This is a genomic window from Rhodanobacter sp. Soil_C_14 (assembly GCF_057657335.1).
Genome location: NZ_JBDGIQ010000001.1, coordinates 1 through 115,343, shown reverse-complemented (window position 1 = coordinate 115,343; position 115,343 = coordinate 1). Strand labels below are relative to the sequence as shown.

The window sequence follows — 115,343 nt, the reverse complement described above, 5'->3', positions numbered from 1 at the left end:
CTTGTGCGGCTTTTCCGATGGTTCTACGAGCTACACTTTTACCTACGGAGTCGAGGGTTGGATGAGCGGCAGGAGTGCCACTAGTTGGTTGGGCACAAGCATCGACAGTTATGCCTACGACGGCATGGGGCGGCTGATCCAGCAGATTAATGGCCCTTACGTCACTACGTACACCTGGACCGACGACCAGGTAAGCAAAGTCAATTTCCAGTACGGCGGGCGTAGTGTCGACGTTGCTAGCAATATCACCTACGACGCCTCGCGACACCCGACTAGCTGGACGTATGGCAACGGGATGCAACGCACTCAGACCTATGATAGCGACGGACGCATCACGGGGCTTTCGTCGTTGGCTGGAGCGGCAGTTCAACAAAAACAGACGTACGCTTGGGACGATGTGAACCGGATCACCAGCATCACGAACAACGCCTACACTTCCGTGTCGCAGAATTTCGGTTATGACAAACTTGACCGAATGACTTCGCAGTCCGGTCCGGCGGCCTTGGCTCTGACCTACGACGCGAATGGCAACCGCACGCAGCAAAATGGGCTGACGAACGAATCAGTCGCCGTCAGCCCAGCCAGCAACCGCATCAACCAGCGTGGCGGACACGCGTACACGTACGATGCCGATGGTAATCGTGCCTCGGACGTCTACGGAAGCTCGGTACTCACTTACGGCTACGACGCTTTCAACCGATTGAATACTGCGTCCCGAAGTGCCGCGGTGAGCTATTGCGAGACCACACGCAATTGCCCTGTGTATCCGGCTGGTACAACGACCTATGTGGTGAACGCGATTGGCCAGCGGATACAGAAGAGCAACCCACAAGAAACCGCGCTCTATTCCTATGACCAAGATGGTCGGCTATCGGGGGAGCTGTCTTCGGTTAATGGCTACAACTACTACATTTATCTTAACGGTCAGCCGATCGCACTGATCCATAATCCGGTGTGGACGAGCAACGTTGATACGCTGTATTACCTGCACGATGATCAGTCGGGACGTCCGGAGATCATCACGGATGGCGCGGCGCAAAAGGTATGGCAGGCGCTGAACTACGGGTTTGACCGGTCGATTCTGCTGGGAGGTGTCTCCGGCGTGGACATCGGTTTCCCTGGACAGATTTACGATGCTGAAACCGGTAACTGGAACAATGGGTTCAGAGACTATGACTCGACTGATGGGCGTTATTTGGAGTCTGACCCGATTGGACTAGGAGGTGGAGTTAATACGTATGCCTATGTCGGGGGGAACCCGCTCACGTACATCGATCCACTTGGTCTCGAATGGCAAGCTTCTATTGGTGTTGGCGTAACCGGCGCGTTTCTCTTCGGTGGTACCGGTGGAAGTGTCAACGTAGGAATTACCTCAAACGGAGCTTTCTTCTTCCAAACGGAAGGACATGGGGAAGTTGGACTAGGCGCTTATCTAGGCGCGGGGGTTCAGGGCGGCGTAAGCCATACAAAATGTGATAGCACTCCGGGCTGGTCAGAGGGTACGACTGGTATTATTGAAGGAGATATGGGGTATGGGCCATCGATAGGAGGAAGTGGCACGTTTAACGGACATGATGCTGGTATATCGACCGGATTGGGGAAGCTTGGTTTGGGGGGCGGTATTTGGGGTGGCGTCGGAGCGAGTCATGCTTATACGTACACAACACCAACAATTTCACAAATGTGGAATTCACTCACCCATTAGTAATGAACCATCATGGCTCCAACTGCAAAATTAGCTGCCTCGATGCTGATCCTGGCTTTCAGTTCTTTCTTATTGGTCTTGCTCGCTCTACACATCAACTCCAGAATTCTATTTCTGATAGGTTCTGTTGGTTGCGTAGGAGGCGTTTTGATCGGAGTGATTGCAATATTCGTCACGATTGGAATTTATTTGAAGTCGCCTCCTAAGTAGCTGTCGCGTAACATGATTATGAGCGGTGGTGACCAAACGCGCGCTTACACGGGTGTTATCCTTTGTGGCGTTTATCCCACCGGTATGGACGGCTTGAATATGTGTCATGCTGCTGTTTGCTGGTATTCGCCAATAGCAATCGGACGTTCTCCCTCGATATGTTCCTGTAACGGCGAATCCAAAAAACTAGGGCCGCTCGCGCGGCCCTAGTTCTCAAATGCTCAATAAGTGGGCTTCAGAACTGGTACGTGCCCGTCAAACTGACCACATCGCCGTGGTCATCAAACCTGCCGTCCATCGTACCGGCACCCAGCAAATCGGGATTGGTCAGGTGGACTCGCGTCTTGCCGACGAACTGGTGCTGATACCCCAGGTCGAAAGCGAAGTTCTTGCTGGCTTGGTAGCCCACACCAAGGCCGAGCAGACGCCGGGCGCCGTCTGGAATGCGCGGGTCGCGGCTGATGATGTTGCTCGGGGTCTGGTCGTAACCGACGCCGGCGCGCAGCGTCCACTGGTCGTTGACCTTGTAGTCACCGCCGATCGCATACAGCCAGCTGTCCTTGTATGCCTGCGGCAGGTTGACGATCGATTCGCCGCCGGATTTGAGTTCCAGATTCTCGAAACTGGACCAGTTCGTCCACTTCGCTGTTGCCGCGATGCTGAAGCGGTCATTGACCACATGCAGCCAGTCGAGGCTGGCGAAGGCAGGGGTGTCAAGCTTGGCACTGGCGGAGCCGCCTGCGGGATCCAGCGTCGGGCCGCCAAACAACGGCGCAAGACCAAGCAGGCTGATGCCGGTCGCGCTGCCGTAAAGGTTATAGGTACCAGTCAGCGTCTGCTTAACCTTCGAGTGGTAGCTGAAGCCGATACTGTCCTGAGCGGTTGGCTTCCACTCCATGCCAGCAAAATAACCGAAGGCAAATTTCTTCTTCACGTTGACATTGAGCTGCACGTCCGCGCTTTGCGGCACAAATGGAAAGCCGGAGAGTTTGGACGCCGCACCTGCTGCGTCAATCATGGAATTGAGCTGCGCCTTGGTACGTTGGCCGAGCACGCCCACGCCGATCGAGAACTCGTCGTTGATCTTGAAGCCAGCCGAGAAGCTCACGGCAATCGACTGGAGACTGGTCTTGGTACCGAAATAACGGCCCTGCCATGTCGGGTTATATTCGCTGACGAGACCGTACGGGACGGTGATGCTGCCACCCAGGGTAACGTTATCGCTGACCGGCGCGGCAAAAGCCATGTTCGGAAATGGAATGAACTTGCCGAACCCATTCGGATTGTTTCCGGTGGTCGGATTGCCTTGCATGTCCTTGAACTCGCCTTCAAATTTGGCGCTGGGACGAATGCCGGTGCCGGTCACCTGAATCACCGGACCATTAAAGAACGCCATGGCGGCCGGATTGTTGTAGACCGCCGTCGGATCGTTCGCGAACAGCGAGCCGCCCGCATTGGCGCGCGCCCAGCCAGCGGCGTTGTCGGTGGGCAGCTGGAAGGAACCGGCCTGCGCGCCCAGCGGCATGGCGAGTGCACCGGCAACGGCCAGGGCGAGGCTGGCCTTGGTGCCGAGACGGGAGAGGTTTTGCAAGGTTTGACGGTCCACGTGGGTTCTCCTGTGACAAAAAGATCCGGGATGGGGTGCATCCGCGGCGATGATTTCTGATTTTGTGTTGTGACGATGGGGCAGCACGTATCGGAAGGTGGTGCGGTATCGCTTGGTCAGGACGCAGGCCTCCCGTCCTGAATCCAGAGAGTGGATGGCGGAATGCCCTGGCGCCGTGAATCCGTATCGGCGGCCGGTGGTGTCGTGCGGGTGGCTTCGGCTGTCACTTGGTCCTGTTGCAACACCTGCTCGATCAATTTGACTTGCTCCGTGTTTCCAGACGGGGCGGTGAGGATGGGGGACACCAGCGAGATCAGGCGCGCCAGCAATTCGGTGTCGTTGATGGCCTCGCCCTTGCTGATGCTGGCGATCAGTTGCTGCATGTCTTCCCCGGCCAGCATGCCGGACAGCGCCTTGAGGGCGAAATGCAGGCGCAGTCCGAGCTCGCCCCGGGGCAGCGAGGGCAGGGCGCGCGCGAACGCCTCGAAGAAACGTCCGGAAATCGATCGGTAATGCTGTTGCAGAAAATCCTGGATGAACGGCGAGGGGTCGCTGTAGACCCGACCCAGCAGGCGCATGAAGGCCGGCCCCGAGGCGCTGCCGTGGCTGAGCCGGAAAGCCGGCACGAACAGCATGGCCAGCACGGCGCGGGCGTCCAGCCCCTCCGGTCGCTGGCGTTCGCACGCACTCAGCAACTGCAGCCGCTCGCGGTTGAGTCGATCCAGTCGTTGCGACAACAGCTCCTGGACCAGCGCCTCCTTGCTGCCGAAGTGGTAGTTCACCGCGGCCAGGTTCGCGCCAGCCCTGGCGGTGATGTGGCGCAGCGACATCGCTTCGTAGCCGCCCTCGATGAACAGCCACTCGGTGGCCTCAAGCAGCCGCTTGCGGGTGTCACTGGGATTGGTTCGCTGCGTCGGACTCAAGAAGCTTGCCCCGTGATGGCCCAGCCAGGTAGCTGACACCTGCTTCAAATCAAGGATTGAAACACGTGTATGGAAGCTACCGGTGGGCCGCAGGGCGGGCAAGCTGCAGTGCACGATGCCAAAGAGACGGCTGCGGGAAGAGGGCGTTGGAGACGGCGATGCTTGCGGGCCATGCACTGGCTTGATCTGGCGTAGCAAATCGGGAGCGCCAGACAGCAAAAGGGCCGGATGAATCCGGCCCTTTTGCTGCACTGCATGGCAAATCACGTCAGCGGATGGCCGACATCGTCCTCAGTCTGCCTTCTTCTTGGCCAGGCGCAGCCAGGTGTCGACAACCGTGTCCGGATTCAGCGACAACGATTCGATGCCCTGTTCCATCAGCCATTCGGCCAGGTCCGGGTGGTCGGACGGGCCCTGACCGCAGATGCCGATGTACTTGCCCTTGGCCCGCGCGGTCCTGATCGCCATCGCCAGCAGCTTCTTCACCGCGGGGTCGCGCTCGTCGAACAGGCTGGCGACGATGGACGAATCGCGGTCCAGACCCAGGGTGAGCTGGGTGAGGTCGTTGGAGCCGATCGAGAAGCCGTCGAAGATGTCGAGGAACTCGTCGGCGAGCAGGGCGTTGGACGGCACTTCGCACATCATGATCACTTTCAGATCGTGCTCGCCCTGCTTGAGGCCGTTCTTCGCCAGCACGTCAATGACCTTGCGGCCTTCGCCGAGCGTGCGCACGAACGGGATCATCACCCACACGTTGGAAAGGCCCATCACTTCGCGCACGCGTTTGACCGCCTTGCACTCCAGCGCGAAAGCCTCGGAGAAGCTCGGGTCGACGTAGCGGCTGGCGCCACGGAAGCCGATCATCGGGTTCTCTTCGTGCGGCTCGTAGCGCGAGCCGCCGAGCAGGCCGGCGTATTCGTTCGACTTGAAGTCCGACAGGCGCACGATCACCGGCTTCGGATACACCGAGGCGGCGATGGTGGCGATGCCTTCGGCCAGGCGGTCGACGTAGAACTCGACCGGACCGGCATAGCCGGCGATGCGCTCGTCGATCTTCGCCTTCGTCTCGGCGTCCTGCTTGGCGTATTCCAGCAGCGCCTTCGGATGCACGCCGATGTGGCTGGCGATGATCATTTCCAGGCGAGCCAGGCCGATGCCGGCGTTCGGCAACTGGCCGAAGTCGAACGCGCGCTCGGGGTTGGCCACGTTCATCATGATCTTCAGCGGCGCCTCGGGCATGTCGCCCAGGTCGGCGGTGATCCGCTCGAACTTCAGGATGCCCTCGTAGATCGTGCCGGTGTCGCCCTCGGCGCAGGACACGGTGACGTCGGCGCCATCGGGGATCAACTCCAGCGCATTGCCGGTGCCGACCACGGCGGGCACGCCCAGCTCGCGGGCGATGATCGCCGCGTGGCAGGTGCGGCCGCCGCGGTTGGTCACGATGGCCGAGGCGCGCTTCATCACCGGCTCCCAGTCGGGATCGGTCATGTCGGCGATCAGCACGTCACCGGCCTGCACCTTGTTCATGTCGGACAGCGAACGGATCACCCGCGCCTTGCCCGCGCCGATCTTCTGGCCGATCGAGCGGCCTTCGGCCAGCACCTTGCCCTTCTCGCTGAGATGGAAGCGCTCAAGCTGGGTGGCGTGCGAACGGGACTTCACCGTCTCCGGGCGGGCCTGCACGATGTAGATCTTGCCGGTATGGCCGTCCTTCGCCCACTCGATGTCCATCGGCCGGTCGTAATGCTTCTCGATGATCAGCGACTGGCGGGCCAGCTCCTGCACGTCCTCGTCGCTGATGCAGAACTTGTTGCGCAGGTCGGTCGGCGTGTCTTCGGTCTTGACCCGTTCGCCCGGGGCGCTGGAATAGACCATGCGCAATTGCTTGGCGCCGAGATTGCGACGCAGCACCGCCGGCTTGCCGTCGCGCAGCGTGGGCTTGAACACGTAGAACTCGTCGGGATTGACCGCGCCCTGCACGACCATCTCGCCGAGGCCGTACGAGCCGGTGACGAACACCACGTCGCGGAAACCGGACTCGGTATCCAGCGTGAACAGCACGCCGGAGGCACCCACGTCCGAGCGCACCATCAGCTGCACACCGGCAGAGAGGAACACGTCCTCGTGCTTGAAGCCCTGGTGCACGCGGTAGGCGATCGCGCGGTCGTTGTACAGCGAGGCGAAGACTTCCTTCACCTTGTGCAGCACGTCGTCGATGCCGACCACGTTGAGGAAGGTTTCCTGCTGGCCGGCGAACGAGGCGTCGGGCAGGTCCTCGGCGGTGGCGGACGAACGCACGGCAACGGCGATGTCGTCGGCGCCGGCATCCTTGCACAGCTTGATGTAGGCCGCGCGGATCGCCTGCTCGAGTTCGGCGGGCAGGGCGGTGTCGACGATCCAGCCGCGAATTTCCTTGCCCGCCGCGACCAGGGTGTCGACGTCGTCGACGTCGAGCGACGCGAGCCGCTCCTGGATGCGTTTGGCCAGGCCGCTCTTTTCCAGGTACTGCTGGAACGCGTCGGCCGTGGTGGCGAAACCACCCGGCACGGAGACACCCAGTTTGGCCAGGTTGCCGATCATCTCGCCCAGCGAGGCGTTCTTGCCGCCAACCTTGCCCAGGTCAGTCATGCGCAGTTGGTCGAGCCAAAGCACCAGATCGTTCAAGGGTGTCTCCTTCTGAGGAAGCGTTGCAAAGAGTGGAATGGACGCGACATGCAGGCCCGAAGCGGGTTGCAAAGAACTGGTATTGTCCGCTGCGGATGGTGCGCAGCACAAGAAGACCATTGCGCGCAGATGCCATTCCAACCCGATACCAGTCAGCTGGCGGTAGATTTTGGCGGCCGGGTCGGCGACTGCGATCGGGCCGATGCCGTGCCGATTCGCCGGGTTGCCGACGCCTCAGAATGCACGCCACAACCTGCTAAGGTGCGGCCAGACGCCATCCGCCATCTGCCATCAGGGCCACGCATGCATCGAACCGTATTCTTCATTTCGGACTCCACCGGGATTACCGCGGAGACCATCGGCAACAGCATCCTGGCGCAGTTCGAAGGCGTGCAGTTCGACAAGCACCGCTTGCCCTTCACCGACAACGCGCACAAGGCGGAGGCTGCCGCGCTGCGCATCAAGACCAATTATGCGCAGACCGGCCAGCGCCCGATCGTGGTCAACACCATGGCCGAACGCGCCCTGTGCGAGATCGTCGCCGCCAGCGGTGCGCTGATGCTGGACGTGTTTGCACCGTTCATCGGTCCGCTCGAGGAAGAGCTGTCCACCAAGCGTTCGGGCGCGGTCAACCGGTCGCATGGCATGGTCGATTTCGACAAGTACGAGGCGCGCATCAACGCGACCAACTACGCGCTGTCGCACGACGACGGCATCGACGTGAACTATGCCGAGGCGGACCTGATCCTGGTCGGCGTGTCGCGCTCGGGCAAGACGCCGACCTGTCTCTACATGGCCTTGCATTACGGGGTCAGCGCCGCCAACTATCCGCTGACCGACGACGACCTCGAGAAGCTCGAATTGCCGGCGCGTCTGCGTCCGTACAAGGATCGGCTGTATGGCCTCACCATCGATCCGGTGCGCCTGGCGCAGATCCGCGAACAGCGCCGAGCCGGCAGCCGCTACGCCACCTTGCAGCAATGCCGCTGGGAGCTGGAGCAGGCCGATCGCCTGATGCGCCAGGCCGGCATTCCCAGCCTCAACACCACCCATGTGTCGATCGAGGAAATCGCCAGCAAGATCTTCGATCGATTCGGCATCGAGCGAACCATGTTCTGAAAACCCTGGCCCGCCCACTGGAGTTCGTACATCCCCGATGAGTGCCGTACTGGACAACCGCCGCAGCCTGCTACCGGGACGATTCGAGTTCCTGATGGGGCTGTACGCCGAGAATTACCATCGCCTGACGCGACTGTTCCAGCCACAGCAGCTGGCGCCGGGGCGTTACGTGTCGAACGTGGACGACGGTCTCGACGTGCATCTGTCCGTGCAGGAGCGTCATCCGTACACGCTGGAACTGGAACTCACCTACGATTTCGTCGACATCGATACCGGCAGGCGTGCGCCGTCGGCACAGTTGCGCATGTATACCGACGCGCATGTGGCCGAGGCGCTGCATTGCCATCCCGGGCGGCACCTGTGGCAGGTGCTGGGTCCGTTTCCGCCGGCGCATTCGGTGTTTCAGCACCGCTTGCGGATGAACGGATTCCTGTCGCGCTGGCTGGAATACCTCGTCGAGCAAGGCCATTCCGTCGGCACCCTGGAGCCGCAGCGGGAGTCGAGCGAGGGCAGTCGGAAATAGAGGCTCTATAACGTGTGCCGCTTCCTGGTTCCTGCACACACGGAGCAGTGCGCAAAATCACCACGCAGCAAAAAGCCCGCGCAAGGCGGGCTTCTTGTTTGAATAGTGGCGGAGTGGACGGGACTCGAACCCGCGACCTCCGGCGTGACAGGCCAGCATTCTAACCAACTGAACTACCACTCCGCATTGTGTTGCTTCTTCCAGCTGTGCGAGCCAACTTGGCGTCCCCACGGGGATTCGAACCCCGGTGTCCACCGTGAAAGGGTGGTGTCCTAGGCCTCTAGACGATGGGGACAATTCAAGTTGGTGGAGCCAGGCGGGATCGAACCGCCGACCTCCTGCATGCCATGCAGGCGCTCTCCCAGCTGAGCTATGGCCCCGCCGCTGGAAGCCGAGAAGAATAGGTGCGCTCCGGAATTCCGTCAAGCTTTTTTTCACACTTTCGATCACGAAGTGCCGGCGTGTCGACGACGCACTCGTGCGCGCAGGCGAGTGCCGCCTTTCCTTCGTTTAAGCTGGAGCGATCCCTCGGGTTCCAGAGAGTTGATGAATGCACGAAATCGGCTTCATTCGTGATCTTGCCATCGTGATGATCGTGGCGGGCGCCACTACGATCGTGTTCCAGCGGATGCGGCAACCGGTGCTGCTGGGCTACATCCTGGCTGGCGTGCTGATCGGGCCGCATACGCCGGGCGTGCTGGTGGGCGATGCGCGCGCCATCGACGACATTTCCAATCTCGGCGTGGTCCTGCTGATGTTCACCCTGGGCCTGGAATTCAGCGTGCGCAAGTTGCGCGAGGTCGGCATCGGCGTGCTGGCCGTGGCGGTCGCGGAAGTGGGGCTGATGTTGTGGATCGGCTATGGCATCGGCGGTCTGTTCGGCTGGTCCGGCACGGACGCGCTGTTTCTCGGCGCGATCATTTCGTTGTCCTCGACGATGGTGGCCACGCGCACGCTGGCCGAGTCGGGGCAGCGCCAGCAGAAGTTCGCGCAACTGGTGACGGGCCTGCTGGTGGCCGAGGACATGCTGACCATCGTGATGCTGACCCTGCTCACGGCGGTGGCGATCGGTGGCTCGGTGCAGGCCGACACGGCGCTGGCCCTGGTGGGCCACCTGGGCCTGTTCGTGATCGTGGGGATGATCCTGGGCCTGCTGCTGCTGCCTCGCCTGGTGGATTACGTGGCGAGCTTCGATCGCGACGAGACCTTGCTGGTCAGCGTGCTGGGCATCTGCTTCGGCGCCAGCCTGTTCGCGGTGTGGATGGGTTTCAGTGTCGCGCTGGGTGCCTTCCTGGCCGGCGCGGTGGTGGCCGAGTCGCGCAGCGTGGGGCGGGTGCTGCATCTGGTGGAGCCGTTGCGCGACATGTTCGCGGCGCTGTTCTTCGTGGCGATCGGCCTGAAGATCGATCCCTCGATGCTGCTGCAGTACGCCTTGCCGGCCCTGCTCATCGCGGCCGTGGTGATCGTCGGCAAGACCCTGGCCTGCAGCCTGGGCATCTTCATCGTGGGCCATGATCCGCGCACGGCGCTGCGCTCGGGCCTGGGCATGGCGCAGATCGGCGAATTCTCGTTCGTCATCGCCACGCTCGGCCTGTCGCTGGGCGTGGTCAGCGATTTCATCTATCCGATCGCGGTGGCCGTGTCGGTGCTGTGCATGGCAGCGTCGCCGTACCTGAACCGGTCCGCCGAGAGCCTGGCCAATGGCTTGCGGCGGGTGACGCCGCGCTCGCTGATCCTGCTGGCCAGCAGCTACAACGGCTGGCTGGAGAACCTCAAGCCGGTCAACGAGAATGCGGCCATCGCGGCCATCTTCCGGCGCCTGCTCTGGCACATCGGCATCAACGTATTGCTGGTGGTGGCGCTGTTCATCGTCGGCGCCTACGTCAATGCGCACAACTGGAGCTGGTTCTCGATGCTCGGCATCGATCGGGAACTGCGCCACACCCTGATATGGGCCTGTGCATTGTTCCTGTCGCTGCCCATGCTGATCGCCGTGTATCGCAAGGCGGAGGCGCTGGGCATGGTGCTGGCGGAAATCGGCATCCGCGAGCGGTTTGCGGGTTCGTACACGCAGGCGATCCGCAACGTGCTGGCGCGGGTCATTCCGCTGGTCACGCTGCTGGCGCTGGCGCTGCTGGTCAGCGGGCTCAGTTCGGCGATCCTGCCGCCGCGCGGGATCGCCTTGTCGCTGGTGGTGCTGGTGGTGGTGGTGGCGGTGGTGCTGTGGCGAGGTCTGGTGAGAATGCATGCGCGGCTGCAGGCCGCCCTGAAGGAAACCCTCGAAAAGCCCGGCCCGTGAGGGCGTGGCAGCTTCCCGCCGGGCCTGGCGAGGGTCCCCGAGCGGGGCGCCGGAATGAACCTTTATCGCGAATGACGGTCTGATCGCCCGATCGTTGCCAAGATCTGACAAGCACCGCACAATGCGAGGCCTGCCTCCATCGGGGGGGCCCGGCCGGCAGTGTCGGCACATCCATACATGAGGGAGTTACGAATGAAGCACTTTCTGCGTCCCACGCTGACGGCGGCCGCGATGGCCGTTGCGCTGGGCATGACGGCCTCCGTTGCCGCCCAGACGACTGGCGCTGCCGGCACCGTCGACAAGGCCAAGGCCAGCTACGTTGTGGGTTGGGAAATTGCTTCCCAGGTTCCGCCGATCATGCGCGACGAACTGGATCCGACCGCCGTGGCCAACGCGGTGAAGGCGGCGCTGTCCGGCCAGAAGCCGACCATGAGCGATACCGAGGCCAAGCAGGTGCACGACGCCTTCATGGCCAAGATCCAGGCCAAGTACCAGGCCGAGATGACCAAGCTGGCGGCCAAGAACAAGGCCGAAGGCGACGCCTTCCTGGCCAAGAACAAGAGCGCGCCGGGCGTGAAGACGACCGCGTCGGGCCTGCAGTACCAGGTGATCAGCCAGGGCACGGGCGCCCGCCCGGGTCCGAACGACACGGTCGAGATCAACTACACCGGTACCTTCATCAATGGCCAGGTGTTCGATGCCTCGGCCAAGCACAACCCGCCGGGCGCCGCCAAGATTCCGCTGGCTGGCGTGATCCCGGGCTTCCGCGAGGGCCTGCAGCTGATGCAGACCGGTGGTCATTACAAGCTGTTCATCCCGTCCTCGCTGGCTTACGGCGCCGAGCCGCAGCCGCCGATGCCGCCGAACGCCACGCTGATCTTCGACGTGACCCTGGTCAAGACGGGTCCGACGCCGGCAGGCGCCGCTCCGGGCGGCAAGTAAGCATCACGAAGCAGTTGCCGGAGGCGACTCCGGCGCAAGTTTCACGAAGGGGCGCGAAGCGATTCGCGCCCCTTCGCGTTTGCGGGAATCGCGGTGACCGGATCGAAGCGGTCGCGGCGGCGGTTAGAATGGACGTCCAACTTTTGCGGGAATCGTCACCACGATGATGAATGTCACTATCTTCGGTACCGGCTATGTCGGCCTGGTCACCGGTGCCTGCCTGGCGGAAATGGGCAACAAGGTGGTTTGCGTGGATATCGATGCGGGCAAGGTCGAGCGCCTGAAGCACGGCGAGATCCCGATCTTCGAACCCGGACTCGAGGCGATCGTGCGCCGCAACCATGCCGGCGGCCGGCTCGATTTCACCACCGACGCGGCGCCGGCGATCGCGCATGCCGAATTGATCTTCATCGCCGTGGGCACGCCGCCGGACGAGGATGGCAGCGCCGACCTGCAATACGTGCAGGCCGTGGCCCGCACCATTGGCCGCCACCTGGATCACTACGCCGTGGTGGTGAACAAGTCGACCGTGCCGGTCGGCACCGCCGATCGGGTGCGCGAGGCGGTGGCTGGTGAATTGAAGGCGCGCAACGCGACGGTGGAATTCGACGTGGTCTCCAACCCGGAGTTCCTCAAGGAAGGCGCCGCGGTGGAAGACTGCCTGCGCCCGGACCGCATCGTGGTGGGCACGTCCAGTGCACGGGCGGTGGCGGTGTTGCGCAAGCTGTACGCGCCGTTCAATCGCAACCACGATCGCATGGTGGTGATGGACGAGCGTTCGGCCGAGCTGACCAAGTACGCCGCCAACGCGATGCTGGCCACCAAGATCAGTTTCATGAACGAGATCGCGAACATCGCCGAGCGGGTGGGCGCCGACGTGGAACTGGTGCGCCAGGGCATCGGCTCGGACCCGCGCATCGGTTACAGCTTCATCTACCCGGGCGCCGGCTACGGCGGTTCGTGTTTTCCCAAGGACGTGCAGGCGCTGGAGCGCACCGCCCATGCGTACGGCTATGACGCCCGGCTGCTGGGCGCGGTCGAGGCGGTCAACCGGCAGCAGAAGGGCAAGCTGTTCGAGCTGATCTCGCGCCACTTCGATGGCCAGCTGGCGGGCCGCACGATCGCGCTGTGGGGGCTGGCGTTCAAGCCCAACACCGACGACATGCGCGAGGCTTCCAGCCGGCGGCTGATGGAGCTGCTGTGGGAAGCGGGTGCCAGCGTACGTGCGTTCGACCCGGAAGCGCGCGCGGAAACGCAGCGCCTGTATGGCGATCGCGCGGACCTGATGTTGTGCGGCGACGCCATGGAAGCCGTGCAGGGTGCCGACGTGCTGGCCGTGGTCACCGAGTGGAAGGCATTCCGCAGCCCGGACTTCGCCGCCGTCCGCGGGGCGCTGGCCGAACCGGCGATCTTCGACGGCCGCAATCTGTACGATCCGGCGGTGGTGGAAGAGGCCGGTCTGGCCTACTACGGCATCGGGCGCGGGCGCAGCCTGCAGTCATCGCCATGAACGACCAGCGCACGATGTTCGAGCAGCGGCTGGACGAGATGGAGGTCAAGCTGACCTTCATCGACGAAGCCGTCCAGGCATTGACCACGGCGGACGCCGACCAGTCGCAGCGGATCGCTGCGCTGGAGCGCGCGTTGCGCGATCTGCGCGGCGAAATGGCATCGATGCGGGTCGCCCAGGGCAGCGACGCGCACGACGAACCACCGCCGCCGCATTACTGACCGAAAACTTGTATCCAACGATCACGGAATAACCGCATGGCCGATTCCCTGCGCGATCAGCTGCTCAAGAGCGGCATCGTCAAACAGGTTCAACCCGAACGTCCCCGCGAGCCGAAGCGGGCGTCGTCGCCCGGCAAGCCGGCGCGCCACGGCGGCAAGCCCGGTGGCAAGCCTGGCGCCAAGCCGCAGCCGCCTGCGGCCGGCCGCAGCCAGCAGGACATCGACCTGGCCAGGGCTTATGCGTTGCGCGCGCAAACCGAGACGCGGGAGCGCAAGCAGATCGAGCAGGAGGCGGCCGAACAGGCCCGGCTGCGCCGCGAGCGCAAGCAGAAGATCCAGCAGTTGCTGGATGGCAAGGCGCTGAACAAGGCCGATGCCGACCAGCCGCGCAATTTCGAGTACGGCGGCAAGATCCGCCGGGTGCATGTGGATGCCCCGCAGCTTGCCGCGCTGAATGCCGGCGAGCTGGGCGTGGTCCAGCACGGTGGTCGTTATCTGCTGGTGGCGCGCGAGATTGCCGAGCAGGTCCGCGCCATCGACGCGCACCAGCTGGCCTTGCTGGTCGACCCGGCGGCGTCCGGCATCGGTGACGATGGCGTACCGGACGACCTGATGTGGTGATGGCGGCATGAGCTCATGACAGAGAGCCCGGCACGCCGGGCTCTCTTGTGAACGTGACGCGGTATCTCAGGTTCAGTGGCTGGGGGAAGCTGGCAGTTCGAAGCCGCCTTGCGCCAGCGTCGGATCGTCCCAGCCTTTCTTCGGCTTGAAGCGGTCGCCATGGCGCTGCGCCAACTCCTCTAGCCTTGCCTTGAGCTTGTCGGCGCCTTCGCTGCGCGTGTACTGGATCGGGCCGCCCCGGAACGGCGCGAAACCGGTGCCGAAGATCACGCCGGCATCCAGCAGGTCGGCATCATCCACCACGCCATCGGCAAGGCAGGCGATCGCCTCGTTGACCATCGGCAGGATCATCCGGTCGGCCAGGTCGGGTGGCGTCACGTAGTCCTGGGGTACTTCGGGTTTCTGCGGCTTGCCGTCCTGCCAGACATACAGGCCCTGGCCATCCTTCTTGCCGCGCTTGCCGGCCTCCAGCTTGTCGTCCAGCCCCGGCGGCAACTCCAGCCCGAGGAACGGCGCCAGTTCGCGGCCGACCGATGCGCATACGTCCAGGCCGACGGTGTCGGCCAGTTCGATCGGCCCCATCGGCATGCCGAACTTCTTCGCCACGCGGTCCAGCACCGGGCCGGGCACGCCTTCGCTGTACAGGCGCAGCGCTTCCAGCAGGTAGGGCATCAGGATGCGGTTGACCAGGAACCCCGGCGTGCCCTTGACCGCCACCGGCAACTTGCCGATGGCCTTGCAGAATGCCAGCGCGCGTTTCTCGATCAGCGGATCGAGCCGGTCATGCCGCACCACTTCCACCAGCGGCATCTGCGCCACCGGATTGAAGAAGTGCAGGCCCAGGAAGCGCTGCGGCGCGGCCAGGTTCTTGCGCAGCTCGTCCAGCGGGATGCTGGAGGTGTTGCTGGCGAGAATCTCGTCCGCCTGGAACTGGGGCTCGATGGTGGCGTACAACGCCTCCTTGGCCTCGGCGTTCTCGTAGATCGCCTCGATGGCCAGGTCGGCCGCCTCCACGCCGCTGCCGTCGACATCGGCGCGCAGGCGCTGCATCGCCGCCTCGACCTTGTCGGCGGACTTCAGCTTCTTCTCGTACAGGGTGCGGGCACGATCCAGCGCCGGCTGGATGAACTTCATCTCGCGATCCTGCAGGGTCACCTCGAAGCCCTTGAACGCAGCCCAGGCGGCAATGTCGCCGCCCATCACGCCGGCACCGACCACATGCACGTGCCTGATCTGCGCGTCGGCGCCGGCGCCCTGGCCCTTCAGGCGTTCCTGCAGGAAGAAAATCCGGATCAGGTTCTGCGCCGTCGGCGTGGTCGCCAGCTTCGCCACCGAGCGTGCCTCGAGTTTCAGCCGCTGGCTGATGCCGGAACCGCCACGCTTCCACACCTCGATCATCGCGAACGGCGCGGGGTAGTGCTCCTTGCGCACCTTGGCCGCGGTCTGCTTCAGCACGATCGGCGCCAGGATCTGCCGGGCCAGCCAGGTATTGGTGGCCCAGGCCCTGGCGCGGCGAGCGAACGGCCGAGTCGCGGGGCGGCGCAGCAGCAGGCGTGCCTCGCTCAGCAGCTCGTCCGGATGTGCCAGCCGGTCGACCACGCCCAGGCCCAGGGCACGCTTTGCCGACAGGGCCTTGCCGGTCAGCATCACCGGCAGCGCCTCGGTGGCGCCGATCAGGCGCGGCAGGCGCGCGGTGCCGCCCCAGCCCGGGTGGATGCCCAGCATCACTTCGGGCAGGGCGATCCGCGTTTTCTCGTCGTCGACGGCGATGCGCTGGCGGCAGGCCAGGATCAGCTCGGTGCCGCCGCCCATGCAGGCGCCGTGCACGGCAGCCACGGTGGGACAGGGCAGGCGGGCCAGTGCCTCGTAGACGCGCTGGCCGTGCTCGATGTTCTCCAGCACCGTGTCGTGTTTCGCGTACTCGACGAATTCCTTGATGTCGGCGCCCACGGCAAACCCCGAGGCCTTGGTCGAGTGGATCACCACACCGGCCGGCTTCTCGATGGCCAGGCGCTCGACGATCTGCTCCAGTTCGTCCAGCACCGCGCGGGAAATCGCGTTGACGCTGCTGTTGGCGCGATCCAGGGTCAGCGTGACGATGCCATCCTCGCTTTCGCTGGTCTTCCAGTGGTTGAAGCGCAGTCCTTCGAACATGGGTCGATACGGTGTGGTGGAGGAGGCCTGAACCATACCGTCCCGACGCCATGATTGCGAGATGTGACACATCTGCTTGACCGTGCGCCGGTGCCGGTGTGAAATCGGCCATCATCCGTTGGCACCGAGGTTGCTACGGGCTACGGCTGTGCAGGTCACGGGACGACCGGCGAATGGGCAGGGACAGGGATGATCCGACGCACTCCGGTCAACGTGGCAACCAGCGGGCTCGTTCCCATCATTCATCCAGGCAGTCGCGGGTTGGCTGACTCCATGGCTTCACCGCCGCCGCACGGGGACGCAATGAATTCGACAATCGCCTCCGTTCCCGTGCAAGCCGGCAACGAGATCTTCGAACGCATCCTGGCCGCACCCAGCGGCCTGGTGGTGCTGGACAGCCAGGACGTGCACGCCCTGATCGATCAGTTTCGCGCGATCGCGCGGCACACCGGCCAAGCCGTCTACCTGTGGCAGCCCGATACCGGACTGGGCAGCCTGCGCGACGCCCACGTGCGCGTGCCGGATTGCCAGCGGCTGGGCAATGCGCTGCGCTACATGCAGCAGAGCATGCATTTCGGTGTGTACTTCCTGCTCGGACTCGAGCTGCCGCTGTCGGCGATGGACGGCACCCTGCTGCGCCAGCTGGCGCGCGCCCCCAAGGGGCATCTGCGCCGGGTGGTCCTGATCGACGCACCCGCCGCGCTGACCGAGCACCTGGGCGACCTGGCGACGCATATCGGCAGCCAGGACAGCCAGCCCCGGCGCCTGCGCCTGCGTGACGGCCGCTGGCTGGTCTGAGGCGAGGACACGATGAACTCCGGCATCCTGGTGGTCGCAGCGCAGCGCGAACTGCGGCGCAACCTGTTCGACGCACTCGACCAGGCGGGTTACCCGCAGATCTACAGTGCGCGCGATGTCCCGCACGCGGCCATCCTGCTCGAGGGGCGGCCGCCGTTGCCGCCCCTGCAGTTGCTGGTGATCGTGCTGGCCGGCGACGCGCAGCAGGCACGCCACGCCTGCGAACAACTGCGACACCTGCCCGGTGCGGCCGAAACGCCGTTGATCGTGGTGCTGGCGGACGAGGCGACCTTCGGGCCAGCGGACCTTCCGCCCGGCATCGCCGACTGGCTTTCCGCCTGGAACATCTCCGACGAACTCATTCCCCGCTGGCGGCGTTCGCTGGCGCCGGAAGGCATGCGTGCGCGTGTGCTGCCGCCTGTGCCCGAAGCGATGGTCGAGCCCGATGGCTACCGTTTCACCTTCGAGGAAGGCGAAGGCGAATGGCTGATCGTCGACGCGCAGAGCGGCCGCTTGCTTGAAGTCAGTCCCACCGTGGGCAGGCACAGCCGCATCCACGTCGACCAGTGGCAGGGCCTGCCGCTGGCCCAGGTGTTGCGCTTCGAAGGCATCGCGATCAGCCAGGTGCTGACCGAGGCCAACCGCAACTGGTACCCGTGCCAGCGCAAGTCGGCGCAAGGCGCGGACACCGGCCAGGCCAGCGTGCGGCGCATCCGGCATGCCGGGCGTGACGCGCTGGCGCTGATGTTCCGCAGCGATCGCGCCGACCTCCGGGCCGAGGCGGCGTTGTCATTGCTGTCGCGCATTTTTGCCTCGACCAGCGGCGTCGACGCCCAGAGCGCTGCCGGACGCCTGCTGTTCGACGAGCTGGGGCTGGACTACCTGGCTGTCTGGTCGGCCCGGCACGAAGGGGCGGAAGCGCCCAACCAGATGCTGCAGTTGTGGAGTGGCGAGGATGTGGCCTGGCCGCCGGCGCAATTGCAGAGTTCGCTGCAACTGGTGCTGGCCGGCAAGTCGATCCTGTACCGCACCGATGCCAAGCGCCTGGCGCCGATCGACCCGCTGCTGCAACAGCTCGAACTGGCCGGCTTCGCCGGACTTCCGCTGTACGACGAAAGGCATACCGTGCTGGGCGCGATGCTCGCGGGCACGCGCCGCGGCTTCGGCGAGATGAGCATCATCGAACCGGTGTTGCGCTGCGCGGTCGCGCGCTTCGCCCAGATGCTGGAGCTGGGCCGCACCCGCGAGCAGGGCCGCGCCGAAGGCCTCGTCGACGCCCTGACCGGCCTGCCCAACCGCCTGTTGTTCAACGATCGACTGGAAACGATCATCCGCGAGGCCACCCGCAACGGCGAGTGCTTCGCCGTGCTGTTCGTCGACCTCGATCGCTTCAAGGCGATCAACGACACCTACGGCCACGCGGCCGGCGACCAGGTATTGCGCACGGTCACCCAGCGCCTGTGCGGCAGCATCCGCGCCTCCGATACGGTGGCGCGCTACGCCGGCGACGAGTTCACCATCGTGCTGCGGCACATCGTCAAGAACGACGACGTGATGCGGGTGGCCGAGAAGATCGTGCAGGTGATGGAGACGCCGCTGTACCTGGAGGACGGCACCGAGTTGCAGGTGACCGCGTCGATGGGGTTGAGCTTCTTCCCGGACGACGCCGGCGACGCGGCGACCCTGCTCAAGCACGCGGACGAGGCGATGTACGCGGCCAAGCACCAGGGCCGCAACACCTTCCAGATCTACGAGATCAGCCCGGAATATGCCCAGCAGCATGGCATGGCGCTGAAGACCCGCCTGCGCCACGCCGAGGGCAATGGCGAGCTGCGGGTGGTCTATCAGCCGCAGGTGAACACCGAGACCGAGGACATCGTGGGGATGGAAGCGCTGGTGCGCTGGGAACATCCCGAACTGGGCATGATCAGCCCGGCGGTGTTCATCCCGCTGGCCGAGGAGACCGGTCTGATCGTCTCGATCGGCGAATGGGTGATGCGCACGGCCTGCCGCCAGGCGAAAGAGTGGGAGCAGCGTTACGGCCTGCGCCTGCGCCTGGGTGTGAACCTGTCGGCGGTGCAGTTGATGGAGCCGCACCTGCTGGACACGGTCGCGGCCGTGCTGCGCGATACCGGGCTGGACCCGACCCTGCTGGAAATGGAAGTCACCGAAAGCATCAGCATCAAGGAAGCGCCCAACCTGGTCGAGAACCTCAACGCGCTGCACCGGCTGGGCTGCCATATCGCGATCGACGATTTCGGCACCGGCGCCGCGTCGCTGGATTACCTGCGCCGGCTCCCCGCCGACCGCATCAAGATCGACCAGAGCTTCGTGCGCAACATCGGGGTGGACCCGGATGACGAGGCGATCGTGCGGGCCACCATCGAGATGGCGCATCGGCTGAACCGGGCGGTGGTGGCCGAGGGCGTGGAGATCGAGCAGCACCTGCAGTTCCTGCGCACGAACGGCTGCGACGAGCTGCAGGGTTACCTGTTCTGCCGCCCGCTGCCGCCGATCAGCTTCGACAAGCTGCTGGCCGAACGGCAGCGCCTGCTGGAAGGGCGCGCGGCCGAGCTGGCTTGAGTGGACTGCCAGCGCCCCCATTACTGACCGATACCCGTCACGGGTCGGGGTGGCGCATCCGGCATGACAACCAGCCAACGGGCTGTGCGTTAAGGTGGGGCCTGCTACTTCATGTTCCAGGTGAACTAGGGCGCCGGGCCGTGGTCTGAGCGCCGCGTTCAGTTCAAAACAAGCTCCCGCAGCGGATGACGGCATTGACGACGGATACGGCCCGGATGGGCGAAAACGAACTGGATCGCGCGCTGGTCGAGCGTGTCCAGCAGGGAGACAGGCGGGCCTTCGACCTGCTGGTGCGCAAGTACCAGCACAAGGTGATCGGGCTGGTCTCGCGCTACGTGCGCAGCCATGCCGAATGCGAGGACATCGCCCAGGAGTCCTTCATCCGCGCCTGGCGGGCCATCGGCTCGTTCCGGGGCGACAGCGCCTTCTACACCTGGCTGTACAAGATCGCGGTGAACACCGCCAAGAATCACCTGGTGGCGATGGGACGTCGGCCGCCTTCGGGTGACATCGACGCCGACGACGCCGAGTTCATGGCCGGCGCCGAGCGCATGCACGACAGCGCCACGCCCGAGCGCGAGCTGATGCGCCAGGAAATTGAACAATCCGTGTTTTCCACTGTCCAAGCGTTGCCCGAAGAACTGCGGACCGCCATCACGCTGCGCGAAGTGGATGGTCTCAGCTACGATGAAATCGCCGAAGCAATGGGCTGCCCGATCGGTACGGTGCGTTCGCGCATCTTTCGGGCACGCGAGGCGATCGACGAAAAACTGCGGCCACTTTTGTCGGACCGCGAGGATCAGACATGAATCAGGCAGGCATGAATCAGGACACACGGGAAAGTCTTTCCGCGGGCATCGATGGCGAATTGTCGAAGGAGCAGCTGCGGTTCCTGCTGCGCCGTCTCGACCACGATGCCTCCCTGCAGGCCGCCTGGTCTCCTTACCACGTGGCGCGCGACAGCCTGCGCCGGGAATTCCCGGCCGTCGCCAGCGCCGGCTTTGCCGACCGCGTGATGCGCGCGATCGAGCAGGAAGCGGCCGCGGTCACCGTGGCTCCCGCCCGGCGTCATCACTGGTTGCGCTGGTCCGCGGGTGGCGCGATCGCCGCCAGCGTGGCCGCCGCCGCGTTGATGGTCGGCCAGCCGCGCTCGAGCAGTGAGCTGGAACAGGTCACTGCCTCGGCCAATACCAGCCAGACCAGCCCCGTCACCAGCTTGGCCGCGGCTGCCAAGCCGACCGCGCCCGCGGCCGTGCCGCCGTGGCTCAGCGGCAATTCGGCTGGCTTGCTCAGCCAGCAGGCCTCGGCCACGCTGGGCTCGCCGTTCGGGCAGAGCCCGTCGAACTATGCACGGCGGCTGTCGGGCTACCCGTCGATGCCGCGTTACCGCACGCTGGAAAACAACGACGGCAGCTACCTGTTGCTGCTCGATCCGGAGCAGCAGCGGGTCTCCGCGCCGGACGACGCGTCGCGCAGGGCGTCCGCCGTCGCGCAATAGCTCGGGTCCGCGTGTTGTTCCCGCGGCCCGTTTTCGATGCACGCCACCATCCGGGTTCCGCAAGGGCCGGCCGCTGCCGTGCGCGGAATGGCCTGCGGAATGCGCGGGCCTCGGTAGCTTGCCGGGAATCATTTCGGAACCATCCAGTCCATTTCAGGCCGGTCCGGCTTGAGTCAACCTGAGGAGGAGCCATGAATCATTCCATCCTGCGCAGCCTGGCGTGCTGCGCCTTGCTGGGCGTCGCCAGTGTCGGCGTGGTGCAGGCGCAGGCACCGGGCGGCGCGGCGGCCTTGCCGGATTTCACCGGCATCGTGCAGAAGAACGCGCCGGCCGTCGTCCACGTGGAAGCGAAGTACACCGGCGAACAACCCGACAGTTATGGCGGGCGCGGTACGCGGATGATGCCCGGCCAGGGCGGGCCCGATGATCCGCAAGCCGAGATCCTGCGCCGCATCTTCGGCATGCCGATGATGCCCTCGCCGCAGCAGCAGAAGCACACCTCGCTGGGTTCGGGCTTCATCATTTCCCGTGACGGCTACATCCTCACCAACAACCACGTGGTCGATCACGCGGACAAGGTCACCGTGCGTCTGCAGGACCGGCGCACGCTGACCGCGAAAGTGATCGGCACCGACCCGACCTACGACATCGCCCTGCTCAAGGTCGATGCCGGTGGCGATCTGCCGGCGGTGGAGCTGGGCGATTCGCGCAGCCTGAAGCCGGGCCAGTGGGTGCTGGCGATCGGTTCGCCGTTCGGCTTCGACTACACGGTGACCCAGGGCATCGTCAGCGCCGTGGGGCGCAATCTGGGCCAGCGTGACCAGCCGTATACCTCCTTCATCCAGACCGACGTGCCGATCAACCGGGGCAATTCCGGTGGTCCGCTGTTCGACCTGCAGGGCCGCGTGGTGGGCGTCAACTCGCAGATCTATTCCAACACCGGCGACTATCTCGGCGTGTCGTTCTCGATTCCCATCGATGTGGCGATGAGCGCCGTGCAGCAGCTCAAGTCCAAGGGTTACGTCTCGCGCGGCATGCTGGGCGTGACCATGCAGCCAGTCGATGACGACATCATCAAGGCGTTCAAGCTCGACAATGGCGCGGGTGCCGCGGTGGTCGACGTCAGTCCGGACAGTGGCGCGGCCAAGGCCGGTATCCAGCCTGGCGACATCATCCTGAGCTACAACGGCCAGCCACTGCAGCAGGCGTCGGACCTGCCACCGCTGGTCGGCATGACCAAGCCGGGCAGCAAGGTGCCGGTGGAAATCCTGCGCAACGGCAAGAAGCAGACGCTCGACGTGACCATCAGCGAGGCCAAGCGTGATCGCAACGCGGTCAACAACCTGGCTTCGGCGCCGTCGTCCAGCCAGGCCGGTTCGGCTGCGCTGGGCCTGACCGTGCAATCGATCGACAGCGACACGCGCAGCCAGCTGGGACTGAAGGCGGGGCAGGGCGTGGTGATCGACGACATCACCGGCCCGGTCGCGGCGCAGGCCGGCTTGCGTGCAGGCGACGTGATCACCATGGTCAACCAGCAGAAGGTCGGCAGCGTGGCCGAGTTCGAGGCCGCCACGAAGAGCGTGAAGGCGGGCAGCACGGTGCTGTTGCTGGTGCGCCGGGGCGAGCAGAGCAATTTCGTGGGGCTCACGGTGCCGGCGGATCGTTGATGCACCGGTGGCCGGTTCGGCGGGCACGGGCCGGCCACCATTGACCGGCGTCATCCCGGGGCGGGGTGACGCCGCTTGCCCGATCGCCTGACGGCGGCGATCCCATGCGATAATGCCGGGTTAGCGTTGCCTCGCGGCAGCGCCGCCACGCCATCGCGTGGTGCCCAGCCCCAGCTCGACCACAGGCCGCCTGCGCTCCATGGAATTGATCCGCAACTTCTCCATCATTGCCCATATCGATCACGGCAAGTCCACCCTGGCCGATCGCATCATCCAGATCTGTGGCGGCCTGGCCGACCGCGAGATGGAAGCGCAGGTGCTGGACAACAATCCGATCGAGCGCGAACGCGGCATCACGATCAAGGCGCAGTCGGTGTCGCTGCCGTACAAGGCGCGCAACGGCAAGACCTATCAGCTGAACTTCATCGACACTCCCGGACACGTGGACTTCTCCTATGAGGTCAGCCGTTCGCTGGCGGCCTGCGAGGGCGCGCTGCTGGTGGTGGACGCCGCCCAGGGTGTCGAGGCGCAGTCGGTGGCCAACTGCTACACCGCGGTGGAGATGGGCCTGGAAGTGGTGCCGGTGCTGAACAAGATCGACCTGCCGACCGCCGACGTCGAAAAAGTGAAACTCGAAATCGAGGCGGTGATCGGCGTGGACGCCACCGACGCGGTGGCAATCAGCGCCAAGACCGGACTGAACGTGGTCGAGGTGCTGGAGGCGATCGTCGCCCGCATCCCGCCGCCGCAGCCGCGCGACACCGACCGGCTGCAGGCGCTGATCATCGACTCCTGGTTCGACAACTACCTGGGCGTGGTGTCGCTGGTGCGCGTGATGCAGGGCGAGATCAAGTCCGGCGACAAGCTGCTGGTGATGTCCACCGGGCGCACCCACGAAGTGGGCGACGTCGGCGTGTTCACCCCCAAGCGCAAGAAGCTGGACAAGCTCGGCGCGGGCGAGGTGGGCTGGATCAACGCCTCGATCAAGGACGTGCACGGCGCGCCGGTCGGCGACACGCTGACCCATGCCGGCAAGCCGGCCGACAAGGCGCTGCCCGGCTTCCAGCACATGCAGCCGCGGGTGTTCGCCGGCCTGTTCCCGGTGTCGTCGGACGACTATCCGGCGATGCGCGAGGCGCTGGACAAGCTGCGCCTCAACGATGCCGCGCTGTTCTTCGAGCCGGAGTCGTCCGAGGCGATGGGCTTCGGCTTCCGCTGTGGCTTCCTCGGCATGCTGCACATGGAGATCGTGCAGGAGCGGCTGGAGCGCGAATACGACCTTGACCTGATCACCACCGCGCCCACCGTGGTCTACGAGATCCTGAAAAGCGACGGCACCACCATGTTGCTGGACAACCCGGCCAAACTGCCGACCAACACCAGCCTGGTGGCGGAGATCCGCGAGCCGATCATCATCGCCAACATCCTCACGCCGCCGGACTACATCGGCAACGTGATCACCCTGTGCGAGGAAAAGCGGGGCGTGCAGCGCTCGATCCAGTACCTGGCCAGCCAGGTGCAGATCAGCTACGAGATGCCGCTGGCCGAGGTGGTGATGGACTTCTTCGACCGCCTGAAATCCGTCTCGCGCGGCTACGCCTCGATGGACTACCACTTCGACCGCTTCGAGGCCGGTCCGTTCGTGCGCACCGACGTGCTGATCAACGGCGATCGCGTCGATGCGCTGAGCCTGATCGTGCATCGCAGCCATGCCGACCGCCGCGGCCGCGACCTGGTCGAGCGGATGAAGGACCTGATCCCGCGCCAGCAGTTCGACGTGGCCATCCAGGCCGCGATCGGCGCGCAGATCATCGCCCGTTCCACCGTCAAGGCGTTGCGCAAGAACGTCCTGGCCAAGTGCTACGGTGGCGACGTCAGCCGCAAGAAGAAGTTGCTGGAGAAGCAGAAGGAAGGCAAGAAGCGCATGAAACAGGTGGGCCGGGTGGAAATCCCCCAGGAAGCCTTCCTCGCCGTACTCAGAGTGGACAAATGATTTCGGCCGGGAATCGGGAATTCCCGGCTCCATAGGAGCCCCACATGGATTTTGATTTTTCGGCGATTCTGCTTGGCCTGACCGTGCTGTTCGGCGTGGTCTGGGGGTTGGACCGCCTGTTCCTGTACAAGAAGCGCAAGGCGCAGCTGGACGCGGCGGGCGAGGAGTACCACGAGCCGGCGGTGGTGGACTGGTCGCGCTCGCTGTTCCCGGTGGTGCTGGTGGTGCTGGTGCTGCGCTCGTTCGTGGCCGAGCCGTTCCGGATTCCGTCCGGCTCGATGATGCCGACCCTGGACGTGGGCGACTTCATCCTGGTCAACAAGTTCGCCTACGGCTTGCGCATGCCGGCGTTCAACGACAAGTTCGTGAGCCTGGGCGAGCCGAAGCGGGGCGACGTGGTGGTGTTCCGCTTTCCGGGCTACCTGTGCCGGGATGGCGGCAAGCTGGTGCGCAGCGGTGACATGAGCTGCGCCGATCCGCATGCCAAGGTGCCGTCGCAGAACTGGATCAAGCGCGTCATCGGCCTGCCCGGCGACAGCATCGAGGTGCATGGCGACGAGCTGCTGGTGAACGGCCAGCGCGTCACGGCGGACGAGATCGGCCCCTACGTGGGCAATCCCCAGCGCACCGTCGACGAGACCATGCTGAACATGGGCGCCACGGTGTGGACCGAACACCTGGGCAAGCTCAACCACATGATCGCGCGCATGCCCGCCTACAACACGCCCAATTCCATCCCCAACGACCGCGTGCCGTCCAAGGTGCCGGCCGGTTGCTACCTGGTGATGGGCGACAACCGCAACGACAGCCTGGACAGCCGCTGGTGGGGCTGCATGCCGGAGCAGAACCTGGCCGGCAAGGCGTTCCTGATCTGGATGAGCTGGAAGGGCTGGGGCACCGGCGGGGTGGATTTCTCGCGGATCGGCACGGTCATCCATTGATGCGACCGGCCGGCGGAGCCCGGCCGGCCAAAGCGTGACCGGATCGAAGCCCTGCACACGCCATCGTCACCGGCACGCGAATCTGCAGGCATAATCGGCACGCCGGCGCGGGGCGGCCGGACTTCCATCCAGCTCATCACCATCCATTGCAAGGCAAGCCGTTCGAAGCGGCGTAGCGAGGGGACTATGAAATCGAAGCAGACCGGCGTCACCCTGATCGGATTCCTGTTCATTCTGGCCGTGTTCGGTTTCCTGGCCTACATGGCGATGAAACTGGTGCCGTCGTATTCCGAGTACGGTGGCGTGGTCAAGGCGATGGAGCAGGTCGCCAGCGAAGGGACCAACGGCAAGTCGCTGGACGAGATCCGTCGCGACCTGCTGCGCAAGATGGATTTCCAGTACGTCGACGATGCCGTGGTGCGCCCGGAAGACATCACCATCAAGAAGGACGCCGGTGGCGCGAGCCAGCTGCGGGTCGCCTACGACAAGGAGATCCCGTTCATGTACAACATCTCCTTCCTGCTGCACTTCGACAAGAGCCTTGCGCTGCAGGGCAATGTGGGCGAGTAACTTTTGGAACTGAACTACCGTTTCCGTGATCCGGCGCTGGCGCGGCTGGCGCTGACCCACCGCAGCATCGGCAAACCGAACAACGAGCGGCTGGAATTTCTCGGCGATGCGCTGCTCGGCGCGATCATCGCCGAGATGCTGTACGAGGCGCACCCCAAGGCCAGCGAGGGCGAGCTTTCGCGTCTTCGCGCCCAACTGGTCAATGGCCAGGCGCTGGCCGTGGTGGCTCGTGAGCTGGAGCTGGGCGAAGGCCTGCAACTGGGTCCGGGCGAGCTGAAGAGCGGTGGTTTCCGCCGTGAATCGATCCTCGCCGATGCGTTCGAGGCGACCATCGCCGCGGTCTACCTCGATGGCGGTTTCGACGCCTGCCGCGACGCCGTGCGTGGCCTGTTCGCCGAACGCATCGCCGCGCTGCGGCGTTCATCGAAAGACGCCAAGACGCGGCTGCAGGAATGGCTGCAGGCCAAGGGCCTGCCGTTGCCGCACTACGAACTGGTGGCCAGCCACGGCGAGGACCACGCCAAGACCTTCGACGTCAGCTGCGCGATCACCGAGCCGATGGCCTTCGTCGCCGAAGCGCATGGCGGCAATCGCCGCGCCGCCGAGCAGGACGCGGCAGAACTGGTGCTGAGCCAGTTGCTGGAGCAGCAGCGCTCCTCCTGAATCCGACGCTTCCGCGGTGCCGGGAACCGGGCACCGCCAGAGTGACCGTCCCGGCCTGCACCAGTCGCCACGTGCCGGTGGCGGCGAAGCACTACACTTGCCATCCGACTCGCCGAGTACCTCAGTCATGAAACTCCCACTGGACCCCACCGACGGCAGCCTGCCGCACGACGACTTCCGCTGCGGCACGGTGGCGCTGGCCGGGCGTCCCAACGTGGGCAAGTCGACCCTGCTCAACGCATTGATCGGCTTTCGCCTGTCGATCATCAGCCCGCGCCCGCAGACCACCCGCCACCGCATCCTGGGCATCAACACCAGCGAGGCCGGGCAGATCATGTACGTCGACACGCCGGGCCTGCATCGCGGCGCCAAGCGGGCGATGAACCGCAGCCTCAACCGCGCCGCGCGCTCGGCGATCAGCGACGTCGACCTGGTGGTGCAGGTGATCGAGGCCGGCCGCTTCACCGACGAGGACGAGGCGCTCTACGCCGCGCTGGTCGAGCAATCCTCGCCGCGCCTGCTGGTGATCAACAAGGTCGACCTCAACAAGGACAAGACGGTGATGCTGCCGTTTGTGTCCGAGCTGGTGGCCACCCACAGCTACGACGAGATCCACTACATCAGTGCGCTGAAGAAGCAGGGGCTGAAGGAACTGGAGCAGGCGATCCTCAAGCGCCTGCCGGTGCAGCCACCGGTATTCGGCGAAGACGAAATTACCGACCGCAGCGAACGCTTCCTGGCCGCCGAAATGGTCCGCGAGCAGCTGATGCTGCGGCTGGACCAGGAGCTGCCCTACGCCACCACGGTGGAGATCGAGCAATTCAGCGACCGCCCCGACGGCATCGCCGAGATCCACGCCATCATCTGGGTCGAGCGCGATGGCCAGAAGGCGATCGTGATTGGCAACGGCGGCGTCCAGCTCAAGGCGATCGGCAGCGCGGCCCGGCGCCACATGGAGCGCATGTTCGAGCGCAAGGTGTTCCTCAAGCTGTGGGTGAAGGTGCGCGAGGGCTGGGTCGACGACGAGAACATGCTGAAGAAATTCGGATATACGGATTGAGAGCAGGGAACGGGGAACAGGGAACGGGGAACATGAGCGTACGCTGTACTCCGGCTCTTCCGTTCCCCGTTCCCCGTTCCCCGCTTTTGACCCATGCGCATCGAACAGCAACCCGCTTACGTCCTGCATGCGCGGCCTTACCGCGAGACGTCGCTGTTGCTGGAGTGCCTGAGCCGCGAGCATGGCCGGCTGGGCGTGGTGGCGCGCGGGGTGCGCGGCGAGCGTGCGCGGTTGCGCCGGGCCCAGCTGGAGCCGTTCCAGGCGCTGCGCATGGATCTTCTGCTGCGGGGCGAGATGGCCACGCTGACGGCGGTCGAGACGGTGGGCACGCCGACGCGGCTGGGCGGCGACGCCGGGTTGGCCGGGCTGTATCTCAACGAACTGGTGGTGCGCCTCACCGGGCGGCAGGACCCTTCGCCGCCGCTGTTCGATGCCTATGCGCTGACCCTGCAGCGACTCGCCGCCGAGCCGTCGCTGGCGTGGACATTGCGCCGGTTCGAGCGTGACCTGCTGGAAGCGACCGGCTATGGCCTGCAGCTGGCGCACGATGCGGGTACGGGTGAGTTTCTGGAGCCGCAGGCGAGCTATCGCTACGAGGTCGAGCAGGGCGCCGTGCGGTGCGCGGCCAGCAGCCCGCACGCCATCCTCGGCCGCGACCTGCTGGCCCTGGAACAGGACCGCATGCCCGACGCCGCCGGCCTCAAGGCATTGCGCGACATGATCCGCCGGGTGATCCGCTTCCATCTGGGTGGTGCCGAATTGCGCGCCTGGCGGGTGCTGGCGATGGCGGTGTCGCGAAACCGGCCGGATTCCGCGGTGCCTCCTGCCGAACGGCTCGACTAGCCGAGCGCCTGCAGGGTCGCAAGCAAGGTGCGGCGGAAGCGGGTCAGCGCGGCTGCGCTGACGCCCCGTCGCGGCAGCTGTTGCTGCAGCAGCATGGTCTGCCGGGACAGGGCACTGGCACCGCAGAATCCGCACGAAGAGCGCAGTCGATGCAGGCGATCGCTGAAGTTGTCGCGGTCGAGGCTCAGCGCGTCCAGTTCCCGCGACAGCAGCGCCAGCTCGTCGCGCAGCAGCAGGCGCAGGGCGTGCATGGTGGTGGCGTCGCCGGTGGTGCTCAGCGCAGCCTGGTCGTCCAGCACGCTGGCGCTGCGGTCGTCCATCGGCATCAGCGCCAGCACCTGGCGCAGTTCGGTCAGCCCGCAGGGTTTCAGCAGCACCTCGCTGAAACCGGCGTCCAGCAGCGACTGGCGATCACCGGGCGCCAGTTCGGCGCTGGTGGCCACCGCGATGCTGTCAGCCGAGCGTGCCTGCACGTCGTCGCGCAGCGTCTGCAGGATCTGCAGTGCGCCGGCGCCGGGCATGCGGCAGTCCAGCAGCAGCAGGTCGAATGATTCGGCAGCGGCCCGCGCCAGCGCTGCCTGGCCATCCATGCAGGCTTCCGCATCGGCGCCCATCGAGGCCAGTCCATCGCACAGGAAGCGGCAACTGCCGGGATCGTCATCGGCCACCAGCACGCGTGGGCGGGGCAGCGAGCGGGACAGATTGACGTGTTCGCAAACGGTGTCGGCAAGTTGGCTGGGCATGACGAATTCCATATCGTTCATCTTGATTTGGCAGAATGGCCTGACATGCGTCCGACTTCAAGCCATCTGCTGATCTGTTGCTGCCTGCTGCTGGGACTCGGCTGGGCCTTGCCTGCCCAGGCCGACGTGCTGCTGAGCGCGAAGTCGATCACCGCCCCGGGCATCCACCTGCAGACGGTGACGCTGCGCATCGGCGAGGACGCCGACGGCGGCCTGCATCTGCAGCTGGACGCGGCCCAGGCCGACATTCCCGCGATGGGCTGGCGCCGGCTGGGCCTGAGCGTGGACGGCAACCTGCAACGCGACGTCCGCCTGCGCTGGACGCTGGACGGCAAGCTGCGCCTGGCCGGCGCCCCCGGCGGGGCGCTCGGCGACGCACAGTTCAATGTGCAGCTCAGCGAGGCGGCCAACACCTTGCTGGTCGACATCCAGCAGGGCAAGGCGAATGCCAGCGCCTGGCTGCCGCTGGACCAGCCCACCCATGCCCAGATCAGCGTGGACAACCTGCCCACCGGCTGGTTGCAGGGCCTGCTCGGCACGGTGTGGTCGGGGCAGACCACCGCGGGTCGCCTCAAGGCGGAACTGGCGCTGGACCTGCGCGGCCAAGGCCTGCAGTCGTCCGGCGAGTTCACCCTCACCGATACGGGTTTTGACACTCCCGCCGGCACGCTGGCCGGGCAGGGACTCAATGGCAGCGGCCGCTTCAGCCTGGACACCACCAACGGTCCGGCCAGCATCGATCTGGACGCCAGCCTGCGCGGCGGCGAACTGCTGCTGGGACCGCTCTACGCGAAGCTGCCGGATCATCCGGTGCAACTGGGTCTGCACGCGGACGCCCAGCGCGGCGGGTTCGAACTGAGCCGGCTGCGGGTGAACGATGCCGACGCGTTGCAGCTCGACGGCGCGCTGGCTTTCGACGCCAGGGGCGAGTTGAAGAGCTTGCGGCTGGATCGCCTGCACGCAAATTTTCCGGCCGCCTACCAGCGTTATGGCCAGGCCTGGCTCGGCACGCTGGGCCTGCGTGACATGCGCATCAACGGGCAGCTGAATGCCAGCCTCGATCTGCGGGCGGACGGTCCGCAGGCGTTTGCCTTCAGCACCGACGGCATCAGCCTTGCCGATGCGGATGGCCGCCTGGCGGTCGATGGCCTGCAGGGCGGGCTGGACTGGGCGCGCGATGGCGAACGCCCGGCCACCACGCTGGCCTGGCGCAGCCTGCAGTTCTATCAGGTGGCCAACGGCGCCGCCCGTTCGCGCTGGCAGAGCAGCGGCGGCACGCTCGCCCTGCAGCAACCGCTGCAGGTCCCGGTGTTCCACGGGCAGTGGCAGATCAGCCAGCTGGACTGGCGTCCGGCCGCGGCGCAGGGCCAGCGCCTGGCCGCGTCGATGACGGTGACCGGCGTCGACATGGCCGCCTTCAGCCAGGCGATGGGCTGGCCGGCGTTCCCCGGCACGCTGGCCGGCGCGATTCCCTCGCTGCGCTGGGTCGACGACCGTTTCGAGCTGGGGGGCGGCCTGTCGGCCAGCCTGTTCGGCGGCTTCGTCGACATCACCCGCCTGTCGTTGCAGCAGCCGTTCGGCACCACGCCGGTGCTGACCGGCGACATCGCGCTGAAGCAACTGGACCTGGCCGCGATCACCAGCGTGTTCGACTTCGGCAGCATCACCGGCCCGCTGGATGGCTCGATCAACGACCTGCGCCTGGTCAACTGGAGCCCGGTGGCCTTCAACGCCAGCCTGCTGGCCGGCGAAGGCGGCCGGATCAGCCAGCGTGCGGTGAACAACCTCACCTCCGTCGGCGGCGGTGGCATCGCCGCCGGCCTGCAGGGGGCCATGCTGAAACTGTTCAAGACCTTCGGCTACAAGCGCATCGGCCTCAATTGCACGTTGCAGGGCACGGTCTGCCGGATGAGCGGGCTGGAAGCTAACGACGGCGGCTACACTATCGTCGAAGGCAGCGGCCTGCCGCGGCTGCAGGTGATCGGCCACCAGACCCAGGTCGACTGGCCGACCCTGGTGCAGCGGCTGCACGACGCGGTCCACGGGGAAACCCCGCAAATCCGCTGAGCGACATGCTCCGCCGCCTCATCCATCCATCTCACTGCGGGAGTTCCCCATGCGCAAGCGCCTCTACGTCATCCTGACCGCCCTGGCCGTGACGCTGGTCGGCTGCGTCACGATCAACGTCTACTTCCCCGAAGCGGCCGCGCAGAAGGCCGCCGACCAGTTCATCGGCAACGTGCTGGACCAGGCGACGCCTGCGGCGCCCGCGCCGAAGACGCCCAAGCCCGCAGCCGATGGCGCCCAGCCGTCGGCGATGCTGCTCGACCTGCTGATCCCGGCCGCGCAGGCCGCGGACGTGCCCGACATCCGCATCCAGACCAGCGCCACCGAGGCGATCCGCGCCCGCATGCATGCGCGCTTCCAGGGCACCCTGGGTTCGCTGCTCGACAGCGGCGCGGTGGGCTTCACCCGCGACGGCATGGTCGCCATGCGCGATGCCGCCAAGGTGCCGCTGAGCGCCCGCGCCCAGGCCAACGCCACGGTGGCCGACGAGAACCGCGACCGCGCCGCGCTGTATCGGGAAATCGCCAACGCCAACAATCACCCGGAGTGGGAGTCGCAGATCCGCGCCACCTTCGCCAAGAGCTGGATCGAGAAGGCGCGCGCCGGCTGGTATTACCAGGACGCTGCCGGCGCCTGGCAGAAAAAATGAGCCGGGCAGGGCATCGCGGGGCGTGAGGCTGGCTGATCTGGGATAATCGCCGGTCAGCCATCAGCCATGCGATCCCATGTCCCGATCCAACTCCGTTTCTCCCAAGCCTTTCGAAGCCCAGATCACCGACCTCGGCCATGACGGCCGGGGCGTGGCGCGGATCGACGGCAAGACGGTCTTCGTCAGCGGCGGCCTGCTTGGCGAAACGGTGATCGCGAAGCTGCGCAAGCGTCATCGGCATTTCGACGAAGCCGAAGTGGTCGAGGTGATCACCGCCTCGCCGCACCGGGTCGAGCCGCGCTGCCAGCACTTCGCGCTGTGCAGCGGCTGTTCGCTGCAGCACCTCGATGCGTCCTCGCAGATCGCCGCCAAGCAGCGCGTGCTGGCCGAGAATTTCGAGCGCATCGGCAAGGTCACGCCGCAGTCGTGGCTGCCGCCGCTGACCGCCGAGCCGTGGGGCTACCGGCGCAAGGGCCGGTTGTCGGTGCGCAACGTGGCCAAGAAGGGCAGCGTGCTGGTCGGCTTCCGCGAAGAGCAGAACCCACGCTTCGTCACCCCGATCCAGCGCTGCGAAGTGATGCATCCGTCGCTCGGCCCCAAGGTGGGCCTGCTGGCCGAATTGCTGGGCACGATGGACGCCGTCGACACCATCGCCCAGATCGAGTTCGCCGCCGGCGACGACCTGATGGCGCTGGTGTTCCGTCACCTGCAACCGCTCAGCGAGCGCGACCTGGCGGCGCTCACCGCCTTCGGCCAGCAGCACGGCTTTGCGATCTACCTGCAGCCCGGCGGCGTCAGCAGCGTGCATCCGCTGTGGCCGGAACAGCCGCGGCTGGCCTTCCGCATCGCCAGCGACGATCCGCGTTTCGCCGACGTGGAACTGGAATTCCAGCCGCTGGATTTCGTGCAGGTCAACGCCGGCATGAACCAGCTGATGATGGCCCGCGCGATGGATCTGCTCGATCCGCAGCCGACCGATCGCGTGCTCGACCTGTTCTGTGGCCTGGGCAACTTCACCCTGCCGATCGCGCGCCGGGTGGCCGAGGTGGTGGGCGTGGAAGGCGAGCACGGCCTGGTCGAACGCGCCGCGCAGAACGCCGCGCGCAACGGCATCGACAACGCGAAGTTCCACGTCGCCAACCTGTTCGAGGACCAGCGCCACGCCGAGTGGGCGAAGCAGCCGTGGGACAAGCTGCTGCTCGATCCGCCCCGCGCCGGCGCCGACAAGGTGCTGGAGTACCTGCCGCGCAAGCAGACAAATCGCATCGTCTACGTCTCCTGCCACCCCGCCTCGCTGGCGCGCGACGCCGGCATCCTGGTCAACCAGCACGGTTTCCGGCTGACCTCGGCCGGCGTGATGGACATGTTTCCGCATACCGCGCATGTGGAATCCATCGCCTTGTTTGAGCGGTCTTCCTGACCGCGAAAGTCAAACGGGCGGCCATCCATGGCCGCACTCCTCAATAAAAGCCGTTTCATTGCAGGCGTTGTCGCTGGTTGAAATCCGGATTCCATGGCTATCGAGATCGAACGCAAATTCCTGTTGGCCAACGACAGCTGGCGCGAAGGCATCGAGCGCAGCGAGCCGATGGCCCAAGGCTATCTGGTCGGGGCGCAGGCGCTGCGCGAGGGTCATGCCCGCGCCTCGGTGCGCGCCCGCCTCGCCGGCGACACCGCCTGGCTCAACATCAAGGCAGCCACGCCCGGCATCGCGCGGGCCGAGTTCGAGTACCCGATACCGGTGGACGATGCGCGCGCGCTGCTGGCCAGCCTGTGCGACGGCGTGCTGGAGAAGGTTCGCCACCATGTCCGCGTCGATGGCGTACTGTTTGAGATCGATGAATTCCATGGCGACAACGAGGGCCTGGTCGTGGCCGAAGTCGAGCTGCCCGCGGTCGATGCACCTTTCCCGCGGCCGTCGTGGCTGGGGCGCGAGGTCAGCGCGCTGACGCGCTACTACAACGTCAACCTGATCGCGCACCCGTACCGGCAATGGTCGCCGGCCGAGCGCGCTGCCGAGGATGCTGCATGTTAATGATCGGCGTGGCCGCGCTGGAACTGGCCGAACACGAAAAACCCTGGTTGCGCGCGCCATGCGTCGCCGGCGTGCTGCTGTTTGCGCGCAACTACCAGTCGCGCGAACAGCTGATCGCCTTGTGCGAATCGATCCGCGAAATCGGTGGCGATCACCTGCTGATCGCGGTCGACCAGGAGGGCGGCCCGGTGCAGCGCTTCCGCGACGGCTTCACCCGCCTGCCGCCGCTGGCGGCGATCGGCGCGGTCTACGAGCGGGATGCCGACGAGGCGATCCGGCTGGCCGAGGAGCACGCCTGGGTGATGGCCAGCGAGCTGCGCGCCAGCGGCGTGGACTTCAGCTTCGCCCCGGTGGTCGACCTGGCCCGCGGCAACGCGGCGATCGGCCTGCGCGCGTTCCACGCCGATCCGGCGATTGCCGGCGAACTGGGCCAGGCCTATGTGCGCGGCATGCACCTGGGCGGCATGGCGGCGGTGCTCAAGCATTTTCCGGGGCACGGTTCGGTCACCGGCGACACTCACAAGGTGGCGGCGATCGATCCACGCAGCCTGGATCAGATCCGCCACGACGACCTGCGCCCGTTCGCCGAATGCATCGAGGCGCGTGTCGAGGCGGTGATGATGGCCCACGTCACCTATCCGGTAGTGGACAGCCAGCCGGCCGGCTATTCGAAAATCTGGATCGGGCAGATTCTGCGCGGTGAACTGGGTTTTGCCGGCGCGGTGATCAGCGACGACATCAGCATGGCCGCCGCCGGTGCGGCCGGCAGCGTCGGCGAGCGGGTGAGGGCGCACCTCGATGCCGGCTGCGACCTGGTGCTGGCCTGCTTCCCCGACGTGGTCGACGAGGCGATCGCCGCGATGCCCGTACACACCGACGCCATGCCCTCGACACTGGCCGCCCTGCGCGGCGCCATCGGGCCGACCTGGGCCGGCCTCACCGACAACCCGCAGCGCGACCGCTTCGTGGCGCGCATCACGGCACTCCATGCCGATCAAGGAACCGCATGAACACTCCCATTCCCGCCCTGGCCGACGCGCTGGCCAACGCCGACCTCCTGTTCGCTGGTGAGGCACTGGCGCCGGTGATCACCGACATGGGCCGTCGCATCGACGCCGCGCTGGACGGCGAGCGCGCGGTGTTCCTCACCGTGATGAACGGCGCGCTGATCTTCGCCGGCCAGCTGGCGCTGGCGATCCGCACCGACGTGGAATTCGATTACGTGCACGCCACCCGTTACCGCGGCGCCACCTCGGGCAAGGAACTGCACTGGCTGCGCGAGCCGATGGTGTCGCTGCAAGGCCGCGTGGTGCTGCTGGTCGACGATATCCTCGACGAAGGCCACACGCTGAAGGAAGTGCGCGACGACTGCTACCGGCGCGGCGCGAAGAAGGTCTACATCGCCAGCCTCTGCACCAAGCGCCACGACCGCCTGGTCGAAGGCATCAGCTCCGACTTCAACGGCGTCGAACTTCCCGACCGCTACGTGTTCGGCTACGGCATGGACTACTACGAGCAAGGCCGCAACCTGCCGGGAATCTACGCGCTGAAGGAAGGGAACGGGGAATAGGGAATCGGGAGCAGCTGCGGACGGAGGGCGAGGCTCTGCTCCTCCCCCTGCTTGCAGGGGGAGGCTGGTGGGCGGTAAGGCTCTTGCCTTTGCTCCTTGCTTGCCGAAGAGCGACCCCACCCCAACCCTCCCCTGCAAGCAGGGGAGGGAGTAGATGCACCCATTCAACTTCAGCCTGCAACGGATCACCACGATGCCTCATCCTGACCACACCCCCATCCACCTCGCCGTCATCGGCGGCAGCGGCCTGTACAACTTCGCCGGCCTGGAAAACGCCACGCGCCACAGTGTGGACACGCCCTACGGCCCGGCCTCCGGCGACGTGGTGATCGGCGACTTTGCCGGCCGGCGCATCGCCTTCCTGGCCCGCCACGGCGAGAGCCACACCCTGCCGCCGCACCGGGTGAATTACCGGGCGAACCTGTGGGCGCTGCACAGCCTGGGCGCGCGGCGGGTGATCGGGGTGAACGCGGTCGGCGGCATTCGCGGCGACATGGGGCCGCGGGTGATCGTGGTGCCCGACCAGATCATCGACTACACCCACGGCCGCAGCACCAGCTTCTGCGACGTCGAAGGCGCCGAGGTGAAGCACATCGACTTCAGCGAGCCGTACACAGAATCGCTGCGCCTGCAATTGCTGGCGGCGGCGCGCGCGGCCAATGTCGAGGTGATCGGCGGTGGCTGTTATGGCGCCACCCAGGGTCCGCGGCTGGAAACCCGCGCCGAGATCGCCCGCATGAAGCGCGACGGCTGCGACCTGGTCGGCATGACCGGCATGCCCGAGGCGGCGCTGGCGCGCGAGCTGGAACTGGAATACGCCTGCCTGTCGCTGGTGGCGAACTTCGCCGCCGGTTGCGGCGACGAAGCGGAAATCAGCATCGAGGAAATCTTCGCCCACCTCGCCGCGGCCACCGCCGAGGTGCCGCGCATCCTGGAAAAAATGCTGCAGGCCTGAATTTGCCGGCGGAGTTTGTGCACCGGCAGGACATATTCGTATTGCAATGGGCCTTCACATCTTGCTATTTTCCTCGCGGTCAGGGCGGCGAACCGGGGGGATGAGTCGCGCGCAACCTGGCGTACTCACTCCATGTATCCAGAGGTTCTCGCAATGAGTTTCGGTACGGTCAAATGGTTCAACGATGCCAAGGGGTTCGGGTTCATCGCACCCGAGGATGGCAGTGCGGATGTGTTCGTCCATTTTTCGGCGATCAATACCAAGGGCTTCCGCAGCCTGCAGGAAGGTCAGCGCGTTCAGTTCGAAGTGACCCAGGGCCCCAAGGGTGCCCAGGCGTCGGCGGTTGAAGCTGCCTGATCTGTCCGGTAAACGTTGCATGGCAAGAATGAAACCCCGCATCCTGTGCGGGGTTTTTGCTTTGGTGAGCCGGAGAAAGTCATGACCGATCGCAGGCGTTTCCTCAAGGGCTCCCTGCTGGGAGTTTCCGCGTCGATGCTGGGATGGGGCGGCAAGCTCGCGGCCGGGCCGATGCCGCGCGGTGCCGCCGCAGCCAGCCACGCGGCAAAGGCCTCCGCCGCACGCGTCGTCTCGACCTGGGACTTCGGCGTCGCCGCGAACCAGGCCGCGTGGGCCATCCTTGGCAAGGGCGGCCATGCACTGGACGCGGTGGAAGCCGGCGCGCAGGTGCCGGAGTCCGACCTCAGGAACCACAGCGTGGGCAAGGGCGGCTACCCCGATCGCGACGGCCACGTCACGCTGGACGCCAGCATCATGGATGCCGACGGCAGCTGCGGCGCAGTCGCTGCGCTCGAACACATCGAGCATCCCGTCTCCGTGGCGCGACGGGTGATGGAACGCACGCCGCACGTGCTGCTGGTGGGCGAGGGCGCGCTGCAGTTCGCGCTGGAGCAGGGTTTCAGGAAACAGGATCTGCTCACCCCCGAGGCCGAACAGGCCTGGCATGAATGGCTGAAGACGGCGAAGTACCAGCCCTCGATCAACAGCGAAGTGCACGACTACGGCCGCACCGGGCTGCCCGGCGGCGCCAGCAACCACGACACCATCGGCATGCTGGCGATCGACGCGCACGGCCGCATGTCCGGTGCCTGCACCACCAGCGGCATGGCCTGGAAAATGCGCGGCCGCGTCGGCGACAGCCCGATCATCGGCGCCGGCCTCTACGTCGACGGCGAAGTCGGCGGCGCCACTTCCACCGGCGTGGGCGAAGAGGTGATCCGCAACGCCGGCAGCTTCCTCGTCGTCGAACTGATGCGCCAGGGCCGCTCGCCGCAAGAGGCCTGCAAGGAAGCGGTGATGCGCATCGTCAAGAAGCGCCGCGAGGCATCGAAGACCCTGCAGGTCGGTTTTCTCGCGATGAACCGCAACGGCGAAGTCGGCGCCTACGCGATCCAGCACGGCTTCACCTACGCCGTGTGCGATGCGCAGAAGCAGGACGCGCTGATTCCGTCGCAAAGCGTCTACACCACGAGCTACTCGTGATGCCGGCGACTCATGATGCTTGAAATCGCCGCCAACTCGCTCGCCTCCGCACTCGCCGCGCAGGACGGCGGAGCAGGGCGGGTCGAACTGTGCAGCGCGCTGGAACTGGGCGGCCTCACCCCGTCGCACGCACAGATCGCGCTGGCCCGCGAGCGCCTGCGCATCCCGCTGTACGTGCTGATCCGCCCGCGCGCCGGCGACTTCCTCTACAGCGACCTCGAAGCCGAGACGATGCAGCGCGACATCGAAGCCTGCGTGGCGCTCGGTTGCGACGGCGTGGTGCTCGGCATGCTCGACGCCGACGGCCAAGTGGACATGCCTCGCTGCCGCAGCCTGATCACCGCCGCCGGCACGCTGGGCACCACCTTCCACCGCGCCTTCGACCTCAGCCGCGACCCTTCGCGCGCGCTGGAAGACATCATCACCCTCGGCTGCGAACGCGTGCTGACCTCCGGCGCACAACCCAGCGCCGTCGAAGGCGCCACCCTGATCCGCACCCTGGTCACCCAGGTGAACGGCCGTCTCGCCGTGATGCCCGGCGCCGGGATCACCGCCCACAACATCGCCGCTCTGGCCGTTGCCACTGGCGCCCGTGAATTCCACGCCTCGGCGAAACACCAGCTGCCCTCGGGCATGCAGCATCGACCACCACGACTGGAAGACATGCAAGCAGGCGAGCTGCGCACTGATGTGGAGCACGTACGCGCGATGGCTCGGGCCCTTGCCCCTCCCCCTGCAAAGCAACCCTCCCCTGCACGCAGGGGAGGGAGCACGACCGGCAGCACGAAAGCATCCCCCCCAACCCGTTCCCCCTGAGCGTAGCCGCGCAGCGGCGAAGTCGAAGGGCCGCCACAAGGCTTCGACTGCACACCTTCGGCGCCACCCTCAGCCCGAGCAAAATCCTGATAGCCCCCGCACTGCACTCCCTACGGCAGCGCACGGCCGCCCCACTTGGTTAAGATGCCGGTTTATGCATTTGCCAGCAGGAGCCGTCGCGTGATCATCAAGCCCAAAGTCCGTGGATTCATCTGTGTCACCGCCCATCCGGTCGGCTGCGAACGCAACGTGCTCGACCAGATCGCGATCACCGAAGCCGCCGGCCACAGCAAGGGCAGCGGTCCCAAGCGCGTGCTGGTGATCGGCGCCTCCACCGGCTACGGCCTCGCCTCGCGCATCACCGCTGCCTTCGGCTACGGCGCCGCCACGCTGGGCGTGTTCTTCGAAAAGCCCAGCAGCGAAGACAAGACCGGCACCGCGGGCTGGTACAACTCCGCTGCGTTCGACAAGGCCGCCAAGCAGGCCGGCCTGTACAGCAAGTCGATCAACGGCGACGCCTTCGCCCACGAAACCCGCGCCAAGGCCATCGAGATCATCAAGAACGAGATGGGCGGCCCGATCGACCTGGTCGTCTACTCGCTGGCCTCGCCCGTGCGCAAGATGCCCGACACCGGCGAAGTCGTGCGCTCGGCGCTGAAGACCATCGGCGAGCCGTTCCACAACACCTCGGTCGACACCAACAAGGACATGGTGATCGAAGCCACCGTCGAGCCGGCCACCGAGCAGGAGATCAAGGACACCGTCACCGTGATGGGCGGCGAGGACTGGGCGCTGTGGATCGACGCGCTGAGCGCCGCCGGCGTACTCGCCGATCATGCCAAGACCATCGCCTACAGCTACATCGGTACCGAGATCACCTGGCCGATGTACTGGCACGGCACCCTGGGCCAGGCCAAGCAGCACCTCGACAACACGGCGAAGCAACTGCGCAGCCGCCACCCCGGCCTCGAAGCCTACGTGGGTGTGATGAAGTCCGTCGTCACCCAGGCCAGCGCCGCCATCCCGGTGATCCCGCTCTACGTGTCCATCGCCTTCAAGGTCATGAAGGAGAAAGGCATCCACGAAAACCCGATCGAGCAGGCCAACCGCCTGTTCCACGATCGTCTCTACCGCGCCGACGGCGCAGCGCCGGCCACCGACGACGAAGGCCGCGTGCGGCTTGACGACTGGGAGCTGCGCGAGGACGTGCAGGTGCCGTGTCAGACGCTGTGGCCCACCGTCACCACCGAAAACCTGCGCGAGGTCACCGACTACGCGGGGTACAAGCACGAGTTTTTGAAGTTGTTCGGGTTTGATCGGGCGGATGTGGACTACGACGCCGAGGTGGAGGCGGATCGGCGGTTTGATTGTTTGGAGGGGTGAGATCGCGCCAACCAGCGATTTGAACGTTGATCGAGCATGCCACCGCGAGGGAATTGCATGGTGCTGAAATTTACCGTTTTGGTGATGGCCCTGATGCCTGCGCTGGTGCTGGGTTCGAACGCGAGAGTGAGCAAAGGGGAAATCCTCGCGGTTGTTGAGGCCGCGGCGAAGGCGTCCTGCCACAACCCGGAGCCTATCGCGTTTGTTCCGGTCAGCCTGGGCGCGAGGCGTCCAGCCGTTATCAAGTTCTCAAGGTGCGCATCGACGGCAAGATTTGATGTTCCAACAAATAAGTGGAATGCCATCGTTCAATACGTTTACAAGGATGAGAACGGGAACGAGGTTTTTCCTGCGGGGGCTTGGACGATCTACGTCCTGTCACCCGCGGGGAAATTGCTGCAGACGCTTCCCGGGGAGTGACCAGCCCGCTGCTCCACGACTGCCTCTCACCGGGTCGACGCTGCCGTTGTGGGGATCGACGACGAAAGCCGCGTTTAGCTGGACGACTGGGAGTTGCGCGGCGCCCTTCAAAACGCCTGCAAGGTCATCCGGCCCATCGTGACCACGGGGAACCCGCGCGAGATTGCCGACTAAGCGGGGTAAAAGCATGAGTTTTTTGCAGCTGCTCGGGTTTGATCGGAGGGTGAGGCGGAGTTGGGCGGAGCGGCGGTTTGAATGTCTGGAGGGTGAGGGCTTGGCGAGCCTAGGTGATTGATGCAAGGCAATGTGTCGATCAGCTAGGCAAGTGCGCGCGAGGTCGGGCTAGTGCTTTTGGTTAAGTGAACCCGTCCCCGTTCTGGTGGAGCTTCATGCCCGTCACTAGTGCTGGGGTAACCCGAATTTCATGAAATGACGGAACTCACGAATTTACCAGCAGTTGACGTCGCCTCCCGTGCGCGACAGACTTGCAACACTCTTTACGCGGAAGGCAGGGGAAGTTGCCAATGCTGTTGTTTGTGTCTGGCGTTGCGCCAGACAGCTAGGGATTGATTGGGTTTACTGCCCCGTATAGCCGGCTTGGTCTCACCACCTCCGGTCCAGCGGGTCCTCAGTGGTAAGCCCAAGCCGGCTATACGGGGCATCTTTATGGTGAAGAGATTGGATGACTGATCCACGTAGCACATTTCTTGCTCGTGTTGATCTCGCTAAGACGAGAGTCCGAAATTTTGGCGGATTTGTCTTCTTGTGTGGCGGTCAGAGTGACCTAAACTTTGCACCGATACTATCGGTGCGACACCTGATATATAACGAGCTTACTTCTGGAAAGCACGGGGATATTGCCGGGCGATTGAAGTTCGCTGAAGACATACAAGATTGGTTTCGTGGCGGAGTCTACAAAGATTTAGTGACATTTGAAGAGCACCTTGCGGGTCTTTCAGATGTCATTGTCCTTGTTGTTGAGAGCCCGGGCGCAATTGCCGAACTGGGGGCCTTTGCCGTCAGTCCCGCCATATCTGATCGTCTCTTAGTTATGGTTGCTGAATTGCATTACGAACAAGATTCATTCATAAAGCTCGGTCCGATTAAGCGCCTTGAGAATCGAAACAAAGATTCTGTCCTTGTGCATGATTGGCACGATTTGGATCTCGGTCGCCCGGTAGAGCAGTTTGAGAAGCTTCGCGATGAGTTGCCTGGAATCGTCGCCGCAATCCGGGCCTTTATGTCACCGGAAACCACAGAGCGCGTTTTCAGAAGTGATGATACTTCTCATCAAATGCTCCTAATTTGCGATCTCGTAGACCTTTTTGGCGCACTTCCGTATAAGGAAATACAGGAGTATCTATCAGTTCTTTCCATTGAAGTTAGTCCTGAAAAACTAGATCAGTATCTTTTTCTCTTAGAAAAATGTGGTCTGCTTCGAATAAAGCCTAAGGGTCACGGAAGATATTTTTATTGTGAAAATTGGGTGCCACGGATTTCATTCGGTTTAATGCCGGGAGCGGCATTCGATAAACAAAGATTGAGGGTTGATGTTATCGAGTTTTACGATGTGCATGAAAAGACGCGCGCTAAAGTTGTCAAGTTAATTAGGAAAGTTGCATGAGCAACTTAATAGACGAGGTTTCCGCGTTGCTTGGGTTGTCCCGTGCCGCATGTGAAAGCATCGCTCGTACCGCACCTAATAGATATAAAGTCTTCCATATTCCAAAGAAAAATGGAAAAGATATGAGGCTGGTTGCTCAGCCGGCACGCGAAGTAAAGGCCATCCAACGGCTCATTATTCAACTTATTGAAGGTAGGTTGCCAATACATGACGCAGCTACCGCGTATCGATCTGGTGGGTCGATTTTAAAGAACGCGCAGCCCCATGCCAATGCGAAATTCATTACAAAGTTGGATTTTGAAGGCTTCTTTCCATGTATTGACCGAACAAGTCTAAGGAGACACCTGTCCTCGTATATCCCTGATCTGACTTCGATTGAGCTCGATTTCATTCTATCTGCTTGCTGTTGGAGGCCTAAGGGGGAAAATACGCAACGTTTGTGTATTGGTGCGCCAACATCGCCTATGCTGTCCAATTCGATAATGTATGAAATTGATAGAGATATCTCCGTAATTTGCGCTGAGGCCGGTGGCGTTTACACAAGGTATTCCGACGATATCTGTATTTCCTCAGAGGCTCCTAACGTCCTTGGAGAACTGGAGCGAGCTGTTCGCGGAAGGATTGCTAAAAATAAATCACCCGTATTTGTGTTGAACGATAGGAAAAGAGTCGCTGTTGGTCGCGGAAGCGCTATGACGGTTACTGGCTTGACGCTTTCTAACGAAGGGTTGGTAACAGTAGGGCGGGGGCGTAAGCGTGGTGTTAGATCGGGCGCGATGAAATACGTGAATGGCTTGCTTAGCGTGGAAGAGGCTGCGCGGTTAAAGGGTGAGATAGCATTCGTACTAAGTATCGAGCCAAATTATAAATTTATTCTTTGGAATACTTACGGAGCTTCGATATCTCCATTGCTACCGAGGCCATAGTTCAAAGTAACGGAAACGCGTGAGGTTCACTTACGGTCGTTTGAATTGTTGTAAAGCGGGCGAATGAGAATGTGACGCCCCTGACCGCCGTTTCCATCGCCGCGCTTTCGCACACGCTGTCGCAAGCCCCGATTGTATTCGTCCGCCATTGGGTCTAGCGTTCCGCGTCGCAGTGCCATTGCTTGGGGGGCAAAGATGAGCGCTATCACGTCCGGATACTTTCCTGCGCGACCTCGCGCGGATCGGCAAGTATTTCTCCTGTTCACAGCCCTGGTCTGGCTAGGCGTGACCGAAACGGGGTCAGGTTCACTTACAGCCGTTTGAATGTTTGATGTAGCGTCGAGGGTCAAGCAACCGTGTTGGTTGACACCTATGTCATGTACCGGTTCTTGCCCTCGGAAGACACCTTACACTTACTCAAGTCGAAGCCGCTTCGCGGCGCGGTTCAACTCAGGCATCAGATGTTGATGGAAGCTTCAATGGCAACCGAGATATCGATCCGGCGAGCGAAAGTCGGAGATGAAGATGCGCTGGCGCTGGTGGGGCAGGCGACCTTTCTTGAAACGTTCTCCGGCGTGCTGGATGGTGCCGCCATCGTCGAGCACTGTCGCGCGGCTCACTCTTCTGCCCAGTACAGGCAGTGGCTCGAGGATCCGCGTTACACGGTCTGGGTGGCGGAGGTCATTCCTGGCAATGCCCCCGTGGGTTATCTGGTTCTCGCCCCACCAGACCTTCCTTTGGCCGATCCATCTCGCGACCTCGAGCTGAAACGCATCTATCTGCTTGGTCGCTACCACGGAGGCGGGACCGGCAAGCGTTTGCTTGCGCAGGCCCTGGAGCAGGCCCGCTCCATGGGCGCGGCTCGCCTTCTGCTTGGTGTCTATGCGGGTAATGACGTTGCCATCGGGTTCTATCGCCGCCAGGGCTTTGGCAACCTCACGGAACGCAAATTCAATGTGGGTGGACGGGTCTACGATGACCATGTGTTGAGCTTGTCGCTCAGCACCTGACGGTTCTTGCAGGCCGAAGCTGCTTCGCGGCTCGACCGAAGATCGGGTCAGATTCACCTGCGGCCGTTTGAATTGTCGCGAAAGGTCGGCCCGGGAAGCCCGGTGCCGGTCAAATCCATCGGGAGCTTCCATGACCGACCGCCAAGCCACCTGCCGCTGCGGAAACCTCGTCGTCCACACGCGTGGCGAGCCGGTCCGCGTTTCCGTCTGCCATTGCCTGGCCTGCCAGAAACGCACGGGCAGTGCGTTCGGGGTGCAGGCGCGGTTTCCGGTGGATGCGGTGACGATCGAGGGGCAGAGCAGGGAATACGCCCAGGCCGGTGATAGCGGCAGCGTCGCCCGGTTCCGCTTTTGTGGCAACTGCGGCGCCACCGTGTGCTGGGAGAGCGACGGGGTGCCGGGGTTCGTCACCGTGGCGGTCGGCGCCTTTGCCGATCCCCGGTTCCCCCAGCCGCAGGTATCGGTTTATGAGGAGCGTCAGCACGCCTGGCTGCGCCTGCCGGATGACATCGAGCATTTCGATTGAGTGTGCGTGGATGGTCGTCGGCGTTCGACTCCTTGTCGGCCCAACGCTGCTGATCCGTTTGCGAGGCTGACATATCCCTCCGCAAGGCTCCGACCTCCGGGCGCCACCCCCATGCATTCGCGCACAAGGTTCCGCCCCTTGCGTGCAAGCCCGAAGCCCTAGCGCGCAAGGCACGCATCCTTGCAACGGCAAGGCTTGCAGCTTTGCACGCCACGCTTCGAGTCGCGGCCGCGAAGGTCATTCGCTTGCGCGCAAGGGTCGGGCCCTTGCGCGCAAGGTTCGGCACCTTCGCGATGCAAGGGTTGGAGCCTTGCGATCGGGGTTTCTTCGATGGTGTGCGACAGATCGAACGTTAAGCGCAACGGTTGCAGGCTTGTACGCGCCGGTCGGCGCGGGGCGCGCAAGGTCGGGACGGTTGCGTGCGAAGCGGCATCCGTTGCGGACGGGGCGGGACACTTGCCTGCGAGCGGCTGCGGGACGTCCGACCGCATTGCGCACCTCGTATCAGCGTGTGCTGCGCGGCATTTCGGGATGTTCCGACAGGCGAGTGGGATTGATGGCTACGGGTAGGCTGCATGGGCCGGCGACGGGCCGGCGTATCAGGGAAGTATCCGCATGACCCGGAATCTGGTCGATATCGATTTGTCCGCCGACGACTTCGCCACCATCGCGCCCTCGGTTCCGTTCCGAATCCGCACCCGCGTTCTGCAGGTGCGGCGGCCGGCTTAGCTGACCGGGCCGACCAGTACCAGCTTGATCCCGTGTTTGGCGCAGAATTTTCTGGCGTTCTGGTGCTGGATCGAGCCGTGTCTGGCGTCGAGTACGACCTCGCTGATGTTGCCGGCGAACGTCAACTCGCTGAACACGTGCCCCTCGAGCAACAGTTTTTCGTCACTTGTGTCGGGCAGCACGTTGTTGGAGTAGCAGCTCTTGATGATTGCATCGAGCATCACCGGCTTGGCCCATGCCACCAGTGAACCGAGCACGTGGAAAGCAGCCTGCATCGAGCCATCGGGGATGTAGAAGGTATCGCCCGGGTAGTACAGCGCGTTCACCTTGAATTTCGGATGTAGTACCAGGTGACTGCTGCCGTAGTCGCAGGTCGAGCCATGAAAGCGGCGGCCGTAATTGAGCGCCGCGAACACCTGTTTGCTGTCCGCGTTGAAGCGACTGTTGGTGGAGTCGGCGTACTTCTTGTCCGGCTGGCTCGGCTGGGCGGGGTCAGCGACGGTGCGGGTATTCGGGCCGGCGCGGAACGCCATCTGTTCGCGGACGCGATCCACGCCTTGGCGTCCGGGCATCAGACCACGCCGCGGCACCTGCGGCGCCTTGGCGCCGACGAGATTGTCGAAGGTGACCCTGTCGTCGGCATTCGCACGGATCACCGGCGGGTTCTTCGGATCACCCAGCAGTTGGGCCTGCCCGGCGTGGCGGCCGGAGCGTGAATAGGCCTGCGCGTAGGTGGAGTAGTTGTTCTCGGTGGTGAACCAGCTGTCCGCCGAGAAGTTGATGGTGAGCGAGGCGGCTTGGAGATTGCGGTTGATCGTCTCGTAAACCGGAATCCACTTGTCGCCACCGAGCTTCATGCCGGCGAGCGCCGGCGCGGAAGCCAATGCCTGCGCCACCTGCTTTTCCAGCGACCGGTTGCGCCGATACAGAGCTTCAACCCGTCCTTCGACGTAGTGCTGCTGCACGAGTCCGGCGGACGGCCCGGTCACCTTTTTCCATAACGTCTCACTGGCTGGCATGAATCGATCCTCGATGGTGTGGAAACGAAAAGCGCAATGCTGCTGTGGTTGTCGCTACTACCCGGACACACCCAAGCGTCGGTCCGGCGATGCAGGAATCAGCTCGCCCGGGCTTGATCGGCATGAATGCCGAACGTTGTTCTGTCAGTGGATTCCCCTGGATGCCAGCTGGCGGCGGAAGGCGGACGAACCAGCCTCGACCACGCGTCGTATGACTCGGCAGTGCCCAGCATGCGCCACGTGACCCGGAAGGGAAAGTACGGGCAGGGAAGCTGCCGTCGCTTGTGAAGGGGAGAAACTCACCGGCGCAGAGGCTTGACGCCGATGATCGCCCGTTGAAATGCGGGCCTAGTCATTACCCAGGCACGCACCGCCGCCGATAGCGTGGTTCGGGAAAGTGCACTCTGACCCTGAGGTTGGTTGGGGTTTGTGGCTCTGGGGCAAACTGAAACGGGCCAGTAAGCTGCGTGGGCCGGCGGCGGGTCGGCTTATCGGGAAGGTATCCGCATGAGCCGGAATTCGGTCGACATCGATTTGTTCGCCGAGGATATTGAAACCCGCTTCGCCTACGGTTCGTGCCTGCCAGTCGTGACTGTCGTCACGTCGAACCTGCAGCGGGCTGATTGCTCTTCGATAGGGTTACGCTGCAAGAAGAGCTCCGCATGATGGGTTCCTCTTCCTATTGAGCAGCGAACCGGAACCAGGATGCAGGCCGCATTCTTGCGCGGCTTGATCAAATAGGCTTCCGTAAAACCATCGTGGCACTAACATCAATGAGAGGCGCCCGTCGCGTCTGCACTATCAAGGAAGGTTCACATGTTCAGGGCAATTGCACCGCAATGGCTGACCAACGATCTTGGCATCGAGGTCTCGAGCAGGGATCGCAACACCATGCAATACAAGGATAGGGACCACGTACTGTTGCTGTATTGCGACACCATCGTGGATGACCATGGACGTTTCGGGGCCGCCATTCTTCTGCCGCACGATGCCCACTGGCAGCCTCCGTTCGAACAGGAGCGGATCGACAGCTTCGCCCGGGCGAAGATTGAAAATAACCTGCTGGATGCGTGGGCTGCTGTCGACTACTGGGTGACCATCGAGAACTGACCCCATGACATCTCACATGGAAGTGGTACGGCTGGAAGGCGTCATAGCATCCGGAACATTTCCGGTTGCATCCCCGCACGATGGAGCGGTTTTCTACTCGGATGATGCGAGGAAGAACCGCGCGGCGGCGGAAGCTTATACAGAACTTTGCAGTCGGGCAGGAAGGAAAACCACGACGCTGGAAGCGACGCCTTGCGGAAAATGGCTTGAAAGCCGGAACCTCTACACCCCCGCCTCTGGTCTGTCCCGTCAACAAGCTGACCAAGTGTGGGGCAAAGCGTCGGCAAAGCGTCGGTCAAGTATGCAAGCGAAGCGTCAGGTAGCTGCCGTTGCTTCATCGTCAATGCTCCAAGTGAGCGGGTTTTCCGCAACCACGAACTGGCAGCTTTGCTCAACAATGACAAAGTCACCGACCTCAACAACATCCCGCGGCAGACACTGAAGTCCATCCATGACTTGAGCCCTGATGCGGCTTTCTCAGCAGTGGAACAAGCCGACCTGGCTTTGAGGAATCCCGCGACTGCTGTGGCCGGCGCAACTTCGGTAACCTCCAGTGCTTCCGGCGGATCGAGCTCGTCATCGGGCGGAGGCGGGGCAGGCTTGCCGGCAGCCAGGATTTCCGATTTCCATGTATGCCCGATGGTCACTGGTGTGGTTCCTCATGTGGGTGGGCCGGTGGCACTGGGTTGTCCGACGGTATTGGTCGGTGGCCTTCCTGCGGCGCGCGCAGGGGACATGGCCGTTTGTGTTGGCCCGCCAGATCTCATCGCCATGGGTTCGACGAAAGTTTTCATCGGCGGAATGCCGGCAGCCCGAATATCCGACACCACAGCGCACGGTGGGAAAATTGTTCTTGGCGCGTTCAAGGTGTTGGTCGGATAAATGACGCCGAAGATCGGGGTCCCGAAGATCGGGGCCACCTCAACCCGACTCCGTTTCTTGATGAAACAGTTACGGTGATCCCAGCCTCCAGACCGCACTGCCATTCAAGGCGTGGCGCCGGGGACGCTCGGAATGCCCTCGGCACCTTTTCCGGACGCCGCGGACTTCAAGTCGGAATCGTGTCATCCGACGGGTGGTTGGTCAGGTTGGCGGGCAGGGCGTGGAAACTCTCGATCACCTTGCGCGCCGTCACCGGTGTTCGTGCCAACCCGTAAAACTTGGCCAACCTGTCGAATTCGCTCAGGAGGGAGGAGTTGCCCATCGTGGCCGCGATGGTTGATCGGTATTTGGCGACGCGAGCGATGGCGTAATCGGCCCAGTCGGCGCGGGTGGACTGCCAGCGTGTGTCATACCACGGCGCCTCGCAGGTACGGTAGCCGTCGTAGAAAAGCACGGACTTGTCCTTGAGGCTGTTCCAGTGGCGGAACATGTAGCGCAGCTCGGAAGTGCAGATCGGCACCTTCTTGCTGCCGGCGGTCTCGTTGGTGAGCATCGTCTTGTTGACGATGGTGCTCATGTCCATCTCGTCAAGGATGTAATGCAACGTCGCGCTCTTGACGTGGGTGAAGTAGAACACGCCGTACTTGCAGGAGCGGCGGATGCAGACGTCGTAGAGGTGGTTGGTGATTCGGCTTGACTCCTTCTTGTTGAACTGCGACTTCTTGAAGTCGATGGTCTGCATTTTTTCGTATTTGCCCAGCGTGCGGATCAATCGCTCCGTGATTGCACCCTCGATGGATTCGGTTCCCAGGTGCTTGCACGCTTTCAGGGCATCAATATAGGACTGCGCGAGAGCCTGTGTGGTGGAGTCGTATGTCGTGGCGACCGGCTTCAGGGCTGCTGGTGCCACAGTTTTCGTCGCCTTGTCGACAGGGAACGACTTCGGGTGGATCGGCTCGTTGTAGCGATTGATGACGTTGTTGCCGTACTTGTCGTGCGCCAAGGACATGTAGGGATCGAACGTTCCCTTCGGCAGATTCATGTTGATGTCTTTTTTGCCGATGGGATTGCTGGTGGGCCAGCCGAAGTAATAGTTGTAGATGTAAATGTGAATCCACAGTCCGGTTCCGTAGATCACATCGGTGTGCTGATTGAAGCTGTCTTTGAAATGCGTCATGACGAGGGTCCTTGTCAGATAGTGGCGATGGGCCGGATGAGAAGCCTTCCGTGCGGAGTATGTGGCAGAGGCTGAAGTTTCCCGAAGGACGTCCTGCTCGATCAAGATTTTGCGCAGAGTGCTCGAAGGGTGAGTACGCCCTTCGCAAGTCATGGAGCCAGGAAGCCACGAGCGAAGTATTGCGGACTTGCGGCAGCGATGGGCCAATGACGACGGAGGCCATCGTCGGAGTTTACTTTCCAGGGCGGGGTTCAAAACAGGGTCGAATTCGAAGCCCGCGGCGTGGACATGTCTTGTGAGCAGCAACGGCAATGTCGTCCCTGATTCCTTGCCAGCGAGCTTGTAGAACGGAGAGCCGACGATCGGCGCCGAGCATCAGCCGATTGCCTTGGATGCCTCCATGCCCGATGCTGCGACGGATGCAGCAGGGGCTGCCGGGGGATTTCGATGACCGATCATGGTGCGGAGGCCGCAGGCCTCGATCCGCAGGCTGCGCGTGTGTTGCCTCGGCGACATGTGGTCGCGGTGGCATTGGGCAATGCGCTGGAGTTCTATGACTTCATCACCTACGCCTTTTTCGCCGCGCAGATCGGCCGCACGTTTTTTCCCTCGGATCGACCGGGGATCAGCCTGCTGGCTTCGCTGGCGACGTTCGGTGCGGGCTTTCTGACCCGTCCGCTGGGCGCGTGGGTGATCGGGCGGATGGGCGATCGGCGCGGGCGCAAGCCAGCGATGTTGCTGTCGTTCGGGTTGATCGGCATAGCGGTGATCGGCTTGCCGTTGACGCCTTCGTATGCGGCCATCGGTCTGTGGGCGCCGGCGCTGGTGGTGGGATTCCGGTTGCTGCAGGGCTTCGCGCTGGGTGGCGAGGTGGGGCCGAGCACGGCCTTCCTGATGGAGGCGGCGCCGCCGATGCGTCGGGGCTTGTACATCTCGATGCAGGCGATGAGCGCGGATGCGGCGGTGTTGATGGCGGGGCTGGTAGGCGTGCTGCTGGCGCACTGGCTCAGCCCGGCGGCGCTGGATGCGTGGGGTTGGCGACTGGCGCTGGGACTGGGCGCGGTGATCGTGCCGTTCGGCTGGTTCATGCGGCGCAACCTGGTGGAAACGCTGGACGCCGCCACCGCGACCCGGCCCGCGGCGCCGCCGTCCGAGCCGTGGATGCCCAGCTATCGGCGGGTGGCGCTGCTGGGTCTGGCGATACTGGCGGCCGCGACCACCACCAATTACGTACTCGATTACATGACCACCTATGCCAACGCCACCCTGGGCATGCCCGAGCGCCTGGCGCTGGGCGCCACGGTGATGGTGGGCCTGTGCGGGCTGGTGTGCGATCCGCTCAGCGGCTGGCTGTCCGACCGGATCGGCCGCAAGCCGGTGATGGTGGTGCCGTGGGTGGTGTTGCTGCTGGTGATTTTTCCGGCGTTCTGGTTGCTGGGGCGCGAGCGTTCCGGCGTGGCGCTGTTCGGCATTACCGCGGTGCTGGCGATCGCCTCGACGCTGTCCACCGGCACGGTGCTGGTGGCGGTGACCGAATCGCTGCCGGCGCATGTGCGCTCCGGCGGGCTGGGGATGATCTATGCGGTGGCGATCTCGGTGTTCGGCGGTTCCACCCAGTTCGTGGTGGCGTGGCTGACGCAGTTGACCGGCAATCCGCTGGCGCCGGCCTGGTACATGATCGGCGCGGTGGTGGTGGGCCTGGTGGCGATCACCCAGGTGCCGGAAACGGCACCGGTGAAACGTGCGCGGCTGGCGCCGATGGCCGAAGCGGGCACGCTCTCGACGTCGTCCTGAGCTGGCGGGAAAACGGAGCAGGGTTCATTTGCGACCGCTTGAAGATCCGCGACGGGCTTTCTGATCGGCCGCGCATGCAAAGGGCGATGCGGTCTTTCCAGGTGCCGCGCTTGCGAAGACCGCCACCCAAGCCGCCGATTGCATCCGCCGCAGATTGGGTCTAGCTTTCCGTGGCGCAGTGGCTTTGCTCGGGGAGCAAACGATGACCGCGATCGCTTCTGGATACTTTCCTGCGCAGCCTCGCGCGGATCGCCAGGCATTCCTGCTGTTTACCGCCCTTGTGTGGCTGGGGGTGTTGTCGGGTTTCGGCACCGACAGCTTCCGTCACCTGCGCAAGTTCGGATTGGACTATCCCTGGATCGTCCACGTTCACGCGGTGGCCTTCGTGGGCTATCTGGTGCTGTTCACCACGCAGGTGGCGCTGATCCGCAACGGCCGGCCGGACATCCACCGCAAGCTGGGCATCGCGGGCGCAGCCCTCGCCGTGGTGATGCTGGTGCTGGGCCCCGCCGCGGCGATCGTGGTGCACGGCATCCGCTACGCGGCCACGGGCGATACGCCGGAATTCCTGGCCGTCCAGTTGACCGACATGTTGGGCTTCGCCGGGTTGACGGGAGCAGGGCTGCTGCTGCGCAAGACCTCATCGGCCCACAAGCGCCTGATGCTGATGGGGCTGATCTACATCAGCGACGCCGGTTTCGGGCGCTTCCTCAACGGCTTCGCCGCCGCACCCCTCGGCGACGGTCTGGCGGGTACGGCGGTTGCGGTCTATCTGGGTAGCGACTTGCTGATGCTGGGCCTGGGCGCCTACGACTTGCTGACGCGTGGCCGCCTGCATTCCGCATACATCGCGGGTCTGGCCTGGGTGCTGCTGCTCCAGGCCACCGCGTTGAGCTTGCTGCCCAACGCCGCCTGGAAAGCGCTGACGCTGCACATGATCGGCCACTGAGCCGCAGGCAGGATCTTCCGTCTCGTTAGGAGGGGGCTGCAGCGACGGAATCCCCGCGTGAGGGGCTTCCTGTAAGGCCGGCGAAGATATCCGGGGAAATTCTGCTACTTCCCGCCCGCGGTGCGTGCTGCCTTCACGTCGTCGGCGGTGACCAGTTTGGCCTTGTTGTCCCAGGAGGTGCGCTCGTGGTTGGCGATGTCGGCGATGTCGGCATCGCTGAGGCTGGGGCCGAAGGGCGGCATGGCGCCGGGCCAGACCACGCCGTCGATCGGCTCGCCGGTCAGGCCGTTGAGAATCACCTGCAGGTGTCTGGTCGGGTTGTCATCCAGCACCACCTTGTTGCCTTTCAACGGCGGGAAGGTCTGCGGCAGGCCCATGCCGCTGGCCTGGTGGCAGGCCGCGCAGTAGGTGGCGTAAGCGGTGGCGCCGCGTTCGGGGCTGTAGGCGTAGGGACCGGTCGGCGCCTTCGGGGCGCTGGCCTCGCCGGCGGCTGGCGGCGCCGCCTTGCTGACCGGGGGTGCGGCGGCCGGGGTGCCGGGCGCGCCCTCGATGTCCAGCACGCCGATCGCACCGATCATCGCGTGCGCCATGGAGTGATCCACGAACGGGTAGTGGCCGGGCTCGTCCAGGGTGAGGTCGAACACCGCGCCTTCGCCCGGGCCGACGGTATAGGTCGAAACGCCATCAATGGCCTGCGCCGGATTGCCGCCGGGATAGACCTTGTCGAAGATCGCGCCGATGACATGGAACGCGCTCCACAGGCTGGGCCCGGCGTTCACCATGTAGATGCGCACGCGCTCCCCGGCCCGGCCGGTCAGCGGATGGTCGCGGTACTGGAACGCCTTGCCGTTGAACACCACTTCGTCGGGGCGCATCTCCAGCATCTTGTCGTAGTTGCTGCCCATCAGCTTGCCGGCGATCTGCTGCGTGTACCACTCGCCTTGCACCAACACGTAGCTCTTGTCCGCCGGCGGCAGCGGGGTAGCCGGGTCCACGATCATCGCGCCGTACATGCCGTTGGCGATGTGCAGCAGGGTGGGCGGCGTGCCGCAGTGGTAGAGGAAGGCACCGGCGACCTTGGCGACGAACGAGAAGGTGACGCTTTCGCCCGGCATGATTTCCACGTAGTGCAGGCTGGGTGGCGTGATCGCCGAGTGGAAGTCGATCGAGTGCTGCATCGTGCCGCGGTTGGTGAACACCAGGCTCACCGTCTGGCCTTCGCGCACGTGGATGGCGGGGCCGGGCACGCTCTTGCCGAAGGTCCACGCCTGGTATTCCACGCCGCTGGCGATCTCCACCTTGTCGTCGGTGGAATCGATATGGACGTCCACGCTGTTGCCGGTGGCCACCGGCGGCAAGGTCGCGTCGCGTGCCTCCTTGATCGGTTCGCTGGAGGCCAGCGACAGCGGCGTCACCGCGGCGGCGGCTGCGGTCGGCGAGGCCGACTTCACGTTGAGCGCGCTCTGCAGGCTGGCCAGCAGCAACGCGGCCAGGATCACGACGCCCGCCAGCGCCGGTGCCTGCACCCGCCAGGGCAGCGGCGTCAGGTCGACTGGCTCGACCGTTTCATGCCACCCCGAAACCTTGTGCCAGGCCGGCCAGCGTTTCTCGATGAGGTAGTCGACGCTGTACGGGCTGAGTCCGACGCGATAGTTGACGATGATCAGCGCGACGAAGATCAGCACGTAGCTGAGCGCCGAGCCGATGTTGGTCACGCCCACCGAGTACGGTCCGCCGAAACCTTCGGCCGTGCTCCAGATCAGCAGGCTGAAGAGGAGGCCGAGAACGCAGGTTACCTTGCGCGCGAAGCCGAAGATCAGGGCCAGCGCCAGCGTGGTTTCGGCGATGCGGGTCAGCCACACGAACAAGCCGACGTGGGGCGTCACCACGCCGATCCACAGGTTGAACCACCACGCCGACCACGCCGGCTGCCCCTCTGCCGCGTTGTGCAAATAGCCCACGTAATGCGCGGCGAAGCCATCCCTCCAGGTGAGCGCGGCGCCCACCAGCCAGATCAGGCCGAACGCCACACGCAGCGCGGTGGCGGCCATGACGGGCCAGGCGGAATGGGAAGGGGTACGACCGTTTGAGTCGATCATTCGAAACCTCACGGGTACGGGCAGGAGTCGGGATAAGCTGCTGGCGATGGATCGCGCCGGGCACAAGCATGATGACGACCATTACCTCGCATTTCGTCCGTCATGGCTGTGTCAAAAACGAAGGCGTGCGGAGGCGCATCGCATCTGCCATCGAACAAGGTACTCCCGTCCAGGTTGATCACGCCAACGCATGAGCCTTCGACGCGGGACGCATCGCATGATCCTGCGACGAGCTGATCACGGATCTGGCTTCGGGACGTCTGTTCTTCAGTGTGGAATCATCATGGCATCGACATCGGCGATGGGCGCCCGACGCGCTCGCATCATCAAGGTGGCCGCGGTCGACTACCGGGTGACCATCGAGAGCTGAGCTCGTGATCCCGCATGAAGTTCTCGCACGATGGAGCGGTTCCCATTCGGACGACGCAGGAAAATCCCGCTGAAGATTTCCAAGCCCCACGCTTCACTCGGCCGCTGCGCTCCAGTAGCCGGTGGCGCGAATCCACTCCTTCGGCACCTGCCGGTGTTCGTCCAGCCACTGGCGGATGGCGCGTGCGCGGCGGGACTCGGTGGCGATCCAGTAGAAGCTGTCTCCGGCCGGGATGGTCATCTGTTGCAGTGCCTGCTCCAGCAGCTGGCTGCTCGCGCCGGGGCGACCGTTGCGCTCCAGCCAGCGGACATTCGGCGAGGCCAGCGGTTGGCGATCGGCGGCTTCGGGAATTTCGATCAGTGTGTGGACGCGCGCCGACGCGGGCATCTCTTCCAGCCATCGGCCGATCGCGGGGAGCGCGGTTTCGTCACCGATCAATACGTAGTGCTCGAAGTCATCGGCGACCACGAACGAGCCGCGAGGGCCGCCCGCGCCGAGCTGCTGACCCGCGACCGCTTGTTCCGCCCAGGCGGAGGCAGGGCCATCGCCATGCAGCACGAAGTCGACGGTCAGTTCGTTGCGCTCGGCGTCGAACCGGCGCGGGGTGTAGTCGCGCATCGGCGAGTATTCGCGGCCGGGCGGATAGCTGGGGCCATTGGGACCCATGACCGGCGGCACGATGTCGCCCTGGCTGTTGGGGAAGAACAGCTTCACGTGGTCGTCGGGCGCGGCGCTGACGAAGCCGCGCAATTCTTCGCCGCCGAACGTCACGCGCTGCATGTGCGGGCTCAGTCGCTGCACCTGGGTCACTTGCAGCATGCGTTTGACCAGGTCGTGTCGCAACTTGTGATGGGTATGGGATGACATCGTGGCTGTCTCCGTGGCATCGGTTGGGCGCGCTGGCGATGGCTGGCGCAGGGGAGGAGGTTCTCAGCCGGGCCGGTAGCCGGGTACGCGGCTACCGGCCCGCAGCATCTCGTGCAGGGTCGATGAGTTGTCGCGGCGCGAGTGACCCGGCGCAGAGCCCGATCACTCGCGGAGAGCGCCTGCGGCGATTTCGCGGGCCGCCCGCTCGAGCACGTCCGCGACCCGCTGTGCTTCGGCCTTGTCCCACTCGCTGCGCATCAGTAGTGCATGCTTCAGGGCGTGCATGGCCTTGCGCACCGCCATGGGTGCCGACATTTTCGCCGCCATGCGGGCACTGTGGCGGGTGCGTTCGGTCATCGCCTCGACCGCTTCGCGGTTTTCGTCGAGGAATTCGCGGCCGGCCTCGGTGATGGAGTAGAGCTTGCGATTGCCCTGTTCGAGCGCGACTTCCGCGTGGCCCATGTCCTCGAGCATGTTGAGGGTGGGATAGACGGCGCCGGGGCTGGGCGTGTAGTGACCGTGGAACATGTCCTCGATCATGCGGATCATCTCGTAGCCGTGGCGCGGCTGTTGCTCGATCAGCGCCAGCAGCAGCAGCTTCAGGTCGCCATGGCCGAACATGCGGCCACCGCCGCCGCCACGTCGCCCGCCGCCGCGCAGGCCTTCCCAGCCGCCGGGGAAATCCGCGTCGTGGCGTCCGCCGAAGCCGCCACGGCCCGCATGCCATTCGTGCGCATGCTCCCCGTGTGCGACCCCGCATGGATCGAAATGATGATGGTGGTGATGACGCTCCCGCAGGGCGTCCAGCAGTCGATGATGCAGGCGCATGGGCAGATTTCGATATATCGAAAGAGTGTCGGACGATACATCTTTAGATATATCTAAATCAATACTTGAGCAAGCGTGCTGGCGGAATCCGGCCATCGACCGGGCCGGATCAGGTGCGCGCGTTACATGTCGGAGCGAATGACCAGGCGGCCTGCGGCCAATCCTCAATAGCTCTTGCCGCGCGCCGACACCGGCCAGACCACCTCGACCTTGCCGTGGCGTACGCCGACGTACCAGTCGTGCAGGTTGCAGGTGGGGTCGCAATGGCCGGGAACGAGCTTCAGCTTGTCGTTGATGCGCAGGACGTCGTTCACGTCCGCGATCACGCCGTGCTCGTCCGAAGCGCCGAGGTAGCGCACGTCGTCGCGGCCGTGGATGACGGGCAGGCCGCTGTCCAGCGACATCGACTTGAGGCCGGCATCGCACACGGCCTGGCCGGGCTTGGCGTGGCTCATCACCGAAGTCAGGACGAACAGCGCGTTCTCCCATTCGCCCTGGTCGATGCGCCTGCCGTCGCTGTCGCGGATGCGTCCGTAGTCCGCGTCCATGAAGGCGTAGCTGCCGCATTGGAGTTCGTTGTAGACGCCCGATCCGGACTCGAAAGGATACGACCCCGTGCCGCCGCCGGTAACGAGTCGCGGGGGCAATCCGGCCGCGTTCAGGCCATCGACGATGATCCTCACCATGGCGATGGCCTCGTCGAGCCTGGTCTTGCGGTCCGCGTAGTTTTCCAGATGCTGCATGGCGCCCTGGTAGGCCTGGATGCCGCCGAAAACCAGGGCCGGCGCTGCGTCGATGGCCCTGGCGATCGCGATCGCTTCGCCAGTGGTGGCCACCCCGCAGCGGCCTGCGCCGCAGTCGATTTCGACCAGGCATTCGAGAGTGCTGCCGTGTGTCTGCGCGGCGGCGGAAAGCTCAGCCACGTTGGCTTCGTCGTCGACGCAGACGATGATGCGCGCGCCGTGATGCGGCAGGCGGGCGAGTCGATCGATCTTGGCCGGGTCGCGCACCTGATTCGACACCAGGATGTCGCGAATGCCGCCACGGGCGAAGGCCTCGGCTTCGGACACCTTCTGGCAGCACACGCCCACCGCGCCACCCAGGCTTTCCTGCAGCTTCTGCACGTCGACCGACTTGTGCATCTTGCCGTGGCTGCGGTGGTGCATGCCGTGCGCTTTCGCGTAGTCGCCCATCTTCACGATGTTGCGCTCCAGTGCGTCGAGATCGAGCACCAGGCAAGGCGTCTGGATGTCCGCCTCGTCCATGCCGGGCAGGGCGGGGATGTCATAACCGACATCGCCATGGCTGGAATCTGTCCTCGCGTGCACGTGGCTCTCCGCAGCTTTCGGTTGGTGGTGGGGATGATCATGCGTCCGCGATGAGGATCGACTCGGTCGGCACATGTCCCGTACCCCGTTCGCGCTGAGCGTAGCCCGCGCGGCGGATGGAGTCGAAGCGCCGCCAGGCAAGGCTCTCAGCCCGGCAGGATGTCCCGGATCCTGCGCCGCAACGCGTCCAGCGAAAACGGTTTGGTCAACACGTGCATGTCCGGTTCGAGGTTGCCGTTGCCGACGATGGAATTCTCGGCGTAGCCGGTCATGAACAGGATCTTCAGTTGCGGGCGGGTGCTGCGTGCGGTGTCGGCCATCTGGCGACCGTTCATGGTGCCGGGCAGGCCCACGTCGGTGATCAGCAGGTCGATCGTCGTGCCGGTCTGCAGGATGTGCAGGCCGGCGCTGCCATCGCCGGCCTGCAGGACGGTGTAGCCGGCATCGGCCAGGACTTCGCAGACCAGTTCGCGGATCGAGGGTTCGTCCTCGACCACCAGGATCGTCTCGCTTTGCGGCGGCGCTTCGGCCAGGCGCGCCGGTTGCGTGGTTTCGGGGTCGACGGCGGGCTCGTGATGGCGGGGCAGGTAGATGCACAGGGTGGAGCCGGTGCCCGGTTCGGAATAGATGCGCGCCTGGCCGCCGGACTGGCGGGCGAAGCCGTAGACCATCGACAGGCCCAGGCCGGTGCCCTGGCCGATCGCCTTGGTGGTGAAGAACGGGTCGAAGGCGCGGGCGATGACCTCGGGTGTCATGCCGCTGCCGTTGTCGGTGACGCTGAGCGAGACGTACTGGCCCGGTTCGAGTTCGCAGGCCGCCGCCGCGTATTCGTCCAGCGAGCGGTTGGCCGTCTCGATGGTGAGGCGACCGCCGTCCGGCATCGCGTCGCGCGCGTTGATGCACAGGTTGAGCAGGGCGCTTTCCAGCTGCGGCGGATCGACCAGGCTCGGCCACAGGCCACCGGCACCGACCACTTCCAACTGGACCGCCGGACCGATGGTGCGGCGGATCAGCTCTTCCATGCCGGCCACCAGCCGGTTGATGTCGGTGGAGCGCGGATCGAGGGTCTGCTGACGGGAAAAGGCCAGCAGACGCTGGGTCAGCGAGGCGGCCCGGCGCACTGCCGTTTCGCCGAGCGTGAGGTAGCGCGGCACGTCCTCGATCTTGCCCTGGTCGAGCTTTGCGCGCGCCGCTTCCATCGCGCCCATGATGCCGCCGAGCAGGTTGTTGAAGTCGTGCGCGAGGCCGCCGGTGAGCTTGCCCACGGCTTCCATCTTCTGCGACTGGCGCAAGGCGGCCTCGGTGCGCGCCAGCGATTCGGCGGCTTCCTTGTCGGCCGTGATGTCGCGCGCGCTGCAGTAGACCTTGTCGTCTTCGGGAATGGCCACCCACGACAGCCAGCGGTAGCCACCACCGGCGTGGCGGTAGCGATTCTCGAAGCACAGCGCCGGTTCGCCCAGTTCGATGGCGCGGGCGAACGCCAGCCGGTTGCGGGCCAGGTCGTCGGGATGCAGGAAGTCGAAGAACGGGGTGCGCGCGATGGTCTCCTCCGGCCAGCCCAGCACCGATTGCCAGGCGGGGTTGGACAGCTCGAAGATGCCCTCGGCATTGAGTACGCCCATGAGGTCGGTGCTCAGCTGCCAGGTGCGCGCGCGACCGTGCATGCGTCGGGCGACCTGCAGCTCCAGGTTGGCATTGAGCATACGCAGGCGCGCCTCGCTGGAACGCAGCGCGTTTTCCGCCAGCGCGCGTTCGGTGACGTCGGTGCCTTCGACGAAGATGCCGGTGACTTCGCCCAGCGCATTCCTGATTGGCTGGTAGACGAAGTCCAGATAGCGCTGGCTGATCGGCGCACCGGGTGCCGGCTGCATCGCGAACGGCGTCGCCGTTGCCACGTAGGGCTCGCCACTGTCATAGACGGTATCGAGCAGGCCCACAAAACCCTGGGCGGCCGCGTCGGGCAGGGCCTCGGCCACCGAACGGCCGAGCACGTTGCGCTCGCCGATCAGGCGGACGTAGCTGGGGTTGGTCAGCTCGAAAATGTGTTCGGGTCCGCGCAGCAACGCCATGAACGACGGCGTCTGTTCGAACAGTTCGGCCAGGCGCTGGCGCTCCTCCACCGCGCGGCGGGACACCAGCACCTGCTCGGTGGTCTCGGTGCACACCACCAGCACGCCGCCCACGCCGCCGGGCGCGGATTCGTCGTCGATGGGGCTGTAGCTGTAGGTCCAGTAGGTGTCCTCGTCGCGACCATTGCGCTGCAGGACCAGATGCTGGTTCTCGTGCCAGGTGGCGCTGCCGCCGGCCATCACCTGACTGACCTGGGCGCCGATGTCCGTCCAGATCTCCGGCCATACCTGGCGACCGGGCAGGCCGAGCGAGCAGGGATGGCGCTCGACGGTAAGCGTCTGCGCGTAGGCGTCGTTGTAGAACCAGATTGCCTCGCTGCCCCAGAACATGCCCATCTGGTGGCGCGAATTGAGCATCAGCCGGATGGCGGTACGCAGTGCCTGGGGCCACAGCTGCGGCTTGCCCAGCGGATGCGATGCCCAGTCGTGGGCACGCATCAACGCACCCATTTCGTCGCCGCCCGCCAGAAATGAAGCATCCGCCATGAAGTCAGACCATTCGGATCAGAAAAGCTGCTGCAGGTGGCAGGCTACCATCGCTGCGGCACGGCTGTGAATGCAATCGGGTTGCTTGGCCCAGGGCTGGTGGGTTCTTCACGACAAAAAAAACCGGCGCGTCGTCACGCGCCGGGACCGGGCCATCTGGACGCCCGGCATCAGTCGCGCGATTTGGCCACCACGCTGCCGTCATCCGGATCGACCAGCAGGTCGACGTCGTGGCCGTGCGAGGTTTCCGCATCGGCGCTCCACAGGCCGTGTTCGTATTCCACGTCGTGGATCTTCTGGTAGCCGGCGGCGGCCAGCTTGGCGCTGACTTCGTCCTTGTCCAGTTTCGAGGGCGCGTCATCGACATAGACCTTGCCATTGACCGGCCCCACCGCCAGCTTCACCCACTGTTTGTTGCCGCCGCGGGCCTTGCCGTGCCAAACGCCGTCCTTGAACTTCAGGCCCTTCACTTCCTTGTAGCCGGCGTCGGCGACCGCGGTCTTGATCGCGTCCTCGCTCAACGCGCCGCTGGGTGGCTGCGTGGTCCAGGTGGAAACCGTGGTGGTGGTCTGCGTGGTCGTGGTCGCCGACTGGCTGGTGGCGGGCATCTCCTGCGCGAAGGCCGCACCGCAAACCGACAATCCGATCAACAGGGGAAGCAGGCGCTTGATCATGGTGAACTCCTTGGGCTGTTGAGTACGAACGGTGTCGTCGGCGCACCGGGTGAAGGTTCAAGACGTGCAGGTCCGGATCCGATCCGCTGGCCGACTCGACACGCCGAGGGAAGCACCGCGTCGGGAACGGCGGCGTGAAAACAGGCGTGATCTCCGGGTGAAGGCACGGTTGCGGTTCACGTTCGGCCACCCCGCACGCTTGCCGTCAACGCAACCCCATCCAGGCATGGCGCGCGAGCTGGTTCCAGCCATCGTCGGCCCAGTAGAAACTGACCACGCCATGCATCGCGACGATCAGGCCGGCGCCGAGCAGGGTGGCGGGATGGATGCGCCTGAGCGTGAAGAGGTCGAAGCTGACCAGTGGCAACAGCAGCAACACGTAACCGCGCACGCCGGTTTCCCAGAATCCGGGCAGGCCCAGGTCCGGCAGCCAGCGCATGCGATCCAGCGCGGCCTGCACGAGCACGAAGGTGGCCAGGGTCATCAGCCGCTTGTGCCAGCCCGCCTGTCGCCGGGCGAGCACGGCGCCGATGAAGAAGACCGGAAAGACCACCAGCGTCCCGAGCTGGATCAACAGCGGCTTGACCAGGAACGGCGCCTCGTCCGGCGTGTATTGCTGCAGGGCGGCGACGGTGGCGACGCCCATCGAGATCCAGACGGCGCTGGCCCAGCCGGTCGCCAGCCAGCCCATCTGCCGATGCCGGCGCAGGTTGCCCCGGGTGACCAGGCCAGCTTGCGCGGTGTAGAGCAGCAGCCAGCCCATCATGACGGCGCCGTGGACGTGCACGATCGGCGGAATGCGGAACTCGCCCGCGAAGGCCGCCTGGAAGCTCGGCACGAAGCCGACGAGGGCAAGCAGGATGCACCAGACGCCGATGCCGACGAAGAAATGGTGGGCCACGCCCGGATTTGGCGCGGTCGCGAATGCCCTCCGGGGCCGCGGCGCGGGTCCCGCGTCAAGGCTTGTTCCGGTGTTCCAGCCGTCGGCTTGCATGATGCGTCTCCCGATGCGTTTGAACGAACGGTACGACGCTACAATCGAGCCGCAACGGGGGCCTGAGGAACGTCTTAATTTTCGCGCAGGATTGGCGGAGGGCGGCAGTGAGCGAGGTGGCAAGCATCCGGATCGGCGCGTGGACGGCGCACCCCGACCTCAACCTGCTCGAACGCGACGACCGGTGGATCCGCGTCGAGCCGCGCGCCATGGACGTGCTGGTCGTGCTGGCCCGGCAGGACGGGGCGGTCGTCTCGATCGACGAACTGATGGCGCAGGTCTGGAAGGGCGTGGTGGTGGGCGAGGGATCGGTTTACGTCGCCATTCGCCAGTTGCGGCAGGTCCTCGACGATGCCGATGACGGCGCGCGTTACATCGAGACGATTCCCAAGCGTGGTTATCGGCTGACGGTCCCGGTGGAGGTGATTGGAGCCACCCCGCATTCGGTGCCGGCCGTTCGCCCGGCACCGGCGGATGGTGCGAAGACGCACCGCCCGGGGTGGATCACCGCCTTGCTCGGCGTCGCGCTGATCGGCGTTTCGCTGTTGGCGCTGTTCGCGCTGAACTTCCATCGCGACGCACGCAGCGTGGCGGCACCGTCGGTTGCCGTGCTCCCGTTCGAGAACCTTTCCTCCGATCCCGAGCAGGCCTATTTCGCCGACGGGATCACGACGGAGCTGCTGGACGCGTTGTCACGTGTTCGCGGCCTGCGCGTGACCGGGCGCGCGTCGTCGTTCCGGTTCAGGGGCAGCAGCGACGACCTGCGCACGATCGGCGCCGCGCTGGGCGTCGACCACATCCTGCGCGGCAGCGTGCGCAAGGCCGGCAATCGAGTGCGCATCAGCGCGCAGCTGAGCGATGCGCGCAGCGGTGACCAGCTGTGGTCACAGACCTACGAGCGCAAACTCGACGACATTTTCGTGATCCAGGACGAGATCGCCCGATCCGCGGCCGATGCGCTGCAGGTCAGGCTCGGCGTGGGCGATCTGTTCGGCGTCGGCAACGTGGGGCGTGTACCGGGCATGACGCGCAATGTCGCCGCCTATGACGAATACCTGCGCGGCATGGAACTCACCGTGGATTCGACGCCGGAGGCGCAGGCCCAGGCCATCGCGCACATGCAGCGTGCCGTCGCGCTCGATCCGCAGTTCTCGATCGGCTGGGCGGGACTGCACACGGCCTGCATCAATGGCGCCTTCGTCGTCCCCGCGCGCGCCGCCGAATGGCGCCAGCAAGCCGCGATGGCGCTTGAGCGAGCAAGCATGCTGACGCCGGACGCGCCGCAGGTGTTGCTGGAAAGCGGCATCGCCGAATCGCGGCGCGGCCACTGGTTGAAGGCCGCGTCCGTGTTTGAACAGCTGCAGGCGGCTTATGCCCGGTACGGGATGGCCAACCAGGCGCACGCGCCGCGTGGCGTTTTCCTGCTTGAGGTCGGTCGCGTGCATGAAGCCATCCCCGAGCTCGAGCGCGCACGGGCCGAAGACCCGTTCGTTGTCGAGTTTGCGGGCTTCCTGGGTTCGGCCTACCTGGCTGACGGCAACCCCGGCGGCGCGCTTGCCGAGGTCGACCGTGGCCGCAAGCTCAAGGGCTTCGAGTTGCCCCTGCTCAGGGCCGGCCTGATCGCCGCGCTCACCACGCGGAACCGTGCGGAGATCGACAGACGCCTGGCCTCGATACCCGACAGCGCCGCGGACTTTCGCCTGGACCACGCGATGGCGAAGTTCCTCGATGCACCAGCCGGTGCGACGGACGCGCTTCGCCGCGCTGCTGCTGCTCCCGGTCCCGCCGACATGCTGATCTGGTGGGCGGCCTATTATCACCAGCCGGAACTGGCACTCGACCTGCTGGCGAAAGCTGCGCCGGAGATGGGCGACACGGCGCCGTTATGGCAACCGTTGCTGCGCGATGTGCGCAAGCTGCCAGGCTTCAGGAAGATCGTGATCGACATGGGACTGGTCGAATACTGGCGTGTCTACGGCTGGCCCGACTTCTGCCATCCGCTCGGCGCCGATTTTGTCTGCGAGTAGAGCTGCGCTGACGACCATCGCGCGGAGTCTGATGCACCGTGTACAGACGGCGCATTCGACTCCGCGATCGACTCAGCCTTCGCCCATGCCCTCGGCCGGTTCCGGCGCACTGCCGGCGCGCACCTTGTCCTCGATCTGCTGGCCAACGGTGGCGTCAACGTTCTTCCAGTACGCGAAGGCGCGTTCCAGCACCGGGCTGCGCACGCCGCCGAGCAGGCTGCCGGCTACCTGGTCGACGAACTGCGCGCGCTGGGCGTCGTTCCACACGTCGCGCACCAGGGTGCCGGCCTGGCCGAAGTCGTCGTCCTGCGCGTGCAGGGTGTACGCGCTGCGCACCATGTCGCCGTCGGCTTCCCAGCCGTTCTCGACCGGGCCGGTATCGTCCGACCACGGGCGGCCGCCGCTGTTGGGTGCGTGCACCGGTGCGTTGCCGCTGTGGTGGTAAGCCATCTGGCCGTCGAACATGTACGTGTTCACCGGTACCTTGGGCTGGTTCACCGGCAGTTGATGGAAGTTGGTGCCGATGCGGTTGCGCTGCGCGTCGGCGTAGGCGAACGCCCGGCCCAGCAGCATCTTGTCCGGCGACAGGCCGATGCCCGGCACGGTGTTGCCCGGCGAGAACGCGGCCTGCTCGATCTGCGCGAAGAAGTTCTCCGGATTGCGGTTCAAGGTCATCGTGCCGACCTTGATCAACGGGTAGTCCTTGTGCGGCCAGACCTTGGTGAGATCGAACGGATTGAAGCGGTAGTTTTTCGCATCCGCATACGGCATCACCTGCACCGACAGATCCCACACCGGGAACTCGCCGCGTTTGATTGCGTTGAACAGGTCGGAGCGATGGAAGTCGGCATTCTCGCCGGCCATCGCGGCGGCTTCGGCGTTGTTGAAGAAGGCCATGCCCTGGCGGGTGTGAAAGTGGTACTTCACCCAGAACTTCTCGCCGGTGGCGTTGATCCACATGTAGGTGTGCGAGCCGTAGCCATTCATGTGCCGCCAGGTGCGCGGCAGGCCGCGTTCGCCCATCACGTAGGTGACCTGGTGGGCGGTTTCCGGATTGGACGTCCAGAAGTCCCATTGCATGTGGTTGTCGCGCAGGCCCGAGTCGGGTAGGCGCTTCTGGCTGCGGATGAAGTGCGGGAACTTCATCGGGTCACGCAGGAAGAAAACCGGGGTGTTGTTGCCGACCAGGTCGTAGTTGCCTTCGTCGGTGTAGAACTTCAGCGAGAAGCCGCGCACGTCGCGCCAGGTATCCGGGCTGCCCGATTCGCCGGCCACGGTGGAGAAGCGAGCCAGCATGTCGGTCTTCGCGCCCTTCCGGAACAGCGCCGCTTTCGTATAGGCCGAAACGTCTTCGGAAATCTCCAGCACACCGAACGCGCCGGCGCCCTTGGCGTGCGGCTGGCGCTCGGGCACCTTCTCGCGGTTGAAGTGCGCCATCTGTTCGAGGAAGTGCACGTCGTGCAGCAGGATCGGGCCATTCGGGCCGATGGTCAGCGAATTGCGATCGCTGATGGCGGGTGCGCCGGAGCCAGTGGTGGAGCCGCTGCCGGGCTTGTTCGGGTCATGGGACATGGGGATTGCCTCCTTCGATGATGGCCAGCCGGGGTAACCCGATCGAGTCTGCCCTCATGCACCCAAACAAGCCATTCGGTTTTTCCGATCGGCACGATAGGCAGTGTCATCCCGGTCCGCGACCCGGCACCGGCTTTCACGGCCGCTGGCCGGAGGGATGGAGAAGAGGGACGATCAGGAATATCGTGTAGGGCTGGTCGCCTGATTCTCCTGTTCCCCCACGATTCCCCAACCCAAGGAAATGCCATGACTACCAAAGCCTACGGCGCCCATGCTGCCGACAAGCCGTTGCAGTCCCTGGACATCGAGCGCCGTGCTCCCGGTCCGCAGGACGTGCAGATCGAGATTGCCTATTGCGGCGTGTGCCATTCCGACCTGCACACCGTGCGTTCGGAGTGGGGCGGCACGCTGTATCCCTGCGTGCCCGGCCACGAGATCGTCGGCCACGTCAGCGCCGTGGGCCATGAAGTCACCGGCTTCAAGGTCGGCGATACCGTGGGCGTGGGCTGCCTGGTCGGCAGCTGCCAGCATTGCGCGGCCTGCGGCGAGGGGCTGGAGCAGTATTGCGAGAACGGTTTCGTCGGCACCTACAACGGCCCCACGCCGGACGCGCCGGGACACACCCTGGGCGGCTATTCGCAGCGCATCGTGGTGGACAGGAAGTTCGTGCTGAAGATCCGCCATCCGGAAGACCAGCTGGCGGCGGTCGCGCCGCTGCTGTGCGCCGGTATCACCACCTATTCGCCGCTGCGGCACTGGAAGGTCGGTCCCGGCAGCAAGGTCGGCGTGGTCGGCATCGGCGGTCTGGGTCACATGGGCGTGAAGCTTGCCCACGCGATGGGCGCGCACGTGGTGGCCTTCACCACCTCGGACGGCAAGCGCCAGGCGGCGCTGGACCTGGGCGCGAACGAGGTGGTGGTGTCGCGCAATGCCGACGAGATGAAGGCGCACGCCAACAGCTTCGACTTCATCCTCAATACCGTGGCCGCCAGCCATTCGCTGGATGCCTTCACCAGCCTGCTCAAGCGCGACGGCACCATGGTGCTGGTCGGCGTGCCGGAGCATCCGCATCCGTCACCGAACATCGCCAACCTGATCTTCAAGCGCCGTGCGATCGCCGGCTCGCTGATCGGCGGCATCGCCGAAACCCAGGAGATGCTGGATTTCTGCGCCGACAAGGGCATCGTCTCCGACATCGAGATGATCCGCGCCCAGCAGATCGACGAGGCCTACGACCGTATGGTCAAGGGTGACGTGAAGTACCGTTTCGTGATCGACAACAGCTCCCTCGCGAGCTGATCCGCACTGCTCCCTCCCCTGCACGCAGGGGAGGGTTGGGGTGGGGTCGCTCTTGCGGGGTCGTTCTTCTCACCCGCGCCAGTTCGCGTGCCGCTCCCAGAATGCCACCGCACGCCGATACGCCGCGCGATCCAGCGGCACGCCGGAGCCGCCTTCCTCCACGCCCAGCGCATTGCGCAGCATGGTGATCGGCACCATCGGAATCTCTTCCGGCTCGGCGGTGTAGAGGCAGCCCACCACGCCCCAGTCTGCGTCGATCGGCGAGCCTTCCTTCGCCAGCTGCTCGCGGCTGTAGAGGATCGGCAGCAGATAGTTCGCGACCGGCGGATCGATGCCTTCGAACCAGCGCACCAGCACCGGCAGTTCGTCGGTGCTGCGCGCCTCGTAGGCCGAACGCAGCAGGTGGCGATTGGCCTCGGTGATCGGGGTGGCGGTGCAGCGTGTGGACGTCCAGTTGCGGTGCACGTGCAGCTTGCAGAACGGCGCGTAGCCGTCGAGTACGTGCAGCGGTGTTTCGGTGTCGAGGTGCCGCTCGAACTCCTCTGCGCTGCAATCTTGGATGGCGCTGCGGCGGCGGTCGCGCGGGAACAATCGGGTGCGCGCGAATGGCGTCAAGACGATGGACATGGCGTGTTCCAGCCAGCCCGTTCAGACGCGGCCGGTCACCGGAATCAGCGCACCGGTGATCGCGGAGGACTGTTCCGACAGCAGGAACACGATCACGTCGGCGAGTTGCTCCGGCCTGACCCAACGGGAGAAGTCGGCCTTGGGCATGTCGGCGCGATTGGGCGGCGTGTCGATGATGCTGGGCAGCAGCGCGTTGACGGTGATGTCGCGTTCCTTCAGCTCCTCGGCCAGCGCTTCGGTGAAGCGCATCACGCCGGACTTGGAGGCAGTGTAGGCACCGACGCCTGCGCCAGCCTTCACGGCGGACGCCGCGCCGATGTTGATGATGCGGCCACCCGCCTGCAGGTGTTCCAGCGCGGCCTGGCTTGCCGCCACGGCGGTGCGCAGATTGACCCGATACAGCAGGTCCCAGGTATCCACGCTGCCGTCGGCGACGTTTTCGTAGCGGAAGGTGCCGGCGATGTTGACCAGCGCGTCGAGGCCGCCCAGGGCATCGGCCGCTGCGGCCAACGCCTGTTTCGCCGACTGCGGATCAGCCAGGTCGACGCCGCCGAGACAGGTTGCCTGGGCAATACCGCCAGCCGGCGGATCGGCCCGATCGATGGCCACCACCCTGGCGCCGGCGTCGAGCGCCGCGCGTACCGCCGCCAGGCCGAGTGTGCCGAAACCGCCGGTGATCGCGATGCGTCGCTGCTTCAGTTGCATGGTGCTCTCCAAGGATGTCCACCCGACAGGATAGCCGCCCCGCCGGATGCCTGAAAGCGGAGCGGCACCGAGGCATGCATGCCTTGCGTCAGGCCACGAACTGCAACCGCGCCAGCTCGGCGTACAAGCCGCCTTCGGCCAGCAAACTTTCATGCGTGCCCTGCGCCACGATGCGGCCACCGTCGAGCACCACGATGCGGTCGGCGCGTTGCACGGTGGCCAGGCGATGTGCGATCACCAGCGTTGTGCGGCCTTTCTCCAGGCGTTCCAGCGCCTGCTGGATGGCCGCCTCGGATTGCGCGTCCAGCGCCGAGGTGGCTTCGTCGAGCAACAGCAGCGGCGCATCGCGCAGGATCGCGCGGGCGATCGCGATGCGCTGACGCTGGCCACCGGACAGGCGTACGCCGCGTTCGCCCATCTCGGCCTGGTAGCCGTCGTGCAGGGCGCTGATGAAATCGTGCGCCTCGGCGGCGCGGGCGGCCTCGTGCACTTCCTCGTCGCTGGCGCCGTCGCGGCCGAAGCGGATGTTGTCGGCGGCGCTGCCGCTGAAGATCACGGTTTCCTGGGGCACCAGCGCGATCGCGCCGCGCAGGTCGTCCAGCGTCACCGCACGCAGGTCGACGCCGTCGAGGCTGATGCGGCCGGACTGCGGATCATAGAAGCGCAGCAGCAGCGAGAACACCGTGCTCTTGCCGGCGCCGGACGGGCCGACCAGGGCGACGGTTTCGCCGGGGTGCACGTCCAGCGTGAAGTCGTGCAGCGCGGCGGTGTCGGGGCGGGTCGGGTAGTGGAAGCTCACCTGCTCGAAGCGCAGCGCGCCGCTGAGCGGCCGGGGCAGGGCCAGCGGTTGCGCGGGCGCCACGATTTCGGGACGTTCGTCGAGCAGTTCGCCCAGCCGTTCCATCGCGCCGGCCGCACGCAGCACGTCGCCCCACACTTCGGACAGGCCGGCGACCGAGCCGGCGGCGAATACCGCGTACAGCACGAACTGCCCGAGCACGCCGGCATCCAGCGTGCCGGCCAGCACGTGGCGCGCGCCGGCCCACAGCACCAGGGTGATCGCGCCGAACACCAGCACGATCACCGCCATGGTCAGCAGTGCACGCATGCCGATGCGCCGACGCGCAGTGGCCAGCGCGCGCAGGATCGCGTTGCTGTAGCGGGTGCTTTCGATGTTCTCGCGGGCGTAGGCCTTCACCGCGGTGGAGGCGTTCAGCGTTTCGTTGGCGATCGCCGCGGCGTCGGCGAGGCGGTCCTGACTGGCGCGCGACAGCTTCTGCACGCGGCGGCCGAACACGAGGATCGGCAGCATCACCGCGGGAATCACCAGCGCGGTGAGGCCGGCCAGCGACGGCGCGGTCCATACCATCATGGCGCTGGCGCCGACCAGCATCACCACGCTGCGCAGTGCCACCGACACGCCCGAGCCGATCAGCGCCTGCACCACCTCGGTGTCGGCGCTGAGCCGCGACAGCAGTTCGCCGACGCGGCTGCGCTCGAAGAAGCCCACGTCGAGCCGGATCACCTGCGCGTACAGCGTCTGCCGCAGCGAGGCCAGCGCGCGCTCGCTGAGTAAGGTGATGCAGAAATAGCGGGCGGCGGTGGCGAAGGCGAGCACCAGCGCCACGCCGAACAGCGCGATGAAGGTCTCGTTGATGACTGCGTTGCTGGAGTGGCCGAAACCCTGGTCGATGATGTGGCGGAACGCCAGCGGCAGCACCAGCGACGCGCCCGAGGACAAGCCGAGGAACAGCAGCCAGCCCAGCGCCAGCATGCGATGGGGTTTCAGGAACGGCCACAGTCCGCGCAGCGCGCCGATGCGACGGGAGGGGCGGGGCGTATCGGTGGTGGCGTCGCTCATGGGTACTCGCAGATGGGGTCGGGAATGACGCGGGCAATGCCCTTCAAGGTGGGGCGTGGCACGGTCGATTCAATCGCGGTGACGTCGATCGCCCGCGCCGTCGCCGGCCGCGGCGCTCAATCCAGGCGTTTGGCGCTGCTGCGGCCCCGGCTGATGTCGCTGATGCGCAGGCAGGCTTCAGCGACGTGGCTGTCCGGCAGGCGCAATTCCAGCTCGACGCCGTCGGCACCGAACGACTCGTGTTCGATCTCGGCCTGCAACTCTTTCAGGCGTGCCTTGAGCAGGGCGAGTTCGGCGAAATCGCAACGCAGGGCCAGCCGTGCCATCGCCACGATCGGGGTGCGCTCGGCGCGGCGCAGGCATTCGGCGGCGGTGCCGCCATACGCCCGCACCAGGCCCCCGGCGCCGAGCTTGATGCCGCCGTACCAGCGCGTCACCACCACGACCACGCCATCCATCTGCTGGCCCTCGATCGCCTGCAGGATCGGCCGGCCGGCGGTGCCGCCGGGTTCGCCGTCGTCGTTGAAGCGATAGTCCTGACCGATGCGGTAAGCCCAGCAGTTGTGCGTGGCGGCGGGGTCGGCGACTTCGCGCAGGAAATCCAGCGCCTGCCCGGGCGTCGTCACCGGGGCGGCGTTGGCAAGGAACCGGCTTTTGCGGATTTCTTCCTGATGAGCGCAGCGCTGGACCAGGGTCGACAGCGGTTCGCTCATGGTTCCCGCAATTGCGCCTGCAGCTCGGCTGGCAAGGGCCACTGCGGATGCGTCTGGCGGAATGCGCGCAGCCGCTGCAGCGCTTCGTCATGCTGACCTTGCGCGAACAGTTGCCGGATCTTGTCCAGCTCCTGCGCCGGCGTATCGCCGGGCCGGGCGGCGGTGGCCTGGTCGCTGGCTGTGGCGCTGGAGGCAGTCGGTTGGTCGGCCTTGTCGAGCATGCCGCTGGCTGCCGCATTGGCGGACACTTCCTGCGGCGGTGCGGGCGGTGCGGGCGGCGGGGGCGGTGCGTACTGCACCTGCGGCGCGGGTGCGGCCACTTCGGCGAGCGGTGGGGGCGCAGCCATCGGTTTGGCCGCGGCCGCGCGTCGGGCCGACTGGAGTCGAGCCGACTGGACCGCGCTGTCCTGCTTCATCTTCTTCGCCGCGGACGCCTGCAGCGCGGCGCGCTGATCGGCAAGTCGGGGCGCCGGCTGTGCGGCGGGCGCGACCGTGCCCGCCAGCGGCGCGGTCGCTTCCTGCCTGGCCATGTCGGAGACGGTGGGCGCGGTCGCCTCCCGGGCGGCGACCGGTGCCGACGGCGGCAGGCTGGATTCGCGCAGTTGCCAGGCCAGGCCGGCCACCAGCACCAGGCTGGCGGCGCTACCCAGGGCGATCAGCCACGGTGGTGCGCGCCGCCGCCGCGAGGCGCTGTCGATCGAAGGACTCGCCTTTGCCGTGACGGCCGAAACCGGCTTCGGATGAACCCAGTCGCCGGGTTCGCGGGGACCCTTGCGCCGCTCGGTAACGGTGGGATCGCCGGATGGGGCGAGGGCCGCGGCGGCCGCACGCAACACCGCCGCATCCAGCGCGGACGAAGGCTCGCTGCGCGGCAGCTCGCGATACAGCGCGGCCAGCTCGGCTTCGCCGGGCAGCGGCTCGTCGGCTGAGGGCGGATCGTTCGGGGGCAGGGGCGTGGTCATTCGGACAGCACTTCGCGTAATCGATTCATGGCATAGCGCAGGCGCGACTTCACCGTTTCGCGCCCGGCACCGGTGACCACGGCAATTTCCTCCAGGCTCAGCTCCTGCTCCAGCCGCAGCAGCACCGCGGTGCGCTGTTCGTCCGGCAACTGCTCGATCGCCAGCTGCAGGTTGCGTCGGCGTTCGAAGGCGGACAGCGCGTGGTCGGGCTGCTCGCGTTCGGGCGTGGCCAGGTTGGCCAGTGCCAGCTCGGCTTCGTCGCCATCGGCCATCGGGCGCTGGCGACGGGTGCCGTCGATCATCAGGTTGTGGGCGATCTGCAGCAGCCAGGTACTGAACTTCGCCTGCGGCTGGTAGCGCTCGCGGGCGCCGATCACCCGGCTCCAGGTTTCCTGGAAGAGCTCGTCGGTGCGATGCGGATCGCGCACGCTGCGCAGCAGGAAGCGGTACAGCATGCCGCGATGACGCGCATACAAAGCCTCGAACGCGGCGAGGTCGCCACGGGCGTAGGCCAGCATCAGCAGGGCATCGGGATCGACCGCGGCATCCATGGAGTGCGAGGGTAAGGCAAATCGCCGGGGAGCGGGGAGGTTGTGATGTTTCCCCCGAAAAGCGTCACCCCCTCCCAACTTCCCCCTGCATGCAGGGGGAGGAGAAAGGGCTGGTGGTGCCGCGCTCATCCTGTCCGACAGATTTCGACGCCACGGCCAGGCTGCTCCCTCCCCTGCACGCAGGGGAGGGTTGGGGTGGGGTGCTCTTGCCGGTTCCAGTCCCGCTGCGCGGTGGTGGCCGGGGAAGGGCAGCGGGGAGAGTCTGCCCATGACCGCCACCGCCGCAGCGGGGCCGGAAACCTCAGCGCGCCGCGGTGTCGCTGGCGCCGTCATGACCGCGCGTGACCAGCCCGTTGGCCAGTTTCACCAGTTGCACGAAGCCGGCGCGGTAGCCGTCGGCATCGTCGCCGCGGGCGTCGCTGGCCAGTTTCGCGATCTGCGTGTAGTCGTATCCGTCCAGGTATTTGCCGCCGCGCAGGGCGTCGGCGAAGGCGGCCACCGCGGCGGCGTAGCGCAGGCGTTCGCTGGCCTGTGCCTCGGCGTGCGCGGCGATCGGCTGTTCGATCAGCTTGCTGTCCGCTTGCTCCGGCAATTTGTAGCGCAGGCGCAGGAAGGCCAGTTCGTTGCCGCTTTCATCCGTGGCCACGTGTTTGCCGTAGCGCAGCGGATCGATGCGCGCGGCGTTCGAACCTTTCGGGGTGATCTCGTAGATCGCGGTGACGTTGGCGCCCGCGCCGATCTCGCCGGCGTCGACCTTGTCGTTGTTGAAGTCCTCGCGCTTGAGCATGCGCTTCTCGTAGCCGATCAGGCGATATTCCTGCACCTGCGCGGGATTGAACTCGACCTGGATCTTCACGTCCCTGGCGATCGTCAGCAAGGTGGCGGACATCTCGTCGACCAGCACGCGACGGCCTTCCTGCAGGCTGTCGATGTAGTGGTGGCTGCCGTTGCCCACGTCGGCCAGCATCACCGCCATCGCATCGTTGTAGTTGCCTTCGCCGAAGCCCAGCGTGGTCAGCGCCACGCCGCTCTTGCGGTGGTCCTCGATGGTGGTCTTCAGCGCTTCCTGGTTCACCGTGCCCACGTTGAAGTCGCCGTCGGTGGCCAGGATCACCCGGTTCACGCCGCCCTTGATGAAGCCCTGTTCGGCCTGCGCATACGCCAGCTCGATGCCGGCGCCGCCGTTGGTGGAGCCGCCCGCCGACAGCCGGTCGATCGCCGCGTCGATGGTGGCGTGCTGGTCGCCCGCGGTGGAGGGCAGTACCACGCCGGCGTAGCCCGCATAGCTGACGATGGCCACCCGGTCCTGTTTGCGCAGTTCACGCACCAGCTGTTTCAGCGAGGCCTGCAGCAGGGGCAGCTTGTCCGCCTCGTCCATCGAGCCGGAGGTGTCGATCAGGAACACCAGGTTTGAGGCGGGGATCTGCGCGGCCGGCACGCGGTAGCCCTGGATGCCGACCAGCAGCAGTTGCCGCTTGGCGTTCCATGGCGCGGGCGCCAGCTCGGTGGTGACGCTGAACGGCTGCTCGCGACTCGCCGGCGGCGTGTAGCCGTAGTCGAAGTAGTTGATGAATTCCTCCGCCCGCACCGCGTCGGCCGGCGGCAACTGCCCCGCACTCAGCATGCGGCGCACGTTGGTATACGAGCCGGTGTCGACGTCGATGCTGAAGGTGGACACCGGCTGCTCGCTGACCAGCTGCACCGGGTTGGTGTCGCGATGGGTGTAGTTCTCGGTATTGATGTCGCCCGGCAGCGGCTGCATCAAGGTCGGCGACGGCATGTAGGCCATGCGTTTCGCGCTTTGCGCGTTGTAGGACATCGCGGCGACTTCGGCCAATGCCGGTGGTGCGGGAGGGGCCGGCGGCGCTGCCGGCGCGGGAAGGGCCCGGCCCGATGCGGGCGAAGAATGATCGACCCGGCTGTCGGTCTTGGGCTCGTTCTGCGCTGCAACCGGCGGACTGGCCGGTGTCGGTTCGGCCATCGGCTTGGTCACGACAGGCGGCGTGGGCGCGCTATCGTTCTTGCGCATGGGGGTGTCGGTGGCGGGTCGCGACACGCTGCAGCCGGTGACGATCACCAGCAAGGCCAGCAGCAGGCTGCGCAACAGGGCTTTCAGTTTCATCGGGCGGTTCTCCTCTCCTGTGGTGAAAGGTGAAACGCCGCGAACATACAAACGGGGTCAAACCGGGTGCGGCGCGGTAGCATGGCGCCCCTGTGCGACATCCACCGGACCGACATGATCAACAACGACGTATTGCGCGCCATCCGCTACATGCTCGACCTCAGCGACGGCAAGGTAGTCGAACTCATCCATCTGGCCGATGCCAATGATCCGGTCACGAAGGAGGACGTGCAGGCCTACCTGAAGAAGGATGGCGAGCCGGGTTACGCGGAGTGCAGCAACCAGAGCCTGGCGCTGTTCCTGGACGGCCTGGTATTCCACCGCCGCGGCAAGGACGACAGCCGCCCGGCACGACCGCCGGAGAAACGCGTCACCAACAACGTGGTGTTGAAGAAGTTGCGCGTGGCCTTCGAGCTGAAGGACGTCGACATGCACGACATCCTCGAAGCCGCCGGCCTGCCGATCTCCAAGCCCGAACTCAGCGCGCTGTTCCGCCAGAGCGACCACAAGAACTTCAAGCTGTGCGGCGACCAGCTGCTGCGGAACTTCCTGAAGGGGCTGACCATGCGGGTGCGCGGAAACGGCTGAGCGGGAAATCAGCTCGGTGTGAGGCTCGCCGATTACAGCGACACCGCCGGATAGTGTTCGACATAGGACTCGCCATTGCAGCCGTAATAGGTCACCTGCCGTTCGAGCAGGTCGACCTCATAGCGCACCACGCCCGCGTTCCAGCTGGCCTGCAGGAAGTCCGCAAAGCTGCTTTCCCCGGCCTGATCGGTGCGCAACGCGCGGATCAGCGCGGGCTGATCGAAGCCGGGCACATCAGCCATCCCGGACACCAGCGGCGTGCCTTGTTGCAGCACCGCGCCGCGCCCGGTCAGGTACAGACTCTGGCAGGCGGGAAGTTGCCACACATTCCGTGTCACGCCCGCGCGCCTCAGCGTTTCGGCGAGGTACGGAAAGCCGCCCACGCGGGGACGAACGGTCATGGCTTGTGCTTGCGCGGCTTGAAGGTGGGCCATCGCCTCACTCATGGCGTTTCTCCTGGTTCGTGCATGGAAGGTTGAGGTCAGGGTGTCGACGCGTGCTGCCTAATCGACAGGTGCCGCGCTGAACGGGTGGGCATCGGCAAGTTTCTGCAGAAGCCTGCGCAGCTCGCTCCGTTCGCTGGCGGCCAGGACGGAAAAGAAGCGGTTGTCGTTGCCGTTGGCGATGTCGGTGAGCGCGGGCAGCAGGCGCTTTCCGGATCGGGTCAGTGCCAGCAACTGCGCGCGGCTGTCCTGCGGGCTCGGGGTGCGCAGCAACAAGTTCTTGGTCAGCAGCTTGTCCAGCACCTTGGAAACGGCGCCGCGGGTCATGCCCATCGCGTCGGCGAGGGACGCGGCGGTGATGTCGGGATGCATTTCGACATGGTTGAGTGCAACCCATTCGGCGACGGAGAGCTGCCGTTCCTGCAGGGCGCTGGCGAAAGAGCCGGACACCTGGTTGGAGACCAGCCGCAGCCAGTAACCCAGGTGGGCATGCAGCGGATTGGGCGGGACTTTTTTCTTCGATGCGTTCGGCACGTCGGGTTCACCAGAAAGGTTCCATGGAACGTATATTGTTTCCATGGAACCTGTATGTCAAGTGCCGCGACCGGGTGCCGGTTGCCTCAGGACGCCACCGTCTCGTCGGTTGTCACCGTGGCCTTGCGCTCCTGCTTGCCCCAGCCCACCGACGGGCCCTTGATGGCCGTCCAGACGGAACGCACCACCACGTAGTACATCAGCTGGCGATAGCCGAAGCGTTGCAAGACCAGCCACCACAGCAGGTTCCACTTTTCCTTCTTCTCCATCGCGAAGGCCAGCGCGCAGGCGGCCAGGTCGATGGCCATGAAGGCGGCGTAGAAGACCAGCATGCGGAGCAGGTTGGTGTCGTCGAACTGGCCGCGGTGTTGCAGGTAGTCCAGGCCGGTGCTGACGATCTGCCAGACCAGCACCAGGTCGACCAGCGGCGAGACCACCGAGAACAGGATCTGGAACAGCCACACCTGCGGCAGCGCGATGGTGCCCAGTGAGCCGTAGCGGGGATTGAAGGTGGCGTCGCGGTGCTTCCACAGGCATTGCAGGGTGCCGTAGGCCCAGCGGAAGCGCTGGCGGGCGAGGCCGCGGGCGCTGTCGGGGGCCTCGGTCCAGGCAATCGCCTCGGCATCGAACAGGGTCTTGAAGCCGGCCTTCTGCACGGCGATGGTCAGGTCCTGGTCTTCGGCCAGCGTATCGGCGGGAAAACCGCCGAGCTGTTCCAGGGCTTCGCGGCGCCATGCACCCACCGCGCCAGGCACCACGGTGATCGCGCCCAGCGCGGCCAGCGCGCGGCGCTCGAGATTTTGCGCGGTGATGTATTCGAGCGCCTGCCACAAGGTGATCAGGTTGATCCGGTTGCCGACCTTGGCGTTGCCGGCGACGGCGCCGACCTTGGGGTCGGCGAACCAGCGCACCAGGCGCGGGATGGTGTCCGGCTCGAACTGGGTGTCGGCGTCGAGCGCCACCACCACCGCGCCGTGGGCTTCGCGCAAGGCGGTGTTGACGGCATGCGCCTTGCCGCCGTTGGGGATGGTGAGCAGGCGCACCCGCGGCTCGTCGGCGTAGTGCTGGCGCACCACGGCCGAGGTGGCATCGACCGAACCGTCGTCGACCACGATAACTTCGAGGTTCGCGTAGCGGCTCTTGAGGATCTGGCGGATCGAGCTGGCGATCACCTTTTCCTCGTTGTAGGCGGGAATCAGCACCGAAACCAGGGGCGGCTGTTCGCCCAGCACGGGCGCCACGCGCCGCTTTTCGCGGGCACGGTTGAGCAGGGCCAGGCCGCCCAGCAGGATCAGTCGCGCCACGCCCAGCGCGATCGCCGTGGTCAGCAGCCAGCGGATGAAGTGGCCGAAGAAGCCCAACGCCAGGAACACCACGCGGTCGGTCCATTGCGACAGCGAGCCGGGTGCGATCGGCGGCATGGTCTGCGCGCGGGTAAGCCCGGCCAGCTCCGACACGGTGACGAACTGGTAGCCCTGCGCGCGCAGGCTGTCGATGATCCGCGGCAACGCGGCGATCGTCTGCGAGCGTTCGCCACCGCCGTCGTGCAGCAGCACCACCTGGCCCTTGCGCTCCACGTTCTTGGTGTTGATGGCGTTCAGCACGTTGTCGACGATGGCGTCGACGCCGGGGCGCTGCCAGTCTTCGGCGTCCACGTGCAGGCCGACCGACAGGTAGCCCATCTTCTGCGCGATCTCGATCGGCACCAGTTCGTCGGCGGTGGTCGGTTCGGCGTCACCGAAATAGGGTGCGCGGAACAGCCGCATCGAGTGGCCGGTCAGCGCCTCGAACAGCCGCTGGGTCGCGTTGAGTTCCAGCGAAACGATGCCTGGCGGACTGTCGCCCAGGTTGGGATGGGTGAAGGTGTGGTTGCCCACGTCATGCCCTTCGGCGACTTCGCGCTGCACCAGTTTCGGCGACATCTCGGCGTTCTCGCCGATGATGAAGAAGGTGGCCGGAACGTGCTTCGCCTTGAGGATGTCGAGGATCTGCGGCGTCCACTCGGGATCCGGACCGTCGTCGAAGGTCAGCGCGATCTTGTGCGGCAGGGTGCCCGCGCGCTGGATCACGTAGGAGCTGGGCAGGGCGGTGTAGCTTTCGTCATCGATGCTGCCGTCGTCCTTGTCCAACTCGATGCTGCGAGCGCCGGCGGAAGGCTGCGAGGCGATTTCCAGCACCTCGCCCTGGCCCTCGATGTCGATGTCCTCGCCGGCGCCGATGGTGCGCAACGGGTCGGGCGCGGACGCGCCATACGGACGTCCAAACACCGACCATACCGACGGATCTTCCGAGCCCAGCCGCCACAGGGCGTAGCCGTAGGGCTTGTACTCGTCGGCGGCGTGGATCTGGTTGTACGCGGTGACGCCGTCGAGGAACCAGACCTGGTGGGTGCTGCCGTCGTCCTCGTCGTAGGAGAAATGCGGGTTCTGCGTGTCAGGGTCGAAGGCGATGTCGGCCTGGGCGTCGGAGGCGCGGTCCATCGCATCCTGGAAGGTCAGCGCCTCGGCATTGTTGCCGTGCGACCAGTCGTAGCCATAGCTGCCGATCGCCACGATGGTCTGCTCCGGGTCCAGCTCCTTCATGCGTTTTTCGAGCGTCTGCTCGAACCATGGCTGGCCGGCGATGCTGCCCGGGGTCTTGCCGGCCCAGTGTTCGTCGTAGGCCATCAGCACCACGAAGTCGACGATGTCGGCGTAACCGGCATAGTCCCAACTGGCGTCGTCGAACGGCACCGACAGCACGATGCCCCAGCCGTGCGGGTCGAACGCGTCGTTGAGTTCGCCGAGGAAGGCTTTCAGGTCGGGTTGCGCGGACTCGGGAAGGTCCTCGAAATCGATCGTCACGCCCTGGAAGTGGTTGGCCGCCACGAACGCCACGATCTCCCCGATGCGCGCCTGCCGCCGCGCCGGATCGACCAGCAGGCGGGCCAGGCCGGGGCCGTCCCAATTCGCGTCCACCGCGTTCTGCAGCAGCGGCAGGATCGGGGTGGACGGCTTCTGCTTGCGGATCAGGTTGATCGCCTTCGCATCGACGCTGGTGTGCAGCGCCATGTCCTTGCCGCTCAGGCTCATCCACGACGGAATCACCCAGTCCAGCTGCGGCAGGCTGCGCTTCAGCGAGGAATAGCTGCTGTCGTCCCAGTTGACGTAGAAGCCGATCGCCAGCGGCCGGCCGGCCGGCTTGTCCAGCGAAGGCGGCGGCACGTGGCTGGCGGCCGCCTTGCTCGCATGCGTTTTCGGGGCATGCAACAGCTTCTGCCGCGCACGCACTTCGGCGGCCAGCTTCGCGGCGGGCTTCAACAGTTCCGGGGCAGCCGCCTTCACGTTGGCCAGGGCGTGCCGCGTGCGGGCGTGTTCGCCGATGTGCAGGCCGTCCATGGTCGGGCCCACGAACAGGCTGATCGCGCAGGCCACCACGAACAGGGTGCTGACCACCCCGGCCAGCAGGGCCAGCCGCGAGACATGGCTGGCGCGCCGGCCGGAGGGGTCGAAGAAGATCGGTTTCTTTTGCATGCCAGGGCCGGATCGACAAATACCGCAAGGCGCCAATCCGGTCGGGCCCCGACACGGATCGGGAGCGCGGATGTCGCGAGTGCGCAGTATCGCCGATCCATCATGCGTCGCATCGCATCGGGACCCGGGTCAGTCAGCCAGTGTTGCCCTCGCGCCGAGTAGTCGTGGCCACGGCCGTGCCATCAGCTGATCACGGCGCCGGGCACCGGCCGGCGGAAGTCCTCGGGGCGCAGCTCCCGGGTCAACCGGAACACGCCTTCGCGCACCTTGCGCGGCAGCACCACGTCGAGCACGGTGGTCTGGTGTGGCCCGAGGATGGCGAACAGGTCGTCGCGCCGGTCGCTTTGCGCCAGCGCGTGATGGACCAGGCCGACCAGGTCCACCGGTTGCACGCTGGCGCCGTACGGACGATGGCTGGCGACGGCGGGGCGCAGGGTCTTGCGGCTGTTGCGCGGGTCGGCCACGCGGGCGTCGCCGGCGAGCAGGCTGTAGTCGAGGAACAGCGAGATCGTGGTGCGCTGTTTCGAATTGGCCTGGCGATCGAGCAGGAAGCCTTCCGGTAGCAGGTCGGCGCTGGCCGGCACGCCGGCGGTGAGCAGGAAGCCGGCGCCGGTCAGCGGTTCGCCGGCCTCGTCGGTGAGCCGCACGATCAGCAGGCTGCGCGGGTCGTGGATGTGCACGCGCGGGGCGAACGGGCCGGCCGGTTCCAGCTCCACCTTGTCGGCGTCGCGGGCGGCGTTCTCGCGATCGAACGCGTCGCACAGCGTTTCGTAGTCATCCGCGCTGCGCACCTGCAGGCAGCGCAGGATCGCCGCCACGGTGTCGGGCGCCGCGGCGGCCATGATGCCCAGTCGGTCGCCGGAGTGCGCCGCGCCGGCGATCAGCTTGAACGCGCAGCGCGGGCCGCGGCTGAGGTTGAGCGCCAGCGTGTCGATGTCGCCATCGCGGTTGCCTTGCGGCGACAGCACGGCGTGGTGGGCGTTGAGGTTGGCCGCGGCGATGCGTACCACGCCGTCGGAGCCGTCCTCGCCGGTGTAGCTGTTGAGGTGGTCGTACAGCGTGCGGTCGGGGCGGTCGCCGGTCAGCACGAACGCGAACTGGCCGCGTTTCACCGGATCGTCGCCGTGGATGTAGTCGAGGTTGAGCGACAGCGACTGCGCGCTGCCAAGCTCCAGCCAGTCGAGTATCCGCTGGCCCGGCTCCACCCCGTCGAACCACGACTTGAGCCGGCCCAGCAGGCCCTTGCCCAGTTGCGCCAGGGCGGAACCGAAGTTCGCCGGCGCCAGCATCACCAGATGGCTGAGCCGGATCGTGCTGTGCGTGGCGGGCCGGTCGCGCTGGGCGCGCAGCCACTCGCGGATCACCGGGCCGCCGGTCGAGTGCGTGATGCAGGCGAAGCTGGCGTCGAGCAGGTGCAGGTCGCGCAAGGCGTGGTCGAAACCGCGCACCAGGTCGGCCACGGTCACCGCGTCGTCGAAACTCACGTACTCGGAAAGCCAGATGTCGGCGAAGCTCAGCGCGACGCCGGCCGCGGCCGCGTGCCGCTGCAACTGTTGCGGCAACTGGCCATAGGTGGAGGTGTCGGTGACGCTCCAGCCGTGCACGAAGACGAGGGTGGTCATGCGCAGACTCCGATGCGTTGATCCATGCCGGGCGGATTCCCCGTCGCCATGCCTCCGGCATGGCCTGCGATCGCGTCGGCGCGGGGCACCGGCATAATGACATCAGCACCCGCCATCATCCACCGACCTGTCCGGAATCACCGATCCATGACCATGAACGCGTTGCTGATCCTGATCGTGCTGGCCAGCGTCCTGGCATGGTTGCGCTGGCGGCGCAGCAGCCGGGTGCTGTTCGGCCTGGCCGTGCTGCTGTTGCTGGCGACCGGCTGCGGGCCGCTGCCGAGCTGGCTGCTGGCGCATCTGCAAGCGGAAGTCGTGGCCGACGTGCCGATCGTCTGGGGCCAGCGCAACGCGATCGTGTTGCTGGGCGCCGGCACGGTGCGCGCAGGCGATGCAGGTTCGGTCGAGGCCAGCCTGTTTGCCTACGGCAGGATCAGCAAGGCGGCGATGTTGTACCGCGCCTGCCGGCAGGCGGCGCGCGAGTGCAAGGTCGAGGTCAGCGGCGGCGATGCGCGTGGACTGGGCCAGTCGGAGGCGGCGATCTATGCGCTGGACCTGCAGCGGCTCGGCGTCGATCCCGCCGACCTGCTGCTGGAGCCGCGCAGCATGAACACCTGGCAGAACGCCCAGTTCAGCGGCCCGTTGCTGAAGGCGTATGGCGCCGATCGCGTGCTGCTGGTTTCGTCCGGCTTCCACCTGCGTCGGGGCATGCTGTACTTCAGCCACTTCGGCATCCATGCCACGCCGGTGCGCGCCGACTACGTCAGCGGCATCGCCTCATGGAAACCCTTGTCGTACAACTTCGCGATGGCCGACATGGCGTTGCACGAATACGCCGGCATCGCACGTTACCGCTGGTACAACGCGATGGGCTGGAACGTGGAGGCGACCAGGCCCGGCGCGTTGTAGGAGCGCGCTGCTACGCAGACTCGCGCATCACCATCAGGCGGAGTTCGGTCATGTCCTCGATCGCGTAGCGCACGCCCTCGCGCCCCAGGCCCGACAGTTTCACGCCACCGTACGGCATGTTGTCCACCCGGAAGCTGGGGATGTCGTTGACCACCACGCCACCCTGTTCCAGCTCGTTCCACGCGCGCATCGCGTGGTCCAGGCTGTCGGTGAAGATGCCGGCCTGCAGGCCGTAGTCGGAGTCGTTGACCATCGCGATCGCCTCGTCGAATTTCCGGTACGGGACGAGCAGGGCGAACGGGCCGAACGCTTCCTGGCGATTGGCCTTGGCATCGCTCGGTACGCCTTCCATCAGGGTGGCGTCGAGCATGTTGCCGTTGCGCTTGCCGCCGCAGAGGATTTTTCCGCCGGTCCGTTTCGCCTCCATGATCCAGCCGTGCAGGCGCTCGGCAGCAGCCTCGTCGATCATCGGGCCGAGGAACACGTTCTTGTCCTTCGGGTCACCGGCCTTGAGCTTCCTGGTGGCGGCTACCAGCTTGCGCTTCAGCGCATCGTAGATGTCGGCGTGGGCGTAGATGCGCTGCACGCCGATGCAGCTCTGGCCGGACTGGTAGAACGCGCCGAACACCAGGCGCTCGACCACCTTGTCCAGCTTCGGGCCCTGGTCGGCGTCGACGATGCACGCGGCATTGCCGCCCAGTTCCAGCACCACCTTTTTGCGCCCGGCGCGGGCCTTGAGGTCCCAGCCGATCTGGCCGCCGGTGAACGAGAGCAGCTTGAAGCGTTCGTCCTCGACCAGCGGCGCGGCGTGCGCGCCATCCAGGGTCAGGATCGAGAACGCACCCTTCGGCAAGTCGGTCTCGGCCAGCACCTCGCCGATGATCAGCGCGCCGATCGGGGTCTTCTCCGCCGGCTTGAGCACGAACGGACAGCCGGCGGCGATCGCCGGTGCCACCTTGTGCGCGACCAGGTTCAGCGGAAAGTTGAACGGCGTGATGAACGACACCGGGCCCAGCGGCACCCGCTTGGTGTAGCCGTGATAGCCGTCCAGACGGCTGGCCAGTTCCAGGTTGATGGTCTCGCCGTTGATCCGCACGGCTTCCTCGGCGGCGATCCGGAACGTCTCGATCAGCCGGGTGACTTCGCCGGCGGCATCCCTGATCGGCTTGCCCGCCTCGATGCACAGGGCCTCGGCCAGTTCGTCGCGGCGTTCGCTGAAACGCGCGACGCAGTGCTGCAACACCGCCTGCCGCGCCCACGGCTTGAACTCGCGCATCGGCGTGGCCGCCTTCACCGCGGCCGCGATCGCCTTCTCGATGGCCCTCGCATCCGGCACGGCGACGCGGGTGGCCAGCTTGCCGCTGTACTTGTCGCGCACGTCCAGCAGCGTCTTCGATGTCTGCGGCCGGTTGGCGAGGTAGTAGGGATAGGTCTTGTTCAACATGGCGTTGGCCTGCGCTGGCGATCCGTCAAGCATAGGACGTCGCGGTGTTCAGAGGCTGTGAGGCGGCCTGCGTGGATGCGCCATGTCGCGGCATCGGCAGCACCGTGTCCGTTGCCGGATGCTATGCTCCCGCACCACGGACATGCCGGATTGATGATCGTTGATCATGGGGTTCGTTGAGCGCGTGGTTCGAACGTGGGCACGTGGATGCCTGGTGGATACATGTCATGGAGGACCGATGATTATTTCGTTGAACAAGCGACCGATGCGGACGATTGTCCCGTTTCTGATCTTGATGGCAGCGCCGGCCATCGGCATGGCCACGGCGTCATGCACGGATAACCTGCATGTAGTCACGGTGAGCGATGGCGCGCGCTTTTTCACGGCGACGTCCACTCATGCTGGGCTAAGCGTGCAACAGGCGTTCGACGATGTGCGGAAGATCGCCACCGCCGACGGCTACGTGATCGCCACCGAGCCGGACTACGGCAGCCCGAATCCCAGCATGGGGATCGGCAAGCCGCCGTCTCCCGTTCCGACGCTGATCCAGGTTCAGCAACCCTCCGGGATTTCATTCACCTCGATTGTGTCCCCCGGCAACGAGAGCAAAGGCGTGCCGGAGCGGCTGTGCGCGATGGTCGGCAAGTTCGAGGCCGGTCGGCCCGCCTTGCCGGATCAGGTCGAGCCTGCCCGGACGGCGGCGGAAACCATGGAGCAGTCGCGTACCACGATTCCGGTGACCAGGCCTGTCGTGAATATCCTCAAGCCGAACGTGCCGTTTGATCTGGCTGCCGCCAAGGCCGCGCTGGAGCCGGGGCACTCGATCATCAGGGGGCAAGTGTGCGGGAGCTGGCGGGGCAATCTCGTACTGGGAAGCCAGCCGGTGCTGCTGTATCCAGCGACGCCCTACCTGCAGCAGATCCTGGCGCTCGGCAAGAAGGCAAAGCCCGGCAGGGACCAGGTGCTGACGGACCCGGACCTGGTCGTGGCCCGGATGGAAGCCAAGCCCAACGAGAACGGCGAGTTCCAGTTCTCCCGGATGAAACTTGGCAGGTATTACCTGGTGACCAGCATTTCGGCGGTGCTGGGTGGCTCTCGCGACGTCTATGCCGGGCATGTGGACACGGACTACGGTTCGGGAAACGTGTACACCAGCCAGAACTTCAGTTACGGGTCGGATGCCGGAATCGAGCGGATCGTGGATGTGAAAAAGGATGGCGATACCGTCAAGGTCACCATGCAACCGCACATCAGCCCGTTCAATCATTCCGGGTTGGGCGGATCGATTCTCGGCTGCAGCAAGTTCGGCATGAAGGTGTCCCACGGCATGTAGTGGCGCGGTCGCCAGGCGCCATCCCGGCATGGCCGCTGAACAGCGGGGCGGGATTCGAGTGACGACCGAACGATCCCGTCCTCGCCTGCCTGTCCTTGCCTGCCTGTCCTTGCCTGGTCGAGCCAGCTCGTCCCGATCAGGGCATGCGCCGCTGCGCTGCTCAGTCCTCACGCACCCGCAGCGACAGCTCCCCATCCGCCAGTCGCGCGCGCAGCGGCGTGCCGGGCGCGACATTCTTCGTCGAGCGCAGCACGTTGCCGTCGGCGTCGAACACGATCGCGTAGCCGCGTTCCAGCGTGGCCAGCGGGCTGATTGCGTGCAGGGCGTGGCCGGCGTGGCGCAGGGCGGTTCGCCGTCGTTCGAGGATTTGCGCGATGGCGCGGCGCAGGCGCTGATCCTGTTCGGCGATGCGGCGTGCCAGCAGCGGCAGCCGGGCGCCGGGATGTCGCGCCAGCAGTCGGGCCTGCAATCGTTCCAGCCGGGTGCCGCGTTGCCGGCCCTGTTCGCGCAGCACCACCAGCAGGCGGTGGCGCAGGTGGTGCAGGCGTTCCCGGTCGCGCGCCAGGCGCGCTTGCGGGCGCTGGGCCTGCAGCCGCGCGAACAGGTGATCGACGCGTTGCGAATGTGCCTGCAGCCGGCGTTGCTGCAGGGTGGCCAGGCGTTGCCGCAACTGCCGCAGGTGGCGGCCAACCGCCACCGCGTCGGGCACCAGCAATTCGGCGGCTGCCGAAGGCGTGGGTGCGCGCAGGTCGGCGACGAAGTCGGCGATGCTGAAATCGATCTCGTGGCCCACGGCGCTGACCACCGGCACCGCGCTGGCGTGGATCGCCCGCGCCACGGCCTCGTCGTTGAACGCCCACAGGTCTTCCAGCGAGCCACCGCCGCGGGTCAGCAGCAGCACGTCGTGGCGTGCGCCGTTTGATGCCTTGCGCAGCATGTTGACGATCGCCGGCGGCGCCTCGCGCCCCTGCACCGGCACCGGCAGGATCTCCACATCGGCCAGCGGCCAGCGCCGCGCCAGCACGCTGAGCACGTCGCGGATCGCCGCGCCGGTGGCCGAGGTGATCACGCCGATGCGCCGCGCGTAGGCGGGCAGGGCGCGCTTGCGTGCCGGGTCGAACAGACCCTCGGCGTCGAGCCGTGCCTTCAGTTGCTCGAACTCGCGCTGCAACGCGCCTTCGCCGGCCGGCTCCATGTATTCGGCGACCAGCTGGAACTCGCCGCGCGGCTCGTACAGGCCGACCCTGGCGCGCAGCAGCACCTGCATGCCGTCGACCGGACGGAAGCGCAGGGCGCCGGCCTTCATCTTGAACATCGCGCAGCGTACCTGGGCGCCGCTGTCCTTCAGGGTGAAGTACAGGTGCCCGGACGCAGGCTTGGCCACGTTGGACAGTTCACCCTCGATCCACACCTGCGGCAGGGCATCGCCCAGCAGGTCGCGCACCAGCCGGTTGAGCGAGCTGGGGGTGAGGATGTGGCGTGTTTCGGTGCGGTCGTACGGCGCTGACATAAGGGCGCGAGCCTAGCACGACGCGCGGTATCAAGTTGTTGGAAAACATCTGCTTGACGCGGTAAGCGCAGGAACAGCATCAAGACCGTCCGCCGCTTCAGTCGTCGTCGCCCGCGTCGCGCAGTTCGCGCCAGCGGCGCTTGCGTACGCGCCAGCTGCGGATGCCCAGGTTCAAGGCGAACCAGACCGCGATGACGCCGAGCGGCCAGCCGATCCAGGCCGGCCACAGGAAGGCCACCACCGCCAACGCAAGCAGCACGCCAGCGCCGATCATCAGCGGGCTGCTGCTGGTGTCGCCCAGCACGCGGCGGTTGGTCAGCGCCGCGCCGACACTGTTGGCGATGCGCAAGGCGCCCGCTGCCGCGCGACCGGAACTGCCGCCGCCGTGGCGTACCCGTGGCCGTCGCGCCTCGCTGCTGCACACCCGTTCGCTCTCGCCGTTGCCGCCACGGCGCCGGCGCGAGGCCAGCACGATCTCGGTGGCGTTGCCCAGGTCCTTTTCGTATTGCGCGGCCAGCTGGCCGGCGAAGCCGTCATCCTCCACCGCCACGTCGATCTCGTGGTTGCCCAGCCAGCTGGCGATGTTGAGGTTGGACGAGCCGACCCGGGCCCACTGGTCATCGGCCACCGCGGTCTTGGCGTGCAGCATCGAACCGTTCCACTCGAACACCCGGATGCCGGCCTTCAGCAGCGGCCGGTAGCCCGAGCGCGACATGCCCGCCACCACCGGGATGTCGCTGCTGCCGGGCACCAGCAGGCGCACGTCCACGCCATCGCGGGCAGCGGCGATCAGCGCCTGCACGTAGGGGGCGACGCCCACGAAATAGGCATCGGTCAGCCACAGCGTCTTGCGCGCCATCGAGGCGATCAGCTGGTCCAGCCGGTACATGCCGGCGGTAGACGGCTGGGTGGCGATCACCCGCAGCGACACCTCGCCGACCGGACTTTCCGCCACCGGCGCCGCCGGCAGCGGGCGCAGCGCGGCGCCGGTCTCGCCCCAGCTTTGCGCGAAGGCGGCCTCCAGCTCGGCCACGGCCGGCCCCTGCAACGCCATGCCGGTGTCGCGCCACGGCGGCACGTTGCGCCGCTCGTCGCCCAGCCACTTCGCGCTGATGCACACGCCGGACAGGAAACCCTGGACGCCATCCACCACCAGCAGCTTGCGATGGTCGCGACTGATCCAGCCCATTGGCTGGCCCAGCCGGGGTGGATTGAACACGCGCACTTCGCCACCGGCCGCGTGCAGCGGTGCCCAGAACGAACGGCGCGACTGGCCGAGGCATCCGACCCAGTCGGTGACCACGGCGACGAACACGCCGGAGCGGGCGCGCTCGACCAGGGCGTCACGGAACGCGCGACCGACCTCGTCGTCGCGCACGATGTAGTTTTCCAGCAGCACCCGATGCTGCGCGCCGCGGATCGCCGCCAGCCAGGCGTCGTAATGGGCGGCTGCATCGATCAGCAACTGCACCGCATTGCCGCTGAGCAGGGGCGCGCCGGCCGCGCGGCTCAAGGCCTGCTCGGCCAGCAGGCGGCTCGGGGTGGAGGGGATCAGGGGTGTGGGCATGGGCCGAGTGTAGGCGATGGCCTGTCGACGCGGCGCCTTCATCGGCCTTCTGGCATCATCGCGCGCATGCCGATCGAGCAACGCTACGCCGACACCGATGCCTGCGCACGCTACCTGATGGACGTGCTGGGGCCGGACCTGCGCATCGCCGCGCCGCTGGGCCTGGGCAAGCCGCACGAACTGCTCAATGCGATCTACCGGGCGATCAGCGCCGACGCCACGCGCTCGATGCGTCTGTATACCGCGCTGTCGCTGACCCGGCCGCAGGCGTCGCCGGGACTGGAGCAGCGCTTCCTGCAACCGTTCCTGGAACGCCACTTCGGCGCCGACGCGGTCGATCCGCAGTACGCGCTGGACCAGGCGCGCGACGCGCTGCCGGCCAACGTCGAGGTGCACGAGTTCTACCTGCAGTCGGGCGCGATGCTGCATTCGGGCAGCGCGCAACGCAGCTACATCAGCCAGAACTACACCCACGTCGCGCGCGACCTGGTGGTGCAGGACATCAACCTGCTGGTGCAACTGGTGGCTCGTCGCGAGGGACCCGACGGGGTGCACTACAGCCTGTCGTGCAATCCGGACCTGACCCTGGATTTCCTGCGGCTGACCCAGCTGGCCGGCAAGCCGCGGCCAATGTGCGTGGCGGTGGTGCATCCGGATCTGCCGTATCTCGGCGGGGACGCCGAGGTGGCCGAAACCTACTTCGACGTGGAGCTGCGGCCGCCACATTCGCCGCCGCTGTTCGCGCTGCCCCGCGCGCCGGTGGGCCTGGCCGAGTATGCGTTGGGCCTGCATGCCAGCGCGCTGGTGAAGGATGGCGGCTGCCTGCAGATCGGCATCGGCGCATTGTCCGATGCGCTGGTGAAGGCCTTGCTGCTGCGCCAGCAGAACAACATCCAGTGGCGTCGCGCCCTGGTGGCGCTGGACCCGGCCGGCGTCACCCATGCACTGGCCGGCTGGCAGGGCGGGCTGGCCCCGTTCGAGGCCGGCCTGTACGGCGCCAGCGAGATGGTGATGGACGGCTTCATGCACCTGCAGCGGGGCGGCATCCTCAAGCGGCGCAGCTGGGACAACCTGGCGCTGGAACGCGCCGCGGCGGCGGGCCGGCTCAATCCGGAAACGCCGGGCGGGCACTACCTGCGCGGCGCGTTCTTCCTGGGCTCGCGCGAGTTGTACGCCTGGCTCGACGCCACCGAGGCGGCCGACCCGGACGCGATCGACATGTGCGCGGTGTCCAACGTCAACCAGCTCTACGGCACGCACCAGTCGCTGGCCATGCTGCAGCGGCGCGGCGCCCGCTTCTTCAACACCTGCATGATGGCCACCGCGCTGGGCGCGGTGGTGTCAGACACGCTGGAGGACGGCGGCGTGGTCAGCGGGGTTGGCGGCCAGTACAACTTCGTGGCGATGGCGCACGAACTGCCCGACGCGCGCTCGGTGCTGCTGCTGCGCGCCACCCGCAGCAGCAAGGGCGGCATCGAGAGCAACATCCGCTGGAACTACGGCCAGACCACCATCCCGCGCCACCTGCGCGACATCATCATCACCGAATACGGCATTGCCGACCTGCGTGGCAAGAGCGACAGCGAGTGCATCGAGGCGATGCTGGCGATCACCGACGCGCGTTTCCTCGACGCGCTGTGCGCCGAGGCCAAGGCGCACGGCAAGCTGGCCGCAGACTTCGTGATACCCGACAGCTGGCGCCTGCACCGCCCGCTCCACCTGCGCAAGACGCTGGCGCCGTTCCGGCAGCACGGCGTGCTGCCCGAATTTCCATTCGGCAGCGATTTCAGCGAAGTCGAGCAATGCCTGTTGCCGGCGCTGGAGTGGCTGAAACACGCCGGCGCCAGCTGGCGCGGCAAGCTCGGCCTGCTGCTGGCCGCGTGTCGACCGGGCGAAGTGGCGCCGGGTGAGGCCGAGGCCCTGGCGCGCATGGGCCTGGTCGATCCGCTTACGCTGGCCGATCGCCTGCAGCGTCGCCTGTTGCAGGTGGCCCTGCGTCGGCAGGTGCCGACCGATCGGCCGGCGCCTCCGCCGGTGGATCAACCGGCAAACCAGCGGGCGTCGGGTCCGTAGCCGGCTCGTCCAGCAGTGGCAGGACCGCCGGGCTGTCCAGGTCGTCGAACTGCTGGTGGTTGACCGCCCAGAAGAACAGCCGCACGGCCACGACCACGATCACCAGGGTCACCGGAATCAGCACCAGCAGGATGTTCATGCGGGCAACTCGCGTGCGCCGGTGGCCGGGCCGGCGCGGTCATCGGCCGTGGCCTCCGGCCGTCCCACGCGCAGCGCGTTCAGCACCACCACCAGCGAGCTGAGCGACATGCCGATGCCGGCCAGCCACGGCGGCACCATGCCGAACGCGGCGAACGGCACCGCGCAAAGGTTGTAGGCCAGCGCCCAGCGGCGGCTCTGCGCGGTGACCTGCTGCAGCTGACGGGCGATCGCGCGTGCGTCGATGAGTCCGTTCAGACGTCCATCCATCAGCAGCAGGTCGGCATGGGCCTGGGCCAGTTCGGTGCCGGAGGCCAGCGCCGCGGAGACGTCGGCACCGGCCAGCAGCGGCGCGTCGTTGCTGCCGTCGCCCACTGCCAGCGTGGTGTGGCCCTCGGCATGGGCTGCCTGCAGGCGTTCGAGCTTGTCGGCCGGCGACTGCCGGGCGTGCCATTCGGCGATGCCGAGGCGGGCGGCCATCGTGGCCACGCGACTGCTCGCGTCGCCGCTGGCCATGCTGGTGGTGATACCGTCCCCGCGCAGCCGTTCGAGCACGTGTTGCGCATCGGTGCGCGGTTGTTCGTCGAGATGGAAGGCCGCGATGACGCCGTCCGCGTCGGTCAGCAGCAAGGCATCCGCAACACCGGCGGGAGCCGGCTGGCCGCTGGGCGCCAGCGCGTAGTCGGCGCGTCCCAGCCACAGTGCGCGACCGGCCACCTCGCCCGAAATGCCGGCGCCGGCCGCCACCTGCACCGATTGCGCCTGCAGCGGCAAGGCCTGCTGGCGCGCGGCATCGGCCAGGGCGCGGGCCAGCGGATGCGAGCTTTCATGCGCCAGCGCGGCGGCCAGCTGCAGCACCCGCTCGACGCTGTCGCCGCGCAGGGGTTCGACCGCGCGGCGCTGCAGTTGCGGCACGGTCAGCGTGCCGGTCTTGTCGAACAGGGCGTAGTCGACCTCGGCCAGCCGGCCCAGCGCATCGCCGCTGGTCACCAGCACGCCGCGCCCGGCCAGCACGCCGAGCGCCCGGGTCAGCGTGGCCGGGCGGGTCAACGCGAAGGCGCAGGGGCAGGCGACTACCAGCACCGCCACCGCCGCCTCGAACGCACGCGCCGGATCGACCAGCAGCCAGCCGATGGCGGTGAGCGTGGTCAGGCCCAGCACCCGCGCCACGAAGCGGCCGACCACGCGATCGCTGGCCGCGATCGTCGAGCGCGCCTGCCGCGCACGGGTGGCCAGTTCGCCCAGTCGCGCCACCGCGGTGGTGTCGCCGCTGTGCTCCACGAGCAATTCGGCCGGGCCGGACACCAGCACGCTGCCGGCGATCAGGAGCTCGCCGCGCACGCGTCGCACCGGTCGCGATTCGCCCGACAGCAGCGCTTCGTCCACCTCGACGTGGGCGCTCTGCAACACGCCGTCGGCGGGCACACGGGTGCCTTCGGCGATGTGCACGCGGTCGCCGGGCAGCAGGGTCATCGCAGGCACGGTTTCCAGTTCGCCGTCGGCACGGCGGCGCTGCGCCAGCAAGGGTGCGCCGTCGATCACCGCGTCACCCATCGCGCCGCTGCGATGACGCGAGCGCAGTTCCAGGTAGCGTCCGCCCAGCAGCAGGAACACGAACATGGTCACCGAGTCGAAATAGATCTCGCCGCTGCCGCGCAGCGTGTTGAACATGCTGGCCAGGAACACCAGGGCCACCGCCAGCGCCACCGGCAGGTTGATGCCGAGCCGGCGTTCGCGCAGTTCCTGCGCCGCGCCGCGGAAGAACGGCAGCGCCGAATAGAACACCACCGGCACGCTGGTCAGCAGGCCGAGCCAGCGGAACAGGTTGCGTGTGCTGAAGTCGACGAAATCGACCACGCCGATGTAGATGACGAAGGCGTACGTCATCACCTGCATCGAGCACATGCCGGCCACCAGCAGGCGCTTCAGCGCATCGTGCTGTTCCTGCGAGCGGACGTCGTCGATGCTGTCGTGCTGCAGCGGCTGCGCCGGGCAGCCGGCCGCGGCGAAATTCGCCAGCAGGGTGGGCAGCGGCGTGCGGCCGGCATCCAGCACCACGCGCACCCGGCGCGCCGGGCGATCGATGGCGACACGTTTTATGCCGGGCAGCGAGCGGATCAGTTGTTCCAGCCGCAGCACCTGCCGCGCATCGGCCAAGGATTCGACCGACAGGGCGACCTCGCTGCTGCCGTCGCGACGGGGGCGCAGCACCTGCGCGGCAAGTTGCGGATGGGCCCACGCCGCGTAGTCGTTCATCGCGGCGGGTCGGTGGTTGGCGGGGGCGGCGCGGCGCTATGCGCGCTGACCGGTACGCCGAACACGGTGTGCGAGGTGTCCAGCGGCGTGTCGGCGTAGCGGGTGCCCACCACGATCAGCCACACGCAACCGGCGATCGATGCCACGAAGACGAACGCTCCCAGCCATACGATCGGCTGTCGATACCATGCTGATCCGCGGGCCGATCCGTGCCGGGCGGCGGGGTCATTGCCGTTGTTCATCGACCGGGTGCGACAGCTGGTAGACGTAGGCGGCGACCACGCGGATCTGGTCGTCGGACAGGCGCGGGCTCCATGCCGGCATGTGGCCCTGGCGTCCTTCGCCGATGGTCTTCTCGATGTCGGCCACGCTGCCGCCATGCAGCCAGACCTTGTCGGTGAGGTTGGGTGCACCCAGCGCCGGATTGCCCTTGCCATCGGCGCCGTGGCAGGCCGCGCAAGTGGCGAACATCGGCTGGCCGGCGGCGGCCTTCGCCGCGTCGTGCGGTGCGCCGGACAGGCTCAGCACGTACTGCGCCAGGTTCTTGACGTTGTCCGCGCCCAGGCTGGCCCACGGCGGCATCACGCCGCTGCGGCCGTCGTGGATCGAAGTGGTGATGTCGCTGCCGCCGCCACCGTACAGCCAGTCGCTGTCGGCGAGGTTCGGCGCGCCCAGCGCCACGTTGCCCTTCGCGCTGCGCTGGTGGCAGGCGGCGCAGTTGTCCTCGAACAGCACCTTGCCCATCTGCAGGGCGGCCGGATCGCTGGCCAGTTGCTCGACCGGGTAGAGCTTGAAGCGCTCCATCAGCGGCGCCAGCTCGGCTTCGTTGGCGGCCACATTGCGGGCCAGTTCGCCATGCGAAGTCCAGCCGAGCACGCCCTTGAAGCTGCCGAAGCCGGGAAACAGCGCCAGGTAGACGAAGCCGGCCACGAACATCGCCCCGGAGAACACCACCCACCACAGCGGCAGCTTGCGCACGCCTTCGCGCAGCACGCCGTGGGCCCAGACGTGACCGCTGGTGCCGTCGGGCAGGGTGGGGATCTTCGCGCGCGGGCCCCACAGGAACAGGAAGAACGTGATGCCCATGTTCAGCACTACCAGGAACATCACCCACAACGACCATCCCGTGCTCATGGGCGATTCTCCTCGGTGCCGGTTTCGGCTTCGTCTTCCATCGGCAGCCTGGCCATGCGGTTGAACGTGGGCTTGTGGTATCTCCGCCAGGCCCAGAACCAGATGCCGATGAAGGTGAACATCATCAGCAGGATGATGGCGCCGGCAACGTGGCCCCAGGCCGGATTCATCGGGGTCATGGCGCACCTCCCGCGCTGGCCGGAGCCGCTGCCGGGTCAGGCTCGTTCCTGATGCCCAGGCCTTGCAGGTAGGCGACCAGGGCGTCCATCTCGGTCTTGCCTTCCACCGCGGCGGGCGCGCTGGCGATGTCCGCATCGCTGTACGGGTCGCCCAGCTTGCGCAGGACGCGCATGCGCGCCTGCACGTCGGCGGCGTCGAGTTTCTTCCCGGCGAGCCACGGGTAGGCGGGCATGTTCGACTGCGGCACGACCTGGCGCGGGTCCATCAGATGCATGCGCTGCCAGTCGTCGGAATACTTGCCACCCACGCGCGCCAGGTCCGGGCCGGTGCGCTTGGAGCCCCACTGGAACGGGCGGTCGTAGACCGATTCGGCCGCGGTGGAGAAATGTCCGTAGCGCTGGGTCTCGAAACGCAGCGCGCGGATCATCTGCGAGTGGCACAGGTAGCAGCCCTCGCGCACGTAGACGTCCTTGCCGGCCAGTCGCAGCGGGTCGTACGGATGGACGCCGGGCGGCGCTTCCAGCGTGTGCGCCTCGATGAACAGCGGGGTGATCTCGGCCAGGCCGCCCAGCGAGACCATGATGGCGATGCCGACCGCCAGCAGGCCGGCGTGTTTTTCGATTGCTTCGAAATGCTTGTAAGCCATGTCGGTCTCTTCCTCAGCCGGCCGCGGGCAGTGGCGCGGGTACCTGATGCGGCACCGGTTCGGGGATGGGCACGGGAATCGGCTTGATCAGCCGCGCGCGGGCGTCGGACGCCGTATGCCAGAGGTTCCATGCCATCACCCACATGCCCGACAGGATGAACACACCACCCAGCCAGCGGATGACGTACATCGGCTTGATCGCGATCAGGCTGTCCAGGAAACCGTAGGTCAGCGCACCGTCGGGGTTGGTGGCGCGCCACATCAGGCCTTCGGTGACGCCGGCGGTCCACATCGAGCCCACGTACAGCAGGGTGCCCATGATGTGCAGCCAGAAGTGCACTTCCATGCCCTTGTGCGAATACATCTCCGGCCGCCCCAGTGCGCGGGGCGCCATCGCGTAGAGCGAGCCGATGGTGATCATCGCGACCCAGCCCAGCGAGCCGGAGTGCACGTGGGCGATGGTCCAGTCGGTATAGTGCGACAGCGAGTTCACCGTCTTGATCGCCATCATCGAGCCTTCGAAGGTCGAGGCGGCGTAGAACACCAGCGATATCACCATGAACTTCGCGGCGGGGTCGGTCTTCAGCCGCCACCACGAGCCGTTGAAGGTGAGCAGGCCGTTGGCGGCCGAGCCCAGGCTGGGCATCAGCAGCACCAGCGAGAATGCCATGCCCACCGACTGCACCCAGTCGGGCAGGGCGGTGTACATCAGGTGGTGCGCGCCGGCCCACATGTAGACCGAGATCAGCGCCCAGAAATTGACGATCGAGAAACGGTAGCTCCACAGCGGCTGCTGCGCCTGCCGCGGCACGAAGTAGTACATCATCCCCAGGAAGCCGGCGGTGAGGAAGAACGCCACCGCATTGTGGCCGTACCACCACTGCACCATCGCGTCGACCACGCCCGAATAGATCGGGTACGACTTGGTCCACGACACCGGCAGGGCCAGGTTGTTGACGATGTGCAGCAGGCCCACGGCAATGATGAACGCGCCGTAGTACCAGTTCGCCACGTAGATATGCTTGATGCGCCGGCGCGCCAGGCTGCCGAAGAACACCACGCCGAAACTCACCCAGACCACCGCGATCAGGATGTCGATGAACCATTCCGGCTCGGCGTATTCCTTGCTCTGGGTCAGCCCCAGCGGCATCGTGGTCATCGCCAGCACGCAGACCAGTTGCCAGCCCCAGAAGGTGAACCCGGCCAGCTTGGTGAACGCCAGGCGGGCATGGCCGGTGCGCTGCACCACGTAGTAGCAGGTGCCCATCAGCGCCGAGCCGCCGAAGGCAAAGATCACGCCGAAGGTGTGGTCGGGCCGGATGCGGCTGAAGGTCAGCCACGAGGTCTCGAAGTTCAGCGCCGGCCACATCAGTTCGGCGGCGGCGTAGACGCCGACGGACATGCCGATGATGCCCCATACGGCGGCGGCCAGCAGGAACTGGCGCACGACCCTGTCGTTGTAATACTCGGTGTTCGGCATGGGGTTTCCCGGCTGGATAACTGCGCAATTTTAGGAGAAGCATGAGGCGCCGTATTGACTCCGATCAAGCCGCTGCGTCAATTCGTCCATGGGACGAGCCTGCAGAAAGCCCCGGGGCCAGCGCGCGCCCGTTCAGCCTGCGCCGATTTGCCACGGAAGGGCAGTCCCGATCGGGTATTCTTGCCGGCATCGCCGCGAACCATCGCGACCTGTTATCCGGTTGAATCCATGAGTGAGATGGCTGTACAGAAAGCGCGCCCGGCCGAGCCGGCGCAACGCCGGCCCAGCGTGGCCGTGCATGTGGGCAAGGTGAAGGTGGGCGGCGGCGCGCCGATCGTGGTGCAGTCGATGACCAACACCGACACCGAAGATCCGGCCAGCACCGCGAAACAGATCGCCGAGCTGGCTCGCGCCGGCTCCGAGATGGTGCGCATCACGGTCAACACGCCGGCCGCGGCGGCCGCGGTGCCGCGCATCGCCGAGCGGCTGGCGATGATGGGCGTGGACGTGCCGATCGTGGGCGACTTCCACTACAACGGCCACCTGTTGCTCGAGCGCGAGCCGGCCTGCGCCGAGGCGCTGGCGAAATACCGGATCAATCCGGGCAACGTGGGCTTCGGCAAGAAGCACGAAAGCCAGTTCGCCTCGATCATCGAAAAGGCGCTGCGCTATGACAAGCCGGTGCGCATCGGCGCCAACTGGGGCTCGCTGGACCAGGGCATGGTCGCCGCGCTGATGGACGAGAATGCGCAGCGCGCTGACCCGTGGGACGCCTCGCACGTGGCGCGCGAGGCGCTGATCCGCTCGGCGCTGGACTCGGCGGCGCTGGCCGAGAAGCTTGGCCTGCCGCGCGACCGCATCATCCTGTCGTGCAAGGTCTCCGGCGTGCAGGAGCTGATCGCGGTGTATCGCGATCTGGCGATCCGCTGCGATTACGCGCTGCATCTTGGCCTGACCGAGGCCGGCATGGGTTCCAAGGGCATCACTGCCTCGGCCGCGGCGCTGGCCGTGCTGCTGCAGGAAGGCATCGGCGACACCATCCGCATCTCGCTCACGCCCGAACCCGGCGCCTCGCGCACCGGTGAGGTGATCGTGGCGCAGGAGCTGCTGCAGACCATGGGCCTGCGCTCGTTCACCCCCCTGGTCACCGCCTGTCCGGGTTGCGGGCGCACCACCAGCGAGTTCTTCCAGGAACTGGCCAAGACCGTGCAGGAACACGTGCGCGAGCAGATGCCGCTGTGGCGGGTGCAGTACGACGGCGTGGAAAACCTCACCCTGGCGGTGATGGGCTGCATCGTCAACGGACCCGGCGAATCCAAGCACGCCAACATCGGCATTTCGCTGCCGGGCAATGGCGAGGCGCCGGCGGCGCCGGTGTTCATCGACGGCGAGAAGGCGATGACCTTGCGTGGCGACAACATCGCCAACGAATTCGTGGGCATCCTCGACGACTACGTGGCGCGCAAGTACACCGCCCGGACCGGTTGATCGCGGCTGGAACGGGTTGGCCGATCAACCGTCCGTGTGGCTTGCCATGCAGGGCTGGAGCAGTTCGGGCGTCAGATCCGCCCAGCTGCCGATCCGTCCGGGCAACCGGCCCAGTCGCGCCACTTGTTGCAGGTAGGTCGTGCGGGGAATCTCGACGGCGCCCAGGCCCAGCGTGTGCGGGTTGCTGACCTGGGTGTCGAGCAGGGGAAAGCCCATCGCGTGCAGCAGTTGAGCGAGGGCGACCAGCGCCAGCTTCGAGCCGCCGCTTTCGGCGCTGAACATCGACTCGCCGCAGAACAGCCGACCGATCGCCACGCCGTAGATGCCGCCGACCAGGCGCTCGCCGTCCCACACTTCAATGCTGTGCGCATGGCCCAGCCGATGCAGTTGCACATAGGCGTCGATCATCGCCGGTACCAGCCAGGTGCCCGAGTCGTCGCGGCGCGGCTGTGCGCAGGCGCGGATCACCTGTTCGAACGCCTGGTCGACGGTGAGGTGCCAGTGCTGCCCCTTGAGTTGTCGACGCAAGCTGCGGTTGATCCGGACACTTTCTGTATTGAAGGTGCAGCGCGGGTCCGGTGACCACCACAGGATCGGCTCGCCCTCGCTGAACCAGGGAAAGATGCCCTGGCTGTACGCGGCCAGCAGGCGCTCCGGACCCAGGTCGCCGCCGAAGGCCAGCAGGCCGTTGGGTTCGGTCAGCGCCTCGCCGGGGTCGGGAAAGCGGTCCCATTGATGGGCGTCCAGCAGGGGCAGACGGATCATCGGGGTGCCGCCTCGTGCCGGGCATAGGGACTGTGTGCGGCCAGTTCGGCCGCGTAATCATCGACCGCCGCGGCCTCGTCGGCGAGCGCGTTCGCCACGGCGGCGCGAAAGTCCCGGTTGACCAGGTAATGGCGGGAATGCGTTCGCGCGGGCAGGAATCCCCGCGCCAGTTTGTGTTCGCCTTGCGCGCCCGGTTCGAAACGCTGCAGCCCCTGCGCGATGGCGTAGTCGATGCCGCGGTAGTAGCACAGTTCAAAATGCAGCCCCGGCACGTCCACGCTGGCGCCCCAGTAGCGGCCGTACAGCACGTTGCCGCCCTGGACGAACAGCGCCATCGCCACGATGTGGCCGTCATCGCGTGCCAGCGCCAGCTGGATCGCCGGCCCCAGTTCGCCCAGCCGAGCGAAGAATGCGGAGGTCAGCGCGGCGTGGTTGCCCTTCATGTCGAATGTCGCTTCGTACAGCTCATGCACGCGCGACCATTCCCCATCGCTCAGGCTGTCGCCAGGGCGCCATTCCACGGCCAGCCCGCTGGCGGCGACCTGGCGGCGTTCGTGCACGATGTTCTTGCGTTTCTTGTGGTTCAGCGCGGCCAGGAAGTCGGCGAAATCGCGATAGCTCCGGTTGTGCCAGTGGAACTGCACGTCCGACCGCGCCAGCCAGTCCGGCCCGAACGCGGCCAGTTCCTGCGCGGGCAGGAAGTTGGCGTGGAGTGATGACAGGCCCAGCCGCTCGGCTTCGTGCCGCATCGCCTGGACCAGTTCGAGCTGCAGTGCAGGCGCACGTTCGTCGCAACCGGCGAGCAGGCGCGGGCCGGGCACGGGCGAGTAGGGCACGCCGTTGAGCAGCTTGGGGTAATACTGCCCACCGGCGCGCTCCCACGCGCTGGCCCAGCTCCAGTCGAACACGAACTCGCCGTGCGAGTTGCCCTTCAGGTACAGCGGCGCGGCGGCAACCAGTCGGCCGTCGTCGTACAGGCCCAAGTGATGTGCCTGCCAGCCCCAGTCGGGGCGGATGCAGCCGCTGCTTTCCAGCGCCTGCAGAAAAGCGTGCGACACGAATGGATTGGCGTCCGCGCGCAACGCATCCCACGCCGCGGCAGGCAGTTCGGCGATCGCGGCGTGGAAGCGGATGTCGTGCATGGGGTGGGTGTGGGTACCTTGATGTCGGGGATTCGGGAATACGGGGATATGGGTGCGATGCTAGGCCGCTCTTTTGGCGTCATTCCCGCGAAAGCGGGAATCCATGTGGCTGTTTCGCCAAGACAGAATGGATTCCCGCTTTCGCGGGAATGACGGCTGTTCAGAAGAGTGCGCTGAACGCGATGCTCTTGCGATTCCCGATTCCCGATTCCCGATTCCCGATTCCCGATTCCCGATTCCGGCCCTCAGACCACCGGCGTCTGCTGGTCGAGCCAGCGCTCGGCGTCCAGTGCGGCCATGCAGCCGAAGCCGGCCGAGGTCACGGCCTGGCGGTACACGTGGTCGGCCACGTCGCCGGCGGCGAACACGCCCGGCACCGAGGTCATCGTGGCCATGCCGCCCTGGCCGCTGTGGATCCTGATGTAGCCGTCGTGCATGTCGAGCTGGCCTTCGAAGATGCCGGTGTTCGGCGTGTGGCCGATCGCCACGAAGAAGCCGGTGGCCTCGATGTCGCGGGTGACGCCGGAGTTGACGTCCTTCACGCGCACGCCGGTGACGCCGCTGTCGTCGCCCAGCACCTCGTCGATGGTGTGGTTCCAGACCAGCTCGATCTTGCCGGCGGCGGCCTTCTCGAACAGCTTGTCCTGCATGATCTTCTCGGCGCGCAGCTTGTCGCGGCGATGCACCAGGTAGACCTTGCGGCCGATGTTGGCCAGGTACAGCGCTTCCTCGACCGCGGTGTTGCCGCCGCCGATCACCACCACGTCCTGGTCGCGGAAGAAGAAGCCGTCGCAGGTGGCGCAGGCGGATACGCCCTTGCCCTTGAACTTCTCTTCGCTGGCGATGCCCAGGTACTTGGCGGTGGCGCCGGTGGTGACGATCAGCGCGTCACAGGTGTATTCACCCGAGTCGCCCTTGAGCCGGAAGGGTTTCTGCTTCAGGTCGACCGTGTGGATGTGGTCGAAGATCATCTCGGTGTGGAAGCGCTCGGCGTGCTCGGCCATGCGCTGCATCAGCGCCGGGCCCTGCAGGCCCTCGACGTCACCCGGCCAGTTGTCCACGTCGGTGGTGGTCATCAGCTGGCCACCCTGCTGCAGGCCGGTGATCATGGTCGGCTTCAGGTTGGCGCGCGCCGCATACACCGCTGCGGTGTAGCCGGCGGGGCCGGAGCCGAGGATCAGCAGGCGGCTGTGCTTGGGGGTGCTCATGGTTATAATCCTTGGGTTTGCTGGTGACTTGAGTGGCTATTCGCTCCAGCCCACGAGGCGGTTTCATCACCATGCGCGGGCTGACAACGACAAAGCGCACGAACCCCGGAAGGATGGGGAATACGCAGCACCGATTCAAGGTGCCGGCAGATCAACGACACCACCGCGGCGGTTGCGCGATGGATTTACAACGTGCTCCCACAGGATTCTTTCTCCATGCGTATCGGTATCCCCTCCGAAACCAAGACCCTTGAAGGTCGTGTTGCCCTCGTTCCCGCCGCCGCCGCCGACCTGGTGCGTCGTGGCCATGAAGTGTTCATCCAGTCCGGCGCCGGACTGAAGAGCGGCTTTGCCGACGAGGCCTATGTCAAGGAAGGCATCAAGATCGTGCCGGACGCCGCGGCGCTGTATGAAGCGGGCGAGCTGATCGTCAAGGTGAAGGAGCCGATCGCCGGCGACCTGGCCCTGCTGAAGAAGCATCACCTGTTGTTCTGCTACCTGCACCTGGCCGCCGAACCGGCGCTGACCAAAAGCCTGCTCGACATCGGCCTGACCGGCGTGGCGTTCGAATCGGTGGAAGAGAACGGCGGCCTGCCGCTGCTGCTGCCGATGTCGGTGATCGCCGGCCGTATCGCCACGCAGATCGGCACCACCCTGCTGCATCGTCCGCAGGGCGGCAAGGGCAAGCTGCTGGGCGGCATGGCCTCCACGCCGCGCGGCAAGGTCGTCGTGCTGGGCGCGGGTGCCGCCGGTGGCAACGCCGCTGCGCTGGCCGCTGCGGCTGGCGCCAACGTGGTGGTTTTCGACAAGCGCCAGGATCGTCTGGCCGAGATGATGGCGATGGGCCCTAACGTCACCGCGCTGTACGCCTACGAGTCGTCCGTGGCCGAGGAAGTGCGCGATGCCGACATCGTGGTCGGCGCCGTGCTGGTGCCCAGCGCCAAGGCGCCGCGGGTGGTCACCGAAGAAATGGTCAAGACGATGGAGCCGGGCAGCGTGCTGGTGGACATCGCGATCGACCAGGGCGGCTGCTTCGAGACCTCCAGGCCGACCACCTGGAAGGAGCCGACCTACGACGTGCATGGCGTCACCCACTTCTGCGTGACCAACATGCCCGGCGCCGTGCCGCAGACCTCGTCGCTGGCGATCTCCGCCGCGATCCTGCCCTATGTGCAGCGCCTGGCCGCCGGCAACGAGTGGCGCGAGTTCGAGCCGCTCAAGGTCGGCATCAACGTCGATGGCGGCAAGCTGGTGCATCCGGCGCTGCAAGGTATGCTCTGACCCTTGGCAGTCAGGAAGGGGGCACCCAAGGTGGCGCGAAGCGCAAACGTGAAGCAAAAACCGAGGGAAGGCCTCAGCGAGGAGCTGAAGCGCCGGCTGCGTGAAGCCGGCGCCCTGCTGCTGCTGCCGCTGGCGGTATACCTGCTGGTATGCCTGTTCAGCTACAACCCGCATGACCCCAGCTGGACCAATGCGGGCCAGCTGGAGCATGCGCACAATTTCGGCGGCACCGTCGGCGCGTACATCGCCGACCTGCTGCGCTGGATCTTCGGCCTGGTGGCCTACTGCTTCCCGCTGCTGTTGCTGTTGCTGGGCGTGCAGGTACTGCGCCAGCGCGCCGACGAACGGGTGGTGCATCCGTGGGAACCGGCGCTGCGGCTGATCGGCTTCGTGTTCTTTTTCATCACCGGGCCGGCGCTGCTCTATCTGAATTTCCATGACGAACCGGTGCTGCCCCAGGGCGTGGGCGGCATCATCGGCGTGTGGGTCGGCGATGCGCTGCTCAGCGCGTTCGGCGACAAGGGCGCGCCGCTGCTGTTGCTGGCGTTGTTCCTGATCGCCGTGACCCTGGCCACCGGACTGTCCTGGTTCCGCGTGATGGACTGGACCGGGCAGGGCGTGCTGAGGCTGGCCGGCTGGCTGCGCGGCAAGTTGCGCGAGGCGCCGCAGGCGATGGCCGCGCGGCAGGCGCGCACCGAACGCGAAGTGGTGAAGAAGGCCGACGCGGTGCGCCAGGCCAAGCGCGAGCCGGTGCGCATCGAGGCGCCTCCCGCGCCGGTGACGCGCAGCGAACGAGCCCGGCTGGAAACGCAGATCCCGCTGTTCGTCGGCGCCGCCACGCCGGGCGAGTTGCCGCCGCTGTCGCTGCTGGACGAAGCGCCGCCGCAGGGCCCCGGTTATTCCGAGGAAACCCTCGAGGTGCTCTCGCGCCAGGTCGAGTTCAAGCTGAAGGACTTCCGGATCGACGTAAAGGTGGTCGGCGCCTATCCCGGCCCGGTGATCACCCGTTTCGAGATGGAGCCGGCGCCCGGCATCCGCGGCTCGCAGGTGTCGAGCCTGGACAAGGACATCGCCCGCGGGCTGTCGGTGGTCAGCGTGCGCGTGGTCGACGTGATCCCCGGCAAGAACGTGATCGGCCTGGAGATCCCCAACACGCACAAGCAGATCGTCTATCTCTCCGAGATCCTGCGTTCGGACAAGTACGACCAGCTGAAATCACCGCTGGCGCTGGCGCTGGGCAAGGACATCGGCGGGAAACCGATCGTGGTCGACCTGGGTAAGATGCCGCATCTGCTGGTGGCCGGCACCACCGGTTCCGGCAAGTCGGTGGCGGTCAACGCGATGGTGCTGAGCCTGCTGTACAAGGCCAGCCCCAAGGACGTGCGGATGATTATGATCGACCCGAAGATGCTGGAGCTCTCGGTGTACGAGGGCATCCCGCACCTGCTGGCGCCGGTGGTCACCGACATGAAGGAAGCGGCCAACGCATTGCGCTGGTGCGTGGCCGAGATGGAACGCCGCTACAAGCTGATGGCCGCGGTGGGCGTGCGCAACCTGGCCGGTTTCAACAAGAAGGTGAAGGACGCCGAGAACGCCGGCCAGCCGCTGCTGGACCCCTTGTTCCGGCCCAACCCGGAGATGCCGAACCTGGCGGCCGAGCCGCTGGAGCCGCTGCCGTACATCGTGATCATCATCGACGAGTTCGCCGACATGATGATGATCGTCGGCAAGAAGGTGGAGGAGCTGATCGCCCGCCTGGCGCAGAAGGCGCGCGCCGCCGGCGTGCACCTGATCCTGGCCACCCAGCGTCCGTCGGTGGACGTGATCACCGGCCTGATCAAGGCCAACATCCCGACTCGCATCGCGTTCCAGGTGTCCAGCAAGATCGACTCGCGCACGATTCTTGATCAGTCCGGCGCCGAAGCGCTGCTTGGCCACGGCGACATGCTCTACCTGCCGCCGGGCACCGCCACGCCCGAGCGCGTGCACGGCGCCTTCGTCGACGACCACGAGGTGCATGGCGTGGTCAACTGGTTGCGCTCGCAGGGTGCGCCGAACTACATCGAGGGCGTGCTGGAAGAAGTGCAGGCCACCAGCGACGGCAAGTTCATCAACGACTCCGGCCTGCCGCAGGAAGGCGAGGAAGGCGGCGATGCCGACACCCAGCTGTACGACAAGGCGGTGGCCGTGGTCACCCAGACGCGGCGCGCCTCGATCTCCGGCGTGCAGCGGCATCTGCGCATCGGCTACAACCGGGCCGCGCGACTGGTCGAGCAGATGGAGCAGGACGGCGTGGTCAGTGCGCCCCAACACAATGGCAACCGCGAAGTGCTGGCGCCGCCACCGCCGAAGAACTGAAGTCGGCGCACCCTGTGCGCTCCTACGGTTCGGTTAAGCCAGCACTGCCCACAATTCCTTCCATCGTCATTCTCGGGGAATCCGATGAAACGCTTCATGCTCGTCCTGTCCGCTGCCGCGCTGTTGCTGAGTGCCGCGGCGCAGGCCGCCACCGGCCCGGCGCGGGCGCGGCTGGATGCCTTTGCCACCGGCCTGCATTCGCTGACCGGCAATTTCAGCCAGACCCTGACCGACATCAACGGCAGCACCAGCAAGAACAGCTCCGGCACGCTGGCCCTGCAGGCGCCGCGGCAGTTCCGCTGGGACACCGTCAAGCCGTACCAGCAGACCATCGTCGCCGACGGCAGCCGGGTGTGGCTGTACGACCCGGAGCTGGAGCAGGTGACGGTGCGCATCCAGAGCAGCGAGGAATCGCACAGCCCGCTCACCGTGCTGACCGACCTCAAGCAGATGGACCGGGACTTCAAGGTCGTCGAGCAGGGCGAGCATGACGGCCTGGTCTGGCTGCGGCTCAGCTCCACCGCGAAGGACCCGCAGTTCGACTACGCCGACCTCGGCTTCGACGCCAATGGCCTGGCCCGCATGACGTTCCGCGACCAGCTCGGTTCCACCACCGACATCCGCTTTTCCAACTGGCAGCGCAACGCACCGATCCCGCCGGCCACCTTCAACTTCGTGCCACCGCAGGGCGCCGACGTGATCGGCGACCTGCCGGTGATCACCACCCAGCCGCTGAAAGACTGATCCGTCGATGCCCGTCCTGCGCCAGTTGCCGGGTTGGGCCTGGGTGGGCGGCGGCGTGCTGGCCTTCATTGCCGGCATCGTCAATGCGGCCGGCTACCTCGGCTTCCGCCATCAGGCGATCACCAACCTGACCGGATCGACGACCCTGCTGGGCGCGTCGCTGGGCACCGCCGATGGGCCCGAAATCGTGCATTGGGGATTGTCGGTCGCGGCCTTCGTTTTCGGTGCGGTGCTCAGCGGAATCATCGTGCAGCAGCACACGCTCAAGCTCGGCCGGCGCTACGGACTGGCGCTGGTGCTGGAGTCGCTGCTGCTGTTTGCCGCCGTGCCCCTGATGACCCGCGGCAATCCGGCGGGGATCTACCTGGCATCGATCGCCATCGGCCTGCAGAACGGCATGGCCAGCACGTATAGCGGCATGGTGTTCCGCACCACCCACGTGTCGGGCATGTTCACCGACCTGGGCATCTACATCGGGCAACGCCTGCGCGGCCTGCAGGTCGATACCTTGCGCATCCGCGTCTGCGTGCTGGTGGTCACCGCCTTCACCCTCGGCGGCGCGGCCGGTGCGCTGTTGTTCAAGCTGATGCAGGAGCGCACCTTGCTGGTGCCGGCGGCGCTGACCGGCCTGTGCGGCCTGGGCTACAGCATCTACCGCCAGTACCGGATCAGCATGGAACGGCGCGCCGGCGTCGGCTGATCGAGGCCCGTTTTCAACTGGGCGGACGCTGATCCTGGCCCGCTTTCAGTCGGGTGGTCGCTGATCCTGGCCAGCTTTCAGCTGGCCAGGGCGCAGCAGTTGCGGCCGTTGCGCTTGGCCTGGTACAGCGCCTTGTCGGTGCGCGACAACCACGATTCGAAGGCTTCATGCGGCTGCCGCTGGGCGATGCCGATGCTGGCCGTCACCATCACCGGCGAGCCGTCGTGGACCAGGATCATGCCGGCCAGTTCGACGCGGATGCGCTCGATGATCTCGTGCGCCTGCTGCAGGTGGGTATCGGGCAGGCACAGCACGAATTCCTCGCCGCCGTAGCGTCCGATCAGGTCGGTGTGCCGGCAATGCCGCGTGATCACCTCGACCGCCTGGCAGATCACCGTGTCGCCGGCCTGGTGACCGTGCGTGTCGTTGATCAGCTTGAAGCGATCCAGGTCGAACAGGGCCATGCAGGCGACGCCATCGGGCGATTTCTCGCTGAGCGTGCGCACCAGTTCCAGGAAGCGCCGGCGGTTGAAGACGCCGGTCAGCCCGTCGGTGCTGGCCAGTTCGTCGAGTCGTCGATTGGCGGCCAGCAGGGCCTGCGTATGTTCGTCGATCTCGCGCTGCAGCCGGCGCGCCTGGTGCCGCAGGTAGAGCGTGCGCAGGTGCACCAGCAGCACGATCAGCCCCAGCAGCAGGATGGCGGCGGCGATCCGGGTGCGCGTGGTCTCGTACCAGTACGGGCTGACCAGCACCGTCAGTTGCGTTTCGGCCGTGCGCGGCTGCAGGCCCTGGGTGGTCGCCACCAGGCGCAACCGGTAACTGCCGTGGGGCAGGTTGGTGTAGTTGGCGCTGGGCGCGCTGCCCTTGGGGATGTCGGTCCAGCTCTGGTCGAAACCTTCCAGGCGGTAGCGGTACGTCGTCTCCATCGCGGCCTGGTAGTCGAGCAGGGCGAAGTTCAGGCGCAGGTTGTGGGTGTCGCCGTCGAGCCGGATGCTGCCGCCATCGCCGGGCAGCTTGCCGAACGGCACCAGCACCCCGTTGACCTCGGCGCGGGTGATCACCAGCGGAGCCAGCGCGCTGGCCGGCGGCTGCCAGTGCGGGCGGATCACGGTCAGTCCGGCCTGGCCGCCGAACAGCAGTTCGCCGGTGGGTGCGCGGGCGGCGGCGATGCTGACGTAGCTGGCGATGTGCAGGCCGTCGCGGGCGCCGAGGTTGGCCACCGCCAGGGTCTGGCTGTCGACCCGCGCCACGCCGTTCGACAGGCTGGCCCAGATCTGTCCGCCGTCATCGGCCAGCACGGTGTTGACGTTGTCGCTGGACAGGCCGTCGCCGGTGCCGATGGTCCGCGCGCTCCAGGTGCCGTCGTCCTGCTGGTGCAGCACGCTGAGCCCGCCCAGCGTGCTGGCCCAGACGCGTCCGTCCGCGGCGGCCATCAGCGAGCTGATGTAGTCCTGCGGCAGGCTGGTGGGGTCGCCGCGACGATGCAGCAGATTGGTGAAGCTGGTGGGCAGGCTGTTGCCGCGGGCGATGCTGATGCCGCGACTGGTGGCGTACCACCACTCGCTGCCCGCGCGCACGATCTCGCGCACCGTGTTGCTGGCCAGGCTGGCCGGATCGCCGGCACGGTGGCCGAGATGTTCCAGCGCATGCGTGCGCGGGTCGTAGCGATAGATGCCGTCGTAGGTGCCGATCACCACGCGGTCGCCATCGGGTTTCAGGCCCAGCACGGGCTTGTCGTGCAGCTCGGGCACGATCGAGTTCTCGATCGCCAGCGTATCGGGATCAATCCTGGCCAAGCCTTGCGTGCCGACCAGGATCGAACCGTCGGCGGCCTCGGTGATGCTGTGCACGCCGCGCTGGATCTGGCTGCCGGCCAGCAGCAGGTGCTTCATGCGCCCGGCCTTCAGGTCGATGATGTCGATGTGCCCCGCGCCCAGTCCCAGCCAGATCCGGGCGCGACTGTCGACGAAGATCGCGCGCACATTGGACGTGCTCAGCGCGTTCGGGTCCAGCGGCGAGGGCAGCAGCGAGAACGCGGTGTGGATGCCCCGGTGCGTACGTGCCACCCCCAGGTCGGTGGCGACCCACAGGTTGCCGGCACGGTCGAGCAGCAGCGACCGCACCGAGTCGCCCGGCAGCGATGAATGCACCGCTGGATCGTGGGCGATCACGTGGGTGGCGGGATGGCCGGGCGTGTATTCGATGACGCCGTTGCCGTCGGTGGCGATCCACACCTTGTCGTCAGCCACCTCCAGCATGTCGCGCACGGTGGGGTGGCGTGCACCGTTGGCGTAGCCGCTGAATCCGGGCACGCCGTGCCAGTGACCATCGGCGTCGCGCCAGGCTGCGCCGGCCTGCACGCTGCCCACCCACAATCGCCCGGGGCGATCCTGCAGGATGCTCCAGATCTGGTCGCCCAGCACGGTGCCGGCGTCCTGGTCGACGGACGTTTCGCGAACGAACTCGGCGCTGCCGCGGTGGCGCACGAACAAACCGTTGTTGTTGCCCAGCCAGACGTTGCCGTCGCGATCCTGCAGCACGCTGAAATTGCGCGCCGCCGTCGCCTTGCCGGTGTCGATGCGGCGAATGGCGCCGCTGGCCAGGTCGAGATGGTCAAGCCCGCCCTCGGTGGCGACCCAGACGCCACCGGCGCGATCGCTGCTGATCGCGTAGACCTTGTGATCGGACAGCCCCTGCGGACCGACCGGATACACCTTGAAGCTGTTGTCGCTGGGGTCGAACCGGACCAGGCCGCCCGCGTTGGTGCCGATCAGCAGGCCGCCATCGGGCAACGCGTACAGCGAACGCACATAGTTGTCGGGCAGGCCGGGGCTGTTGTTGTTGCGGGTGCCCAGCACCTCGATGCGGTATCCGTCGTAGCGGACCAGCCCGCCGATGGTGCCGATCCAGATCAACCCGCTGCGATCCTGCACCACGGCCGTGGTGGTGGAGTGCGGAATGCCTTCGGCGATGTCCAGCGTGCTGAACCATGGCGCATCGAACGGCGACCAGGGGTCGGGGTCGGTGCCGCTGGCCCGGACCGGCGCGAACGCCGTCAACAGGCACAGCAGCAACCCGACCAGGGTCGCGCAGCGCAGTTGGCGGCCCGATCGCGTCACGGATCAAGCAGGCTGCATGGCAGGCATGTGCTGCTCGCGCCCGCCCGCAAGATGATCCGCTTGAACGATTCCCCCCGTACCCGACTTCATCCCGCCCGCGCCCCCCGGCCTGTCCGTGCGGACATGGCCGCACGGTGCCGCCATTCTAGCGGTATTTTGCGAGCTTTCCGGAGCCCGGTCGGTGGCGGGACGATGCCTTATCATGGCCCGATGCCACGCCCGACTTCCCCCGTCTCCCCAGGCCTGTTCGCCGAACCCGAAGCGCTCAAGCCGCTGGCCGAGCGCATGCGCCCCACCAGCATCGACGAAATCGTTGGCCAGCAGCGCCTGGTCGGCCCGGACAAGGCGCTGCGCCGCGCGCTGGAGGCCGGCAAGATCCACTCGATGGTGCTGTGGGGGCCGCCCGGCTGCGGCAAGACCACCTTGGCTCTGCTGGTGGCGCGTTACGCCGATGCGGATTTCCGCGCGATCTCGGCCGTGCTCTCGGGCCTGCCGGACGTGCGCAAGGCGCTGGCCGAGGCCGAGGTGAACTTCGCCCAGGGCCGGCGCACCGTGCTGTTCGTGGACGAGGTGCACCGCTTCAACAAGACCCAGCAGGATGCGTTCCTGCCGCACATCGAACGCGGCGTGATCATCTTCATCGGCGCCACCACCGAGAATCCTTCGTTCGAACTGAACTCCGCGCTGCTGTCGCGCTGCCGCGTGCATGTGCTGGAGCCGGTCTCCACCGCCGACATCATCGCCGCGCTGAAACGCGCGCTGGCCGACAGCGAGCGTGGCCTCGGCGAGCTGCAGTTGCAGGTGACCGACACCTCGCTGGAGTCGATCGCCCAGGCTGCCGACGGCGACGTGCGCCGCGCGCTGACCCTGCTGGAAATCGCCGCCGAGCTGGCCCACGAGCGCACCATCGACGAAGCCACGCTGAGCCAGGTGCTGGCCGACCGCACCCGCCGCTTCGACAAGCAGGGCGAGCAGTTCTACGACCAGATCTCGGCGCTGCACAAATCCGTGCGCTCGTCCGACCCCGACGCCGCCGTGTACTGGCTGTGCCGCATGCTCGATGGCGGCGTCGACCCGCTGTACCTCGCGCGCCGGATGACCCGCATGGCGGTCGAAGACGTGGGCCTGGCCGAACCACGCGCCTGGCGCATGGCGCTGGACGCGTGGGATACCTACGAGCGCCTGGGCAGCCCCGAGGGCGAGCTGGGCCTGGCCCAGCTGGCGATCTGGCTGGCCATCTCGCCCAAGAGCAACGCGGCCTACATGGCCTACAACAAGGCCCGCGACGCGGTGCGCCAGGGTGGCACGCTGGAAGTGCCCATGCACCTCCGCAACGCGCCGACGAAACTGATGAAGGGCATGGGTTACGGCAAGGGCTACCAGTACGACCACGACGCCGAAGGCGGCATCGCACTGGACCAGCAATGCCTGCCCGACGAGCTGGTCGGCAGCGTGTTCTACGAACCGGTCGAACGTGGCCTGGAACTGCAACTGCGCGAAAAACTGTTGGCCCTGCGCGCCGCCCGCGAAAAAGCCCGCGGCGGCTGATTCCGCTGCTGCACGCTCCCTTGCCGTTGCCACGATGCCCGGCATAGATTCAGCCCGTCAACCGGGGAGGGGTGAACCATGCGCGTACTCGTGGCGGGTCTGATCGGCGGCATCGTGATCTTCGTGTGGGGCGTGCTGGCGCACATGGCGCTGGGGCTGGGCAACGTCGGCATCCAGTTGCCGGCCAACGAGAACGTGGTGTTGAACAGCCTGCACGAAGGGCTGGGCAACCAGCCCGGCGTCTACATCCTGCCGTCGCTGGACCCGAAGCAGATGGGCGACGAGGCGGTGATCAAGGCCTACTCAGCCAAGGCTGCGACCTCGCCGTATGCGTGGGTGGTCTACCTGCCGCAAGGCGACGACATGATGCAGATGGGCCCGCAAATCGGACGGCAATGGGCATCGGACACGCTCGCCGCCCTGGCGCTGGCCTGCATCCTCGGACTGGCCGGAATGGGCTTCCGCCGGCGCATCGGCGTGGCGGCCACCGCCGCCGTGTTCGCCTGGCTGAGCACGATGCTGCCGTACTGGAACTGGTACCGCTTCCCGCTCGACTTCACCCTGGCCGCCCTGGTCGAACAACTCGTCGGCTGGCTGCTCGCCGGCGCCGCGATGGCCTGGTGGCTCGGCCGCAGCGAACGCAAACTCGCCAGCTGAGCTCCCGGTATCCGCTTCGCGGAGCCGGTTTTTGCTCCCTCCCTGCGACCGCAGGAAGTCCCCTTGCGGGACGTGCAGCAGGGGAGGGCCGGGGAGGGGTGAAGCCCCCACGAAATCAAGCAGCCGCCCAACGCACGCTTGAGGCCCCAAGCCAAAAACCTGAGCTCCGCGCCCGCGCAAAACCCCCACGCCAACCCGCGCTGCATTGCAGCCAGCACCACCCCCCAGCGATAATTCCCGGTTCAAGCCTTCACCCGGACTTCGCTCATGCTGGATCCCTCCCTGCTGCGTTCGCGCCTCGCCGAAACCGCTGCACGCCTCGCCGAAACCCGTGGCTACACACTGGACGTCACCGCGGTCGAGGCGCTGGAGAACAGCCGCAAGCAGCTGGCGATGGAAACCCAGGAACTGCAGAACCTGCGCAACACCCGCTCCAAGGCGATCGGCCAGGCCAAGGCGAAAGGCGAAGATGTGGCGCCGCTGATGGCGGAAGTCGCCGGCATCGGCGACAAGCTCAAGGTCAACGAACAGGCCCTCGCCGAGGTGCAGGCCAAGCTCGCTGATATCGCGCTGGGCATCCCGAACATCCCCCACGAGTCGGTGCCGATCGGCAAGGACGAACACGGCAACGTCGAAACCAGCCGCTGGGGCACGCCGCGCACGTTCGACTTCGCGGTAAAAGACCACGTCGAGCTGGGCGAAGCCCATGGCTGGCTTGACGGCGACGCCGGTGCCAAGTTGTCCGGCGCGCGCTTCACCGTGCTGCGCGGCCAGCTGGCCCACCTGCACCGCGCGCTCGGCCAGTTCATGCTCGACCTGCACACCGGCGAGCACGGCTACCTCGAATGCAACGTGCCGGTCATCGTCAACGCCGACAGCATGCAGGGCACCGGCCAGCTGCCGAAGTTCGAGGAAGACCTGTTCGCCACCGAAGTGGGCGAGACCAGGCGCTACCTGATCCCCACCGCCGAAGTCTCGCTGACCAACCTGGTGCGCGACACCATCCAGGACGCCGACGCGCTGCCGCTGCGGATGACCGCGCACACCCTGTGCTTCCGTGCCGAGGCCGGCAGCTATGGCCGCGACACCCGCGGCATGATCCGCCAGCACCAGTTCGAGAAAGTCGAGATGGTGCACATCGCCCGCGCCGACCAGTCGCACGCGCAGCTCGAAGAGATGGTCGGCCACGCCGAAACCGTGCTGCAGAAACTCGGCCTGCCATACCGCAAGATGCTGTTGTGCAGCGGCGACATGGGCTTCACCGCGGTCAAGACCTACGACCTCGAAGTGTGGCTGCCCAGCCAGCAGACCTACCGCGAAATCTCCAGCTGCTCCAACTGCGAAGACTTCCAGGCCCGCCGCCTGCAAGCCCGCGTACGCAACGCGGAAACCGGCAAACCCGAACTCGTGCACACCTTGAACGGTTCCGGCCTCGCCATCGGCCGCACCCTGATCGCCGTGATGGAAAACAACCAGAACGCCGACGGCTCGATCACCGTGCCCGAAGTGTTGCGCCCTTACATGGCCGGACTGGATCGCATCGCGTGAACACCGTGGTCGCATCGACCGGCAAGTGGGACAAGGTCGAGTTCTACACCAGCTACTTCCTGATGCTGGTGCTGCTCTCGGTCCTCGGCATGCGCCTCGGCTTCGATGGCGTATGGCAGATGCCGAAGATCGACCTGGCACTGTCGATCATCGCGCTGCTGCTGGTCATCGGCAGCTTCTGGTTCGCCCGCCACAACCGCCGCCTGCGCCTGTGCATCATCGCCTTCGCCAGCGCCACCCAACTGGTGCCGATGGTCATTCGCGAACCGGTGCTGCTGTTCCCGCTGCTGGGGGCGCTGATTCCGGTGGCGATTCTGGTGGGGTGCTTGATGGCGCTGTCGAGGAAGAGCTCCAGCAGTCTCCCGCGAAGCGGTTCCTGATAGGATTGCACCCCTCGCGTGCGTCCCTCAGCCGTTCACCCTGAGCGTAGCGCAGCGAAGTCGAAGGGCAGGTCGCTCATTCGCCAGGCATGATGAATAGCGAAACAAGTTTGGAGAGATGGCCGAGTGGTTTAAGGCAGCAGTCTTGACGCGGAGGCAGGAAGCCGAAGCGGACAGCGGCGCAGCCGCTGGCCCCGAAGGGGTGGAGGGCAGGATGCCCGGAACAAAACTGCCGTAGTGGCGCGCGAAGCGCGCCTTCGACAGGACACCGAGTTCATGGAGAGATGGCCGAGTGGTTTAAGGCAGCAGTCTTGAAAACTGCCGTAGGTGTAAGCCTACCGTGGGTTCGAATCCCACTCTCTCCGCCATATCAAGGGCCAGGTTCATTAACGAACCTGGCCCTTTAAATCAGCGTGAAATCAACGATCAAAGGCGTGAAGCGGATTGCGAGCATAAAGTTTCGCCCCGACTGTTTCTCGCGATGATGTAAACGAGTCCTTTAACGATCTTCTTCCACTCGGGCTGCATGAGCTTCCAGGAACCCCATGCTGCAAGAGATAGCCATCCGGCCGGCCCAATCACGAACGCGATGCTGCTGGATAGCCCGGTATAGAAGGCGAAAGGCAGAGTAACGCCGACGGCGTGAGTCAAAAATCCGAGAGCCGTCGTCGATGCGAGATAGACGCCAAACCCGGAGGCTTGAGCGGCTCCAATCATTGCTGCCGAAGTCATGGGGCCGGAAAAGCTCTGCCCTTTGAGCTTTACATCACCAACGATGATGTCGACGTCCACGAGGGTCTCGAAGAATTTGGCGCGTTCGCGCGGCTTCATTCCCTGCAGTGCCTCGACGATTACCGCTTGAGACAGAAAAACTTCCTTCTCCGCCGTCGATGCATCCTTCTCGAACGCCTTTAGATGTTGGCAGGCACCGTCAAGTAACTCCTCGAACCGAGGCGTTTCACGTAGGGAGTCCGCAGTGACCCGGGTAGAGTCCTTTTGCAACTTGGCCCACACGTTCTTTTTGGCGGCTTCGGTCTCGGCACCAACCTTGGAATGGAAAAGCCACTTGAGACCGTACGCTATTGACTCGGCGTTTACAGGACCTTTGAGCTCCAGCAGCGTGGCCAAGTTTTTCAGGTCGTCCTCTCGCCAGTCAGCCAGGGTTCCTACTATGCCGGTCATGGGCATTCCTTCGATGATGAATGGAGTCGGCTTTGACTGTGTTCTTGCAAAGCAATGCGTGGCAAGCGCTGATGGCCCCCGCAGTGTCAGTTTAGCCGGCACTTGTCTGGACAGAAGGTGTCAGGGACAAATGCTGGCGCCACAGTAGCCTGCCAAGTGGCCGAGCTGGCGCGAACGGCCCCTTCTTTCTCCACTCAAGCACGGGTCCGATCCATCCCAGCACATTCTGCTACTGCAGGTAGCTGCCCATCTCCGCCACCGAATATTGCCAGGCATTGTCCCTGACATCTTTTTTAGGAGGTTTTGTAGGACATGCTCCGCGCTCGCTTGGGAGAACCCCGTACCCGTATAGATGCACTTCATTGTCATCCGTTTCTCGTTGGGGGCCAATGCCACAATCTGTTGGGTGACTTTCAACTTATGCAGCTGCTAGGCCACTTCACGTCGTTTCTTTGCTTCGCCACGAATGAGTGCGGGCAAGTCTTGGAGGCTGGGGCATAGGTTTGTAGTGCTGTTGAGTGCGCTCTTGCGAAGGACGCTACAACTGAACTGGTCCGCCCGGAAGATGAACCGCCCCGGGTTTTGAGGAGGCTCCAACTCTTGAGAAGATGGAGCCATGAACAAGCCAAACAAGTTCTCACCT

The 115,343-nt window shown here is 65.9% G+C and carries 94 protein-coding genes, 4 tRNA genes and 1 pseudogene (1 of these 99 running past the window's edge); 55 read left to right on the top strand and 44 right to left on the bottom strand.

Annotated elements, in window-relative coordinates; genetic code table 11:
- Window positions 1-1,705 carry the 3' end of an RHS repeat-associated core domain-containing protein gene (locus AC3A56_RS00495; RefSeq protein ID WP_487768982.1) on the top strand. The gene continues 2,951 nt to the left of window position 1, outside the view, so the window shows 1,705 of its 4,656 coding nt (coding positions 2,952-4,656); its start codon lies beyond the left edge, outside the window; it ends in the stop codon at window positions 1,703-1,705.
- Window positions 1,706-2,150: 445 nt separating this feature from the next.
- Here the strand turns inward: AC3A56_RS00495 and AC3A56_RS00490 are convergent, their stop codons facing one another.
- The 3 genes from AC3A56_RS00490 to ppsA all read right to left on the bottom strand — a co-directional run bounded on the left by AC3A56_RS00490 (window position 2,151) and on the right by ppsA (window position 7,108).
- Entirely contained in the window at window positions 2,151-3,521 is a 1,371-nt protein-coding gene (locus tag AC3A56_RS00490) for an outer membrane protein transport protein (RefSeq protein ID WP_487768981.1), read from the bottom strand.
- A 116-nt stretch (window positions 3,522-3,637) separates the two neighbouring features.
- On the bottom strand, window positions 3,638-4,696 hold the full coding sequence (locus tag AC3A56_RS00485) for a TetR/AcrR family transcriptional regulator (protein ID WP_487768980.1): 1,059 nt from the start codon (window positions 4,694-4,696) through the stop codon (window positions 3,638-3,640).
- Between the two features lie 39 nt (window positions 4,697-4,735).
- Entirely contained in the window at window positions 4,736-7,108 is a 2,373-nt protein-coding gene (ppsA, locus tag AC3A56_RS00480; RefSeq protein ID WP_487768979.1) for a phosphoenolpyruvate synthase, read from the bottom strand.
- Between the two features lie 303 nt (window positions 7,109-7,411).
- On the opposite strand from ppsA, the gene ppsR reads away from it, so the two are divergent.
- Window positions 7,412-8,227, top strand: a complete 816-nt coding sequence (gene ppsR, locus AC3A56_RS00475; protein ID WP_007805301.1) for a posphoenolpyruvate synthetase regulatory kinase/phosphorylase PpsR — start codon at window positions 7,412-7,414, stop codon at window positions 8,225-8,227.
- A 37-nt stretch (window positions 8,228-8,264) separates the two neighbouring features.
- On the top strand, window positions 8,265-8,750 hold the full coding sequence (locus AC3A56_RS00470; RefSeq protein ID WP_487768978.1) for a DUF1249 domain-containing protein: 486 nt from the start codon (window positions 8,265-8,267) through the stop codon (window positions 8,748-8,750).
- A 106-nt stretch (window positions 8,751-8,856) separates the two neighbouring features.
- Here AC3A56_RS00470 and AC3A56_RS00465 read toward each other — a convergent pair.
- The 3 genes from AC3A56_RS00465 to AC3A56_RS00455 form a co-directional block, all read right to left on the bottom strand.
- Window positions 8,857-8,933: transfer RNA gene (locus tag AC3A56_RS00465), tRNA-Asp, on the bottom strand.
- A gap of 36 nt (window positions 8,934-8,969) precedes the next feature.
- Window positions 8,970-9,045, bottom strand: a tRNA-Glu gene (locus AC3A56_RS00460).
- 9 nt (window positions 9,046-9,054) lie between these two features.
- A tRNA-Ala gene (locus AC3A56_RS00455) sits at window positions 9,055-9,130 on the bottom strand.
- 170 nt (window positions 9,131-9,300) lie between these two features.
- Between AC3A56_RS00455 and AC3A56_RS00450 the strand changes: the two genes are divergently transcribed.
- From AC3A56_RS00450 to AC3A56_RS00430, 5 genes are all read left to right on the top strand, one after another.
- Window positions 9,301-11,049, top strand: a complete 1,749-nt coding sequence (locus AC3A56_RS00450; protein WP_056765990.1) for a cation:proton antiporter — start codon at window positions 9,301-9,303, stop codon at window positions 11,047-11,049.
- Window positions 11,050-11,241: 192 nt separating this feature from the next.
- A complete protein-coding gene (locus AC3A56_RS00445) occupies window positions 11,242-11,991 on the top strand; it encodes an FKBP-type peptidyl-prolyl cis-trans isomerase (RefSeq protein ID WP_056718905.1) in 750 nt (249 codons plus the stop codon).
- 166 nt (window positions 11,992-12,157) lie between these two features.
- Window positions 12,158-13,501, top strand: a complete 1,344-nt coding sequence (locus AC3A56_RS00440) for a UDP-glucose dehydrogenase family protein (RefSeq protein ID WP_487769616.1) — start codon at window positions 12,158-12,160, stop codon at window positions 13,499-13,501.
- The gene (locus tag AC3A56_RS00435; protein WP_487768977.1) at window positions 13,498-13,722 is read left to right on the top strand and encodes a SlyX family protein; all 225 of its coding nucleotides are present in this window, start codon (window positions 13,498-13,500) and stop codon (window positions 13,720-13,722) included. The genes AC3A56_RS00440 and AC3A56_RS00435 overlap by 4 nt, the downstream gene beginning before the upstream one ends.
- Window positions 13,723-13,758: 36 nt before the next feature.
- A complete protein-coding gene (locus AC3A56_RS00430) occupies window positions 13,759-14,343 on the top strand; it encodes a DUF2058 domain-containing protein (RefSeq protein WP_056718907.1) in 585 nt (194 codons plus the stop codon).
- Between the two features lie 72 nt (window positions 14,344-14,415).
- Here AC3A56_RS00430 and AC3A56_RS00425 read toward each other — a convergent pair whose 3' ends face one another.
- Complete coding sequence (locus tag AC3A56_RS00425; protein WP_487768976.1) at window positions 14,416-16,497, bottom strand: 3-hydroxyacyl-CoA dehydrogenase NAD-binding domain-containing protein; 2,082 nt, start codon at window positions 16,495-16,497, stop codon at window positions 14,416-14,418.
- Window positions 16,498-16,800: 303 nt separating this feature from the next.
- Here AC3A56_RS00425 and AC3A56_RS00420 point away from each other — a divergent pair, with 303 nt between their 5' ends.
- The 11 genes from AC3A56_RS00420 (at window position 16,801) to recO (ending at window position 29,113) form a co-directional block, all read left to right on the top strand.
- Window positions 16,801-17,295, top strand: coding sequence for a hypothetical protein (locus tag AC3A56_RS00420; RefSeq protein WP_056718912.1), 495 nt, complete (start codon window positions 16,801-16,803; stop codon window positions 17,293-17,295).
- Between the two features lie 12 nt (window positions 17,296-17,307).
- Window positions 17,308-19,878, top strand: coding sequence for a putative bifunctional diguanylate cyclase/phosphodiesterase (locus AC3A56_RS00415; RefSeq protein WP_056718915.1), 2,571 nt, complete (start codon window positions 17,308-17,310; stop codon window positions 19,876-19,878).
- 215 nt (window positions 19,879-20,093) lie between these two features.
- A complete protein-coding gene (rpoE, locus tag AC3A56_RS00410) occupies window positions 20,094-20,687 on the top strand; it encodes an RNA polymerase sigma factor RpoE (RefSeq protein WP_007805322.1) in 594 nt (197 codons plus the stop codon).
- Complete coding sequence (locus tag AC3A56_RS00405) at window positions 20,684-21,376, top strand: sigma-E factor negative regulatory protein (protein WP_487768975.1); 693 nt, start codon at window positions 20,684-20,686, stop codon at window positions 21,374-21,376. Before rpoE ends, AC3A56_RS00405 begins: the two co-directional genes overlap by 4 nt.
- A 191-nt stretch (window positions 21,377-21,567) precedes the next feature.
- Window positions 21,568-23,043: a Do family serine endopeptidase gene (locus tag AC3A56_RS00400; protein WP_487768974.1), complete on the top strand. Its 1,476-nt coding sequence runs from the start codon at window positions 21,568-21,570 to the stop codon at window positions 23,041-23,043.
- A 199-nt stretch (window positions 23,044-23,242) separates the two neighbouring features.
- The gene (gene lepA, locus AC3A56_RS00395; RefSeq protein WP_056719174.1) at window positions 23,243-25,036 is read left to right on the top strand and encodes a translation elongation factor 4; all 1,794 of its coding nucleotides are present in this window, start codon (window positions 23,243-23,245) and stop codon (window positions 25,034-25,036) included.
- A 44-nt stretch (window positions 25,037-25,080) separates the two neighbouring features.
- Window positions 25,081-25,977, top strand: a complete 897-nt coding sequence (gene lepB / locus AC3A56_RS00390) for a signal peptidase I (RefSeq protein ID WP_487768973.1) — start codon at window positions 25,081-25,083, stop codon at window positions 25,975-25,977.
- Between the two features lie 186 nt (window positions 25,978-26,163).
- Window positions 26,164-26,547 carry a DUF4845 domain-containing protein gene (locus AC3A56_RS00385; RefSeq protein ID WP_204111179.1) on the top strand — a complete coding sequence of 128 codons (384 nt, stop codon included), beginning with the start codon at window positions 26,164-26,166 and terminating at the stop codon, window positions 26,545-26,547.
- A 3-nt stretch (window positions 26,548-26,550) separates the two neighbouring features.
- Window positions 26,551-27,210, top strand: coding sequence for a ribonuclease III (gene rnc, locus AC3A56_RS00380; RefSeq protein ID WP_056718925.1), 660 nt, complete (start codon window positions 26,551-26,553; stop codon window positions 27,208-27,210).
- Window positions 27,211-27,337: 127 nt separating this feature from the next.
- A complete protein-coding gene (gene era, locus AC3A56_RS00375; RefSeq protein WP_056718927.1) occupies window positions 27,338-28,270 on the top strand; it encodes a GTPase Era in 933 nt (310 codons plus the stop codon).
- Window positions 28,271-28,363: 93 nt separating this feature from the next.
- Window positions 28,364-29,113, top strand: a complete 750-nt coding sequence (gene recO / locus AC3A56_RS00370; RefSeq protein ID WP_056718929.1) for a DNA repair protein RecO — start codon at window positions 28,364-28,366, stop codon at window positions 29,111-29,113.
- Here the strand turns inward: recO and AC3A56_RS00365 are convergent.
- On the bottom strand, window positions 29,110-29,856 hold the full coding sequence (locus AC3A56_RS00365; RefSeq protein WP_487768972.1) for a response regulator: 747 nt from the start codon (window positions 29,854-29,856) through the stop codon (window positions 29,110-29,112). The genes recO and AC3A56_RS00365 overlap by 4 nt on opposite strands.
- 45 nt (window positions 29,857-29,901) lie before the next feature.
- Between AC3A56_RS00365 and AC3A56_RS00360 the strand changes: the two genes are divergently transcribed.
- From AC3A56_RS00360 to AC3A56_RS00285, 16 genes are all read left to right on the top strand, one after another.
- On the top strand, window positions 29,902-31,923 hold the full coding sequence (locus AC3A56_RS00360; protein WP_487768971.1) for a hypothetical protein: 2,022 nt from the start codon (window positions 29,902-29,904) through the stop codon (window positions 31,921-31,923).
- A 49-nt stretch (window positions 31,924-31,972) separates the two neighbouring features.
- The gene (locus AC3A56_RS00355; RefSeq protein WP_056718934.1) at window positions 31,973-32,572 is read left to right on the top strand and encodes a YdbL family probable chaperone protein; all 600 of its coding nucleotides are present in this window, start codon (window positions 31,973-31,975) and stop codon (window positions 32,570-32,572) included.
- Between the two features lie 76 nt (window positions 32,573-32,648).
- Window positions 32,649-33,992 (top strand): 23S rRNA (uracil(1939)-C(5))-methyltransferase RlmD, encoded by a 1,344-nt coding sequence (rlmD, locus tag AC3A56_RS00350; protein ID WP_487768970.1) that lies wholly within the window; start codon window positions 32,649-32,651, stop codon window positions 33,990-33,992.
- Between the two features lie 93 nt (window positions 33,993-34,085).
- On the top strand, window positions 34,086-34,607 hold the full coding sequence (locus AC3A56_RS00345; protein WP_056766009.1) for a CYTH domain-containing protein: 522 nt from the start codon (window positions 34,086-34,088) through the stop codon (window positions 34,605-34,607).
- Window positions 34,601-35,617 (top strand): beta-N-acetylhexosaminidase, encoded by a 1,017-nt coding sequence (nagZ, locus tag AC3A56_RS00340; RefSeq protein ID WP_487768969.1) that lies wholly within the window; start codon window positions 34,601-34,603, stop codon window positions 35,615-35,617. Before AC3A56_RS00345 ends, nagZ begins: the two co-directional genes overlap by 7 nt.
- Window positions 35,614-36,177: a hypoxanthine-guanine phosphoribosyltransferase gene (locus AC3A56_RS00335; protein ID WP_487768968.1), complete on the top strand. Its 564-nt coding sequence runs from the start codon at window positions 35,614-35,616 to the stop codon at window positions 36,175-36,177. Before nagZ ends, AC3A56_RS00335 begins: the two co-directional genes overlap by 4 nt.
- 193 nt (window positions 36,178-36,370) lie before the next feature.
- A complete protein-coding gene (locus tag AC3A56_RS00330; protein WP_487769615.1) occupies window positions 36,371-37,132 on the top strand; it encodes an S-methyl-5'-thioinosine phosphorylase in 762 nt (253 codons plus the stop codon).
- A 153-nt stretch (window positions 37,133-37,285) separates the two neighbouring features.
- A complete protein-coding gene (locus AC3A56_RS00325; protein WP_007805352.1) occupies window positions 37,286-37,489 on the top strand; it encodes a cold-shock protein in 204 nt (67 codons plus the stop codon).
- Between the two features lie 81 nt (window positions 37,490-37,570).
- Window positions 37,571-38,632, top strand: coding sequence for a glycosylasparaginase (locus AC3A56_RS00320; protein ID WP_487768967.1), 1,062 nt, complete (start codon window positions 37,571-37,573; stop codon window positions 38,630-38,632).
- A 12-nt stretch (window positions 38,633-38,644) separates the two neighbouring features.
- Window positions 38,645-39,448 (top strand): copper homeostasis protein CutC, encoded by an 804-nt coding sequence (locus AC3A56_RS00315; RefSeq protein WP_487768966.1) that lies wholly within the window; start codon window positions 38,645-38,647, stop codon window positions 39,446-39,448.
- Window positions 39,449-39,628: 180 nt separating this feature from the next.
- Window positions 39,629-40,831 carry an enoyl-ACP reductase FabV gene (fabV, locus tag AC3A56_RS00310; protein WP_487768965.1) on the top strand — a complete coding sequence of 401 codons (1,203 nt, stop codon included), beginning with the start codon at window positions 39,629-39,631 and terminating at the stop codon, window positions 40,829-40,831.
- A 57-nt stretch (window positions 40,832-40,888) separates the two neighbouring features.
- On the top strand, window positions 40,889-41,251 hold the full coding sequence (locus AC3A56_RS00305; protein ID WP_487768964.1) for a hypothetical protein: 363 nt from the start codon (window positions 40,889-40,891) through the stop codon (window positions 41,249-41,251).
- Window positions 41,252-41,933: 682 nt separating this feature from the next.
- The gene (locus AC3A56_RS00300) at window positions 41,934-42,875 is read left to right on the top strand and encodes a retron St85 family effector protein (RefSeq protein ID WP_487768963.1); all 942 of its coding nucleotides are present in this window, start codon (window positions 41,934-41,936) and stop codon (window positions 42,873-42,875) included.
- Complete coding sequence (locus AC3A56_RS00295) at window positions 42,872-43,801, top strand: retron St85 family RNA-directed DNA polymerase (protein ID WP_487768962.1); 930 nt, start codon at window positions 42,872-42,874, stop codon at window positions 43,799-43,801. The genes AC3A56_RS00300 and AC3A56_RS00295 overlap by 4 nt, the downstream gene beginning before the upstream one ends.
- Before the next feature lie 359 nt (window positions 43,802-44,160).
- On the top strand, window positions 44,161-44,811 hold the full coding sequence (locus tag AC3A56_RS00290) for an N-acetyltransferase family protein (protein WP_487768961.1): 651 nt from the start codon (window positions 44,161-44,163) through the stop codon (window positions 44,809-44,811).
- 130 nt (window positions 44,812-44,941) lie between these two features.
- Window positions 44,942-45,337 carry a GFA family protein gene (locus AC3A56_RS00285; RefSeq protein ID WP_487768960.1) on the top strand — a complete coding sequence of 132 codons (396 nt, stop codon included), beginning with the start codon at window positions 44,942-44,944 and terminating at the stop codon, window positions 45,335-45,337.
- 725 nt (window positions 45,338-46,062) lie between these two features.
- On the opposite strand, the gene AC3A56_RS00280 is transcribed toward AC3A56_RS00285, so the two are convergent.
- Entirely contained in the window at window positions 46,063-47,085 is a 1,023-nt protein-coding gene (locus AC3A56_RS00280; protein ID WP_487768959.1) for a hypothetical protein, read from the bottom strand.
- An 816-nt stretch (window positions 47,086-47,901) separates the two neighbouring features.
- Between AC3A56_RS00280 and AC3A56_RS00275 the strand changes: the two genes are divergently transcribed.
- Window positions 47,902-48,195 carry a hypothetical protein gene (locus tag AC3A56_RS00275; protein WP_487768958.1) on the top strand — a complete coding sequence of 98 codons (294 nt, stop codon included), beginning with the start codon at window positions 47,902-47,904 and terminating at the stop codon, window positions 48,193-48,195.
- A 639-nt stretch (window positions 48,196-48,834) separates the two neighbouring features.
- On the top strand, window positions 48,835-49,077 hold the full coding sequence (locus AC3A56_RS00270) for a PAAR domain-containing protein (RefSeq protein ID WP_082542706.1): 243 nt from the start codon (window positions 48,835-48,837) through the stop codon (window positions 49,075-49,077).
- 166 nt (window positions 49,078-49,243) lie between these two features.
- Here AC3A56_RS00270 and AC3A56_RS00265 read toward each other — a convergent pair whose 3' ends face one another.
- Window positions 49,244-50,254: a hypothetical protein gene (locus AC3A56_RS00265; protein WP_056718954.1), complete on the bottom strand. Its 1,011-nt coding sequence runs from the start codon at window positions 50,252-50,254 to the stop codon at window positions 49,244-49,246.
- Between the two features lie 447 nt (window positions 50,255-50,701).
- Between AC3A56_RS00265 and AC3A56_RS00260 the strand changes: the two genes are divergently transcribed.
- The gene (locus tag AC3A56_RS00260) at window positions 50,702-52,048 is read left to right on the top strand and encodes an MFS transporter (protein WP_487768957.1); all 1,347 of its coding nucleotides are present in this window, start codon (window positions 50,702-50,704) and stop codon (window positions 52,046-52,048) included.
- A 202-nt stretch (window positions 52,049-52,250) separates the two neighbouring features.
- Window positions 52,251-52,997, top strand: a complete 747-nt coding sequence (locus AC3A56_RS00255) for a hypothetical protein (protein WP_056718959.1) — start codon at window positions 52,251-52,253, stop codon at window positions 52,995-52,997.
- Between the two features lie 104 nt (window positions 52,998-53,101).
- On the opposite strand, the gene AC3A56_RS00250 is transcribed toward AC3A56_RS00255, so the two are convergent.
- The 7 genes from AC3A56_RS00250 to AC3A56_RS00220 all read right to left on the bottom strand — a co-directional run bounded on the left by AC3A56_RS00250 (window position 53,102) and on the right by AC3A56_RS00220 (window position 62,679).
- The gene (locus tag AC3A56_RS00250; RefSeq protein WP_487768956.1) at window positions 53,102-55,096 is read right to left on the bottom strand and encodes a multicopper oxidase domain-containing protein; all 1,995 of its coding nucleotides are present in this window, start codon (window positions 55,094-55,096) and stop codon (window positions 53,102-53,104) included.
- Between the two features lie 463 nt (window positions 55,097-55,559).
- The gene (locus AC3A56_RS00245) at window positions 55,560-56,333 is read right to left on the bottom strand and encodes a siderophore-interacting protein (RefSeq protein WP_487768955.1); all 774 of its coding nucleotides are present in this window, start codon (window positions 56,331-56,333) and stop codon (window positions 55,560-55,562) included.
- Between the two features lie 162 nt (window positions 56,334-56,495).
- A complete protein-coding gene (locus tag AC3A56_RS00240) occupies window positions 56,496-57,257 on the bottom strand; it encodes a PadR family transcriptional regulator (RefSeq protein ID WP_487768954.1) in 762 nt (253 codons plus the stop codon).
- 68 nt (window positions 57,258-57,325) lie between these two features.
- Complete coding sequence (gene bhcC / locus AC3A56_RS00235; protein ID WP_487768953.1) at window positions 57,326-58,489, bottom strand: 3-hydroxy-D-aspartate aldolase BhcC; 1,164 nt, start codon at window positions 58,487-58,489, stop codon at window positions 57,326-57,328.
- A gap of 146 nt (window positions 58,490-58,635) precedes the next feature.
- Entirely contained in the window at window positions 58,636-61,104 is a 2,469-nt protein-coding gene (locus AC3A56_RS00230) for a PAS domain-containing protein (protein ID WP_487768952.1), read from the bottom strand.
- Window positions 61,105-61,274: 170 nt separating this feature from the next.
- Window positions 61,275-61,778 carry a PepSY domain-containing protein gene (locus AC3A56_RS00225; RefSeq protein ID WP_056718970.1) on the bottom strand — a complete coding sequence of 168 codons (504 nt, stop codon included), beginning with the start codon at window positions 61,776-61,778 and terminating at the stop codon, window positions 61,275-61,277.
- 205 nt (window positions 61,779-61,983) lie between these two features.
- Window positions 61,984-62,679 carry a hypothetical protein gene (locus AC3A56_RS00220; protein WP_487768951.1) on the bottom strand — a complete coding sequence of 232 codons (696 nt, stop codon included), beginning with the start codon at window positions 62,677-62,679 and terminating at the stop codon, window positions 61,984-61,986.
- Between the two features lie 200 nt (window positions 62,680-62,879).
- Here AC3A56_RS00220 and AC3A56_RS00215 point away from each other — a divergent pair, with 200 nt between their 5' ends.
- Window positions 62,880-64,799 (top strand): winged helix-turn-helix domain-containing tetratricopeptide repeat protein, encoded by a 1,920-nt coding sequence (locus tag AC3A56_RS00215; protein WP_487768950.1) that lies wholly within the window; start codon window positions 62,880-62,882, stop codon window positions 64,797-64,799.
- A gap of 72 nt (window positions 64,800-64,871) precedes the next feature.
- On the opposite strand, the gene AC3A56_RS00210 is transcribed toward AC3A56_RS00215, so the two are convergent.
- Window positions 64,872-66,371 (bottom strand): catalase, encoded by a 1,500-nt coding sequence (locus tag AC3A56_RS00210; RefSeq protein WP_487768949.1) that lies wholly within the window; start codon window positions 66,369-66,371, stop codon window positions 64,872-64,874.
- 246 nt (window positions 66,372-66,617) lie between these two features.
- On the opposite strand from AC3A56_RS00210, the gene AC3A56_RS00205 reads away from it, so the two are divergent.
- Entirely contained in the window at window positions 66,618-67,670 is a 1,053-nt protein-coding gene (locus tag AC3A56_RS00205; RefSeq protein WP_487768948.1) for an NAD(P)-dependent alcohol dehydrogenase, read from the top strand.
- A gap of 69 nt (window positions 67,671-67,739) precedes the next feature.
- On the opposite strand, the gene AC3A56_RS00200 is transcribed toward AC3A56_RS00205, so the two are convergent.
- From AC3A56_RS00200 to AC3A56_RS00170, 7 genes are all read right to left on the bottom strand, one after another.
- Entirely contained in the window at window positions 67,740-68,297 is a 558-nt protein-coding gene (locus AC3A56_RS00200) for a DUF3228 family protein (RefSeq protein WP_487768947.1), read from the bottom strand.
- Window positions 68,298-68,318: 21 nt separating this feature from the next.
- Complete coding sequence (locus AC3A56_RS00195) at window positions 68,319-69,002, bottom strand: SDR family oxidoreductase (protein ID WP_487768946.1); 684 nt, start codon at window positions 69,000-69,002, stop codon at window positions 68,319-68,321.
- 88 nt (window positions 69,003-69,090) lie between these two features.
- Window positions 69,091-70,863 carry an ABC transporter transmembrane domain-containing protein gene (locus AC3A56_RS00190; RefSeq protein ID WP_487768945.1) on the bottom strand — a complete coding sequence of 591 codons (1,773 nt, stop codon included), beginning with the start codon at window positions 70,861-70,863 and terminating at the stop codon, window positions 69,091-69,093.
- A gap of 116 nt (window positions 70,864-70,979) precedes the next feature.
- Window positions 70,980-71,576: an IMPACT family protein gene (locus AC3A56_RS00185; RefSeq protein ID WP_487768944.1), complete on the bottom strand. Its 597-nt coding sequence runs from the start codon at window positions 71,574-71,576 to the stop codon at window positions 70,980-70,982.
- Window positions 71,573-72,538, bottom strand: coding sequence for a hypothetical protein (locus tag AC3A56_RS00180; RefSeq protein ID WP_487768943.1), 966 nt, complete (start codon window positions 72,536-72,538; stop codon window positions 71,573-71,575). Before AC3A56_RS00180 ends, AC3A56_RS00185 begins: the two co-directional genes overlap by 4 nt.
- On the bottom strand, window positions 72,535-73,089 hold the full coding sequence (locus tag AC3A56_RS00175) for an RNA polymerase sigma factor (RefSeq protein WP_056718990.1): 555 nt from the start codon (window positions 73,087-73,089) through the stop codon (window positions 72,535-72,537). The genes AC3A56_RS00180 and AC3A56_RS00175 overlap by 4 nt, the downstream gene beginning before the upstream one ends.
- Window positions 73,090-73,390: 301 nt before the next feature.
- The gene (locus AC3A56_RS00170) at window positions 73,391-75,211 is read right to left on the bottom strand and encodes a vWA domain-containing protein (protein ID WP_487768942.1); all 1,821 of its coding nucleotides are present in this window, start codon (window positions 75,209-75,211) and stop codon (window positions 73,391-73,393) included.
- A 114-nt stretch (window positions 75,212-75,325) separates the two neighbouring features.
- Here AC3A56_RS00170 and AC3A56_RS00165 point away from each other — a divergent pair, with 114 nt between their 5' ends.
- Window positions 75,326-75,799: a YehS family protein gene (locus AC3A56_RS00165; RefSeq protein ID WP_487769614.1), complete on the top strand. Its 474-nt coding sequence runs from the start codon at window positions 75,326-75,328 to the stop codon at window positions 75,797-75,799.
- 32 nt (window positions 75,800-75,831) lie between these two features.
- Here AC3A56_RS00165 and AC3A56_RS00160 read toward each other — a convergent pair whose 3' ends face one another.
- From AC3A56_RS00160 to AC3A56_RS00145, 4 genes are all read right to left on the bottom strand, one after another.
- Window positions 75,832-76,200: a DUF1398 domain-containing protein gene (locus AC3A56_RS00160; RefSeq protein ID WP_487768941.1), complete on the bottom strand. Its 369-nt coding sequence runs from the start codon at window positions 76,198-76,200 to the stop codon at window positions 75,832-75,834.
- Window positions 76,201-76,302: 102 nt separating this feature from the next.
- Window positions 76,303-76,776 (bottom strand): MarR family winged helix-turn-helix transcriptional regulator, encoded by a 474-nt coding sequence (locus AC3A56_RS00155; protein WP_487768940.1) that lies wholly within the window; start codon window positions 76,774-76,776, stop codon window positions 76,303-76,305.
- Window positions 76,777-76,862: 86 nt separating this feature from the next.
- Complete coding sequence (locus AC3A56_RS00150; protein WP_487768939.1) at window positions 76,863-80,288, bottom strand: trifunctional glycoside hydrolase family 18/polysaccharide deacetylase/glycosyltransferase family 2 protein; 3,426 nt, start codon at window positions 80,286-80,288, stop codon at window positions 76,863-76,865.
- A 182-nt stretch (window positions 80,289-80,470) separates the two neighbouring features.
- Window positions 80,471-81,910 carry a lipase family protein gene (locus tag AC3A56_RS00145; RefSeq protein ID WP_487768938.1) on the bottom strand — a complete coding sequence of 480 codons (1,440 nt, stop codon included), beginning with the start codon at window positions 81,908-81,910 and terminating at the stop codon, window positions 80,471-80,473.
- Between the two features lie 147 nt (window positions 81,911-82,057).
- Here AC3A56_RS00145 and AC3A56_RS00140 point away from each other — a divergent pair, with 147 nt between their 5' ends.
- Window positions 82,058-82,819: a YdcF family protein gene (locus AC3A56_RS00140; RefSeq protein WP_487768937.1), complete on the top strand. Its 762-nt coding sequence runs from the start codon at window positions 82,058-82,060 to the stop codon at window positions 82,817-82,819.
- 10 nt (window positions 82,820-82,829) lie between these two features.
- Here the strand turns inward: AC3A56_RS00140 and AC3A56_RS00135 are convergent, their stop codons facing one another.
- Window positions 82,830-84,263, bottom strand: coding sequence for an aldehyde dehydrogenase family protein (locus AC3A56_RS00135; protein ID WP_487768936.1), 1,434 nt, complete (start codon window positions 84,261-84,263; stop codon window positions 82,830-82,832).
- Window positions 84,264-84,501: 238 nt separating this feature from the next.
- Here AC3A56_RS00135 and AC3A56_RS00130 point away from each other — a divergent pair, with 238 nt between their 5' ends.
- Entirely contained in the window at window positions 84,502-85,596 is a 1,095-nt protein-coding gene (locus tag AC3A56_RS00130; RefSeq protein ID WP_487768935.1) for a hypothetical protein, read from the top strand.
- Between the two features lie 160 nt (window positions 85,597-85,756).
- Here the strand turns inward: AC3A56_RS00130 and xseA are convergent, their stop codons facing one another.
- Both xseA and AC3A56_RS00120 read right to left on the bottom strand, forming a co-directional pair.
- On the bottom strand, window positions 85,757-87,106 hold the full coding sequence (gene xseA / locus AC3A56_RS00125; RefSeq protein WP_487768934.1) for an exodeoxyribonuclease VII large subunit: 1,350 nt from the start codon (window positions 87,104-87,106) through the stop codon (window positions 85,757-85,759).
- Between the two features lie 97 nt (window positions 87,107-87,203).
- Window positions 87,204-88,673, bottom strand: coding sequence for a phospholipase D-like domain-containing protein (locus AC3A56_RS00120; protein WP_487768933.1), 1,470 nt, complete (start codon window positions 88,671-88,673; stop codon window positions 87,204-87,206).
- A 66-nt stretch (window positions 88,674-88,739) separates the two neighbouring features.
- On the opposite strand from AC3A56_RS00120, the gene AC3A56_RS00115 reads away from it, so the two are divergent.
- A complete protein-coding gene (locus AC3A56_RS00115) occupies window positions 88,740-90,746 on the top strand; it encodes an acetyl-CoA hydrolase/transferase C-terminal domain-containing protein (protein WP_487768932.1) in 2,007 nt (668 codons plus the stop codon).
- A 16-nt stretch (window positions 90,747-90,762) separates the two neighbouring features.
- Here AC3A56_RS00115 and ccoS read toward each other — a convergent pair.
- The 7 genes and pseudogenes from ccoS to ccoN all read right to left on the bottom strand — a co-directional run.
- Window positions 90,763-90,885: pseudogene (ccoS, locus tag AC3A56_RS00110) on the bottom strand (cbb3-type cytochrome oxidase assembly protein CcoS); the annotation flags it as partial.
- Window positions 90,882-93,140 carry a heavy metal translocating P-type ATPase gene (locus AC3A56_RS00105; protein WP_487768931.1) on the bottom strand — a complete coding sequence of 753 codons (2,259 nt, stop codon included), beginning with the start codon at window positions 93,138-93,140 and terminating at the stop codon, window positions 90,882-90,884. The pseudogene ccoS and the gene AC3A56_RS00105, both read right to left, overlap by 4 nt.
- The gene (locus tag AC3A56_RS00100; RefSeq protein ID WP_487768930.1) at window positions 93,137-93,286 is read right to left on the bottom strand and encodes a hypothetical protein; all 150 of its coding nucleotides are present in this window, start codon (window positions 93,284-93,286) and stop codon (window positions 93,137-93,139) included. Before AC3A56_RS00100 ends, AC3A56_RS00105 begins: the two co-directional genes overlap by 4 nt.
- Window positions 93,287-93,365: 79 nt before the next feature.
- Window positions 93,366-94,274 carry a cytochrome-c oxidase, cbb3-type subunit III gene (gene ccoP / locus AC3A56_RS00095; protein WP_487768929.1) on the bottom strand — a complete coding sequence of 303 codons (909 nt, stop codon included), beginning with the start codon at window positions 94,272-94,274 and terminating at the stop codon, window positions 93,366-93,368.
- Window positions 94,271-94,453: a cbb3-type cytochrome oxidase subunit 3 gene (locus AC3A56_RS00090; protein ID WP_056719020.1), complete on the bottom strand. Its 183-nt coding sequence runs from the start codon at window positions 94,451-94,453 to the stop codon at window positions 94,271-94,273. Before AC3A56_RS00090 ends, ccoP begins: the two co-directional genes overlap by 4 nt.
- A complete protein-coding gene (gene ccoO, locus AC3A56_RS00085; protein WP_487768928.1) occupies window positions 94,450-95,100 on the bottom strand; it encodes a cytochrome-c oxidase, cbb3-type subunit II in 651 nt (216 codons plus the stop codon). Before ccoO ends, AC3A56_RS00090 begins: the two co-directional genes overlap by 4 nt.
- A 13-nt stretch (window positions 95,101-95,113) precedes the next feature.
- The gene (gene ccoN / locus AC3A56_RS00080; protein ID WP_487768927.1) at window positions 95,114-96,580 is read right to left on the bottom strand and encodes a cytochrome-c oxidase, cbb3-type subunit I; all 1,467 of its coding nucleotides are present in this window, start codon (window positions 96,578-96,580) and stop codon (window positions 95,114-95,116) included.
- A 228-nt stretch (window positions 96,581-96,808) separates the two neighbouring features.
- On the opposite strand from ccoN, the gene ispG reads away from it, so the two are divergent.
- Window positions 96,809-98,068 (top strand): flavodoxin-dependent (E)-4-hydroxy-3-methylbut-2-enyl-diphosphate synthase, encoded by a 1,260-nt coding sequence (ispG, locus tag AC3A56_RS00075; RefSeq protein WP_487768926.1) that lies wholly within the window; start codon window positions 96,809-96,811, stop codon window positions 98,066-98,068.
- A gap of 24 nt (window positions 98,069-98,092) precedes the next feature.
- On the opposite strand, the gene aat is transcribed toward ispG, so the two are convergent.
- The 3 genes from aat to trxB form a co-directional block, all read right to left on the bottom strand.
- Window positions 98,093-98,833, bottom strand: a complete 741-nt coding sequence (gene aat, locus AC3A56_RS00070; RefSeq protein WP_487768925.1) for a leucyl/phenylalanyl-tRNA--protein transferase — start codon at window positions 98,831-98,833, stop codon at window positions 98,093-98,095.
- Window positions 98,830-99,975, bottom strand: a complete 1,146-nt coding sequence (locus AC3A56_RS00065; RefSeq protein ID WP_487768924.1) for a GNAT family N-acetyltransferase — start codon at window positions 99,973-99,975, stop codon at window positions 98,830-98,832. The genes aat and AC3A56_RS00065 overlap by 4 nt, the downstream gene beginning before the upstream one ends.
- A gap of 245 nt (window positions 99,976-100,220) precedes the next feature.
- Window positions 100,221-101,183 (bottom strand): thioredoxin-disulfide reductase, encoded by a 963-nt coding sequence (trxB, locus tag AC3A56_RS00060; protein WP_056719038.1) that lies wholly within the window; start codon window positions 101,181-101,183, stop codon window positions 100,221-100,223.
- A gap of 216 nt (window positions 101,184-101,399) precedes the next feature.
- Here trxB and ald point away from each other — a divergent pair, with 216 nt between their 5' ends.
- The 4 genes from ald (at window position 101,400) to AC3A56_RS00040 (ending at window position 106,266) form a co-directional block, all read left to right on the top strand.
- Entirely contained in the window at window positions 101,400-102,464 is a 1,065-nt protein-coding gene (gene ald, locus AC3A56_RS00055; RefSeq protein ID WP_487768923.1) for an alanine dehydrogenase, read from the top strand.
- Between the two features lie 30 nt (window positions 102,465-102,494).
- Window positions 102,495-104,822, top strand: coding sequence for a DNA translocase FtsK (locus tag AC3A56_RS00050; protein ID WP_056719042.1), 2,328 nt, complete (start codon window positions 102,495-102,497; stop codon window positions 104,820-104,822).
- A gap of 84 nt (window positions 104,823-104,906) precedes the next feature.
- Window positions 104,907-105,566: an outer membrane lipoprotein periplasmic chaperone LolA gene (gene lolA / locus AC3A56_RS00045; protein WP_056765212.1), complete on the top strand. Its 660-nt coding sequence runs from the start codon at window positions 104,907-104,909 to the stop codon at window positions 105,564-105,566.
- Between the two features lie 7 nt (window positions 105,567-105,573).
- Window positions 105,574-106,266, top strand: coding sequence for a YoaK family protein (locus tag AC3A56_RS00040; RefSeq protein WP_056719047.1), 693 nt, complete (start codon window positions 105,574-105,576; stop codon window positions 106,264-106,266).
- Window positions 106,267-106,343: 77 nt separating this feature from the next.
- Here the strand turns inward: AC3A56_RS00040 and AC3A56_RS00035 are convergent, their stop codons facing one another.
- Window positions 106,344-109,385, bottom strand: coding sequence for a diguanylate cyclase (locus AC3A56_RS00035; RefSeq protein ID WP_487768922.1), 3,042 nt, complete (start codon window positions 109,383-109,385; stop codon window positions 106,344-106,346).
- A 192-nt stretch (window positions 109,386-109,577) separates the two neighbouring features.
- Here AC3A56_RS00035 and AC3A56_RS00030 point away from each other — a divergent pair, with 192 nt between their 5' ends.
- The 5 genes from AC3A56_RS00030 (at window position 109,578) to AC3A56_RS00010 (ending at window position 113,886) form a co-directional block, all read left to right on the top strand.
- Window positions 109,578-110,933 carry a replication-associated recombination protein A gene (locus AC3A56_RS00030; RefSeq protein ID WP_487768921.1) on the top strand — a complete coding sequence of 452 codons (1,356 nt, stop codon included), beginning with the start codon at window positions 109,578-109,580 and terminating at the stop codon, window positions 110,931-110,933.
- Window positions 110,934-111,011: 78 nt separating this feature from the next.
- On the top strand, window positions 111,012-111,590 hold the full coding sequence (locus tag AC3A56_RS00025) for a hypothetical protein (RefSeq protein ID WP_487768920.1): 579 nt from the start codon (window positions 111,012-111,014) through the stop codon (window positions 111,588-111,590).
- Between the two features lie 267 nt (window positions 111,591-111,857).
- The gene (serS, locus tag AC3A56_RS00020; RefSeq protein WP_487768919.1) at window positions 111,858-113,138 is read left to right on the top strand and encodes a serine--tRNA ligase; all 1,281 of its coding nucleotides are present in this window, start codon (window positions 111,858-111,860) and stop codon (window positions 113,136-113,138) included.
- A complete protein-coding gene (locus AC3A56_RS00015) occupies window positions 113,135-113,518 on the top strand; it encodes an LrgA (RefSeq protein ID WP_487768918.1) in 384 nt (127 codons plus the stop codon). Before serS ends, AC3A56_RS00015 begins: the two co-directional genes overlap by 4 nt.
- Window positions 113,519-113,796: 278 nt before the next feature.
- A tRNA-Ser gene (locus tag AC3A56_RS00010) sits at window positions 113,797-113,886 on the top strand.
- 58 nt (window positions 113,887-113,944) lie between these two features.
- Here AC3A56_RS00010 and AC3A56_RS00005 read toward each other — a convergent pair.
- Window positions 113,945-114,700 (bottom strand): hypothetical protein, encoded by a 756-nt coding sequence (locus AC3A56_RS00005; protein ID WP_487768917.1) that lies wholly within the window; start codon window positions 114,698-114,700, stop codon window positions 113,945-113,947.
- Between the last annotated feature and the right edge of the window lie 643 nt (window positions 114,701-115,343).

Excerpts from the sequence above, each read along its gene's own strand:
- ccoP (WP_487768929.1), bottom strand. The coding sequence starts at position 94,274 with ATGAGCACGGGATGGTCGTTGTGGGTGATGTTCCTGGTAGTGCTGAAC.
- AC3A56_RS00090 (WP_056719020.1), bottom strand. The coding sequence starts at position 94,453 with ATGACCCCGATGAATCCGGCCTGGGGCCACGTTGCCGGCGCCATCATC.
- AC3A56_RS00295 (WP_487768962.1), top strand. The coding sequence starts at position 42,872 with ATGAGCAACTTAATAGACGAGGTTTCCGCGTTGCTTGGGTTGTCCCGT.
- AC3A56_RS00420 (WP_056718912.1), top strand. The coding sequence starts at position 16,801 with ATGAATTCGACAATCGCCTCCGTTCCCGTGCAAGCCGGCAACGAGATC.
- AC3A56_RS00240 (WP_487768954.1), bottom strand. The coding sequence starts at position 57,257 with ATGGCCGGATTCCGCCAGCACGCTTGCTCAAGTATTGATTTAGATATA.
- AC3A56_RS00250 (WP_487768956.1), bottom strand. The coding sequence starts at position 55,096 with ATGATCGACTCAAACGGTCGTACCCCTTCCCATTCCGCCTGGCCCGTC.
- AC3A56_RS00270 (WP_082542706.1), top strand. The coding sequence starts at position 48,835 with ATGGTCACTGGTGTGGTTCCTCATGTGGGTGGGCCGGTGGCACTGGGT.
- AC3A56_RS00105 (WP_487768931.1), bottom strand. The coding sequence starts at position 93,140 with ATGAACGACTACGCGGCGTGGGCCCATCCGCAACTTGCCGCGCAGGTG.
- lolA (WP_056765212.1), top strand. The coding sequence starts at position 104,907 with ATGAAACGCTTCATGCTCGTCCTGTCCGCTGCCGCGCTGTTGCTGAGT.
- AC3A56_RS00030 (WP_487768921.1), top strand. The coding sequence starts at position 109,578 with ATGCCTTATCATGGCCCGATGCCACGCCCGACTTCCCCCGTCTCCCCA.
- trxB (WP_056719038.1), bottom strand. The coding sequence starts at position 101,183 with ATGAGCACCCCCAAGCACAGCCGCCTGCTGATCCTCGGCTCCGGCCCC.
- AC3A56_RS00200 (WP_487768947.1), bottom strand. The coding sequence starts at position 68,297 with ATGTCCATCGTCTTGACGCCATTCGCGCGCACCCGATTGTTCCCGCGC.
- AC3A56_RS00255 (WP_056718959.1), top strand. The coding sequence starts at position 52,251 with ATGACCGCGATCGCTTCTGGATACTTTCCTGCGCAGCCTCGCGCGGAT.
- aat (WP_487768925.1), bottom strand. The coding sequence starts at position 98,833 with ATGATCCGTCTGCCCCTGCTGGACGCCCATCAATGGGACCGCTTTCCC.
- AC3A56_RS00205 (WP_487768948.1), top strand. The coding sequence starts at position 66,618 with ATGACTACCAAAGCCTACGGCGCCCATGCTGCCGACAAGCCGTTGCAG.
- AC3A56_RS00145 (WP_487768938.1), bottom strand. The coding sequence starts at position 81,910 with ATGACCACCCTCGTCTTCGTGCACGGCTGGAGCGTCACCGACACCTCC.
- AC3A56_RS00130 (WP_487768935.1), top strand. The coding sequence starts at position 84,502 with ATGATTATTTCGTTGAACAAGCGACCGATGCGGACGATTGTCCCGTTT.
- rpoE (WP_007805322.1), top strand. The coding sequence starts at position 20,094 with ATGGGCGAAAACGAACTGGATCGCGCGCTGGTCGAGCGTGTCCAGCAG.
- AC3A56_RS00425 (WP_487768976.1), bottom strand. The coding sequence starts at position 16,497 with ATGTTCGAAGGACTGCGCTTCAACCACTGGAAGACCAGCGAAAGCGAG.
- AC3A56_RS00315 (WP_487768966.1), top strand. The coding sequence starts at position 38,645 with ATGATGCTTGAAATCGCCGCCAACTCGCTCGCCTCCGCACTCGCCGCG.
- AC3A56_RS00345 (WP_056766009.1), top strand. The coding sequence starts at position 34,086 with ATGGCTATCGAGATCGAACGCAAATTCCTGTTGGCCAACGACAGCTGG.
- ald (WP_487768923.1), top strand. The coding sequence starts at position 101,400 with ATGCGTATCGGTATCCCCTCCGAAACCAAGACCCTTGAAGGTCGTGTT.
- AC3A56_RS00185 (WP_487768944.1), bottom strand. The coding sequence starts at position 71,576 with ATGAGCGAACCGCTGTCGACCCTGGTCCAGCGCTGCGCTCATCAGGAA.
- AC3A56_RS00400 (WP_487768974.1), top strand. The coding sequence starts at position 21,568 with ATGAATCATTCCATCCTGCGCAGCCTGGCGTGCTGCGCCTTGCTGGGC.
- AC3A56_RS00245 (WP_487768955.1), bottom strand. The coding sequence starts at position 56,333 with ATGTCATCCCATACCCATCACAAGTTGCGACACGACCTGGTCAAACGC.
- AC3A56_RS00355 (WP_056718934.1), top strand. The coding sequence starts at position 31,973 with ATGCGCAAGCGCCTCTACGTCATCCTGACCGCCCTGGCCGTGACGCTG.
- rlmD (WP_487768970.1), top strand. The coding sequence starts at position 32,649 with ATGTCCCGATCCAACTCCGTTTCTCCCAAGCCTTTCGAAGCCCAGATC.
- AC3A56_RS00150 (WP_487768939.1), bottom strand. The coding sequence starts at position 80,288 with ATGCAAAAGAAACCGATCTTCTTCGACCCCTCCGGCCGGCGCGCCAGC.
- ispG (WP_487768926.1), top strand. The coding sequence starts at position 96,809 with ATGAGTGAGATGGCTGTACAGAAAGCGCGCCCGGCCGAGCCGGCGCAA.
- nagZ (WP_487768969.1), top strand. The coding sequence starts at position 34,601 with ATGTTAATGATCGGCGTGGCCGCGCTGGAACTGGCCGAACACGAAAAA.
- recO (WP_056718929.1), top strand. The coding sequence starts at position 28,364 with ATGCGCATCGAACAGCAACCCGCTTACGTCCTGCATGCGCGGCCTTAC.
- AC3A56_RS00470 (WP_487768978.1), top strand. The coding sequence starts at position 8,265 with ATGAGTGCCGTACTGGACAACCGCCGCAGCCTGCTACCGGGACGATTC.
- AC3A56_RS00210 (WP_487768949.1), bottom strand. The coding sequence starts at position 66,371 with ATGTCCCATGACCCGAACAAGCCCGGCAGCGGCTCCACCACTGGCTCC.
- AC3A56_RS00385 (WP_204111179.1), top strand. The coding sequence starts at position 26,164 with ATGAAATCGAAGCAGACCGGCGTCACCCTGATCGGATTCCTGTTCATT.
- AC3A56_RS00005 (WP_487768917.1), bottom strand. The coding sequence starts at position 114,700 with ATGACCGGCATAGTAGGAACCCTGGCTGACTGGCGAGAGGACGACCTG.
- era (WP_056718927.1), top strand. The coding sequence starts at position 27,338 with ATGAAACTCCCACTGGACCCCACCGACGGCAGCCTGCCGCACGACGAC.
- AC3A56_RS00260 (WP_487768957.1), top strand. The coding sequence starts at position 50,702 with ATGACCGATCATGGTGCGGAGGCCGCAGGCCTCGATCCGCAGGCTGCG.
- AC3A56_RS00405 (WP_487768975.1), top strand. The coding sequence starts at position 20,684 with ATGAATCAGGCAGGCATGAATCAGGACACACGGGAAAGTCTTTCCGCG.
- AC3A56_RS00190 (WP_487768945.1), bottom strand. The coding sequence starts at position 70,863 with ATGAGCGACGCCACCACCGATACGCCCCGCCCCTCCCGTCGCATCGGC.
- AC3A56_RS00365 (WP_487768972.1), bottom strand. The coding sequence starts at position 29,856 with ATGCCCAGCCAACTTGCCGACACCGTTTGCGAACACGTCAATCTGTCC.
- AC3A56_RS00040 (WP_056719047.1), top strand. The coding sequence starts at position 105,574 with ATGCCCGTCCTGCGCCAGTTGCCGGGTTGGGCCTGGGTGGGCGGCGGC.
- AC3A56_RS00180 (WP_487768943.1), bottom strand. The coding sequence starts at position 72,538 with ATGACCACGCCCCTGCCCCCGAACGATCCGCCCTCAGCCGACGAGCCG.
- AC3A56_RS00305 (WP_487768964.1), top strand. The coding sequence starts at position 40,889 with ATGGTGCTGAAATTTACCGTTTTGGTGATGGCCCTGATGCCTGCGCTG.
- AC3A56_RS00440 (WP_487769616.1), top strand. The coding sequence starts at position 12,158 with ATGAATGTCACTATCTTCGGTACCGGCTATGTCGGCCTGGTCACCGGT.
- AC3A56_RS00140 (WP_487768937.1), top strand. The coding sequence starts at position 82,058 with ATGACCATGAACGCGTTGCTGATCCTGATCGTGCTGGCCAGCGTCCTG.
- ppsR (WP_007805301.1), top strand. The coding sequence starts at position 7,412 with ATGCATCGAACCGTATTCTTCATTTCGGACTCCACCGGGATTACCGCG.
- AC3A56_RS00275 (WP_487768958.1), top strand. The coding sequence starts at position 47,902 with ATGTTCAGGGCAATTGCACCGCAATGGCTGACCAACGATCTTGGCATC.
- AC3A56_RS00320 (WP_487768967.1), top strand. The coding sequence starts at position 37,571 with ATGACCGATCGCAGGCGTTTCCTCAAGGGCTCCCTGCTGGGAGTTTCC.
- AC3A56_RS00230 (WP_487768952.1), bottom strand. The coding sequence starts at position 61,104 with ATGGCGGATGCTTCATTTCTGGCGGGCGGCGACGAAATGGGTGCGTTG.
- AC3A56_RS00265 (WP_056718954.1), bottom strand. The coding sequence starts at position 50,254 with ATGACGCATTTCAAAGACAGCTTCAATCAGCACACCGATGTGATCTAC.
- AC3A56_RS00415 (WP_056718915.1), top strand. The coding sequence starts at position 17,308 with ATGAACTCCGGCATCCTGGTGGTCGCAGCGCAGCGCGAACTGCGGCGC.
- AC3A56_RS00300 (WP_487768963.1), top strand. The coding sequence starts at position 41,934 with ATGACTGATCCACGTAGCACATTTCTTGCTCGTGTTGATCTCGCTAAG.
- AC3A56_RS00195 (WP_487768946.1), bottom strand. The coding sequence starts at position 69,002 with ATGCAACTGAAGCAGCGACGCATCGCGATCACCGGCGGTTTCGGCACA.
- AC3A56_RS00285 (WP_487768960.1), top strand. The coding sequence starts at position 44,942 with ATGACCGACCGCCAAGCCACCTGCCGCTGCGGAAACCTCGTCGTCCAC.
- AC3A56_RS00360 (WP_487768971.1), top strand. The coding sequence starts at position 29,902 with ATGCGTCCGACTTCAAGCCATCTGCTGATCTGTTGCTGCCTGCTGCTG.
- lepA (WP_056719174.1), top strand. The coding sequence starts at position 23,243 with ATGGAATTGATCCGCAACTTCTCCATCATTGCCCATATCGATCACGGC.
- AC3A56_RS00170 (WP_487768942.1), bottom strand. The coding sequence starts at position 75,211 with ATGAAACTGAAAGCCCTGTTGCGCAGCCTGCTGCTGGCCTTGCTGGTG.
- AC3A56_RS00135 (WP_487768936.1), bottom strand. The coding sequence starts at position 84,263 with ATGTTGAACAAGACCTATCCCTACTACCTCGCCAACCGGCCGCAGACA.
- xseA (WP_487768934.1), bottom strand. The coding sequence starts at position 87,106 with ATGTCAGCGCCGTACGACCGCACCGAAACACGCCACATCCTCACCCCC.
- serS (WP_487768919.1), top strand. The coding sequence starts at position 111,858 with ATGCTGGATCCCTCCCTGCTGCGTTCGCGCCTCGCCGAAACCGCTGCA.
- AC3A56_RS00175 (WP_056718990.1), bottom strand. The coding sequence starts at position 73,089 with ATGGATGCCGCGGTCGATCCCGATGCCCTGCTGATGCTGGCCTACGCC.
- AC3A56_RS00165 (WP_487769614.1), top strand. The coding sequence starts at position 75,326 with ATGATCAACAACGACGTATTGCGCGCCATCCGCTACATGCTCGACCTC.
- AC3A56_RS00025 (WP_487768920.1), top strand. The coding sequence starts at position 111,012 with ATGCGCGTACTCGTGGCGGGTCTGATCGGCGGCATCGTGATCTTCGTG.
- AC3A56_RS00065 (WP_487768924.1), bottom strand. The coding sequence starts at position 99,975 with ATGCACGACATCCGCTTCCACGCCGCGATCGCCGAACTGCCTGCCGCG.
- AC3A56_RS00225 (WP_056718970.1), bottom strand. The coding sequence starts at position 61,778 with ATGATCAAGCGCCTGCTTCCCCTGTTGATCGGATTGTCGGTTTGCGGT.
- ccoN (WP_487768927.1), bottom strand. The coding sequence starts at position 96,580 with ATGCCGAACACCGAGTATTACAACGACAGGGTCGTGCGCCAGTTCCTG.
- AC3A56_RS00330 (WP_487769615.1), top strand. The coding sequence starts at position 36,371 with ATGCCTCATCCTGACCACACCCCCATCCACCTCGCCGTCATCGGCGGC.
- AC3A56_RS00450 (WP_056765990.1), top strand. The coding sequence starts at position 9,301 with ATGCACGAAATCGGCTTCATTCGTGATCTTGCCATCGTGATGATCGTG.
- AC3A56_RS00335 (WP_487768968.1), top strand. The coding sequence starts at position 35,614 with ATGAACACTCCCATTCCCGCCCTGGCCGACGCGCTGGCCAACGCCGAC.
- AC3A56_RS00435 (WP_487768977.1), top strand. The coding sequence starts at position 13,498 with ATGAACGACCAGCGCACGATGTTCGAGCAGCGGCTGGACGAGATGGAG.
- AC3A56_RS00160 (WP_487768941.1), bottom strand. The coding sequence starts at position 76,200 with ATGACCGTTCGTCCCCGCGTGGGCGGCTTTCCGTACCTCGCCGAAACG.
- lepB (WP_487768973.1), top strand. The coding sequence starts at position 25,081 with ATGGATTTTGATTTTTCGGCGATTCTGCTTGGCCTGACCGTGCTGTTC.
- AC3A56_RS00430 (WP_056718907.1), top strand. The coding sequence starts at position 13,759 with ATGGCCGATTCCCTGCGCGATCAGCTGCTCAAGAGCGGCATCGTCAAA.
- AC3A56_RS00280 (WP_487768959.1), bottom strand. The coding sequence starts at position 47,085 with ATGCCAGCCAGTGAGACGTTATGGAAAAAGGTGACCGGGCCGTCCGCC.
- AC3A56_RS00325 (WP_007805352.1), top strand. The coding sequence starts at position 37,286 with ATGAGTTTCGGTACGGTCAAATGGTTCAACGATGCCAAGGGGTTCGGG.
- AC3A56_RS00120 (WP_487768933.1), bottom strand. The coding sequence starts at position 88,673 with ATGCCCACACCCCTGATCCCCTCCACCCCGAGCCGCCTGCTGGCCGAG.
- ccoO (WP_487768928.1), bottom strand. The coding sequence starts at position 95,100 with ATGGCTTACAAGCATTTCGAAGCAATCGAAAAACACGCCGGCCTGCTG.
- AC3A56_RS00445 (WP_056718905.1), top strand. The coding sequence starts at position 11,242 with ATGAAGCACTTTCTGCGTCCCACGCTGACGGCGGCCGCGATGGCCGTT.
- AC3A56_RS00115 (WP_487768932.1), top strand. The coding sequence starts at position 88,740 with ATGCCGATCGAGCAACGCTACGCCGACACCGATGCCTGCGCACGCTAC.